Consider the following 115,343-nt stretch of genomic DNA (forward strand, 5'->3'; position numbering starts at 1 on the left):
ACCTGGTCCGCTTCGTTCAGCGTAAGCTCAACTTCATCCGCCTCTTTAATCAAGTCGCCAATTGTGGCTCCAGTTAATCCTGCAATCTCCAGAGTCACGGCATCTGTCATGAACTTGGAAACAAGTGTAGTGCCTTGCATGACCGTGATTAGTTCTCCATCCGTGCCATAGAACGTTCCTTTCACGCTTGTCGATGACGCTTGCGGTGCAGCTACGATTTTGACGGCGATTGGCGTATCGCGGAATGCATCCTGCACAATGGAGATCGCACTGTCCCTCTTAATCGCTGTCAATGCTAATGCCTTCCCATCGCTGTCGACGACGGAAAGCGAATCGTTATAAAAAATCTCAACCGGCTTGTCATTCACCCAGACATATATTTTCTTTTCACTTGCAATAACCCGATCAAGCGTACCTGTTATTGTAGACGTATGTGCCTTGTCACCCTTCACCTCGACGTATAATGCTTTACCGTCTCTGGCAATGACAGTAACATCCCCATACTCCAGCAATTGCTGCTTCGTAATAGGCGTTTCCGTATTGTAAGTATAATAAAGCGTATCCGCATTGATCGAATAGCTCGTTTCTTTCTTATCGCTGTAGACCGTTATCGCGTTATCGGTAATACGTGAAATGATTCCGTCGACCTGCCCTTCGTATGCAACAGGGTATTGGCTTTCCGCACGGCTGAACATGGTTGCAAGGCTAGCGCGTGTTACGTTCGCCTTAGGATCGAACTTCACGGATGTTACGCCCTTAACCAGCTCCAGCTTAGCAGCAAGATTGACGTAACCTTTATAGATCGCACTAATCTGGGAAGCATCTGAGAAAGAAGAAGCTGTGTTTTGCAAGTTCAGCGCTTCTTGCTTTTGGCCGATAGCTCGTACCATAAGCTTCGTTACCCATTCGCGGGTAGCTGGCTTTGTTCCCCAAGCGTTCTTCGTATCTTTCGACGCCAAATCGAATTCCTCTACTTGATCGAGCAGACCTTCCTTAAAGGCGAGCGTAACGTAAGCCTTGAAGAAAGCACTTACCGAGAAGGAATTCGGAAAACCAATGATTTCATCTTGATCTGCTTTCTTGTCTAATCCTGCAAAGCGCAGCGCCATGAGCACTGCTTCCTGTTGACTTACATTCTCGCTTGGACGGAATACGAACGCACCGCTCGTAGTCGTATTTCCTTCGATAATTTTTTGAAGAGCCAGCTTAGCGATATGTTTCTCCGCCCAATGTCCGCTTGTCACATCTTTAAAAGGTGTTGTTAACGCAGCAGCGGCAACGTAATTTTGGCTTGTTGGAATAATCACTCCGCTGCCCGCCACCAATGAAAAAGCGAGTGCTCCGATCAATAGCTTCCTACCTGCAAATGGCATGGTCATAAACGACTATTCCTCCTGATTGTCATATGTAATTACGCAGAACGGCCTCGCCGCTCATTCAGTGAGCGGAGCGAAGCCATTTGATATCATGCTATTGTTCCTTCAACATCGGATGCTCCAGTTCAACATGCCCCATCAGCGTCTCGATTTCTGCACCGTCAACCAATAACGCAATCGACTTAACGAACTCAAACTGAAAAAGTGTTTGCTTGAGCGTCTCGATGACGAACATCTCACCTGGCGCTCCGAGACGAGCCTCGTCTGGCAGATGGATATCGATTGTAACAAGTCCATCTTCGAGTACTACGGTTTTGACCTCGATTGGTTTCCATAAAGACAAAGCATTATCGCCGGCATCCTGCTGCAAGGCTTCGATTGCCGCTGAAACCAAATCAGAATCAGTCTCGTACGAGAGCTTAACTTTATTCTCCACTGTTTCAGTCAGCTCGGCATCGGTTAAGTAAATAGTAGCTTCGATTTCTTTTATTTCGGGTGTCGGTTCAATGGTAGGCGCTGTCGTCGCTGTTGGAGCGCTGCCTTGATTGTTGCTTGGCTTGTCTTGGACCCCGCAGCCTGCTATTGCAGCGGAAACAACCATGACAGCAAGCAGTCCGCGTGCTTTGAATCGTTTCATAACACTGAACACCTGCTTTCTACTTCACTTTGAAATATTCCTTGATTCCGGCTACAAGCTCAGTTGCAATTCGTGTCTGAGCAGCATCGTCAAACAGCATTTTTGCATCGTTAGAATTAGACAGGAATCCAGCTTCGATAAGGACAGCAGGCATTGTCGTTTGCTTGATGACTTTGTATGCTTCCTTCTTAACGCCGCGATCCTTGATTTTGGTAGCTGCAATCAAGCGTTTATGGATAACGGCAGCCAGTGCTTTGCTATTCTCACGGTAATAGTAGGTTTCAGCGCCTGAAGCCGAAGCAGCACCGCTATTCGCATGGATGGACATAAATAAATCGGCTTTTAAATTCTCAGCAAATTTAATCCGATCATCTAGAGAGGGGTACGTATCTCCCGTTCTCGTAAAGTGAGCTTTGATTTTAGGTTCCTTATCGAGCAGAGCCTTCATTTTAAGCGCAACGCTTAAGTTAAACTCCTTTTCCCATCTGTTCAATACGCTTTTGGCACCGGGATCAGATCCTCCATGTCCAGGATCTATCACAACGTCAAACATGTCATTGGACGCTGGTGGTTCCTGCGGGTCTATTACGATCGGTGGATCAACAGGTAGGTTTGGATCAACTGGTACATCCGCTAGCGGCATGAATGTTAATTTGAATTTACCCAAATCTTCGGTCAACACATAACCGGTATCCTCACTGATCTCAATGACCAAACGAACGGTTGGCGGAGAATTCGAGAATAAAGAATAACGTATTTTTTGCAAATAAGTGCTGTCTGTAACATCGATTACGGCTTGTCCGCTCAAAAACGTGTTTAGCCCCGTATTTGGAAAATCAAATACAATTCGTTTCGGGCTGTCTAATACCAATGGCTTGTTTGCCTTTGAAACACCCTCGTAGCTTACGGTCAGCGTGCTTTCTCCATTGTAGGCTACCTCTGTTATGAGGCCTGTCGGAACTGCTGGATCCGTTGGAATAACGGGTTCAGTAGGTTCAGTCGCATGCTCATACATATGTACTTCTTTCTCGGTCGCCTTCCACTCGAAATCCAAACCGAACTGCTCACCGATAAAACGAAGCGGAACTAATGTGGTGCCTTTAATGACGGATGCCGTAGTATCCATTTGAACCTTTTGATCATTCACAAGCGCAATATTGTCATTCAGTTTGAGCTTAATGATATTGCTGCCATGAGTGACCGTCGCCGCTTTGGTCGTATTATCCCAGACAATTTGATAACCAAGGCCTTCTGATACTGTTCGAACCGGCACAACTGTTGCATTGTTAATAATTTGCGGGTTCACGGCTGAAGTTAACAAATTACCATTCAAAAATAGCTTTGGGACGACCTCTGCAGCTTGTCCTACAGTGGCGAACATCGTGAAAAACAACGACATAAACAACAACATGGACACAAATCTTTTCATTTCCCACCTCGATGACTGAAATTGCCCGCATCGAATGAGTGCATTCGACTTTTACAGACGCAAATATAGACGCAGCTTGTCAGAAAAAGTTGCGTTAAAAGGAAAAAAGAGGACAAATCGCTCTAACGAGCTGCTTTGTCCTCTTTGCTTCATTTCCTAAACCAAAGTAGCAATGTGCTTTTGCTCATATGCTGTAATTTTATCTTCATGCTGAAGCGTCAAGCCGATGTCATCCAATCCTTGCAGAAGGAATTGACGACGGTGCTCATCCAGGTCGAAATCGATTGTTAGACCAAAATCATCAGACAGCTGCTTGTTCTCTAGGTCGACTTTCAGAGTATAACCTACATGCTTTGCTGTGCGTTGGAAAATCTCTTCAACTTGCTCTTCACTAAGCTTGATTGGCAGAATGCCGTTTTTGAAGCAGTTGTTATAGAAAATATCTGCATAAGAAGGAGCGATAATGACTTTGTAACCATAGTCTAGAATCGCCCAAGGCGCATGCTCACGTGAAGATCCACAGCCAAAGTTGGCACGGGATACAAGCACTGATGCACCCTCATAACGTGGTTTGTTCGGTTCGAATTCAGCGTTTACTTCGCCGCTTTCATGAAAGCGCCACTCGAAGAAAAGGAATTGGCCGAAGCCGCTGCGCTCAATGCGCTTCAAAAATTGCTTAGGTATGATTGCATCGGTGTCGACATTGACCCGGTCGACCGGGGCGACGATGCCTGTAAGTTGTTTAAACGGTTCCATATCGGATATACCCCTCTCTCGCGTTCAGTTAGTTCAACACTTCGGATTTAATTTCCCAGTCGCGCACATCATGGAAATGGCCTTTAACCGCAGCCGCAACAGCCATTGCTGGCGATACTAGATGCGTGCGTCCTCCGCGTCCTTGACGACCTTCGAAGTTTCGGTTGGAAGTCGATGCGCAGCGCTGGCCTGGTTTCAATACATCCGGGTTCATCGCTAGGCACATGGAGCAGCCCGCATCGCGCCATTCAAAGCCAGCTTCCGTAAAGATTTTGTCGAGACCTTCCTTTTCCGCTTGAATTTTCACGCGGCCAGAACCTGGTACGACAATTGCCGTTACACGGTCGCTAACCTTGTAGCCTCTAGCGATTTCGGCAGCCGCACGCAAATCTTCAATCCGTCCGTTTGTACATGATCCGATAAATACATAATCAATAGCAATTTCATTCATTGGCGTACCTGGCTTAAGATCCATGTAGTCAAGCGCTGCTTCAGCGGCTTTGCGCTCGTTCTCTGTTGGAAGGTCAGCAGGGAATGGCACTTTTGCCGTGATGTTTGTACCCATACCAGGGCTAGTACCCCAGGTTACTTGCGGGATAAGTGCATCTACATCGAAGTGAACAACCGTATCATATACTGCACCTTCGTCCGTAGTAAGCAGCTTCCAAGCTTCTACAGCTGCTTCGAAGTCAGCTGGTGCATATTGACGACCGCGTAGATAGTTGAAAGTCGTTTCGTCAGGAGCAATCAGGCCAGCGCGAGCGCCTGCTTCGATTGACATGTTGCAGACCGTCATGCGCTCTTCCATTGTCAAGCTCGTAATTGCTTCGCCTGTAAACTCGATCACATAACCGGTAGCAAAATCCGTGCCATACTGAGCGATTACGCCTAGAATCAAATCCTTCGCCGTAACGCCAGGCTTTCTCGTACCGTTGAAACGAACCTCAAGCGTTTTTGCTTTCGATTGCTGCAAGCACTGAGTTGCCATAACGTGCTCAACCTCACTTGTACCGATACCAAAAGCCAATGCGCCAAATGCGCCGTGCGTGGATGTATGGCTGTCGCCGCAAACGATCGTTTTGCCCGGGTGCGTAAGGCCAAGCTCAGGTCCCATTACGTGAACAACGCCTTGGTCAATACTGTCAAGGTCAAACAGCGTTACGCCAAAATCTTTACAGTTTTGCGTAAGCGTGTCAATTTGCTGTTTCGAGATCGGATCCGTAATATTGAAACGATCCTTAGTTGGTACGTTATGATCCATCGTTGCGAATGTAAGATCCGGGCGGCGTACTTTGCGTCCGGATAAACGCAAGCCTTCAAAGGCTTGCGGTGACGTTACTTCGTGAACAAGCTGCAAGTCGATATAAATAACGCTTGGCTTGCCTTCTTCTTGATGAATGACGTGATTGTCCCAAATCTTTTCAAACATTGTCTTTTTCGTCATTATATTCACCCCATCGTTTCTTTAAATCTTCTGCATTTCTTAACTGAACCTACTATAGCATTTCTTTCTTCATTGATCCAAGATATAATATCTATAAAGTCTATAGGTAATAACTATAATGGAAGTTTCAATTCATCATAATACAAATAAAGGAGATATCTGCATGGAGCTTAGACAGCTAAATTACGTGATCCAGATCGCTTCTGAGAAAAACTTCTCGCGCGCTGCTGAGAAACTGCATATTGCTCAACCATCTCTTAGTCAGCAGCTATCCAAACTAGAGCAAGAAATAGGCGTGCTTTTGTTTCGCCGAACGACCAACTCCGTTGAGCTCACGCAAGCCGGACAAGTTTTTGTAAGCAAATCGCAAGCGATTCTTGATGCGGTCGAGCAGCTTAAACAAGAGATGGATGATATGGCTCAGATGCGCCGCGGCCGTCTTGTCGTTGGCACGCTGCCTATCACCGGCTCGCATATCTTGCCAATGGTGCTGCCCGTATTCGGTGAGCAATATCCACAAATCGAGGTAGTACTCGTCGAAGATACAACGGCCAAGCTTGAACAGCTTACAGCGAGCGGCGGGACGGATCTTAGTCTCCTCTCTCTCCCATTAATCGATAATTCACTCTCATGGGAACCGTTTCTCGAAGAGGAGATTTGCCTTGCCGTCCCTCCGAACCATCATTTAACGAAAAGAATCGACCCGATCGATATTTCCGAGCTGGAGGAAGAGCCTTTCATAGGTTTAAAAAGAGGGCAAGGCTTCCGCCAAATTACGGTAGACCTCTGCGAGCAGGTTGGATTTTCACCGCGAATCGTATTCGAAAGCAGCAATATCGAGACGATCCAGTCTCTCGTTGCCGGAGGCATGGGAATAGCATTCGTCCCGCAAATGCTTACGCGAATCAAAGGCTCTCAATTCGCGCCTGTTTACCTTTCCTTAGCGCAGAAGCCGACAAGAACGCTGGTCATTGCCAGCCGCAAAGGCCGTTATTTATCGAAGGCGTCAGAAGCTTTTATTCGAACGTTGAACAAAACGATAAGCAACTATCCGTGATCAAGCTTCATATATATTAGGCCTGCGGTCCTCGAATACCGGTATTTTGGATCGAACCGAATCAACAAGCGTCAAATCGATATCCGCATACAAAATGGTTTCTTCTTCTCCTGCCTCGGCAACGGTCTCTCCCCAGGGATCAAGAATAAGCGAGTGCCCGAAAAATTGCGTATCTCCGCTCGTACCCATGCGGTTGCAGGCTACGACAAACATCTGATTCTCGATTGCGCGCGCGGTTAACAAAGTTTTCCAATGATGCAGGCGCGGATGCGGCCATTCTGCAGGTACGAATAGCAGCTTGGCTCCTTCCAGCGCCAGCTTTCTGGCGAGTTCCGGGAAACGAATATCATAACAGATCATCATTCCTGCTCCTGATCCCTCCAGCTCCAGGCGACCGGGCTTCTCGCCTGCTGCCAAATACTTCTCTTCATCCATAAGCCGGAACAAATGAATCTTGGAGTAGTCCGCAATTTGTTCGCCATTGCGGTCGAACGCATACATCGTGTTATACACGTTCTCCCCTTTCAACTCAGCAATTGATCCGCCAATAATATGGACCTGATGTTTCTTGCTGAAGTCTGATAGAAACGCTTTGGTTCGAGCCCCGTCTTTATCTGCGATTGTTTTGATTTCCGTAAGCGCATATCCTGTATTCCACATCTCAGGAAACATGATGACATCCGGCTTAACCGGCTGGCTGACCGCTTCCTCAAGCATGGCTGCCAGCTTCGTGAAATTGACTTCCGGATTTCCGGCTTCTATGTTCATTTGCAGCAATGCTATCCGCAATTGTTGACTCATGGTGGGTTCCTCCCGTTATTGCTTTTTTTCCCTAATGATACCTTGTCATGGATTTGTGTCAAGATGGGAACTGTAACAAGAAGGAATAACAACTTTGCTTCAAAAAGGAGAATGTCAATTATGCACCCAAAACGAATAGCCGCCATGCTGCTGGCATGCTGCTCGCTCTTTCTGTTCGCACAACTTGCTTCCGCTTATCCCGCTCACCAGGCACATACCGCTCCAGCCACGGAAACAGGCCTGAAACCCGTGCAAGTGTTCGATGTCGCTGCCGGCAAAGTCATCAAAACGATTCCAAATGATGCACAGTATCAATCCTTTGCCTCATCATGGGTCAATTCGATTAGCGGTTTGGCTCCGCAGGTAACGAATGACGAGAGCTGCAGCTATGTGTACCGCGTGCCTCTAGCGAAAGCCGTGACGATTAAATCGAATGATGTGTCGGTAACCTCCGACGATCTATTCCTTTTTTACTGCAAGGATAAACCACCGATTCTGCTCGTTTTTGATGAGAAGCGCAGACCTTACTTATTCCTGTTCAAGGCCGATATCAAGCCGTTCCTTCAAAAGGTAGGCGTCCCCAGTTCTTAGGCTTTAGCTTCTCATCTCCCTGCATTCATGCTACATTAAAGCTATTGCTTAACTATAGATAGCGATTTTGCCATGTGGAGTGTGAGGGAATGGAAACACAAATCGGTCAACACCTTATTCAACCTGCGACTCGGATGAACGGTCTTCCGACGCAATTTTTTGCCAAGCTGGTCGCCAAAGCGAATGCTCAAGCAGCCAAAGGACGCGATGTTATCAATTTGGGACAAGGCAATCCGGACCAGCCGACCCCTCCCCATATTGTTGCCAAGCTTCAGGAAGCAGCTGCCAACCCGTTGTATCATAAGTACCCCCCTTTCAGCGGCTACCCTTTCCTTAAGGAAGCTGTTGCAAAGCGGTACAAAGAAGATTACAACGTTGATGTCGATCCAACGACTGAGGTCGCCATCTTATTCGGAGGAAAAACCGGATTAGTCGAGATCAGCCAGTGCTTGCTGAACCCGGGTGACGTGTGCCTGGTGCCCGATCCCGGATATCCGGATTACTGGTCTGGCGTTGCGCTAGCCGGTGCCGAGATGTCGTTTATGCCCTTAACGGAGCAAAACAGCTATTTGCCTGATTATGAAGCGATAAGCCCGGAGCTAGCGGCACGAGCCAAGCTAATGTTTATGAATTATCCGAACAATCCGACAGGCGCTGTTGCAAGTGCAGCATTCTATGAGCAAACCGTACAATATGCCGAGAAGCATGGCATCGTTGTCGCGAGCGATTTCGCCTACGGTGCGATTGGCTTCGACGGGCATAAGCCGATCAGCTTTCTTCAAACGCCTGGCGCCAAGGAAGTTGGCGTCGAATTCTATACGCTGTCCAAAACCTACAATATGGCAGGCTGGCGCGTTGGTTTCGCTATCGGCAATGCGCAGATCATTAAGCTCATCAATTTGATTCAAGACCATTACTATTGCAGCCTTTTTGGCGGGATTCAAGAAGCGGCCGCGCTTGCTTTAACAGGCCCCCAAGAATGCGTAAATGAGCTTCGAGCCATGTATGAGCGACGCCGAGAAGCGCTGTTCACGGCCCTTGATCGAATCGGCTGGAAGGCCGCTCGCCCAGGCGGTTCATTCTTCTGCTGGCTTCCCGTTCCAGAAGGCTTCACGTCGGAAGCCTTCGCAGATTTGTTATTGCAGGAAGCAGACGTAGTGGTAGCACCGGGAGTAGGCTTTGGAACACATGGCGAGGGATTCGTCAGACTGGGACTATTAACGAGCGAAGAGCGCCTTCAAGAGGCGGTTGAACGAATTGGCAAGCTGAATCTGTTTCATTAAATCGGGGCAATGCCTTGCTTTACAGCAGCTTTGGATCGTGATATGCTTGTAGGAATTGAACATGAACGTGATGACGGGACAAGTAAGCAAGAAGGGTCGCGATCAGAGAGTAAATTCCATGGGCTGCGAGAATTTACCGAAGGCCGCTTGCTGAACCTACCTCCGAGCGGCCGGCCATGAACCGGACAGCGCCTTCTGTTATAGGCTTAAGCTGGATAACCCCTATCATAATTGGGTTGTCAACAAAGGTGGTACCGCGGAAGCTAAGACTTTCGTCCTTTATGGACGAAGGTCTTTTTTGTCGTCATGAAACAAGCATAGGATGGGATAAAGATGACGGAACGCATAGTCGTTAAAATTGGCAGCAGCTCCCTTACCTCCGATGAAGGCGGCTTGAATCGGGAGCGCATTCAGTATTTCACATCAGAGCTCGCTTCTTTGCATAAGAAAGGCAACAGCGTCATGCTTGTTACCTCTGGCGCAGTCGCTGCCGGCTTTCGTCAGATCGGATATGCAACTAAGCCTAAGATCGTACATGAGAAGCAAGCCGCGGCAGCTGTTGGGCAAGCGCTTCTAATGCAAGCCTACCAAGAAGCTTTCAATAGCTATGGCATCGTTGCAGCCCAGATCTTGCTTACGCGAGCAGACTTCTCGAATAGGCGGCGTATACAAAACGCGCTCATGACAATAGAGGAACTGCTGCGACTTGGCATTATTCCGATAATTAACGAGAACGATACGGTTGCTACGGATGAGCTGGTTCCGAAGTTCGGAGATAATGACAGCTTGTCCGCACTCGTAGCTGCCATGACAAAAGCGGCAAAACTTGTCATCATCACGGATATGGACGGCTTGTACACTGAGGACCCTCGTAAAAATCCGCAAGCGGTCAAAATTGAACGCGTCGATCAAATTTCCGAGGATATTATGAAGGTGGCAGGCGGCGCAGGCTCTTCGGTCGGAACGGGCGGCATGCGTTCCAAAATTGAGGCGGCCAGAATCGCGATGCGCGGTGGCGTGCACGCGTTTATCGGCAAGGTTCAGCAAGAAGGCGATTTGTCTTTAGCCGTTGAGGGCAACGGCCGCGGTACATATTTCGACACCAAACTTAACAGCCTGCCCATGAAGAAACAATGGCTAGGTTTTCACTCCATACCGCTTGGCCGCGCAACGGTGGATGAAGGTGCTGCTCTAGCCATGCTCGAAGGCGGAAAAAGCTTGCTCCCGGCTGGTGTCCATGAAGTGCTCGGCGAATTTTTGCCTGGAGACGTGATTGAAGTAGCCAATCAGAAAGGCGAGATTATCGGACGAGGGGTTGTCAACTACGCAGCTTGGCAAATTCAAGCAGTTGCGGGACTTACTACTGAGGAAGTCAAACGAAGAATCGACGTATCCCGAATCGAGTTCATTCATCGCGACGAATGGATTTCATTAAAATAACAAGGAGGCTTGCTACTATGACAAGCGAAGTACGGACAAAAGCAGCATTGGCACAAGATGCTTCAACGATAATGAACAAATTGACTACGGCTCAGAAAAATGCGGCCCTATTGCGCATGGCTGATGCTCTACTCTTCGAGCAGGAAGCGATAATCGCAGCCAATGCGCTTGATTTGCACAATGGTCGCGAGAATGGAACGACCTCATCCATGCTTGACCGTTTAGCTCTAACACCTGACCGAATTGCAGCTATTGCCGAAGGCCTTAAGCAAATCGTCGAACTTCCTGATCCAGTCGGCGAGCTTTTGGAGCATTTTGATCGGCCTAACGGATTGAAAGTAAATAAGATCCGTGTACCGCTCGGCGTAATTGGAATGATTTACGAGGCAAGACCAAACGTAACGGTAGATGCTGCCGGCTTATGCTTGAAAACGGGCAACAGCGTCGTCCTTCGCGGCGGCTCGGCAGCCCTTGAATCCAACCGTAAAATCGTTGAAGTTCTCAAAGCCGCACTGCGGTTGACGGAAATGCCGGCTGACGCTATACAGCTCATTGAGGATTCGGACCGTGCCTCGGTTAATGAAATGCTTAAATTAAATGGCCTGCTGGATGTAGTCATTCCCCGCGGCGGTGCGTCTTTAATTCGTAATGTCGTCGAGAATGCAACCGTGCCGGTTATTGAAACAGGTGCCGGTATATGTCATACCTATGTAGATGCCGGCGCGGATTACAATATGGCTGCTGAGATCGCTTTTAATGCAAAAGTGCAACGCCCATCGGTCTGCAATTCAATGGAAACATTGCTCCTACATGAACAGTTTGCCAAGCAGCATCTATTGACTCTCGCTGACCGATTTATCCAAGCTGGCGTTGAGCTTCGGGGCTGCGAGCAGGCGGCTGCTCTTATACCTAGCATGAAAATCGCATCAGATGAGGATTTTAGCACAGAATATAGTGATTATATTTTAAATATACATGTCGTACCTGATTTGGATACGGCTCTCGCGCATATTCGAAGGTACAGCACAAAGCATTCAGAATGCATCGTCACGGAAAACAAAGCTCATGCGGAACGCTTCATTAAGGAAGTGGATGCAGCAGCCGTGTACCACAACGCCTCTACTCGATTCACAGACGGCTTTGAATTCGGATTCGGAGCTGAGATCGGTATCAGCACGCAGAAGCTCCATGCTCGCGGACCAATGGGCTTGCCTGCACTCACTTCAACGAAATATCAGATTTATGGGAACGGTCAAATCAGAGGCTAATCAATGGGTTCATCGCTTATTCATGAACCGATATATCGGAGGAATGTACGAATGTCACAATTAACGCAAACAAGTATTGCCAGCCTGCAAATCTGCTTCTACGGCGCGGGTTCCATGGCAGAAGCCATTGCAAGAGGCATCATTAACAAAGAGCTGATAAAAGCGAACCGCATCTCGATGCTTAACCGCCAGAATGCTGACCGCTTGACTGAGCTGAACGAGCGCTACGGTGTTCAAACGATATTGCAAGGCAAAGAAAATGAATCCTATTTGCAGGAAGCCGATATCATTTTCCTAGCCATGAAGCCGAAGGATGCCGCTGATGCGATTGCCGGCATTAAAGCATTTATCTCGCCAAATCAACTCATCATTTCCGTAATTGCCGGCTTATCCATACAATCCATTGAACGACTGCTTGGCGGTCACTCTGCAGTCGTTCGGGCGATGCCCAACACCTCAAGCACAATTGGCTTAGGCGCAACCGGCATCAGTTATTCCGATCGTGTATCCGCGCAGCAAACGCTGCTCACGGAAGCTATTTTCAGCTCCGTCGGCATTAACGCCGTAGTGGATGAGTCGCTTCAACAGGCCGTTACAGGCGTTTCGGGCAGCGGTCCGGCATATGTCTATTACTTCATGGAATCCATGATCGAATCGGCAATAAAGCTAGGATTCTCTGAAGCAGCGGCAAAAGAACTTGTAGTGCAAACCGTTTTAGGCGCGGCTGAAATGGTTCGTCATACAGGCGAGGAGCCTGCTGAGCTTAGGCGCAAAGTCACCTCCCCGAACGGGACGACTCAAGCTGCAATTGAGCTTATGCAAGCGAATGATTTCGCAGGTACCATTGAAAAAGGCATCAATCGCTCTGCCGAAAGAGCAGGAGAGCTTGGAGCCGCCATCGAAAGGAGCATTTCGGAATGAACGGATACTGCATAGCTACCTACCGGACTTATGATGACAAAGCGGATTTCAACAAAAAAGCAATCTCTATTGCTGTCGGCTTGACAGTTGGCAGTTGGACAGAGCTTCCTGAAGCCCAAAAGGCAAATATGGAAAAGCATCTAGGAAAGGTGCTTAGCATATCGGTCCATGAACTTGCGGATGCTGCACCGGGCGAGCGGTACGCTGATATTCAAATCGCCTATCCGGATATCAACTTCAGCCGGGATCTTCCTGCCCTGCTCGTTACGGTATTCGGCAAGCTCTCGATGGACGGTAAAATCAAGCTGCTTGATTTAGACGTGTCCGAATCTTTCGCATCTGCTTTCCCTGGTCCGAAATTCGGACTTGACGGCGTTCGGCAGCTGCTTGGTGTACATGACCGTCCTTTGCTTATGAGTATTTTTAAATCCGTAGTTGGTTATGATCTTGCTAACCTGCAGGATCAGTTCTACAAACAAGCGCTTGGCGGCGTTGATTTGATCAAGGACGATGAGATCTTATTCGAGAATCCATTGACTCCGCTGGAGAAGCGTGTCGAAGCGTGTATGGAAGCGGCAAGACGTGCAGAGGCTGAGACAGGTCAGAAGCTGCTGTATGCCGTGAATTTGACAGGACCGACGTCGCAGCTGGCTGCGAGCGCACGCAAAGCGATTGACGCAGGCGCCAATGCTCTTCTGTTCAACGTTCTCGCTTACGGCTATGATGTGCTGCACGAGTTAAGCAGCGATTCATCGATCAGCGTACCTATAGCAGCTCATCCCGCAATGGCAGGTGCAATGTACCCGTCGCCGCATTATGGCATAAGCGCAGCGCTGCTCCTTGGCAAGCTGATGCGGCTTGCCGGCGCCGACTTGGTCCTCTTCCCTTCTCCTTACGGCTCAGTCGTCATGCCGAAGGAAGAGAATCTAGCCGTGAAAGACGCTCTTCTCTCGCCGCTGCATGGCCTTCGGACAAGCTTCCCGGTTCCGTCTGCCGGCATTCACCCAGGTCTTGTACCGCTCATCCTTAAAGATTTTGGAACCGATGTTGTTGTTAACGCTGGCGGCGGCATTCATGGCCATCCCATGGGTACCGCAGCGGGCGGTCAAGCGTTCCGTCAAGCGATATCAGCTGCGTTGGAAGGCATTTCCCTCCGTGATGCTGCAGCGCATCCCGGTAATGAAGCATTGCAAGCCGCAGTGAACGCATGGGGGATCAGGGAATAATGACACAAACTAACACAACCAAGAAACGCATCGTGTTCTGTGATTTCGACGGGACGATTACCGTAAATGACAATATCATTGCAATCATCAAACATTTCAATCCTGAGGGCTGGGAGCGAATTGCCGAACAAACCATTGCGCAGGAAATTTCTATCAAAGATGGGGTCGGTCAGCTTTTCCGGCTCCTTCCTTCTTCCATGCAAGAGGAAGTCATCGCTTTCAGCATATCGAATGCGCGCATACGCGAAGGATTCGCCGAATTTCTCGCTTACTGCGCGGAGCAGCACATTGAGTTCTACGTTACGAGCGGCGGCATTGATTTTTTCGTTTATCCCATTCTCGAAGCGTTTCATATTCCAATCGATCATATTTATTGCAACAGCAGTGACTTCAGCGGCGATCGCATTGAAATTTTATGGCCAAATCCATGTGACGGGAACTGTACGAACGATTGCGGCATGTGCAAAACAACCATCATGCGCCGATTTCCTCCAGAACAATATGAGCGCATCATTATCGGGGACAGCGTAACCGATTTTGAAGGTGCAAAGCTTGCCGATCGCGTGTATTCCCGTTCTCATTTAACGACGAAATGCAAAGAGCTTGGTCTTGCACATTCCAAATATGAAACATTCTATGACATCATCCAAAGCATGAGCAACGAAAGGACGGAATCGTAATGAGCTTTCAACAAATCGCATTAGAAGACAAACAACGGGCTTTATCCGAGCTCCAAGAGGTGAAGGAGCTATTTGCTTCGCGCGGATGGTTTCCTGGCACTAGCGGCAACTTATCTATCCGCGTCGGAGATTTCAATCCGAATGACTTCCAATTTGCTGTAACTGCGAGCGGCAAGGACAAAACCGTACATACCCCAGAAGATTATTTGTTCGTTGATCAAGATGGCAAGCCTTGTGAGGCAACGCGCCTGAAGCCCTCCGCTGAAACGTTGATTCACTGCGAAATATACAAGCTCACAGGCGCCGGAGCCATTTTCCATATCCACTCCGTTTTCAATAGCGTAATTTCTGAATATTTCTGGGATCGCAAGTCTGTTCCGGTTGATGGCGTTGAGCTAATCAAAGGTTTTAATATTTGGGATGAAGAAGCTCATATTGATATTCCGATCGTTTCTAATTTCGCACACATCCCTTCGATCGTGCCAGAAATAACAGAACGTATCGTTAAGCATATTCCTGGCGTATTGCTGCGTAAGCACGGTATCTATGCATGGGGTGCCAATGCATTCGAAGCGAAACGGCATCTGGAAGCTTTTGAATTCATTTTCGAATACGTGTACCGCTTGGAGCTTCTGCAGCGCGGCAATCGTTAGATAGAACATATAGATGTCAAAACAGTCATGCGGCTGCTTTGGCATCTTTTTTCGTTAGCCATGGTAACTCATATGTAATAATGAGATTGAATAGTTGACTTTGACGTAACGGTAACGTTCATAATGAGAATAGAGGTGATGATCATAAGAGTGCATGAAGCTGCTCGGCAGTTAGGCGTGACGCCTCGCACGCTGCGGTTTTACGAGGAAAAAGGGCTGATCCAGCCCCAAAAAGCACCCGAGAATAAATACCGGTCATACTCCGAACAGGATCTGACTAGACTTCGTTGGATTATATCGCTAAGGGAGCTTGGCATGCCGCTCTCATCAATCCAAGAAACGATAAGCCGTATGAATGACACCGATATTTTTATACGCACCTTAGACAGTGCGCGCTCTAATCTATATGAGCAATGGATCACTGCTACCAAAGCGCTGCAAGCACTGGACGAAACGATCTCAGAATGGCAGCGAAGCAGAAATCCTGACCTGGAGAGGCTTGAGCATGCAGCCGATGAGATGAAGCGCTCCCGGATGATACGCGCATCCTGGAGCGATCAATGGAATTACGATGAGATGGCTCTTCTACATGGTAATGATACACCGCTTGCTGCACTCCAAGGTGTGCTTGAAGAAGACCAGTATTACCAAGCGCTCATCCGAACCGTTGAATGGATTGATCCGGTTAGCAATGAGCCAGGTCTTGAGCTTGCATCTGGCAGCGGGAATCTATCTGCCCTGCTTGTCCAGGCAGGCGCCAGCCTAACGGCCGTTGAACAATCTGCTGAGATGATCGCCATCGTTCGCCGAAGGCTCCCTTCTGTGGATGCGAAGCAAGGCAATATGCTAAGCCTGCCACTAGCTGCACATAGCTTTTCATTTATTGCTTGCTCCTTTGCCATGCATCATCTTGATCATGCCCAACAGGAGGTTGCGCTTGAAGAGATGGACCGCGTGCTGCTTAGCGGCGGAAGGATTGCCATTTCCGATGTCACAACGAATAACGGGAAGGATTCCTTGCAGCAGGCTGACTGGTTCAGGAGACATGGCTATTCGGTCGTAACGGAAAGCTTGAATTCAGCTTCTCAGCTTGTGTTTGCAAGCAAGATTTAGAACAGGATAATAAACTAGGATTGCGAAATACAATTAAGAAACGTTTTAGACTCCGTAAAGTAACAAAGGGATCGTTGGCATGGACGTCATGAACGCATTACTCGGCTGCCTACCGTTAGCTTCATAGTTGTTCCCAGTGATATAAGTCTTCTGCCTTTACTCAGCACAAACAAAAGAGGTTAAGCCATAATAGGCTTAACCTCTTCCTCCCCGAAACTTCTGCGCGTGGGCGCGGGCTTCATCCGCATTTGTCACACGGTTGCGGCTCCATTCGATAAGTATCCGATCAATATAACGCAAACTAAGCTTACCGGCAAAAACGGCCTCCTTGAGGGCAAAGCGAATAATTTCATCGGTGTATCGATCATGATCAAGCCACCCTGAGATCGTCTCGCATTCAATCGGTGAAAGCAATCTCCCGAATTCCTGCTCAAACACACTGAACAAATCTGATGCTGGAGCTTGCGGCTGCCGAATGGGTTGTCGTTCAGCCTTCCTCGACTCCCGTTTTTGCTCTGCGGATAGCGATGAAGCCTTTAACAACCAGCCTGTCCAATTATATCTCTCCGATTGCATCCCTGTTACGTTATCTACATATTCGTCAATGGTAAGAAATTCGTCCTTCATCAGCCTGCCAAGCGACTGACCAACCTCATTCACAGTCAAGCCCATCCGTTCAGCCAGCTCTTCTGGAGTTGGGAAATCGTTCATATCAGCTTCCATATAGACCATGATCTGCAGCAGCAGCATCGCTTCTGTATCCGTTATGCCAAGCTGGCTGTATGTACGCAGCAGCATCGCTGATACATAAACGCCGCCCTCTTGCAATGCAGCAGCCATACCATGCGAGTACGCTTTCCATATCTCATTGTTCACTGCCAGCCCTGCCTCCTATTCATGCATCTATGACGTTCTGGACTGCTTCACTAAGTTGTACGTATCTCGAGCAATGAGCAGCTCCTCATTGGTTGGTACCACGAGAACCTTCACGCGTGAGCCTTCCTTCGTAATTTCGCGACAATCCTTGCGGCGCTGCTCGTTCCGAGCGTCATCCAGCTCAATGCCAAGAAAGGATATCCCTTCGCAAATCGCTTTACGCAGCGCAACTGAGTTTTCGCCAACGCCTGCAGTGAACACGATTGTATCTACACCGTTCATTGCCGCAGCATAGGCGCCGATATATTTTTTAACCCGATAAGCGTACATGTCAAAAGCGAGCTTAGCGTTTTTGTCACCGTCAACCATCGCTTCGGTAACCTCGCGCATATCGCTGCTTATGCCAGAAATGGCAAGCATGCCGCTATGTTTATTCAGCATAGAATTCACTTCATTTAATGTCAATTCTTCTTTGTTCATGACAAAAGGTACAATCGCCGGGTCTATATCGCCGCTGCGCGTGCCCATCATCAAGCCTTCAAGCGGCGTCATTCCCATACTAGTATCGAATGATTTGCCATCTAGGATAGCTGCGCAGCTTGCGCCATTGCCGATATGGCAAGTAATCATTTTGATAGACTCAAGCGGCTTTTGCAAATAGTTTGCAGCTTGCGCGCTTACGTAAGAATGCGATGTGCCATGGAAGCCGTATCTGCGAATTTTGTGACGTCGGTAAAGCACGGTTGGGATTGGGTACAAGTAAGACGTATTAGGCATCGTTTGGTGAAAAGCTGTATCGAATACGACTGCTTGCGGAACATCCGGCAGATTCGTTTCAACCGCTGAAATCCCCATCATATGCGCAGGATTGTGCAGCGGTGCTAGATCGAACAATCTGCGTATCTCCAATTTGACTTCCTGTGTCACAAGTACGGAGCTGCTGAACGCCTCGCCGCCGTGCACAACGCGGTGGCCTACTGCTTCAATTTCGTTTAAATGGCTGATCGCGCCGAATTCCGGATTCGTCAGCATGTCGATTACCCGCTTCACGGCCGTTACATGATCTAGAATTTCGCTAACGTTGCGAACTTCCGGCTTATCGACTGGCTCATGCGTTACGATGGAAGAATCCATTCCGATCCTTTCAACGCGTCCGCTCGCCAAAACGGATTCATCACGCATATCGTACAGCTGGTATTTTAATGAGGAGCTTCCTGCATTGATGACTAGTACTTTCATTATATCCGATCCCCATCCTTGTCATATTTGAAAAAGCCTACGCCTGATTTTGCGCCGAGATGACCAGCTCGCACCATTTTTTTCAAGACGATAGACGGACGATACTTAAGTTCGCCATATTCGCGGAACATCCGGTCCAAGGCAGCAAGCACGGAATCCAAGCCGAAGCGATCGCACATTTCAAAAGGCCCATGCTGGAAGGAGTAGCCGATTCGCATTGCATTATCAATATCCTCAGCAGAAGCAACGCCTTCTTCAAGCACATGAAGCGCTTCGTTTATGAACAAGCAGATAAGGCGTGTCGTTACGAAGCCAGGTGATTCAAACACCATAACCCCTTTTTTGTTGATGACTTCTTCAACGAAGTGCTTCGTTTGGAGGAAAGTATCCTCGGAGGTTTTCAATCCGCGAACGATTTCCACTAAATCGATTTTGGATACGGGATAGATGAAATGCATGCCGATTACGCGATCAGGTCGTTTAGTAACGCTGGCAAGCTCTGTTAAGCTGAGTGTAGAGGTATTGCTGGCAAGAATCACGTCAGCCCCGCAGATTTGATCAATGGTCTCGAATATGGCTTTTTTCTGCTCCAGATCTTCCGTAATCGATTCAATGACAAGCTCGCATTCAGCCAGTCTGTCATAGCTGGTCGTTGCTTGAATTCTATTTATAATAAGCTTCTTCTCCGATTGCGTGAGCGCCCACTTTTCGATTTGCTTATCCAGGCTTAACACAATCATTTCCTTGCCATAGGCAAGACGCTCCTCCGAGCGCTCGATTATAATTACGTCCAATCCTCTTGAGGCCAGCATCTCTGCTATTCCTTGCCCCATTGTTCCTACTCCTACCACGCCCACTGTTTTTATGTGCAATGTATTTTCTCCTTTAGTATGTTACTTATGCCTCTTATAACCAATTGAGAAGCATTCTCTATATTTATATTCATTCTTATTATAACGTTTTTCATCAAAAAGAGAAGGCGGATACGTACTCCGCCTTCAAATTGTAATATTGTAAACGTTTTATGCAGCAGAATTCGGTGAAAACAGTTTTCTGAACTCATCGCCGCTAAGCGTTTCCTCACGCAGCAGCGTTTCAAGCGACTGTGTGAACACCAATCTTCTAGCCTCCAGCATCGTTTTGGTTTGCAGCATTAGCTGATCCAAAATCAATCGGTTCGTCGATGCCCATACGTCCTTAGTCAGCATGCTTGTATCGATTATGCCAAGCTCGGTGAGCCCTGATTCCATTAATGTTTTGACGATACTCATGGCTTGCTCGAAATCTCCTCTGGAGCCGGTGCTGCGGTCTCCATAGAACATTTCCTCCGCAGCGGCACCGCCTAGAGCAATCATAATCTGGCCGTTCAAAAATTCTTTGGTGTATAAATACTGATCCTGCTGCGGGTTATGACGAACATAGCCGAGTGCCTGCCCACGCGGCGACAAAGCGACTTGTGATACACTGCCAGGGCGGACAAGTTCTGCCATGATCGCATGTCCCAGCTCGTGAAGCGCTATCCGTTCTCGTTCTTCCTTCGAAGCCTCGCGATCCGTCTTCTCGCCCATCATCACTTTATCAATTGCCATAGACAAATGGTTCTCAGCAATCTGTTCGCTGCTGTCACGCATCGCATAAATCGCCGCTTCATTCATAACGCTCTCAAGCTGAGCGCCTGAGAATCCGAATGATTCCCTGGCTATGCGTTCGAGGTCTACATTAGGCTCTATCGGCTTATTGTTCGCATGGATGTTCAAAATATGCAGCCTGCCTTTTTTGTCAGGAAGATCTACGCCTATATGTCGGTCAAACCTGCCTGGCCGCAGCAGTGCGCTGTCCAGCATTTCCTTGCGGTTGGTTGCCGCAATCAACAAAATTCGCGGGGATTCATTGGCATAAATCCCGTCCATCTCAGTCAATAGCTGATTCAGCGTCTGGTCGTATTCACGTTGCTGTCCGCCATCCCGCTTACCGCCGATGACTTCAATTTCATCAATAAATATAACGGCACTGCTCTTTTTCGCCTTGTTTGCTTTTGTTCGTGCTTCCTTGAATAAATCCCTGACGCGTCCGGCTCCGACACCGACATACATCTCTACAAATTCACTGCCTGAAGCAGCCAAATAAATGGAATCCGTATATTGGGCCGCTGCTTTCGCTAGGAGCGTCTTTCCCGTTCCGGGAGGACCAGAGAGTAAAATACCTTTCAATGGTCGTATGCCTAGCTTCGCAATTTTGTCTTGATGGACAAGAAAGTCAAGCGCCTCTACAAGCTCCTGTTTTGCACGCTCCTGTCCTCCGATTTGTTCAAAGGTAAGCGGACTTACCTTTTCACCGGCACGCTGTTTCTGACCTGATAGCGCAGTGAGCTTGCCCCTGCCTCTTGCCGCATATACGACAGCAAAGCCTAGAAGGCCAAGCAGCAGCATGGGAACGACATTCTGTCCGATGAAAATTAAAAAAACGATTCCTACCGGCACGATGCCTATCGCGATCTCCATTCCATACTTACGCATATTACCACGCCTCCAATTGGACAGACATGCGCGGCAGCACGACGTATTTCACAGCATCCGAATTCCTAAGCGTCACATATACGTTAACATCATCCATTTCTGTTGTTACTTCAACATCCTTATTAGCGGCAGCCGCTTTGTTCATTGCCGCAGGAATGCCGGAATAAGTCTTATTCTCCATCGCTTCAGCGATGTCGAACATAGCCGCAAACCATATCTCATCGAGCTCTTTATCTGTGTTTTGTTTAATATTGAGGATCAACTGCCGTTCATCAAAAACCTTTTTTCCGTTTGCTTCAATATGCTCATAAACATCCCTTAAGCTGGCGTCGTCTGCAAGCTCAAGTGAAAGGGTAACCTTGTCCCCGGCAATAACCGGTTTATCTGAGGCGATAACGCCGTTTACGTTTTTTGCCACCTGCTCCAAAGGCGCAGCTAAAGCCACTTGATTATAAATCGCCCAGCCGCCAAACAGAACGCCAGCCGAAATAGCCGCTGTAATGACAATGGGTATAACTCGCGGTCTCATCATATATAAAATCCCTCCCGCAGTTTTATATGCTACTTCCGTATATCACTATCTCTATACGATAGTATATCATCTATGACTGCAAGATTCGTCTATCAATAAAAGGAAACGGAGCCTTATGGCTCCGTCCGGTTAGGCAGCGTATAGGAATTGATCAATTCTCCGCTATCAAAGCTATAGAAATCATACTTATAATGCTTCGTCTCGTCTCCACTGGTATAATACACTTCCCATACCCGCTGATTATCAAGCAAGCCAGGCTGTATCCTGATGATATTCGTATTTGGATGCTCGCCCTTGAAGCTGGTTTTCATCTCTTGCATCGAGATTCCCGTAGAAGCTTTCACAATCTCCGGATTCGATTCATCCACCAGCCATACGAACACTTTCTCGTCATCCTGATCGGTTCCTTCCACAATCCAGCTTTCTTTGTCCCAAACTTGATGGTACACGTGCTCGATTTGCGTAAGTCCTGCTGCTTCGATAGCTTTCTTTTCAGCTTCCTCGATGGCGTTTCGCTGCGGATTCTGAATTTCAAGAAAATAAATGAAAACGATGGTTAACAGCAGCAAGAGAGCAGCGACGATTAGAAATATCCATCTCTGCAGCGTCATGAACGGAGGACGTTTCCTTGCTGTCGCGCGCATTAGGCGTTCAGCAGACGATCGAAGCTCGCCTGCGCCTCGTAACGAACTTTCTCCTCGTCCAGGAACGTACATTCACCGTTTCGGAGCACTTGTCGTCCATCAATCCATACATGCTTAACATCCCGGCCAGACCCCGCATATACCAAATGGGAGATCATATCGGTTTGTGGATAGAAATGCGGCTGTTCTATATCAATAGCGATGAAATCTGCTTTTTTGCCAACCTGCAAGCTTCCTAGGTCATTTTCCTGCCATATCGATTTCGCGCCGTAGATTGTGCCAAGCTTAAGCGCTTCCCATGCAGGAATGGCCGTAGGGTCGCCAGAAATTCCTTTGTGCAATAGGGCAGAGAAGCGGATTTCTTCAAACAAATCAAGATTATTGTTGCTTGCCACGCTATCTGTCCCCAAAGAAACCGTTACGCCTGCGCTAAGCATCTCCGGTACGCGTGCAATACCGCTTGCCAGCTTTAAGTTGCTGACAGGATTATGCGACACCGCTACGCCTTTGGCCGCAAGCAGTTCAATCTCTTCCGTATTCAAATGTACAGCATGTGCAACAAGGGCTGGCCGAGAGAAGAATCCAAGTCGATCCAAGTGCTCAACAGGTCTGACACCATAATCTCTTACATTCTGCTCAACTTCTGCAATTGTCTCGGACATATGCGTGTGAAGCGGCAGGTTATGGTCGTGTGCAGCCTGTACAAAGCGCTCAATATATGCTGGAGGGCAAGTGTAAGGCGCATGAGGCGAGATCATGGTTGTAATACGCCCGTCCGCTTTACCATTCCAGTCCCGTGCGAAAGCTATGGCTTCAGCAAGCTTAGCTTCCTGCACGTCTTCCGGACATAATCCGATGACACCTCTGGTTAAAACCCCTCGAATACCGCTTAGCTCCGTCATTTGCGCAACTTGGTCCATACGGTCATACATGTCAACAAATGCGGTTGTACCTGAACGCAGCATTTCTACAATGGCCAAACCACTGCCAGCCCGCGTGTCCTGATCGACGTATTTGCCTTCCATCGGCCACATTTTCTGCTCGAGCCACACTTGGAGATTTTGGTCATCGGAATAGCCTCTAAGCAGACTCATCGCTGCGTGGCCATGCGTGTTGATTAAACCTGGCATGAAAGCCAGCTTGCTTCCGTCAATTTTCTCTACAGCCTCAGAAAGCCCAACAGGCGCCTCGGTACCTATGTATGAAATTCGGTCGTTTGTAACGACCATATGTCCTTTAAAGGATGGAGCTGCATCATCCATCGTAATAAACAAACCATTTTCAATCCAAATCTGACTCATCCTGGCTCTCTCCTTCTCGAACTAAATAATAGGCGATGCTTAGCAATTCTCTAGTGAAATCCGCGTTTTGAATGCGTACCTCGTCCGGAACTCTCAATATGGCAGGCGCAAAGTTTAGAATCCCTTCCACGCCTGCCTCTACGAATTGATTAGCAACGTTTTGTGCCTCGATGGCTGGTACCGTGATAATGCCAATTCGAATTTTCTGCTCGGCAACCGTTGCAACAAGCTCACTCATAGGAAGAACAGTTAAGTTATTGATGCTCGTTCCGATCTTGCTCGGGTGATCATCGAATACTGCCGTAATCTGCATATTATCCTTTGAGTATTTATTATAATTGCACAAGGCATGCCCTAAGTTCCCAGCACCTACCAATGCAACCTTAATCGTCTGATCCACCTTTAGAATCTGACGAATCTTTTCGATGAGATAAACGACGTCATAGCCAACTCCTTTGCGACCAAATTCACCGAAATAAGCTAGATCCTTTCGGATTTGCGCTGGGTTCAAATCAAGTTTATTTCCTAAATCTTGCGAAGAGATGGTCTGTATCTCGCGATTTACCATCTCATTCAACACTTGGAGATATACGGGAAGCCTTCTAACGACAGCCTCCGATATTTTCGTTTGCTTCATCGCTTCTCCTCCTCCAAACTTGGCTCGATCGTCTTATTGTCCGATTCTTCCTTTATGCCGTCACTTAGCCACTCACGCATGCGGTTGATCATCTGATCCGTGTGCATCGTTTCGATCTTGGGACCTGGCAGCGAATACAAGAAATGTTTGCCATAGTAGGTATCAATGACTCTTGTATCATAAATGATGACAATGCCTTTGTCCTGTGACGTCCTGACCAAACGGCCAAACCCCTGCTTGAACCGAATAACCGCCTGCGGAATGGATAGCTTCATAAATGGATTCTGCTTTTGCCGCTGCAGCATTTCTGCTTTGGCCTCTGCCAAGGGATGACTTGGCGGTTGGAATGGCAAACGCACGATGGCCAAACAGATCAAGGCTTCTCCCGGTATATCCACGCCTTCCCAAAAGCTGCTCGTACCAAGCAGCACAGACTCCGGAGTCTGACGGAAGCGTCTCGTAAGCTTCGTACGGTTGCCGCTGTCGATCCCTTGGCCGAGTACTTGAATGCCTGAGGAGCTTAGCCTTTCCTTCAGCGGCTCGTACACCTGTTTCAACATTCGGTAAGAGGTAAACAAAACGAGCATTCTGCCGTTCGTTTCCTTAGCTGCGTCTGCAAGCGATGTTACGAGCATTTCCATATAGTTGTCATCGACGGCCGTTCCCTTTAGCATTGGGAAGTTGCGTGGTATAACGACGAGTGCCTGCTCTCTATAATTGAAAGGCGAAGGCAGCTGAACGGTTTTCAGCCTTCCTTGTTCCTCGTAACCGGTAAGGCCAAGCTGCTCTTCAGCATACTGAAACGACTTTTGGACAGACAAGGTTGCCGAGGTAAGCACAATGCTTTCTTTTACATCGAAAAAGTATTTCTGCAGCTGCGCGCTGACGTCGACAGGAACACCATATAATTGTACGGAGCGATAGCGGTATACGCTGCTTGCCTCAATCCAGAACACGGAATCGGTTAATTCGAGCTTAATGAATATACGCAGTTCATCCTTTAACCTTACAATGTCACGTACGGCACCATTCAAATCCGTAATAATAGCCTGCACGGCTATGTCATCGATGCGGTCCTTAATGTCCGTTATCATTTTTTCAACGGTGCGCGCTACGCGGTTCAGCTCCGTATGAAGATTGCCTTCTACCGTTTCGCCATCCGCCCATCCTGCGGGCAGCTCGTTTTTTTTAAGCCGGCAGACCGATTGCCCGTTTTCCGTAGGGCCATCAGATGAGTTGGACGTGAAGCTGTAGAACATCTCGAATAACTTATCCCAATGTTCTTTGATTTCTTGGAATATTGGGATGACTGTATCGATGGTTTCAAGCCAAGATGCCTGATGCGCATCATCCTCATATAACAGCTTCTGGCGAAGCCCAGGCAGCAAGCCTGAACGCGCATCCTTGTATAAACGCTGAATGACCTGAGTCAATGAAAAATAATTGATCTGCATGCCCAGATGCTTGCCTGCGACTTCCTCAACATGGTGGGCCTCATCAATAATAAGATGCGTATATGAAGGCAAGAGCCGATGATCGGCTTGAACATCCGTGAACAGCATGGAGTGATTCGTGATGGTGACATCTGCGATATTGGCTTCATGCTTCGCCCGGTGGTAGAAGCAGCGCTTAAACCAAGGACATGCTCGATTCAGACAAGAGTCGGTGTCGCTGGCTACCGTTGACCAGAATTCAGCTCCCTTGTTGCCGAAATTAAGCTCCTCTTGGTCTCCGGTTTCTGTTTCGCCAAGCCAAACGACCATTTGCGCGGCAGTTACCGTATCTTCAATGGGTGAAACAAGATCCTTGGTGTTCACCTTGCCCTCGAATTTGCGCAAGCACAAATAATTGCCTCTGCCCTTAAATATCGAAGCTCTGAATTCGAAGGGCAATATGTCCTCGAGCAACGGCAGATCACGCTGTCTCAGCTGTTCCTGCAGGTTAATGGTATGGGTGCTGACGACAACCTTTTTGCCATTCTGAATGCCATAATACAAGGCGGGAATCAAATAACCGAGTGATTTCCCTGTTCCCGTCCCTGCTTCAATGAGCAAATGCTGATTTTGATGTAGTGCGCTGTACACCTCTTGAAACATCGCGACCTGCGCTTCGCGTTCTTCATAATTTTCGAACTTTTGCTCGAAGCGCTGCCTAACGTCAGCCAAATAATTGTCGAAAGAAACATCGGTGAGCGGCATCGCATTCGAGCTGCTTGAGCGCGGAGGCTGCTCCTCGTTCCATTCCCTTACCTTCAAAGCGAATTGGTTGAAATAATCGTATTCATTCGATTCAAATACGTTTTTGTATTCCATTTCCTGCTGTGTGTGCTTAATGAACCAGCTTAAATCGCTGTCGTCATCAACAAGCGCGGAAAGCCGCTGCAAAGTAAGCAGCGGCATTTTGCGAAGCTTTTTAACCGTTTCAATAAGCAAAAGCCCGGTTGCCCTAGCATCGCTATCTGCACGGTGATGCTGATCATGCGGTATCCCGAACAGCTCGGAGACCGCTCCAAGCTGATACGTATTTATGGTCGGATATAAAATTTTGAGCAGCTCAATCGTATCTAATCGTCTTCCGCCGAATGGACGCATCCCGCATTTTTTTAGCGCTTGGTTCAAGAAACCTGCATCAAATCCGACATTGTGCGCAACCAATACAGCATCCTGCAAGAGAGGAAGAAGTTTGTCGATTACCTCTTTGAGCGACGGCGCATCCGCAACGACCGATTCATCAATTCCTGTTAGTTGTGTAATGAAGGCCGGTATTGGGATATTAGGCCGAACAAAGGAGCTATATTGATCAATAATCTCTAGCTCATCAGAAACGATGACTAGACCAACCTGCAAAATGTCATCCTCCGAGCTATGTCCCGTCGTTTCTAAATCCAATACTGCAAATTTCATTCATTCCCCGATCCTCTCACAAACAGCACAGCTCCGTGCTTCCGAAATATAACGATAATTGCTTAGGCGTTTCCTGGCATGACTTCAAGTTATTCATTGGATCCTTAAAGCTTGGACAAACATCATGCGCCTTCAGAAACAATTGTTCTGCCTGCGCCATATTCATATGCACCGCTTGAATGCACCCTAGCGCATTATAGCCCATAGCCAGCCATTTGGGAAAGTCCGTTGTGGCAATCAGCATTTGAAAATGCCGCTGTGCCTCACTCCAGTTTTGAAGATGCATATTCGTCATGCCAAGAAATAATCGAGCCAAATTACATTCGGGCGACTGAATGATAACGGTTTGAAATTGCATCTCTGCTTCAGAAAACATAAATAATTTATAATAGCCTTGGCCTTTGGATATGACGGAAGCAATCTCATCTGGAATTTCCAAATCTGCCGAATTGCAGGTTGCTTTTCCACTAATAGGCATATTGGACAGAACAGCACCCGCAGAGCTCGGGACATCGGACATTTCACCTTTCTGCTCCTTGAAATCAGCAAACTTCTCTTCGAACTCAAGCCATTGCTCGATAAACGTATCGCTGACCTTCTTCAATTCATTCATTTGTTCTTCGTAAATCTGCTTTTCCTTGGAGTCTGCATCGCCATAATGCTCAATAATTTGATCAAGCATGTCATTCATGGATGAAAACATATGTTGGAACATACCGCACCCGCCTTCGCCAAAGAATTAAGGAGTGTTATGTTCATTTTCTGTTTTAAAGGTGACTTTCATGCAGCATCCCATTCGTTACATAATGCAGGGATTAAAATAAAGAATCTCGGATCACAGAATCGTCGCGTGAAGCTCTTGATTCAGCATTTGCAGCGGACGGTTGTTGGCATCCAAGATCGTAACGATTGGCTTATGCTCTCTGGCTTCATCGTCGGTCATCATGGCATAGGATATGATGATGACCTGGTCTCCAGGCTGCACCTGCCTCGCAGCAGCTCCGTTTAGGCAAATTACGCCTGAACCCCGCTCGCCTGTGATGACATAAGTTTCAAATCGCGCGCCATTGTTATTGTTAACGATTTGCACCTTTTCATTTTCCCATATGTTAGCCGCTTCCATCAAATTCTCATCAATCGTAATACTACCTACATAATTCAAGTTCGCTTCCGTTACGGTTGCCCGGTGAAGCTTGGATTTCATCATCGTTCTGAACATTCGAATGCACCTCCGTTGCCTGTAAAATATGGTTATCGATTAACCGCGTTGCTCCGAACTTCACGGCTAACGCCAAAATCAATGGTTCTGCAAAGGTATGCAGCTCTGCTGCAGCCTCTGGTGGCTGCAAGGACGGATAACGAAGCAGTTCTACGTAATCGATGACAGCTTCTCCTGCTGCGTTCAGTGCTTCCTTCACTTTGGCTTCAAGCCGCTCGGCCGTCATTCCACGCTCTTCTTTCCATTCTGCTGCAAGCCGAAGGGTTCTTGAGAGCACAACGGCTTGCTCTCGCTGCTCAGGCGTTAAATAAACATTCCTTGAGCTTAATGCAAGTCCGTCCGGCTCGCGAACAATTGGGCAAGCAACCACTTTTACATCGAAGTTAAGGTCGCTGACCATTTGCTCGATAACGGCGACCTGCTGTGCATCCTTCATTCCAAAATATGCTCGATCTGGATTCACCAAATGAAACAGCTTGCTGACGACGGTACCGACGCCATCGAAATGGCCTGGTCGAGTTGCGCCGCATAATCGATCCGTTACTTGGTTTACGATAACCGACGTTAACGGCTTCTGCGGATACATTTCCTGCACGGAAGGCAAAAATACAAGCGTAGTGCCATTTTCCTCTGCTAATGCCAAATCCCGTTGCTCGTCACGGGGATATCGATCCAAATCCTCATTCGGTCCAAACTGGAGTGGATTAACGAATATGCTAAGCACAATGACATCGTTCTCTTCCTTTGCTTGCCTGAGCAATGACGCATGCCCTTCATGCAGAAAACCCATCGTCGGCACAAACCCGATTGATTTGTTATGTTCCCTCAGGTTAGATAGCGCTAGCTTAAGCTCGGCCCTCGTACGGCAAATAATCATGTGAGCCGTACCCCCTTTTTAGAATCCACGGTTTTCTTTTCTGACTCAGAAGCAGAATTAATCGTGGCGCCATATAGGGATGGAAGATCTGCCGGCTGTGCGGAGAATACATGCTCCTCCTCAGGGAATTGCCCGGATTTCACATCGTCGACATAAGATTGAATAGCATTTCTGATCGTTGTTCCGATATCGGCATAGGTTTTAACAAACTTTTTCTCAAAATATGGAGATGAGTATTGCAGTATATCATGGTATACGAGCACTTGGCCGTCACATGATCTTCCTGCTCCGATTCCGATGACCGGTATAGTCAGCGATTCGCTAATGAGTGCGGCAAGCGGTTCGGTTACAAGCTCAATCACAATACTGAATGCACCTGCTGCTTCTATTGCTCTCGCATCATTAATGAGTCGCTGCGCATCAGCATCGAGCTTACCTTGCACTTTGTAGCCGCCAAGCTGATGCACCGATTGAGGCGTTAACCCAATATGCCCCATTACGGGTATACCCGCTTTCACTAGAGCGGCTACATCGTCTGCTATATCAACGCCGCCTTCAAGCTTTACAGCCTGTGCGCCGCCTTCCTGCATAATTCTTGCTGCATTGCGCAGCGTTGATTCGCGGCCGATACCATATGTCATAAAAGGCATGTCGGCTACGATGAACGTCTGCTGGGCACCTCTGGCAACCGCTCGTGTATGATAAACGATATCGTCGATTGTAACGGGAATCGTTGTATCGTAACCCAATACGACATTCCCGAGCGAATCTCCGACAAGAATGACATCAATTCCTGCTTCCTCAGCAAGCTTGGCTGAAGGATAATCATAAGCTGTTAAAACGGAAATCGCATTGCGGTCCTGCTTCATTTTTTTCAAATTCGTAATCGTCAGTCGTTTCCTCATCAGCTTCATCCTCCGTTCAATGATAGGATAAACACAAAAAAACCTTTTAGCCGCTGCTAAAAAGGTCCCCAAACTGAAAAGGAAACGTTTGCTTGTTGTGCTTCCTTCTGTCTCGGTCCCTACGGCTCAGAGCAGAGTGTGCATTCCCAACCATTTACATGATTAATATAATTACCAGTGCAGCTTCATTCGAATACCGCCTGATAGCTCTAGTTTACCAAACTTTCCGCAATCCGTAAACGGCTTCTCGCGGACTAAAGCGGTTCACCCATCTCGGCTGAAAAAACAGGCTTAATGGTGCCGTCTGCCAGCTTTATCCGGATTGCTCCGCTATCGTCAAGTCCAATGGGAACACCGACCATTTCGCCTTGCGGCGTAACTAAACGAACCGATTTGCCAAGCGATACGGAGAGGGCTTCCCACAGCGTAATGATTAAACCAAATCCTTGCTCCTGGTATAAGAAGTACAGCTGCTCCCACTCCTTTAGAAAATCAGCGATTACGTCTTCTCTGTCCCATTTCGTACCGCTGCTGATTCGCAGGGAGGTTGCCTTATCCAACAGTTCTGCCGGGTAATCGAGCTGCTCCAGATTCACGCTGATGCCGATACCGGCTATCACGTATCGCAAGCGCTCATCCTCGGCTGCAGACTCAAGCAGGATACCGCTTATTTTTTTGCCGTCTATCAATAAGTCGTTCGGCCATTTGATGCCGATTGGCAGTGAAGTTAGCCTCTTTAAGCTTCTGCATAACGCTACTGCGGTCAATAAAGTAAGCTGAGGCGCAAAATGAATGGGTACGGAAGGACGCAGAACCATGCTCATCCATACTCCTTTGCCTCGCGGCGACACCCAGCCACGGCCCATACGGCCGCGGCCGCTAACTTGCTGCTCCGCGATAAACAATGTCCCCTCTTCGGCGCCCTCTTCGGCAGCTGCTCGCGCCAAATTTTGTGTCGATTCCACGGTATCGAACCAATGAAGCGTTTTACCGAATGTTTGCGCATCGAGCCTGCTGGACAAAGCTTCAACAGACAGTTGATCAGGAATGCTTAACAGGCGGTAGCCTAACCTTCTTGATGCTTCGAATTGATAGCCTGCACCCTCCAGCTTTCGGATTTGCTTCCAGATTGCTGTTCTGCTAACGCCAAGCTCTTGGCTGATCACTTCTCCCGATACATATTCCCCAGGCTTGTCCACAAACAATTGAAGCAATGGCTCATAGTTCATGACTGTTAACCTCCCAAAGCGCTGCCTGCTTAAGCAGTATGCTTTTCTCATTTATAAGCTCGCCGCACGCTACAAGTAGTAGCAGCCGAGTCAAATACTCACTGATCCATGGTCCCGCTTCTTTAGCCAAATAACCAGCAAGCTCCTTGCCATTAACGCTAAGCTGTTTAAGCTTGGAGATGATCATTTGATCGCTCCATCGCTCCAGATCGCTTAGCTGTTCATCTGAGAGGCGTAGAGCAGCTTCTGGCATCAACCGCATCACCGAAAGCCATTCATACGCGGTTTCTCTTCCATAATGGATCACCATGCTTAGCCACTTACGCTTCTGAGCATTCAGTGATACATCGGTTCTAAAATCAAACATTTCATGATGTACGTCTGCGATCGACGATATAGACTTCATTCGAGCATTGGAGAACCGAAGCACCTGAAGCGCTTGTTGCAAGGCTGGTTGTGATAATTTCAGGCCGATAGCGACTGCAGCCCATCGTGTATGCGTCTGCTTGAGCTCATGAATGTTCTCAAATGTCTTCTTCATTGCGGGTATATCTCGGCCTGCTTGATGCAGTACGCGTTGCGCTTCTTCACTGAGCGGCTCCTTTAGATACGCTAACAAGCCGCTAACAACCGCAAAGTGAAGCGCTCTCTGCGGTGATTCACTTTCCATCATCTTATCGAGCTCCGTCAGCACCCTCTCCATCGCAATGAAACGCAGCAGCTGTCTATGCCGCTTTAATGCACGCCAAGTCCGGTGAGATGGTCGCAGTCGATAGACGCCTATGAAACGAACCGCTCTCAGCATGCGCAGCGCGTCCTCTTGAAAGCGTGCATTCGGATCGCCGACTGAGCGAAGCTGTTTAAGCTCTAAGTCGCGGAGCCCGCCGTATGGATCGTGCAGTTCCCCGTTCTCTGCAAGCGCCATCGCATTCATCGTGAAATCCCGTCTGAGCAAATCGCCTTCCAGCTCTGTTATGTATAATACGCTCTCAGGCTTTCGGTGCCCCTCATATGCGGATTCTTGCCTGAACGTTGTCACTTCGTATGCCATGTTTTTCTCCACGACGGTAATGGTTCCGTGCTGCAAGCCTGTAGGGATGCAGTGATCGAAAAGCGCAAGCACCTGTTCAGGCGTTGCTGAGGTCGCGATATCTACATCCTTGATAGGCAAGCCAAGCACCGTATCGCGTACGGCGCCGCCAACGAAGAAGGCTTCGAAATGATGCTCTCGAAGCCTTCTAACGATGGGCAACGCGGATATTATCAGATTAGAAAATGCAAGCTGCATTTCTATCACCATCCTTGGCTGCATTTGCTTATTCTGTTAATCGCTGCAGACGGCAATAGGCAAGTCAGCCTCGATACCAAGCACGCGATAATAAATTTGCTCATACTGGGTTGTAATCACATCGTTGCAAAATTCGTTGCGGGCTCTAAAAATACAAGCTTGCCTGAATTGCTCATGAAGCTTCTCGTCAGACAGCAGCTTTTCTGCATTTCTTGCCATATCTTCGACATCGCCGATCGGCGACAAGAAACCAGTCTCGCCATGCGTAACGAGCTCAGGAATACCGCCCGCGTTGGAACCGATCGTAGGCACGCCGCAAGCCATGGCTTCTAGTGCGACAAGGCCAAAGCTCTCTTTCTCAGAAGGAAGCAGAAGTACATCCGCCATTGAAATGACCTGCGCGACATCCTCTTGCTTGCCAAGAAAATGAACGCGATCTTCAAGGCCAAGCTGCCTGATCCGATATTGGATTTTCGACAACTCCGGCCCCTCACCCACCAATAAAAGCTTAGAAGGTATCTTCTCCGAAACGCGCGAAAAAATGTCCACGACATCACCCACCCGTTTTACAGGACGGAAATTGGAGATATGCATCAATATTTTCTCGTGCGGAGCGGCAAAATCAGAACGCAACGAAACCACATCCCGCGGATAATACACGCGTTTATCCACAAAATTATAAGTTAAATCTATAGGTGTCGTAATATCAAGCAGGTTTCTAGTCTCATTGATAAGATCATTGGATACGGCTGTTACGGCATCGCTTTGGTGGATAGCAAGCCTTATCAAGTCCTTTAATGATTCATCCTGCGCAAGTACGGTAATATCCGTGCCATGGAGCGTCGTCACCGTTTTCAAGCCGTCACCGTTCATTTGTTTCGCAATATATGCGCATACTGCATGCGGAACCGCATAATGGACATGAAGCAGATCGAGCTGTTGCATTTTGGCGACTTGCGCCATTTTGCTTGCTAATGCGAGATCGTATGGCGGGTATCGGAAAACGTAATAGTCATTCACTTCCACCTCATGGAAAAATATGTTCTTATTGAAATGACCCAAGCGAAAAGGAATACTGTGCGTTATAAAATGAATTTCATGGCCTCGTTCCGCGAGAAGCTTGCCTAGTTCCGTAGCAACAACGCCTGACCCTCCAAGCGTCGGGTAACAAGTTATGCCAATCTTTAATTTTCTAGCCACTGTTGTCGCACCTCCTGTGTTCGTCACGTATAATCATTGTATTACACAAGAGCTGTACGATTTGTCAAAAAAATTGTACGGCATGCGGGCGCTTTACTGCAAAGCCTTCCGCATATGCCCAGCCTCTTGCTTGTCCAAGCAAAGAATCGCGCGCTTCAACCCGTTCTATGTAACGATTCGTCAGCGGTGTCGAGACGCGATCCGATCCTTCAGCTGCAGTCTCGAATTGTGATCGGTATGCAAGCAGTGCCTTTCGTTTTGTTTCATGGAATTCGCTAATATCAACAACCAACGATTCATGCTCAGAATCATTGATGTAATAATAAACAAGCTGAGTTACCTGCACAGCCGGAAGATCCGGCAAGTAGCGGCGAAGCTTCGCATTGAATACGGCTTCCTCGATTAACCGGCTGCAGGCTACGTGATCGGGATGGCGGTCCACCCAATACGGAGCGAACACGACACGAGGTTTGAAAAGCCGAATCTCGGTTACGATTCGCTCAATCTGTTCGCGAGACGGCTCGAGACCGCGATCAGGCAAGCCTAGATTTGTACGCGCACTCAGTCCTAGAACCTCTGAGGCTGCAGCAGCCTCTTGTTTTCTCAATTCTACTGTTCCATTGGAAGACATTTCGGCGTACGTCAGATCACAGACACCTACCTTGTGACCGGCTTGTACATGTTTGGCAATTGTACCGCCCATGCCAATCTCCGCATCGTCGGCATGCGCCCCAAAAACAAGGATATCGAGTTCGCTCGTCATTCCGCAATACCTGGTTTGTATTTATGAACGAGCTCACGCCATGCAAAATCCCCGCGTTCCAATGCTTTAACAAGCAGTTCTGCGGTTGCAACGTTTGTAGCAACGGGGATGCCTTGTACATCGCACAAGCGAAGTAGCGCAATAATATCCGGCTCATGCGGTTGAGCCATTAATGGATCGCGCAAAAAGATAATAAGATCCATTTCATTCTGAGCTACCATTGCTCCGATTTGCTGATCTCCGCCAAGCGGGCCTGACATAAACCGGTGGATGGACAGGTTGGTTTGTTCCATGATGCGGGTACCTGTCGTACCTGTAGAATACAATTTATGAGGAACAAATACCTTTTCATAGGCAATTACAAAATTAACGATTTCTTCTTTTTTACGGTCATGTGCGATAAATGCGATGTTTAACATTTTGTTCCCCTCTCCTGCTGCCGATTCGAGTTAATCCATGATATGTTCGAAGCCGTAAATCAAGCCGCTGTAATTCATAACCTTCTTGACCGCTAAGTTGACGCCCGGCATGTAGCCTGCGCGATCGTACGAATCATGGCGGATTTTAAGTGTTTGACCATGGCCTCCGAAAACTACTTCCTGTTGTGCGAAAACACCTGGAAGCCTAACGCTATGTATACGGAATCCGTTGTAGTAGCCGCCGCGAGCGCCTTCAATCGTTTCTTCCTCATGCGGATTGCCTTGTCGAAGCTCTTTGCGCACCTGAGAAATTAGTTCGGCTGTTTTAATGGATGTTCCCGAAGGTGCATCCAGCTTCTGGTCACCATGATATTCAATGATTTCGACATGCGGCATGTATTTGGAAGCCTCAGCGGCAAACTTCATCATTAGGATCGCCCCGATCGAAAAGTTAGGGGCAATCAATCCGCCAATCCCTTTTTCCAGACAAAGCTCGTCCAACTCTTCGATTTGCTCCGGCGTAAAACCCGTTGTCCCCATAATGGGACGAACACCGAAAGCAACGGCAGTTTTAGTATGACCGTAAGCCATTTGAGGAATGGTAAAATCTACAAGGACATCTGCTTGAACCGCACTCAGTGCCTCGTCCAGCGTAGCGGCAGCAATAACGCCTGTTGCTGGCTTCCCTGCAAAGCTACCCGCATCCACCGGACCTGCTGAAGGAGCGACGGCCGCTACCAATTGAAGCGACTCGTCCTCCAGCACCATTTTCACAACTTCGCGGCCCATTCTACCGCTAGCACCTGCTACGGCAACCCTTATTTTTTGAGTCGACATCATCATCACCTGTTCCTTTTTCTTTTTGTTGCATTTATTCGAATGCGCATCATGCGTCTTTTCCGGTTTACGTCGGCAAACAGCCTTCTCGCAGCCGAATGGCCTGGATCAAGCCGCATCGCTTCTTTAGCGTGATATGCTGCTTTCTCATACAAATGCTGCGATGCATATAGTACGCCAAGCGTATAGAACGCATCAAAGCTGAGAGGATCGAGCCTTACAGCTTGTTCTAGCAGCTCTGCTGCTTCGGCAAGCTTAGGCGGCACCTTTGCAAGAAGCATATCGGCATCTGCGAGCAGAAGCTTCGCCTCAACGACTTGAAGATGATACTTATATTCCGCGTTGCCCTCATCGAGCGCAAGCGCTGTCTCCGCATGCTGCTTTGCTTTGGGCCATTTGCCGCTGCGAGCACATGAAACTGCGCATGTATGATGAAAAAACGCATTCTCTGGTTCGGCATCTATTGCCTGCTCGAACCAGTAAATCGCTTGCTCGAAATCGCTGTTAAGAATGAATTCATAAGCCTTTTTGATGCAGCTCTCGCCATCCATCCGCCCATCCTCCTTGTACACAGGTTGATGGTACAGCATATGTAGGGAGCTTGTTTACTGTTCGGTTATTTTCTTTGTCCAACGATTCGCATCGCGAGTCGCAAACTTATGCATAACCTTATTATGCGCTTCGGTCAAATCTATATTGAGCGAATTCGCAAAGCAAGAGAGAATGAATAAAATATCGCCTAACTCCATTTCCACGGAATTGTCCGCTTCATCGGCTTTTTTTGGTTTTTCTCCATAGAAATGGTTTACTTCGCGTGCGAGTTCGCCAACTTCCTCGGACATTCTAGCCATCAAAGCGAGCGGGCTGAAATAGCCTTCTTTGAATTGCGAAATGTATTCATCTACTTCTCGCTGAATATCTGATAATGTTTTTTCCGACATCGTTACATTTCCTTTCTGTCGATAGCTATACTTCCTTATGTTAACGTAAAGCCATGTTTAAAATCAATGTTTTTCGAATCGCGAAATAAAGCCATACTAAGAGGCAACAAATGACTTCGAACATATCCAACCGCAGGCGATTATACGGTCATGATTTGAACGAAATAACAAGGGAGAGCAGCCGAGTGGTAAAACTCATTCAACAACTCCGGATCATTATTCCTATTCTGGTTGGAACTGCAATATATGCTTTCGGGCTGCATTATTTTGTGCTCCCTAATCAGTTAATGGAAGGCGGCGCAACGGGGATTGCGGTTCTCCTCAATTACGCGGCTGGTTTTCCGCTGTCGATCTCTACTTTGGTTTTAAACGTGCCCTTGTTTTTTCTAGGGTGGAAGGCCCTTGGCTCCGGACAGATGCTATATACATTAGTTGGAATTGTTGCGCTATCTGGCTTTCTTGCTCTAATGGAGCTATTAATCGATCTCAAATGGATTATCCCATTTCAAGGCTCGCACGACTACATGCTCGTAGCACTTTACGCAGGTGTTACGCTCGGGATCGGTCTTGGCATTGTATTTCGATTTGGCGGGACAACTGGCGGCGTTGATATTGTAGCAAGGATCGTATCGCGTTCCAAAGGGATGAGCATGGGACAAATCATTCTCGCGCTGGATGCATTTATTATCGGTTTATCCTTGTTTTACATTCCGATTGAAAAGTTTCTGTACACGCTCGTCACCGTATTTATCGCTTCTAAGCTCATCGATTTCATTCAGGATGGTGCTTATGCTGCCAAAGCTTTCTCCATTATTAGCGATCAGGGCCAAACGATTGCGAGAAAAATAACACAGGAGCTGGATCGAGGCGTAACCATCATTCCTGCAATGGGAGCCTTTTCTGGGCAACAAAAAGAGGTCGTCTATTGCGTCGTTCAACGGCAAGAAATTCGCCGTCTCAAAACGATTATTCGCAATATAGACCCCCGGGCATTTATCGTGATTAATGATGTGCAGGATGTACTGGGTGAAGGCTTCAAAGAAGTGTAGCTGCTCCTGATTATGGAATAGTCTTAAGGAAGAGGCTTAACGCCAAATGGATCCGACTTGTATTTCCTCCAACCTGACCAGGCTAGGACAGCAGAAATGACAGCTCCTAAAAACAGTGTCCAGCTTAATGGATTCGAGACAGGTTCGGTTGCAATGACTGGCATGCTTTCCGTAGAACGGCTCTTATCGATTAGCCGATCCATCGACGCTTTTAATGCTTGCAAGGAACGGTCAATCATCGCTTCGTTCGTTTTGTTCGATGCGTTCGCTTCAAGCAATCGATTGGTGTATTGGATTCTCTCCATAAGCTCCCTCTCGATTCCGAGTCCGAACTGTATGCTCAGCGCGCTTGAGATGCGTTCAACGTGGTTTTCAAGACTTGTCATAGAAGCTCTTGCTGCAATGGCGCCATCGTCGGTTTGACGCTTCCATGCTTTCTCCACGCGGGACAAATCATCAAGCATGACTTTCTCATATTGAAGCCACAATGCATGATCCGAATGGACGAGCGCATCTGCTGCTAGGCGAATTTTCGCGGCTTCCATCAACCAATTGGAATTCGAGCTTCCCCCTACAAGCTTTTTCTCAAGTTGCTTTGCATCCGATTCAATGGCAGACCAGCCTTCCAAGCTTCCAGCGGATTGCATAAGATCGTCTGCCATCAGCTGCTTAAGAAGCTGAATATGTTGAAAACCGGCTTGTTTATTATTCGAATAAGCCGCTTCATAGATAGAGGTTGCGATTGCGTCGAACCGTTGAAGCTGCCGTTCTGTGCTTTGCGGAAGCAGGTCGGCATACGCATGCAGCGATTGATTCCCGTTCCAAAGCGAATTCGCGTATCCAGCCGTCATGAGGATACAAAGGACGAATGGAATAATAAACCGTATCTTCATAGGACATCCCCCCATAGATCACTCTATGAGGGGATGTCCTATGTTATGCCTTCTTCCTGAAACGCCACGTCATTACTGCAGCTAAAAAACTAAAAAGCGATAAACCGTATGTAAAACCGCGAACCGCCGATAAATCATCCCGCAGCTCCCTCGCTAAGTAAGGAAAAACGCCAAACGTATAATCAACCGTATCATTTAGCAGCAGCCAACCTGTTGCTATCACTAACGAAACGATACCCGTCTTCATAAATCTGAGAAACAATAAGGCTTCGAACGCCATGCCCAAATGGGAAGCCATTAGCATATAATGCTGCCAATTAAGCTCAGCTCCCTGCCAAGCGCCAGCAACGATCATGGAAACTGCCCATATCCCGTATTTAACCGAGCATACGACAGCTAGAGCTTCTATAATATAACGCCCCATCTTTACCATTCCATATTCGCTTTTTGGCGGAAATAACAAATAAAGCAGAGCAATCGTAAAGAATAAGCTCGCTGTTGGCGAGTCAGGAACAAATACGAGCCGCCACAGCGGATGTTCATTGAATGTCGCAACTAATTGATCTTCATACCAAATGTACCCGTAGATTGTCCCTAGAAAATTGACAATAAACAGCGGCCATAAAAAGGCTCGACTAAGTAAAAAATGACGACTCCAAAAAAAAGAGAGCATATAGAACCACTTCTCCTTCGAACAAATGTGAAGTGCAAATTCAAAGAAAAACCTGACCGCATAAATCGATCAGGTTTTTCCGTTAATACGTTATTCGGTTGCCGCTTTCTGCTTCGATAACCACGTCGTTAGCTGGTCAATCTCTTCTGCGGACAATGTTTCAGCGAATGCTGGCATCCCGTTTCGACCGTTGGTAACAACTTCTACAAGCTGCTCCTTGGTCATGTGGTCACCAACGCCGACAAGGCTAGGTACGGAACCTTGACCTTTCAGATCGGCTGCATGACAGCTTACACATTGCGCTTGCTTTGCAATGTCCATTGCTGGATCGTTTGCATCAACAAGTGCTGCCTCTACAGCGGGTTTTGTATAGTTCGGGCGTTCTTGACCCGCTTCCGCGGCTTCTCTCGCCTTTTCTTCACGTTCGATATGCTCTGGCACTTGACCATTGATCTCCAGCTGATGCTGGTAGTGATCCCATGAAACGACTGTCAAGTAAACACAAGCAATCAGCGTCAGCCCCATCAAGGATGATGCGATAGGACGACGGTAGAAACGGCGTTCTTTACCTGTATCCAAGAACGGCGCCAATAGCAAGGCTCCGAACATAACGCCAGGTATTCCTACAGTACCGAGCAGGATGTAATCCTGAGATACGTATGGATATTTCAGAAATTGATACAAGAACAAGAAATACCAGTCCGGCATTGGTATGAATGCCGCGTTCGTTGGATCTGCTGGATAACCGAGCGGTGCCGGCTCAGCAATGACCCACACTAGAAAACCGACCAATACGACGCAGCCGACCATCCATTCTTTAAGTAGGAAGTTCGGAATAAAAGCTTCCGATTTCCCTGGGAAGGATGTGTAGTCTGGCGGAATGTTCGGATGGTTGCTTTTCTTTACACGCGAGTCGCCTACAAAGACAACCTTCTCGTTCGAATTATGACCATGCGCCATAAGTAAGCCTCCCTTCGCTTAAAGTGGTCCCGAAATACCTTGTTTCCGAATCATAATAAAGTGCGCTGCCAACATGGCAATCAATGCGCCAGGCAAGAAGAATACATGGATCGCAAAGAAACGTGTTAGCGTTTGCGCGCCTACGATATCGCCCCCGTATAGGAATGAAGCGAGATATGGTCCGATTACCGGTACGGATTCAGCAATTTGGACACCAACCTTTGTTGCGTAGTAAGCTTTGTTATCCCAAGGAAGCAGGTATCCCGTGAATCCTAGGCCTAACATGATAAAGAAGATCAGCATTCCGACAACCCAGTTCATTTCGCGCGGTGCCTTGTAAGAACCGGTAAAAAACACTCGAAGGGTATGTAGGAACATCATTACGATTACTAAGCTTGCCCCAAAATGGTGCATGCCTCGTACAATTTGTCCGAATGCCACTTTATGCTGCAGATAGTCAACGCTGGAATACGCGTTAATGATATCTGGAACATAATACATCGTTAAAAACATACCAGACAAAATTTGGATGACTGTAATGAAAAACGTCAATCCGCCGAAACAATAAACGAATGCGGAAAAATGATGCGCCGGGTTGACGTGCTCAGGCACTTCATGGTCAGCTACATCTCTCCACAATGGCGTAATGTCAAGACGTTCGTCGATCCAGTTGTATACACTTTTAAACATCTGCAATACGCCCTCCTTAACTCGTTCTTGTATTCGGCATTACTGGACCCAAGTATACGAATCCGTTCTCAAGCTTCACTTCATACTCATCCAAAGGATTCGGAGCGACGGTAATGTTCTTCCCGTCTTTCGTATAACGTGCGTCATGACAAGGACAATCATACTCATTTTGGCCTTTTGTGTTCCAGCCGATCGTACAGCCCAAGTGCTTACAAACTGGTGAAAGCGCGAAAATCTTTCCGTTCGCATCCTTCGAAATCCAAGCTGCAAGTTCAGGGTCGCTGACGTACCAACCGTCGATCTGATGAATTTTAAATTTAAATTCTTGCGGCTCGTTCGTAATTTTGCTCTCTTCCACAACTTTTACGTAAGTGCCCTCACCCTTTTTTTCCAAGAGCGGGTCCACTGCGAAACGAACCATTGGCAATACCGCGCCGCCCATCATAAATGCTGTCGTGCCGCCAAGCGTATATGACAAAAATTGACGCCGGGACATTTCTTTGCGCTGAACCGGTCGATGCGCGGTCTCGTGTTGTTCATGGTTACTCATCTTCTGTTCTAACCCCCTTTGCCAACCATATCTCGCGTCTTGCCGCAGGGCAAAAACACATGACGAACTAGGACATAACTTATAATAGCCTAGGTGCTAGGGAGCGTCAAGAATATGGCTTCATATTTGCAAGCTTATCAAAAACCCGTTCAATAATTTGTTATTATTTTGTCACATTTGACCTTGTCTGGCATTTGTTTTCCCCATATTTTGATTATATTATACGACAATTTCAAGAAGTTGATGCAGCTTGTCCGCTCCAGAGCGCTCGTATGGCATCGGATATCTCTTTTTGCTGCGGAAGTCCTCCATCAGAACCAGGAGCGACCCACAAATCAACGGATGGACAATTCAGAATTAGGCTGGCGTCCGCCGTAGCAACGATAACATAACGAAAACCGAGTAATTTCACGGATGAGCACCAGTTGTTCAGATCCGCTGCAAGCTGCGTCCGATCTGAATGATAATGCCAAGCCGGATAAGTTACTACCCTTCCTTTGAATGGAATTTCTATCACGTCCATCACATCTCTGAGCCTCTCCAGCCATTCAGTCGCTTCAAATGGCTTTACTGCTAACGTCATTCCGGTAATAGGCAGCAGGCATGTATCCAAGAACGGACTTAGCTCCTCCCACTGATCCTTTTCAATCTCGCTGAATTTCATCTTTTTACGGTCACTCCTAACATAATTGGCAGCCAAATAAACATCACAGCTCCTATGTTAAACCCAAACTCCGATCTTGCCAAACAAAAATGCAGAAAAAAGCCTTCCCGCTTGCAGAGCGAGCATACTTGCCCTGCCAAACTGGAAAGCTTTATACGCTGCCTCGGCCAATGACCTTGCAGCAATTCGTTATTTTCTTAATGCATTCAGCTGTTTTGCGAGACGGTAGAACGTATCCTCGTCACCTGCAGCCAGCGCTTTGTCAATTGCCGTATAAATTTGATTGGTTTGAAATTTCAATACAGCGTCATCCAGCACGAATTCTGCTGCCAAACCTAGCATCGCTTCATACGTTACTTTCATTTTGTCCATAGGATACACCTCCAAACCGGCGTTAAGAGATCCTATATTCCATTCCTTTAGTCACATAGCTCTCCATCGTCTTTCTCATGCGAAGCAGATCGTCATCTGTCAATTCTCGTACGACTTTGGCAGGTGAACCAATTGATAGAGTATAGGCTGGTATTTTTTTATTCTCTGTAACAATCGAACCGGCTCCTATTAAAGCATATTCACCAATGTCTGCGCCGTTAAGTACGATTGCCCCCATTCCAATTAATGTGCCCTTGCCTACCGTACATCCGTGTATAATAGCAGCATGTCCAATAGATACCTCATCTGCTAATAGAAGAGGCTGGTTCACATTTACATGACCGACAACTCCGTCTTGAATGTTGCAGCTATGTCCAATGCGTATCGGCGCTAGGTCACCCCGCAGAACTGCATTGAACCAAACCGTGCTATTATCCGCAATCGATACGTCTCCGATTATTTTCGCACCTTCTGCTAGATATACACTCTGATGTACGTTCGGCTGTATGCCTTTATAAGGAATCAACATAACCTTCACTCCCTTTGTTCGTTTCAAATAGCTAGGTTACTTCATTACTTGCTTATACTCTAGCTTATATTGAATGATTCTCCAAGAGTGATGCCGCTAGTCAATGCAGCCGTACTGACTCCAAATCCTCCAGCCCGAGTCCGGATACAATCGAGCGGCCGGCCTTGGTCATTCTAACAACCGCGCCGTTGATGGGATGCTCGCCGAGCCGAAGCAATCCCAAATGAACCATCATAGCCAAAATACGCTGCTCCAAAATCGTATCCGCATCATCATAGAAATAAGGCTTGATAAACGGAACGAGCACTGTTCTCAGCGAGTCAACCGTAACCCATTCCACCGTCAAGGCATTTATCCAATGGACAAGCGACAGCAGGTGCGTAATTGGCCCTTTATACAGCTTCAGCCAAAAGCGATAGATTTGTTCCGCCTCGCCTGCCGGCTTGCTCCGCATGCGTTCCTCGCCGAGGCCTGTAATGCTGAGCTGCGTCTGGTTCTCCGTTATGTAATTGGCGAAATAGCAGTAATCGTAAATAAATGATAATCGATTCGGATAATGGTTGAAATGCCTCCCATAGCCGAAACGCCACGCCCCCTTGGTTGGCAGTTCTTCCTGAACGCCAAACTTTTCGAGCAGTTGCAAGGTAAACCGTTTGTACATGGATCCGTCAGCCGTCAACTGAACCTCATTATGGTACATATAATGAAGCAAGTGTGTGATATCATCATGGATCAACATTTGTTCATCACGGTAAACTGGCGGTTCTTCCGAATAGGCAAGGTCAGAAGCAAATCTTCTTGCAAGCGTGTCTCGGAACCGTGCTTTCAGATCATTTGGAACCTGGAACAAATATCTGCTCGGTCCGCTGAAACCATTGAATAACCAGCCTTGCTGCTTGAATTTCACAATCATTTCACGCGGGCTTAGAGGCACTGCTTCCTCTATTTTTTTCTTTTTCGAGCGTTTGGCTTTCGGCTGCGGCTCGGGCTCTTGTTTACTGGCATCTTCCCCAAACCGACTCTGTTGAACGCGTGCAAGCAAATCCTCCAGGCTGAAGGAATTGCGCGCTTCGAACAGCAAAGAGTTCAAAAACCTTAAATCCTCCATCTTCATGCTGCTAATTTGCGCTTCAAAGACATCATTTCGACTTACGGTAGAGAGAATGGATTGAATCAAATCGTTTTTTGAATGGCCGTTGCACTCGCATCGATAAACGTCAGCAATGCTGCTTAGCTGCTTTATGTCGGCATAACCTAGCATATCCGATAAATTCATGGCTCTCTCCTTTCTGCAGGAACATTCGCTAGATGGTCCGCGATCCGTTACGTAAGCGTGTTGTGCAATGGATAAGCGTCTGTTGATTACATTATGGGAAAAATTCTATCGTTTTATAACCTGTCGCACTGAAAGATTGTATAAAAAATGAGCTCTCTCCTTTACGTGTAAAGGAAAAAGCTCATTAAGCGAACAATTATGTTTGCAAATGGATCGTACAATTATAAAGCTGAGGATGCCAGCTATCATCCCTGAGCTCCAAGATGGAGTAGGATAAATTAGATAAGTATTGATCCTCTAGATCTGAGCAAACTTCTGCTAGTATTTGAGCCAAAAAACTGCCATGGGAGACGACAAGCAAATTGCGGTCAGGAAACGTCGTCTTCCAATCATTTATAGCACTTAAGCCCCGCTTCCTAACCTCTTCATTCGACTCTACACCATCAGCCACTTCGCGCCAATTGGTACCCCAGCGTTCATGACGCTCCTGCTCTTTCGTTCCTTCGACTTCACCGAAAAACCGTTCCCGAAGCCGCGGGTCGCTGTCCAGAAGCGGAATGTTCAGTCTCTCCGCTATAATCTTTGCTGTTGCGTTAGCTCTTTGCAGATCGCTTGAAATAACCGCATCCCATATTCGAGCCTCACGGCTCAAACGCTCAGCTAACGAGATTGCCTGCGAAATGCCTTCCTGATTCAATGGAATATCGGTTTGGCCTTGTATTCTGCCATCCTTATTCCAATCTGTTTTGCCATGCCGTACCAAGCCGATTAACATGCTGCATGCAGCTCCTTCATCTATATAGATACAATAAAAAAGCCCCCATAGGAGCTTCATATCAGGCCATGTTTAGCTTCGCGTCCGCGATAGCCAATTCAAGATTAACAATGTCATAATAATACCGAGCAAAGATAAAGCAACATAATATTGCGGAAAAGCAGGCATCACCTTTAAAACGAATGGATCGCTGATGCTTGCAACGGGAACCTCGGCATAAAATCCAGCCGCGGATACCAAACCATCTCCTGAAGCGTTCGCCGTATCCATCAAACCGCTTAAATCCGCGATCTCGGCTTGCGAAGCACCGCTTTGACCATCGAATACAAAAACGAAAAATGCACTAGCAAACATCGCCATGCATGCAGCAACGATTAACGCGATATTGCGGCGAAAATTTTTGGAGAATTGGTAGCTCTTATGAGGTACGGGCATGAGCCAAGATTCTTCCGCATAAATCCGATCCATAACGCTCCGGTTCATATGCTCGATCGGTCCTAGACTTTCCTCATCCTCCGATAGAAAACGAATCATCTCCTCGCTCTCTTCCCAAAGCTGAAACTGCTCCGCACATGATTTACACTGCTGCATATGAGTGTCGATCGCTATTCGTACCTCATCATGCTCAGGTAAATCCCAATATTCGCCGAATTTGTCTTGCGCATCGTTGCAATTCATCTCGTATTCATCCCTTCAAATTCTTCCAGCAGCGGCGATTGACCGAAATAAGGTTCCAGCTGCGCCTTTACGCTTGCTCTAGCCCGGAAAAGCAGTGATTTAACGGAACTGACCGTCTGTCCCAAAATATTAGCGATTTCCTGATAGTCTAGCTGGTCATATTCCCGAAGAATAAGAGCCGAGCGTTGTTTCTCTGGCAAGTTATTAATCGCCTCACGAACCATAGCCATTCGTTCTTTCCTCAGCACCTGCTGCTCCGGTACCGCATCAAGCGCTGCAACAGGCTCGAAGCCGGATTCATCGAGTGAAACATTAGCCGATTTCTGCTTGCGAAGCTCACTCAGCACCGTATTGCGAGCAATCGTATATAGCCACGTCGAAAAAGAAGCATCCAGTTCGCGAAAAGAATGGAGGCTGCGGTATGCTTTATAAAAGGTTTCGGAGCACAAATCCTCTGCTAGCAGCTCAAGCTTCGCGCTCTTTAACATATGATAGATAAAGGCTAATATTTTACGCTGATAGCGCCGCATAAGCTCGGAGTACAGCTCGACGTTGCCATCCTTGATCTCACGTATTAATTGGGAATCAGTCATGACAGGCGAACCTCCTCCACCTGCGGATTATTCCCGGGCCGCTATACTACATTGTACCGGGCCGGGAACGAAAAGTTGCGGTCTTTATCATAATTAATTCAAAAATACGAGTATACATATTATTCGTGTCGCATGTGCAAATTCCTGCCTCTTTCGACAAAAGGATAAAATACAATATTTTTACAAATGAAACGTGAGCGTTAACGCAAAAAAACCAGTTTCCTATCAAAACTGGTTCACATACTCTCTTCATTGCTCCAATATCGTCGGCGCGAGAAACGGCATAACGAGATGCTTGACCTTCTCAAGCGCCATCCATGCATCGCCTGATCCTTCGTGGATCAATACATAAGAGCCATCATACCCTGCAGAGCGCGCAATTTCCATGCACTGCATGAAATCATTTTCGTCCAGCTGGCCATTCTCGTCATATTGCGGCTTGGCATGAATGGATACGCTAAAAGGAACCGTCATCGTCAAATCCTTATATTTGTTTTTTCCGGAAAAGTTCCCGAAATCCGTTATGAATGGCAGTTGAAAATTTGTCTGGCCAAGAAGCCGCAGGCAGCTGTCCCCGCTTGACGTGAGCGTTTTGAAGTTTTCCAGCACGACCTTAGTTTCAAGCATGGCAGCATATTCATCAAGCTCCATTAAGCACCTAGCAACCCTTTGCATCGCAGCTTTGTCCGTGGCTAATGCCTCGCCGGCTATAATTCTAATTTGTTTGGCTCCAGCGATTGAAGCGATTTCGATCCATTCGCAAATATAGCGAAAATCTGCTTTCGCCTTGATTCTGTCATCACTCGATAGGTCTCCGTAATCCAGAAGCAGCGTGTCAAAGCTTATGCCGCTGTCCAAGAATGCATGTTTCAGGCGCAGCAAATAAGAGGTTTGGATCGACGGGAAATGAAAATGGCAAATTTCAACGGCTTGATAGCCTCTCATCGACGCTTCCAAGGGCAAATCAAGCAAAGTTATCCGCTCAAGCTGCTGTTCATTCGAAGATATCCAATTCCGAACAGATAGATAGGGCAAACGATTCACTCTCCATCTTTTATAATGATAGAGCAATGTCTTGTTATTGTTATTATCATAAAATCACCTATAATAAAATGAACAAATCTTGCTCTACCTTATAAGGAGTTAGAATGGGCGACAACCACTTCTATCGGATCATCGAGGACACCGTTCACTATATCGAAAAGAATAGGAAAGAGCAGCTTACGCTTGACCGTATATCTGCTGCTTTAAATCTATCTAAATTCCATCTGCATCGATTGATGCGGCATGCAACCGGCATTCCATTAATGGAGTACATTCGAGCCCGCAAGCTGAGCAGCAGCGTTGATTATTTGCTGAATACTGATTGGAATATATTGGATATTAGTTTGGAATTCGGCTTCGAGCACGAGCAATCCTATATCCGGTCTTTCAAACAGCAATTCGGCGTAACCCCATCACGGCTTCGGAAGCGCTTCGAGCAAATCACAATAACGGAGAAATTTGACACTGGCAAGCTTAAGAAAATGACTCATGGCGTATTATTCGAACCGCTTTTCGTGATTAAATCAACCAGCTATTTGACGGGAAGCAGACATGTTATGAGCAGTGCAGAGAATTATGTCAAGCATACCGCTAACACGGCAGGCAATGAATTCTTTTATCGAATACATCCTCATATTCCGGAGAAAACCAACGATCAGCTCTATATCGGATTGACTTATTTAACAGAGGAGCCGGATCGTACGCTTTATTTCCCATCTGCCGAAGTTCAACAAATGAACAATCTCGATCCCATGCTTCATACGAGTATTTTGCCCACGCAAAAATATGCTGCATTTAAATATGTAGGCGATTTCCATCCACGGTTGCTTACTTTTCACCAGCTGCAAGAACTATGGGACTATATATATGGCTTTCGGAATCGTCCTATTCGCATTGCCAGCCTTATTTCTTCGAATATATTGACGTGGGGTTAGCGAATGAGGTGTACTTCGAGGTAGATCTTTATATTCCGATTGCAAGCAAAAGCAGTTGATTACATACAGCGAGGCTGCCATAGGCAGCCTCGTTCATTTATCTGTTATGATCTATGGAGATCGGTTCTTGCCGCTTTATGAAGGCTCGCTCCTTGATCTAATCTACTGCGATGCTTAAAACATGCTTGCCTTGCTCGTATCCGGGCACCACCGCGCTGTGCGATAATAACGAAGAAGGACTTCTACAGCTTTCTCCGTCCGCAAGTAGGTCAACGCTTCAAATGCATATGCCCTTACGTACCGGTCTTTGCTGTCCAGCGCGGCGGTGAGTGCATGTATGACTTCATTTGCTTCTCCATTTTTCCCAGTTCTCAGCAGTGTCAATGCAGCGCTATAGCCTATCTTATTCGCAATATAGCCCTGATGCGGCCAATAATCGATCGTTTGCTCCATCTTCTCCTGTTCTAGTGCTTTTACTAAAGCATGGGCTGTGGATGAGACCGCTTCAGGAGATGTCGCATGGATGAATCCGAGCGCTTCCGCTGCTTGCCGCTCTACCAGTGCATGCCCATCGGATAGAGCAAAAATGAGTGCAGTCACAACCTGTTCCTTTGGACTTCCGATCATGCCGAGCGCAAAACATGCCAATGCTCGCCTTTCACCGTCAGAATGGTCAAGCAGATCGATCAATCCTTCGACAGCAGCTTTCCCGGCAGCAATACAGCCATATCCGGCTCTAACCGACGCTTCGGCTGACCCCAAGCGCATGATACTTAGTAATTCGCCTACTCCCAATTCACCCGATCTCCCTAGCGTATAGGCAGCATTCAGCGCTACATTTTCTATATCCCCCTCTGCCGCTTCCTTTAATCGAACTGCTTCTTTTTGATCAACCAAAGTCGCATCCGTTCGTTCTTCTCGCTCGGCAGAACCGCCTCTCAGCCAGTCCCAAACATCCAACCAAATGGGAAGCAAGGTATCGTCTGCTTGCCCTGCGGGAACTTGAAAAGTCTTGTTCTCATATTCCCAAGTTGGCGATGTTGGCGCTTCCAGTCTTGCGAATTGAAATTTCAGCATATAGCGATCCTGATTGGATGTGTTGAGCGAAGCCTTATGCCATAAGTCAAAATGTACCAGCACCATGGTTCCTGCTGGACCTGTCGGCAATCGGAACGGCTTATCTTCTCCGGGGAAATGTTCATTGTATTGAGACCCTGGCATAACCGCTGTTGGACCGAGCTCCTCTGTGATGTCCTGCGTATAATAAAATATCATGGCCCACCAAGGCCGGTGGCTCCTCATTGCGCTCCAATAACCGTCCTTATGCCACAGTCCGCCCCCTGGGTTCTGATTCGCTGGCTGGTTGTAATGGCAGTGCCGATGCGGGTGCATATAGTAGTCTGGTCCAAGTATGCCCGTCAATGCTCCCCTTACAACCGGTGTTTCAAAGAAAGCTTGAATATCAGGCACTCTTGGCAATATGTTGTTCCCGGGATTTCCTTCCTCCATCAATACCGCATGGATGTGGCTCATTACTTTCTGATGCCGTTCATTGGGCAGCTCATTCTGCAACACCAAATAACCTTCCGTAATAAATTGAATGATTTGTTCATCAGTCAGCAATTTTAAATCTTGTTGCATATCGATCGCTCCTTATATTATCTTATAACTACAGTATTAACTGTATGGGAGCAGCCGTTATATGTATTTAGATAGGTGTCTTCTTTTTGCACAATAGTAGGTTATTTTCTTCATAAAGCGTTTAGGAGACCATTCACATGACTTTCTCAAGCTTTCATCCTTATGTTTATTACGCGACAAGATATCCGTTTGCCCGTGGGCAAACTAGCTTTCCTAGAATCTGCTATGCCAGTTCCATCTATTTAATCAGCGAAGGTACGGGGACATTAAAAATGCTGGGGAAAACATACATGATGGAGCCAGGCAGCCTTGTATATATACCAGCTGGTCAGCATCACGAATGGTTAGCCGACCTTGAGCGGCCGATGGTCCATATTTGCTGTTATTTTGACTGGTCCTATGTGGAGAGAAGCGCGATTTCCGATTGGGCAGCACCGATCTGCTATCAAGCTGAGCAGCTGGTGGCTGAACTTGTTGGACCCTCTTTCCCCTATGCAATACCAGCGGTTCTTACGGTCGATTCCATGCGCCCATGGATTGATCATTTTCAAAGCTTTTATAAAACAGGAGAATATACAAGCGGAAAAACGTTCCTGAGGAGTTTAACGACGCAGCGGAATTTCCAAGACTTTATCGAATATTTCCTTCAAAACGTGCTGAAGGAGGATCATATTCCGGACCCACGGATCGGACGGCTCCTGGCGCAAATGGAACAAAATATATTAAGCGGTGCCGAATATCCTCCTGCTTATTACTATGAAAACCTTCATCTCAGCCGAGGGCATTTTTTCGAGATATTTAAACAAACAACGGGCTATTCGCCAGTCCAGTATATGAACCGCTTTCGTATTGGGCGCGCGATGGAAGATCTTCTGCATACGAACTTGAGCATTACGGACATATCCGAAAAGTACCATTTCAGCTCTGTTCACTATTTCTCTAGGCTTTTTCGCAAGCAAACCGGCCAATCACCGCGTGAATTCCGATTGGTTGAGCAGCACAAATGGAGAACATAGCCATACTTCCTGTCAACCATAAGGCAGCTGATCCGTACGTTTCCGCTTAGCCAAGGCAATTATCAACATTAACAGCGGCAGAAATACATTAAGCAGAGGGAAAATATATGGAACGGCAACCTCAGTCGGAAATACAATGGACACCTCGACATAGTTCCGTGGGATTAATGCAATCAGGCCTCCTATTAAAGAAATCCACCAGACGAATGGACGCCATTTCTTTGTGCCGAACCATTCGGCGGTACCGTAGCTTGCGGCGAACAAGTAGAGTGAGAGCTTAATGTAGATGCTCATCATCCAAATCGCCGTCATTATGGCATCCAAATTCTCGACAACCCCGCCAATGGATATGGAACGAACGAGCAGCAGCAAAGGATATGGGGAGCTTCCCGTGACCATAGGCCCAAACATCATAAGTACTGCGAATATGGACAAAACGAACCCCGAGCCTGCGAGCAGAACGCTGAAGACAGAGTGCCGTATGACGGATTTTTTCTGTTTCAGGAAAGAGATTAACATCATGAGCACGATACAGTCGCCAAGAAAAGGAGCTGAAGGGATTGCAGCCGACATCACCGTAAGCGCGTTGTTATCGCCGAATACTGGAGATAGACGTTCTAAATCCATTTTGTTGACGGCTAGCAGGATCGGGATGAGCACCCCTGCGACGATAATCGGCCCTAGCACTTCGCTTAAACGCCCTATCACAGTAATGCCTTGAATCGCAGGGTAAATGACGGCAAGCGACATGATCAAAAGGATGCTTGTAATCGGTGTTTCCGGCAAAATCGTGCCGATAATAAATGACGTGAACTGCCGCAATATTGCCGCATACACGATGATCCAATATATAATATATAGCATGCTTACGAAACGCCCAAGCCATTTGCCGAGAAGATGATGACTGAATGAAATCAAAGTCTGACCTGGATAAAGCGTGCTTACCTTCGCGCAGCAATACGCAATGCCGGTACCCATGACTACGACCAACAAAGAGGATGCCCAGGCATCCTGCTTGGCAATTTGAACGGTAGCCGACGAAGTAAGCAATATGAGCATCAGCATTTGCATGCTTGCAATCATCCAAAAAATCTGACGATTTGATAACACCATGGAATCCATGAGCAGCTCAACTCCTTTCCCCTTTGTTCACACGTACATTAATGTTTGATATGCCTGGATTTCTAATGATCGTATCAACCTCAATCTTAATGTCCAGCGACTTAAATATTTCATTCCAGCGTTGTCGGTTTTGCTTCCATTCTTTTGGATACTTATGGTGGAACGCTTTTGCAAGACCAAGCACATCCGCATCGTATTGGTTTTGCAGCCGATTGACAGCCGATTCTATTTGTCTGCTTAGCATTTCGTTGAACGGCTTCTCTATCTTTCTCAAATGGTCATGCTTATCGATTAGATTAAGCTTGGTCGCATTATCAGCCACGTCCGCGTTAATTTTCAGTTTCATAAGTGCGCTCCATTTTCCGTTTTTAATGGAAGGAATGACACGTACGCTGCTTCGTTTAAGCTTTATCGTTATTTTTTGTTGCGAATTATCTAGTGCGATTCCAACATTTCGTTCCATTCGCATATTTTGAAACCACTGCAGTCCTTCTGACATTCCAGTATCTAAATAACCGACCACCTTCCTTTTTTTTACGATCGCGTCACCCTTAACGATAAGAATGTTCTTTTCTTCGCCTGCGGACATGAAAGATGAGGCATGGGCAATCGGCAAAGTAAAGGAATCCGATTCCGATGCAATCATTTCTGCTACATTAATGACCGTTGAAGACTCAAGTGACCTTTTCTGACCCATTTTAATCAACGTTTCATAGGAATTGGGATCGCTTAACGAAAGCAGCAGCGCTTTCGCGGTTTGGCGGCATAAATAAATGTTAGCTTGCTCCCGCGGTTCAATATCTCGGAACAAAAAATCAAATTGGTCGTGCATGCCGTCTCTTGCTAATGCTTCACCAAATATATATGCCTTGGCATGGCCCCAGAAAAAAGTTCGCGGAAGCTCCCTCTGCATCACCGACAAGGCATCTGGCAGCGTCATCCCTGTACGGGATAGCGTATAGACGCGTCCTTCGGTACTTCCTCCATCACTTCCACCTGAAGAGGGATTCGGAATGAATACTTGAACCGTGAGCTCGATGTGCTCGTTCTTTGCCTTGTCAATGCCAACCGCCATGATAAGCGCCATATCATTAACTTCAATCCGATCCCAACATCCCGGCAATATCGCGAGAACCAAGCATAGACAAGCCAACTTCCATATTGGAATACTCACGATTGAAACCCTCCTCCGGCTTTCATTCCCTTGTTTTGGCATAAACCGATTGTCGCATTTTGTTCTTGCCAACATAGGTGCCAGGACGCTGCTTCATAAATTTAATTGGCGCTCTTATCAGCGAGTCCTTCCATTCTGTTGGCCGCAATGGAGAGAATGGGGACAAGTAAGGAATGCCAAAGGAATGCAGGGTGCACAAATGTGTGATGATAAGCAGCAGCGATAGCATAAGGCCAAATATCCCAAACATCCCAGACAGGATCATGATTGGAAAACGTAGCAATCTAAGCGCAATGCTTGCTGGATATTGCGGCATCATGAATGACGAAATACCCGTAATGGCAACGACCATGACCATGGGAGCAGATACGAGCCCCGCCTGAATAGCAGCTTGGCCGATGACTAGTGCGCCTACGATGCTAACTGCGGAGCCAACTTGCTTCGGCAGCCTAATTCCAGCTTCACGCAGAGCTTCAAAAATAACTTCCATGATGAGCGCTTCAAGCAGCGCAGGAAACGGTATTTCCTCCCTGGATTGCGCAACCCGCAGAAGCAGCGTTGTGGGAACCATCTCTTGATGAAAAGTTAATATGGCTACATATACCGAGGGTGCCAGCAAAGCAATGAAGAAAAACAAATATCGGAGCCACCGAATCGTCGTGCCGATCCAAAATCGCTGATAATAGTCCTCTGGAGACTGCATTAAAGAAGCAAGAGTAGTAGGCGCGATAAGTGCAATCGGCGTATTCTCGGTTAGTATAACGATCCGACCTTCAAGCAAGGCCGCTACGGCAACATCCGGTCTTTCGGTCGCTTGGATTTGTGGAAACGGTGAAAAAGTCGAATCCTCGATTGCTTCCTCCACCATCGCGCTTTCAAGAATTCCGTCAATATCTACGGCAAGCAGTCGATCAGTGATCTGCTGTACGATTTCATCCCTTGCAATTCCTTCTATGTAAATCAGATCAATGATCGTCTTGGAGTATCTGCCTAACTCGAACGATTGGATTTTCATCGTGGAGCTGCGAATCCTTCTGCGCAGCAGAGAGGTATTCGTCGATAAGGTTTCCGTGAAGCCCTCCCGCGGTCCGCGGACGACCGACTCGGATTGAGGCTCCTCCACGCTTCGCGCTTCAAACTTTGTTAGGCATAAGGAAAGTCCGCCCTTAATGCCATCAATGAGCAGCAGCGAACGTCCCGTCAGAATCGATCTTACAGCGTCGCCATAAGACTCGACCGTTTTTTTGTTGCTGATAACGACCCCTTCAAAGCTGTCCAGCTCGCCTGACTCTGCTTCTCGTGTTGTAAGCGGTCGAATGACCTGCATTTCGAGCTGCATCGTATCCGTTAGCCCTTGAAAATAAAAGACAGTCGCAGCCCTGCTTCTGCTTACAACGAAATCATGCATGACAAGATCAGCGCAATCCAGAAAGAACTGTCCAAGCACGTCTGCATTTTCCTTAATCGAAAGGCTCAACATCTCTTGTTCGAGCTTTTCCAGCATGGGATTGTCCAAATACTCCAGCTCTGGTACGTTCAATACTGATGCACCGCCTTTGCTTCAATATGCATTCCTTTCTTTACATGGTTCAAATTGGATAACGTTATATTGGGATAGTTGACGCATTAATATGCACCAACCCTCAAAATCAAAGCAATGTAAGAGCAATGTGGACACTTTTTCCTTCAATCAAGGGATCATTGTCTATCGATAATCGAGAAATAAGCAAGTATGAAAACAATGCAAATCTTGCTGTCGTTATTTTCGGCATAGGCAAACTAAACAGCAAAAAAGGCAGCTTCCTAAACGAGAGGAAGCTGCCTTTGAACCCTTAATTTCAGCAGAGAATATATGCGATCGATTTGACCTTTTGACGGAACTTCACGATGCTTGCCGTTCGCCAAACTGTTAGGCAGCTCGCGATTATGAACGAGAAATCCTAGCCATATCACGGCTATCCAAATAAGGAGTATCGTTGCCTTTTTGAACGACACGGACCATCGCTTTGCCAAGCTCGCTCAATGTAATGACATGTTTCGGCATCAACCGGCGTATGAAGGGATACAGCCAAGTCAGCGCCGCATAATAGCGGTGCGCGTTTTTCAATCCTTTGGTCGGATGAATATAGCCGGGGCGGAACATGTATGCTTTTTCAAAAGGGAGTTGCAGCAATTCGTTCTCCGTTTTCCGCTTTACCCTCGCCCACATGCTCTTGCCGGTGTCCGTTCCGCCTGCTGTCACATAACAAAACACCATCTTTTCATTTCTAGCTGACACCAGTCCTGCCACATACATCGTCAAATCAAACGTGATTTGACTGTATGCCGCTTCGCTCATGCCCGCAGACGAAATGCCTATACAGAAAAAACAAGCATCATAGCCGCCGAGTTCCTCGCGAATGGCCGATAAATCATAAAGATCGGGAACGACTAATTCTTTCAGCTTCGCATCGGTCACTCCGCATGGCTTACGACCAATAACCAGCACTTGCTCCACATCCGGATGCGCCAAGCTCTCGTGCAAAACCCCTTCTCCAACCATGCCTGTAGCGCCTGTTAAAATGATTTTAAGCTTATTCTTATTCGTTTCCATTCGAATGGCCATACTTTTATCGTCTCCCTCGCGCTAATCAATCATTTTCCACTGCAAACAAGCCATCCAATGATTTTCCCATGAACCAACATTCAAATATTAATCGATCGATCGGTTATTTCATTAAAAACAATAGGATGCCATTAAGCTTTTATGGCATCCCAGCTCATCCGTATCATGTTTTGCAGATTATCCTCGCTGGCTTCGTATTGTCCTTTAAAATGAGACTTAGCGAGCTGGGCAAGCGGAAAATAGCAATACGTTAATAGAAAAGTCGTTTCAATGGGCTTAATCTCTCCTAAACGTTTTCCTTTCTCCATTTGCTCGAATAAAGGGATAAACATCGAGGATGTATCCTCCAAACAAAGCTTTCCGATCAGCGGCGAGGCTGCAAACTGCTCCAAAAACATGAAATAGGATTCATTATCCAGCATAAACCGCAGCATATTCCTCATGACCATCTCGAACGCGTCACGAGTAGGCAACGTCTCATCTAAGTGTTGAAACAATTGCAAGCTCATCTTCTGCTTAACCTTCACATAAATTTTGCCTAAGAGATCCTCTTTACTCTCAAAATAAACATAAATCGTCGCTTGTGATACGTTTGCCCGTTTCGCGATTTTGGACATCGAAATGTCGGAAAATCCGATTTCATTCAAGAGCTCAATCGTCGCATGAAAAATCGCTTCGCTTTTATTATCATCTTTATGTCTCATATTTTATATAATAACCGATCGATCGATTAAATTCAAAATCAACGTATTACGCCTATCATCATTTTTCGTGCTAGGCATCTTATTCCGAATCACCCTGCGTTCTTCCAAGCCGCTTCAGTACAATTCCAGCAAGCAGAGCAGATCCCATTGCCAAGCAATTCTCATGGATATCGAACTTGGGATGATGCAGCCCGTAAGCTTGCTCGGCATGACCCGTTGGCCCAGAGCCTATCCAAAAAAAACAGCCGGGAACATGCTTTAAATAGAGCGAGAAATCCTCGCCTGCGAGTATCTGCTTCGCTTCGATTCGATTGCCGTAGCCGTATATGCGGTCTATTGCCTCTTCGACAATGCGCACCTGTTCGACATGGTTGACGAGGATCGGTACCTTCTCCTCGTAATGCAGCTCCGCTTGGCACCGAAGGCCATATATCTCGTCCACGCCTTCAAGCACGCCTGCTTCAATCATAGCCTGCGCGCCTGCATTGATTTCCTCTGCCGGCTGGAATATAAATCGGACATTGCCGGCTAGCTGCTCCTTCCGATTCGTGAGCAGCTTCGCTGCGCCGTACAAGATCGCTGTATGCGCATCATGCCCGCAAGCATGCATGATCCCGGGACGCACGGAAGCAAATGCAAGCCCTGTCTCCTCTTGAATCAGCAGCGCATCCATATCTGCACGCAGAGCTACGGTAGGTCCCGAGCGGCTGCCTTCAAGGTCCGCGACGACACCGTGTCCGCCAATTCCGACTTGTACATTCATATCCATACCACCCAATAAGCGAGCAATCGTGGAGGAAGTCTCAACTTCTTGATGGCTGAGCTCAGGATGCTGATGAAGCTGCTTCCGTAGCGCAACCAGCTCCCCTTCCAGCGCTTTGGCAGAGGCAGGAAGATCATTTAATGCGGAAGCCATTATTTTGTATCCTCCTTTTTGCTGACAGCCGGCTTCTTTCTGTCCTTGGCCAGCTGACGAATAATCTCCTTGCCGGTCGGCGTCTGCGCTAGACCGCCCATTGCCGTCTCTCGGTGTGTATCTGGCATCGCACTGCCCACCTCAAGCATGACTTGTATCACCTCATCCGTCGGGATGGCGCTGCGTACGCCTGCAAGCGCCATATCGGCCGCAGCAAGGGCATTGACAGCCCCAAACCCGTTTCGGACAATGCAAGGAATTTCCACCAAGCCGCCTACAGGGTCACAGATCAGGCCAAGCGTATTTTTTAGCGCCAGCCCAACCGCATGCACCGCTTGAGCCGGTGTTCCCCCTTTCAACTCGACTAAGGCGCCTGCAGCCATTCCGATTGCTGATCCAATCTCGGCTTGGCAGCCCCCTTCGGCTCCGGAGATAAACGAATTGTTGGCAATGATATAGCCGATGGCACCCGCACTGAACAGCCCTTTTACCATATGATCGTCATCCCAGCCGAAACGCTCCTGGCTGCTTACGAACACGCCGGGAATAACGCCGCAGGATCCTGCCGTAGGTGTCGCAACGATGCGGCCCATTGAAGCATTCACCTCGGATACGGCGAGGGCATAGGCCATGGCAAGACCGGTGAAGGGCTCTAGCGAAGCATCCGGATTCCTCGTATATTCATGCACCCGCTTCGCATCGCCGCCAGTTAATCCGCTTCGCGATGTTTTCTCAGAAACAATGCCTTTCGCAGCCGCGTCTTTCATAATGCCGTAATATGCTTTCATTTTCTCCCATTCCTGCTCCTTGGAGCGCCCTGATTCCGCAGCTTGGTCTTCCAGCATAATATCGCAAATCGATTTGCCCTCTTTCTCGCAAACGACTGCGAGCTCCTTCAAAGAACTGAACCTCATTCTGAAGCACCGCCATTCAAATCAATATAATGAATGCTTCTCACATGCGACAGTAACTTCGCTTTGCCGAGCAGCTCCTTGGGAATCAGGCCATCCGTCTCAATAACCGTCGCCGCATGGCCTTGTCTGGCCTTGCGGTCAACATCCATATAGCCGATGTTAACGCTAGCCTCGCTTAACAGCCTTGTCAGGTTCGCGAGTACGCCGGGCTGATCGGTATGTTCGACAATAAGCGTCGGGTAATTGCCCGTAAACTTAAGATCGAATCCGTTCACTTCAATCACTTCGATATTTCCTCCCCCGATAGAGCAGCCCGTCATCTGGCATCCCCTATTGCCGGAGGACAACTTAATCTGCAATGTGTTCGGATGAACGGCAGGCACGCTGCTCGTCTGAAAGCCAACCGTCATCCCCGATAATTCTGCGATCTCCAGCGATTCCGGAATTCGCTCGTCATCCGTATCGAATCCGAGCAATCCTGCTGTCACGGCCAAATCCGTCCCATGCCCGCTGTAGGTGGCAGCAAGAGAGCCGTAAAATATGATTTCAGCCTCTATCGGCTCTGTTTCAAGCAGCCCGCGGGCTACTCTGCCAAGCAGAACCGCTCCTGCCGTGTGTGAGCTGGACGGGCCGATCATACCGGGACCAATAATGGAAAACACATCTTTAAACCGCATATCGGGGTCGATACCTCCTATTTAAGCCAATCAGAAAGATGTCTTCTTACGAACTCATCATCGTTCAAATGCGGATAATCCGAATAAACCCGGTCGATTTCTTCATTCTGTCCCGGTGAGAGCTCCTCGTGCGGATTCAGGCACCATGTCCCTTTAAGAAGACCTTGCCTGCGCAGAACCTCGTAAATGCCGGGGATACATCCTTCAAAGCCGTGTGACGGATCAAAAAATGCGGCATTCGAATCTGTTACTTCAACATTTCGAACCAGCCATTCCGGCGACAGGCTTTCTTGTATCCGCGCATGTTTGATTTCCTCTAGCAGCTGCACGGCCTTATGCGTCCATACTGCCCAGTGTCCAAGAAGCCCGCCGACGATTCTTTTCTCAACCATTCTGCCCTGCACCTGGAACCGGTAAACCGTTAACAAATCATTGACGATATTATCGTCATTGCCCGTATACAATGCGATTTGATCCCTGCGCTCGGAACAGCATACGGCGCGTACGACATCAATCGTCTGGTAACGGTTAAACGGGGCCATCTTTATCGCAATCACACCGGGAATGTCAGCGAAAGCACGCCAGAATTCGAAGCTGAAAGCTCTACCGCCTACTGAAGGCTGCAAATAAAATCCGATTACGGGAATAACCTCCGCTACCTTTTCCGTGCGCTTCAAAATGTCCGACTCCGACCAGCCTTGAAGCCCGCCCATGCTCAGCAGCCCGACTTCATATCCGAAGCCTGCTGCGATGGCGGCTTCGCTGAGCGCTTGTTCCGTTCGCCCGCATATGCCAGCGACTCGCAGGAACGGACGGGAGAGCTTCGCGGCCTCAACCTCCTCCGAGGCCAAACGAAGCACTTTCTCGAATAATCCATGCTGCGGGTCGCGAATTTCGAATTGCGTCGAATGAACGCCAACAGCAATGCCGCCCGCGCCTGAAGCGAGGTAATAACGGGTAAGCGCTCTTTGGTGCCGCTCATCCAATTGCCTGTGCTCGTTAAGAGCCAGAGGATGCGCAGGAATGACTAGCCCTTCATAAAGCGCGAGCGCCTGCTCTTGCGATAGGAGAGTAGACATGCTTAGAATTTCCCCTTTCTTTCCTGGAAATGTGTCGGCTTGTTAAGCGTTGCTCCGCCAGCCTCTACCCATTCGGCTGTCCAATCAATCATTTGAAGCAAAGATACCCGTGGATAACCGAAACGCTGATGGCATTTGGATGCATTGTTCAGCAGCGCATGATCCGCTTCCACGCCCTCCAAGATCGGCTCCGCATTGAATCTCTTGCCGAATTCTTCTGCTGCCCATCGAATCGACATCGTTTCCGGGCCTGTGACATTCAGAACGTTTACCGGAGCTTCGCAAGCCAGCAATGATCTAATCGCAATCTCGTTAGCGTCTCCCTGCCAAATGACATTCGCATGTCCCATCGTCAGATTGATCGGTATGCCGTTCTTGACGGATTTTGCAATTTCCAGCAGCACGCCGTAGCGCATGTCAATCGCATAGTTGAGTCTATAAACAACCATTGGAATGTCGTATTTTTTGGAAAAATGCTCGAATATCCGCTCCCGTCCCAGACAAGATTGACCATATTCCCCAATTGGCGACGGCGCCACCGCTTCGCTTGCGCCTCCGAAGCCGACCGGTGTGAACGGGTAGATATTTCCCGAGGAGAATACGACAATGCGTGAATTCTTGTATTTCTCGGCTACTCTGCCCGACAAGTACGCATTCATCGCCCATGTAAATGACTCGTTGCCTGTTGTGCCAAATTTGTTCCCCGCCATGTAAATGACATTTTCAATATCCGGCAAAGCTTGAAGCTTCTCATCGTCGAATAGATCGCAAGCAATCGTCTCGATCCCCTCCGCTTCAAGCTGTGCCTGAAGTCCCGCCTCTGAAAATCGCGATACTCCGATCACTTTTTTGTTTACGCCGGCAGCTTTGAGCGCATTCATCAATAGTCTAGCCAGGCTCGGCCCCATTTTCCCTCCAACGCCTAATAGGAGAATGTCTCCCTTGAGTGCCTTCATATCGTTTATGAGTGCTTCCGACGGTTCGGCCAGTTTGGCCTCGAGCTGTGCAATGGTTCTCATTTGAAAAATAACTCCCTTCCAGATGCGAGGATATCTTCATCATAGAGATCCCATAATTAAAAGACAAATCTTTTAATTGTCTTTTAATATCTTAAAAAAAAACCCGAATATCGAAAATTCGGGTTAATGATTCACTTTATCTTCCAAGAAGGATAGCTTGAATATTTGGCGCGGCCTCCCTTTGGGAACCTTCTCTACCCCAGCGATCCGGACCAGTCCATAATCGATCCACTGAAGAACAAGCCGGTGCGTGCTTCTTGCCGTAATACCAAGAATGGCCGCCAGCTCATGCACCATATAATCAACGCGGCCGCTTCGCGCAACATGCGCAAGCATTTTGCTCAAATAAACGGAAGTCATGCCCGCTTCCTCGGCCTTCTTAATCAGCGCCGCGTCGGTCATCGATAATGTAATTTCAATCGGGTCTGCCATCGCAAGCGGCCCAATAAATGTCTTGTCTTCCCTAACAATAAAACAAGTATCTCCGCCAGCGTCCTTCGACTTGCGCAGCGCAGATCTCGCATGGGTGCCCGCTTCATTCGCAGAACGGCCAAATCCGATGCCGATGCTGAGTGATAAGCCGAATTTTTGGTTGGCATGCTTGCCGAGCGGAATGGTCTTATAGCCGCCGGTTTCCCTCTCAAATATGCCGCGGGTCGTGAAAAACAAATATTCGTCTCCGCCAAGATGGGTCAAATAACCGTCCAAAGATTCCACGTAATCAAGCAGCATCCGATGAATCTCCAGCTTGAACTTCTGTACCTCATGCTCCGATGTATGCGTATGAATACGCTTCTCGAAATGGTCGATATTAAGCAAGCCGACTACGATTTGCGCTTCCTTGCTTTGCCGGGTCTCCGTTGATAGCAGCGCCCTCTCCAAAGCAACCGTAATGTTCTGGTCGGTTGGGATGATCCATTCATTCGGTATCCCCCGCTCCGTTAGCGCTTCAGAAACGGCCGCTTCAGCTGTCATTGCCGCATCGCACGCTCCTGATTCGAACAGCTGCACATGAAAGCCAATCAACGCTTCAATCGTAGGATAAGCTGTTCCGCTGTACAGAATCGTCTGCACGCGCGATTCATTAATTTCTTGCAATGATTTGGCAACCATTGTTTTCCCTAACGTATCCATGGATATTCGCAGCTGCTTCTCTGGCTCAAGCGCATTTTTCAATCGGGACAACGACCGGTAGAAGCTCGTGTCTGTTAATGGTACATAATGAAGCGCAACATCCAAGCTTGTTTCTTCCCGAATCCGATGATAAGGGAGCGGCCCCGATACCAGTATGACTTCCGCCTCGCTGGCTATTTCTGCAGCCAGCCCCGCTGCCTCCTCCTCTTTCTTGTAAATGCTCGCTATCGGACGGAAAGACGGAAATGATTGCAGCACCTTCATCATCCGATTGACCAACACTTCAGGGCCAATAATACCGATTGCTATCCCTTTTTCTGTGCTGTGATTCATGTATATTTAATCCCCCATTATTTACAGACATCATCTTTAATAAGTCTTTTAAGCAGCTTAGCATACTGCTGGATGCCAGTACAATGACAACAATAATGAGCTGTCCCAGAACCAAAAGAATGAAGTTCACTGGAGAGAAAGCACTATTTCGACCAAAAGAATTGAAAGCACAAAAAAATAGCCATACAGGGTGCCTATACCTGTACGGCTATTTTTCACTTTTGGTCTATGGTAGCATGTTTCATGCGATTATGGGCAAGCGAAAACCACCCGACGCCACTTTTAAGTAAACGTTAGCCAATCACATTCGTTATGACTTCGATATTGCCTTGAGTTGCTCTAGCATAAGGACAAACTTTATGGGCTTCATCGACAATTTCCTGAGCCTCACTAATCTCTACGCCTTTTACTGAAATGTCGAAATGAACTGCAAGCACATACCCGTCATCCGCATCCTTACCGAGTGAAACATTTGAATCTATCGAGATTCCTTCCGCTTTAATGCCTTTTTTCCTCATAATAGTTCCCATCGCACCTTCGAAACATGCAGCAAAACCAGCAGCGAACAGCTGCTCCGGATTGACTCCATTGCCTGGTCCGCCTAGCTCCTTCGGATATCTTAAGTCCAAATTAAGATTCCCATCGCTCGAAACTGCTTTACCTTCTCTTCCACCTTCAACTTTTACTGTAGCCGTGTACAATTTCTTTTCCATTGATATCATAATAATATCTCCTTCCATTTGACTGATTTATTTTTCACACTTCATGCGCATCTTATCCAACCATGCAATAAGATGGCTTTTGCTCGTCCGCATTAATCTCCTTGGCATCGCCATTTCATTATTTTCTCCGTATTTCCATCAGGCGAGCAGTCTCGTCAAGTGAGGAGACCTCTGTTGGTACAAATGCTATACATCCATTACGACATACTGTCCATTTATTCAGTTTGTCCAATAGCCACTTGCGGCAATGGACAACCTCGTCATTTATAACCAATCTATTCCATTTAAACGCATAGTTGATAACGGTTCATCCCTCCAAACAATGCTTTTGCGCGGTCGTGCTTTTTAGTCCGCTCAAAGCTTCTGTTCCGCCCCCGTCATCACGGATTGGTATACAGCTTCAAGAACGGCAATCACCCCAATAGCAGGTGGCATCCATGCTCTGCAGCAAACAGAGCAGATTCCTTGTGCAAAAAATGCGGCAAAGCGATGACTGCGATATCCGGCTGCTCGATTCGTATCATTTCTCGGTAATCGAGGTAAGCGTTCACGCCATGCTGCTTCGCCATTTCGGATGCTCGATCCCATTGAACATCCGCAACAGCACAAGCACATAAGCCGTCTGTAGCTTGAATCGCATCAAAATGCTCATTCGCAATGGCGCCTGCTCCGAGCACGGCAACCTTTAATTCAAGCTCATTATGCAACAGCACACGCCTCCTCTGGATGATAGGATTCAATGCATCCTATAAATATACGAACCGACCGGTGTCGCGGCTTTCATTGGCTGCCTCTAAGAACCGCATTATGCGCAGCGTTTCCTCCATCGCAATATCAGACTTACCTGTCACAAAAAAACGCATGATTTTGTCCACAAGGCTGGCGTAATAGGATTTTGGATGTCCATATACATCGATATGGCATGTTTTCGACTCCCGATGAAGAAGTGCTCCGAAAGCTTCGTTTCCTCTTCGGTTGCCGCGAATCGTACCGACCATGCCATTCTCCCATACACCGCTTATAAGTTCATGTTCACTAGTCGTCACAGCTACTACCTTCGTACAGCTTTTCCCTAACGTTCTGAACAGCATTTCCGCCATATGCACACCGTACCAGTAAAGGCCCGGTTGAGTCGCCTGCAGAGCCATCGGGCCGTAACAATCCATGCCAATCACCTCGCCTGCCGCTTCCTCCGTCAAAGCCTCCGTTAAACCTTCGGCATAACGAAGCGCTGAGCAGCTCATCAACGGCACGCCGTACTCTTCTGCCAGCGCTGCAATCGCATTCGCATGTGTACTCGAGACCGCCATCGGCTTATCGATAAATACCGGCTTCCGATAGGAAGCAATGCTGCGGAATTGCTCCAAATGTACACGTCCGTCAACAGAAAGCAGAAGAATGGCATCGCTAGCTTCCGCGACCTCCTCGGGAGAGCCGACGATCTTAATCCCTGATCGGCTTTTCATTTGGTCCGTAAACCCTCCAATGCGCGTGCTGCTCAATTCGAAGTCAGCAGATCCCCCGGGAAATGCGACCACGACTTGTCCGCCAGGGATATGTAAGGCATGATCGCTGTCGTTAATCAACTGCGTGAATGTATTGGCGTGAGAAGTATCCAGCCCAATGATGCCGATTCTTTTTTTACGCGTAAGCATTGTCATTCTCTCCCCTGAAAAACTAGATAGAAAGCGCAATTTTGAATGAACTTGAATCAAGCAAAGATGCGGCCAATGCCAACTCATCCTTGCTTATTCTTATATTGGGTAGGCGTAATTCCCTTATAGCCTTTAAACATCTTGCAAAAATAACGGTAATCGGAAATGCCTACAGCGGCTTTTGCGATATCGGTCTCGAATGCTTCAACGTTAAGCGTTACTTTGCTGCCGTCTTTCGTATAGTGCTTGCCTTCTTGGCCATAATGCGTCATCAGGAAACCTTCTTCGCATGTCAGCCCATTTAGAATTTCAAGTGATCGCGTTACTTTGTCAGGGGCTTTATCAGCAGTCGTTTTGCTAATAAGAATAGTGCTCTCCGGGACGTTATACTTCCACATAATCGATTTATCGAGCGGATAGATCGGCTGCCAGTTGGCTTCCGGATTAAGCGCTTTCGTCCGATTCTGCACGCTGGTAGGAATGCTCTCTAGTGCCACTGTTTTATCGCCAGACGAGAAGATCATACCCACTTTGCCTTGTGCGGCTTTGTCGTGGTGCGCAGGCGCTTTGTTCAAGAACCAGTCCGGATCAACGATTCAAACGCTCCTATTTCCCCATCCATTCGCATGCTGATTTCTGTGCTCGCGTTTGAATCCCAGCAAAACCGTGTATATGGCTGTATGATGATTTTCGAATAAAGGGTGAGAGATCATGCATAAGCTCGGTTCCGAGGAAATGCTGCTTGATGCAGCATTGTTCCAATTCATTTTCCCGTTTTCTTTAAACAAGAATTGCAAAGACAAGCTGGTATTCCAGCTTCAAGCGGATGGTTTCACGCGATTTTCTTTAAAGAACACCGCATTGGAATCAGAGTATTACGGCGATGATTATTGCGTATCCCATCTTAATTTGGAACGTTATTATTTGCCTTTTACCAATAGCATGATATTCCCGCACGCCGAGGACAAACCTGGATTGCACCGCTATTCCAAAAAAATAAACCAAGCATGCACGATGCGCTCCAAAGCCCGCAGCATCGGTTTCATTGTGCAATCGACGGATGTATTTCTTTGTCCATTCGATCTTGGGTTTATTACGATCCGGGTTGAAATACCGCGCGGCACTGCCAACTTTTCGGAAGCGATGGAATTCGCCAAACGGTTCCGTGTCCTGCAAGATATGAATAGCCGGGACCGTGAGGTCAGCTGGCTAACAGATCGATCGGAATATGGCGATGTGGAAGATTTTTTGTTTAAGCATCTCGTACCTGGCATCGTTCCGTTCATGAATACGAAAGGAATGGAGGAAACCTATTTCGCGAGGCATCCTTTTTTCGTCGATGAGCGGATGTATGTACAAGGCCTAATTGCATTTCAGAGCGGAAATGAAATGACAGAAGCTGACTTGTTCCGCGCATCGCATATTGATGGATTTGACGGAAACAATCAACCCTATATGAGCTCAACGAACCCCTCTTATATCACTCGTTACCTCGACAAGCATGTGTATGACCGCTGGGCGCCGCATACCTATTACATCACACATGAAACATCGTTTGTATGTGTCACCAATGAAGAACAAGCTATGCGAACACGGATCGCTAACCATATGTATGGCGAATACTACTATGCACTGATCATTAATCTGTTCCATAAAATCGTGCTGCTGAAGCTGTCTAATCTGTATTCCCATATCCGCTTGGATGAGAATCAAGATAAGATCGAGCAATTGATCCGATCGATTACGACCTTCTCAGCCAAATATTATTTCAATGAGGTCGTTTCGCAAACGCAGGGGAAAGAGATTTTCATTCAGCTTCGCAGTCAATTCGGCAACATCGATCTGTTTACGGATGTAAAACAAACGCTGGCGGATTTATACAAATACCAAGAAAACTTTACGACGAAGCGAAGCAATTATTTGCTGCTCATTCTAACGATTTATACGGTCATAAGCGGAATTTACGGCATGAATCAAGTCATCGAAGACTTAAAGGGTGATATTGATTGGGGTAAAATGCAGGAATACTCTGCTTTTGAATACTTTGCTTTCGCACTTACATTATCCGGCATAACGGTTGCCTTGTGGCTTGGTGTCACGACAATCTATCAGTTGATCAAAGAGATGATAAAAAAACATCAATACAATAAGTAGAACAAAGGATACTTCGACTAGTAGCTGTCATCTAACGAAAGAGGCGAACGTGCAGCATGAAATGCAGCACATTCGCCTCTTTGTTCCCAATCAGCCTAGAATAAAAGTCTTAAAGCGCAGCAAACTTCCGTTTCACTTGATCAAGCATATTTGCACGAGCTTCATTCGCATCTGGCGATGTCACGCCGCCGAATAATAGATGATCCACGACTTCGATTCCGCTGAATTCAAATATGCCGTCGCCGGACGTCTGCTTCAAGGAATCGTTCATTCCGATGCTCTCATAGATTTCGCCAGGCGTCCCGTACGTATTGACGATCAGGCCTTTTTTCCCGGAAAGCAGCTTGTCAATTCCGCCTTCGGCATTGTATTGGTAGGCGAATCCGTAAGAGAAAACACGGTCCACATAACCTTTTAGAATGGCGGGAAGACCCGTCCACCATATCGGATAAATAAACGTGACAACATCTGCTTTTGCCAAAAACTCCTGCTCTGTCTTGATATCGGCAGGTATATTCCCTTCGCGCAATGCTGTTATGTCTTCTGTCGTCAGAACGGGGTTGAACCCCAGTTTATTAAGGTCACGAACGCTTACTTCATGTCCATTGGACTGGAGTGCCTCCACCGCCGTGTTCAGAATGGCATGGTTAAAGCTCTCTGCATGCGGGTGTGCAAATACGATTAAATGATTCATGATTTATCCTCCTTGATTCTAATTTAAACTTTGTAACAACTATTGTTACAAAGGTAACAAAAAAAAGATGCGCTTTCTACTTGTAACTTTAACAGTTACATGTTCGCAAGTCAATACCGAAATGCACTTCATCGGAATCCAGGTTGAACAAAGCCTTTGGAACGAAAAAAGATGGCAGCGGACTTATAGCCGCTGCCATCTTGTATATAGGAGTACACCCAATTAGTTATTATTGTCCATCCATTGAAAGTGGAAGCTTCCTTTTTTGTCCAAACGCTCAAACGTATGCGCTCCGAAATAATCCCGTTGCGCTTGCAGCAGGTTAGCCGGCAGACGCTCTGAACGATAGCTGTCATAATACGCGAGTGCTGAAGAAAAAGCGGGAACCGGAATGCCTCTCGTAACAGCCGTTGCGATAACACTGCGCCATGCGTCCTGATAGCTCTCAACGACTCCTTTGAAATAATCATCCAAGAACAAATTTTTCAGTTCAGGGTTTTTATCATAAGCATCCTTGATGTTTTGCAGGAAACCGGCACGAATGATGCAGCCGCCGCGGAAAATCATTGAAATGCTGCCGTAATTAAGATTCCAGCCGTACTCGTCGGAAGCTGCTCTCATCTGGGCAAAGCCTTGTGCATATGAAGCGATTTTGCTTGTATACAAAGCTTTGCGAACCGCTTCGATAAATGCTTTAGGATCGCCGTCATAGCTTGAATTAGAAGGGCCGTTCAGAAGCTTGCTCGCTGCTACGCGCTCTTCTTTCATCGCGGATAGGAATCGTGCAAACACGGATTCCGTGATGATGGACAACGGTACGCCAAGATCCAATGAGCTTTGGCTTGTCCATTTGCCTGTTCCTTTTTGGCCAGCCGAATCAAGAATGACATCTACCATCGGTTTTCCTGTTTCTGGATCTGTTTTTGCAAAGATATCAGCCGTAATTTCGATCAAATAGCTATCTAGCTCGCCGCGGTTCCATTCGGAGAAAATGTCGTGAAGCTCGCTAGTACTCAAGTGCAGGACATCTTTAAGCAATTGATAGGCTTCGCCAATAAGCTGCATATCGCCGTATTCAATGCCGTTATGAACCATTTTGACATAATGGCCTGCACCATCGCCGCCAATGTAGGTGGAGCATGCATCGCCGTTCACTTTTGCGGATATCGCCGTTAAGATCGGCTCTACGAGCTCATAAGCATCCTGCTGCCCGCCAGGCATAATCGCCGGACCTTTGAGCGCGCCTTCCTCGCCGCCTGAAACACCTGCTCCAATAAAGCGGAAGCCTTTTGCTTGAAGGTCTTTGTTCCTTCTCTGCGTATCAGGAAAATACGCGTTCCCGCCATCGATTAGAATATCGCCTTGATCCAAGTATGGCACCAATTGATCTATTGTATCATCCGTCGCTTGACCGGCTTTTACCATAATTAATATTTTGCGAGGCGTCTCCAAGGATTGAACAAATTGCTCCAGGCTAAAAGTGCCTACTACGTTTTTACCTTCGGCTTCTGCCAATAGCTCATTTGTTTTCTCGGGCGAACGATTGTACAAAGCAACCGAGAACCCTTTGCTTTCCATATTCAAGGCAAGGTTTTTACCCATTACCGCTAATCCGATTACACCAATTTGTTGTTTAGACATCGTAGACTTCCTCCTTGCTTTTATGTGTATCTCTATGACATTATTCGGGTTTGGCTGCCGCTATACGATTCAAAAGCTCGGCCTTCTGTGATTCAAAGCCTGGTTTGCCGAGCAGAGCAAACATATTGTTTTTATAAGCTTCCACGCCTGGCTGATCGAACGGATTTACTCCAAGCAGCAGCCCGCTAATTCCGCATGCTTTCTCGAAGAAATAGACCATTTCACCATACGTATATTCGGTTAGTTCATCCAATTCGACAATTAGATTAGGAACGCCGCCGTCTACATGGGCTAGCCGCGTACCTAGAGCAGCCTGCTTGTTCACTTCATCCATCGTCATGCCTGCAACGAAGTTCAATCCATCCAGATTGCCCTCGTCCTCTTGGATCGTCAGCTCAATTCGCGGTTTCTTCACGGCAAGCACGGTCTCGATAAGATCGCGGCGCCCTTCTTGGACGTATTGGCCCATGGAATGCAAATCGGTCGTGAAATCGACGGATGCCGGATACAGACCTTTCTGGTCTTTGCCTTCGCTTTCGCCGAATAGCTGCTTCCACCACTCGGATACAAAATGCAAGGACGGTTCAAAATTGGCCAGCAGCTCGATCGATTTCCCCTTGCGATACAGCGCATTGCGAACAGCAGCATATTGATAGCTTTCGTTCGTAGCTAGATCCGGATTGTTGTATTTTTCGGCAGCAGCCGCAGCACCCGCCATCATTTGATCGATATCGAGTCCGGCTGCTGCGATCGGAAGAAGTCCAACAGCCGTTAATACGGAGTATCGGCCGCCTACATCATCAGGAATAACGAAGGTTTCATATCCTTCTTCGTCAGCAAGCTTCTTAAGCGCGCCTTTTGATTGGTCAGTCGTTGCAAAAATACGTCTTCTAGCGCCATGCTTCCCGTATTTTTTCTCCATGTACTCTCGCAATATTCGGAAAGCAATCGCCGGTTCCGTCGTCGTTCCCGACTTCGAAATGACATTCAGGGAAATGTTTTTCCCCTCCAGCATCTCCAATAAATGCGTAATGTACGTCGAGCTTATATTTTGTCCGGCAAAGTAGATTTGCGTTTTGCCTTCCATTTGATTGTGAAAGGTGTGGGAAAGTGCTTCAATCGCAGACCTTGCACCTAGGTATGAACCGCCGATTCCGATTACGATCAATGCATCTGAATGGCTGCGAATTCGCTGAGCGGCATGTTTAATTCTCGCAAATTCCTCTTGATCGTACGCAAGGGGAAGGTTGACCCATCCCAAATAATCGGAGCCGGGTCCTTCCTTTTCGTGCAGCTTGCGATGAGCCACATTCACAAAATCTCCGAAATAGTCGATTTCATGCTGTTGGACAAATGATAAAGCATTGGAGTAATCAAATGTTATAGCCATATAGTGCGACTCCTTTGATTCTGATTTTTTTCAAGCTTTACAGCTCAGCTGTTTTTTTCCAATCGGCTGCGAATTTCTCCATTCCTTGATCGGTCAATGGATGCTTGGAGATTTGCTCGATTACGCTGAATGGAATCGTTGCGATGTGAGCGCCAGCCATAGCTACGCGAGTAACATGGTCGGGGTGACGAACGGATGCAGCAATAATTTGAGCATCCAATTTATGCGTGCGGAACAATTCTGCCACTTTGACGATCAATTGCACGCCGTCTTCCGAAATATCGTCCAAGCGTCCAAGAAACGGTGATACATAAGTTGCACCGGCGCGAGCAGCCAAGAGCGCTTGGTTTACTGTGAAGATGAGCGTGACATTTGTTTTAACGCCTTTTTTAGTCAAATAACGGCATGCTTCAAGGCCTGCAAGCGTCATGGGAAGCTTAATCGTAATATTCTTGTCGTTGTTGTTGATTTTGATCAGTTCATCTGCTTGTGCAATCATTTCTTCGGCTGTTACAGCGTCAGGCGTTACTTCAGCGGATACGGATTCAACCTCAGGCACTTCACGCAAAATTTCGGCGATACGGTCTTCGAATTTCACGCCTTCTTTGGCAACCAGCGACGGGTTAGTCGTAACGCCGGATAAAACTCCGATTTTGTAAGCTTTCTTAATATCTACCAGGTTAGCTGTATCGATAAAAAATTTCATATGTGTTTCCTCCAATTAGTTTTAATATTTTTTAAAATAATTGTTTCGCCAATCGAACTACGTTGCTAACGGAAAACCCGAAGTAATCCAATACTTCATTGCCAGGACCTGATGCACCGAATGTATCGATGGACAATATTTTGCCTTTTGGTCCCGTGTAGCGTTCCCAGCCTAATGAAATACCCGCTTCAAGCGATACGCGCTTCGAGACGGACTCCGGAAGAACCGATTCTTTGTATGCATCGGATTGACGGTCGAACAGCTCTCTGCTCGGCATTGCAACAACGCGTACGGATCGTTTATCTTTCTCCAGCTCTGCTTTTGCATCCATTGCCAGTGAAACTTCAGACCCCGTTGCGATAAGGATAACATCCGGCTTATTATTCGTTTCGGACAATACATAAGCGCCTTTCGCCACGCCATCGACATTAGCCTTCGTTTCTTCGTATATCGGAAGATTCTGGCGGCTTAGCACGAGGGCAACTGGACCATCCTGCTGCTGCAAGGCATAAGCCCATGCATTTGCCGTTTCATTCGCATCTGACGGTCTGATGACCGTAAGACCTGGAATCGTCCGAAGCGCTGCGAGATGCTCGACTGGCTCATGTGTCGGCCCATCTTCCCCGACAGCAATTGAATCATGCGTAAATACATAGGTAACGGGCAGCTTCTGAATGGCAGCAAGACGAATCGCAGGCCGCAAATAATCGCTAAATACGAAGAACGTACTGACGAATGGTTTTACGCCGCCATGCAATGCAAGCCCGTTGCCCGCTGCTCCCATAGCATGCTCACGGACGCCGAAGTATATATTGCGGCCCGAATAGGAATCTACGGCGAAGGTTTGCTCTCCATTAATATCCGTCATTGTGGAGTGGGACAAGTCTGCACTGCCTCCGAATATCGAAGGTACCGACTTGATATAATGATTGATCGCTTGACCGCTTGCAACACGGGTAGAGATTGATTTGGAAGAATCAAAGGTTAGCAGATCAGCCGCTTCGAACCGTACGGATCCATCGATGACATTATCCAGCTCTTCCCCAAGCGCAGGATGACTCGCTTTATATGAAGCGACCAAGCTGTTCCATGCTTGTTCTTTCGACTCGCCGTTTTGCTTTAATTGCTCGAAATGAGCTTTTACGTCAGCAGGAACCGTGAAATCTTCCTCATGCTCCCAGCCATAGGCCGCTTTTGTTGCTTTTGCTTCTTCTATGCCAAGCGGGTTGCCATGCGCTTTGTTTGTACCGGCTACTTTGCTGCCGTAACCAATGATCGTGCGAACTTCGATAAGCGTTGGTTTAGAACTGTTTTGCTTAGCCGCTTCGATCGCTTTCGTAATTTGTTCGACATCGTTGCCGTCTTCAACGCGAAGATATTCCCATTGCGCCGATTCCGCTCTTTTTTGAATATTTTCGCCAAAGGAGAGGCTTAGGTCCCCGTCCAATGAAATATCATTGGAATCATACAGAACGACTAATTTGCCAAGCTTCATATGTCCCGCCATGGACATCGCTTCATAAGAAACGCCTTCCATCAAGCAGCCGTCACCGACTAATGCATACGTGTAATGATCGACGACGGGATAGCCTTCTTGATTGAATTTCGAAGCGAGATGCGCTTCTGCCATCGCCATTCCCACAGCCATCGCCAAGCCTTGGCCGAGTGGGCCAGTCGTAGCTTCGACGCCGTCCGTGTGGCCAAATTCAGGATGCCCTGGCGTTTTGCTGTTTAGCTTGCGGAATTGCTTCAAATCGTCGATCGTAACGTTGTAGCCCGACAAGTGAAGGAGACTATATAACAATGCGGAGCCGTGGCCCGCTGAAAGCACGAAACGATCGCGGTTAAACCATTTGGCATGGCCAGGATTGTGGTTCAGCAATTTGGACCATAGCGCGTATGCCATTGGAGCTGCACCCATTGGCAGACCCGGATGGCCGGAGTTTGCAGCGTTGATGGAATCAATGGACAGCGTGCGGATCGTATCGATAGAAAGTTGGTCAATGGTTTGTGTGATAGGCATATTGTTCTCCTTTTGCATCTGTATTTTCTTTTTCAGTTTTGGAATCAAACCACCAATGATAACCGTCTCTTGCGAGCAGCGCATCCGACTCGGCAGGACCGTAAGACCCAGCTGAGTAATGATGAAGCGGTACCGCATTTTCTTGGAACGCGTTCAATATCGGCTGTACCCATTTCCAAGACAGCTCGACTTCATCCCAGTGCGCGAAGAAGGTTGGATCACCATGCAAAGCATCATGAATGAGATTCTCATAGGCTTCAGGCACGTCACTCCTTATCGAGTGGAAATCTATTTGAATTGGTTTGAATTCACCTTTATGTTGTGGATCGCGAGTATTCAATTGCAAGCTAATGCCCTCATTCGGACTTATCTCAAATACAAGCAAATTAGGAACTCTCGTATCATCGTTCACTTTCGTTTGCTGCTTCAAAGGCTCTTTGAACTCGATCACGATCCGAGTTGATTTCTCTTTGAGTCTTTTTCCTGTACGAATATAGAATGGCACATCTCTCCAAAAAACATCGTCAATTTGCAATCTGGCTGCGATAAACGTATCATTCATTGACGACTGTGGGATGCTAGGCTCAGAGGTGTAGCCGACAACCGGCTTCCCTTGTATGGAACCCGCATCATATTGCCCGCGCACAACATGGGATTGCACATGCTCTTTCTCCAGCGGCTCGAGTGATTCCATGACCATTTTCTTTTTGAAACGAACGTCCTTGGACGTACTGTTCTTAGGCAGATGGATCGCCAGCATCATCAGCAATTGCAGCATGTGATTCTGGAACATATCCCTTACTGCGCCTACTTTATCGTAGTAACCGGCTCGTTCTTCTACGCCAACCGTTTCATTGGCTGTTATCTGTACGTTTGCAATGTACCGATTCGACCATAAAGCTTGCAGCACTGGATTCGATTGCTGCAGCACCTCCAGCTTCTGCACCATCGGCTTGCCGAGATAATGATCGATACGGAATACTTCATTTTCTTCAAACGTTTTACTTAGATGTTCATTCAAGTCACGCGCGGATTGCAGATCATGGCCGAATGGCTTCTCGATCATCAGGCGTTTCCAACCGCTAGTTGCGCCCAATCCGCTTTCTTTAATATTTGTTGCAATGGTTTCAAAAAATTCTGGACCAACGGATAGGTAGAACATCCGGTTAGGCGCTAAATCCAATTCCTTCTCGCGCTGTTCAATCATGCCGAGCAGCTTCTTATAGTCCTCTTTGTGACCGACATCCAATACGCTGTAGCGAAATCCGCTTAAGAAGCTGTTCAATTGTTCTTGGTCGCTTACTTCTCTTCTTGAGAAAGTGCGAAGTGAATGCTCAACGCTTGCCCGGAACGCTTCGTCGGATACTTCTCTTCTGCCGAGTCCAAAAACGGAAAATGATTGCGGCAGCTTTTGATCGATAAACAAATTATACAAGGCAGGGTAAATTTTTCTTTTGGCCAAATCCCCTGTCGCTCCAAACAAAACAAACGTGGTTGCCTCCATTTTCCTATCTCCCTCCAGTATGACCCTTATATATCACCATGAGCTTTTTCAAAATATAGGAAAGTGTATCATTCTGCCAACTTTCTCTATATTTCAGCGAAACGTTAGCTTAGCCGTTAGGGGACAGCTTCAGCCGTTACGCTTGATTTGTCAGAATGCTCTGGTTTCTTTTTCTTAGTTCCACTATAATACGAAATACAGCCATACAAGTAATTAATATATTTCACAGGAGCTATAGACCATGTCTATGAACAATTATGAGTTGTATAAGGTTTTTTATTGGTCTGCGAAGACCGGAAGCTTAACTCAGGCGTCAAAAGCGCTCTATATTACGCAGCCGAGCGTCAGTCACGCCATCAAGCAGCTTGAAGACAGCTTCGGCGTCACTTTGTTTTATCGCAACTCCAAAGGGGTCTCGCTTACCCAGGAGGGAGCGATCCTCTACTCTTACATAGAGCAGTCACAAATTCTAATTACGCTCGCCGAAGAGAAGCTTGGTGCGCTCAAAAACCTGGACAGCGGCGAGCTTCGTATCGGCGGCAGCGACTCCTTGTTCAAGCATTATTTGCTTGCTTACTTAGAAACCTTCCACCGCAACTATCCAGGCATCAAGCTTCAATTGATTCATGGCACAACACCGGAGATCATTGCTTTTCTGAAAGAAGGACGAATTGATTTAGGCGTTGTCCGCATGCCGATCGTTGATCCGCAGCTTGAGGTTCGGCAAGGCATCCAGCTGCAGGACTGCTTCGTCGCGGGCGACCATTTCGCAGAGTTAAAGAATGAGGTAGTATCGCTGGATAGATTGCTACAGCATCCTGTCATCTTATTCTCGCGCAACAGTCGAGCCCGAATGGCCATCACGGAATTATTCCAGGGCTACGGCTATGAGCTTAAGCCTGAAATCGAGGTAGGCAGCGTTGATCTTCTCATCGCATTTGCACGGAAAGGACTCGGTATCTCCTATGTAACCAGAGAGTTCGTCTCCAAGGAACTTGAAGAGGGCTCGCTCTTTGAGATTCAACTGGACGTAAAGCTGCCTCCCTCTCAGGTTGGACTCATGATTATGCGGAATATGCCCCTCTCTAGTGCGGCAAAAAAGTTCGTCGAAATTATAAAATAGGCTGCAGCCTTCGTCTTTTTCGGTTCTCGTTGCGGTCCGTATTCATATTAATAGTTGTTGGCGCCGCAACAATTTAGAGGTGAAGGCGGGCGATCGACATGACCAAGAATCAAAAGGCGCCATTCGACTACAAATCATATTGGGAAAATAACGATGCACAAAGCGGGACGTCTGGTAGTGGCTCATACGTAGTGTTAGCGGACTTGAAAGCGGATATTATCAATGCCTATATGCAGGAGCATACTGTTCAGAGCGTCATTGAATGACCTACAACCCGAAGCATTTCATCAATCATGCTTTTCTAAGCTGCGATCTGGTGGTGTGTATGGTACGGTTCGCGGAGCAGAAGCACAAAGAATTGTCATCAGCCCGTTTTATCAATTTACAAAGAAATTAATTACAAGCGAGCGATAGCTCCATCGCATGAAAAACCACCCTGGTATGAACGGCATCTCCATTGTTAAACACAACTAACAATGAGAGAGCATATTCACTACAGGGTGGTTTATTCGTTATAATGCGCCCGGTTCAAATGCCGGGAAATAGCAGAAATCGATATGCCCATTTACATCGACATTACGTCCCGCAGTACGTTTGGTATGGATAGGATGACTGAGCAGGCAGATCCACGAATGCCTCTTGGTCAGCGGAATAAGCATATGGGTTAGATAATGCTTGTAAAAATCTCAGCATGACATTAAGATCGTTTTCGTTAACCGCAGCTTGCAGCGCTTCTTCGACGCGGTGGTTGCGGGGTATGAGTGCAGGATTGCTGCTGCGCATCAACTGCTGAGCTTCTTCCTTAGTCTCCTGCTGCCTGCCCAGCCTTGCATGCCACTGGACCTGCCAATTGGCAAATTCGGCTGTGCTTAACAATCCCGTTTCCTCTTTTTTACCCAATGTTAATGAACGAAAGGTATTGGTGTAATCCGCATCTTGCTCCTTCATCATGTGAAGAAGCGAATTTATAAGGTCTTCATCCTCTGATTCCTCATTATATATGCCGAGTTTTGCTCTCATTCCCGCCAGCCAATTCCGCTTATATAATGCAATAAAATCCGATATGGCATCCTCCGCAAGCAGCACGGCTTCTTCCTCGTCCTCATGCAGCAGCGGCAATAGCGTTTCCGCGAACCTGGCGAGATTCCATGCCGCAATATGAGGTTGATTGCCATAGGCATAACGTCCATTAGCATCAATCGAGCTGAAAACGGTAGCAGGATCATACATGTCCATAAAGGCACACGGTCCGTAATCAATCGTTTCGCCGCTTAATGCCATGTTGTCCGTATTCATGACGCCATGAATAAAACCAACAAGCTGCCATTTGGCAATGAGCTTGGCTTGCCCTTTCACAACTTCCTGCAGCAAAGCAAGATAACGATTCTCATGTTCTGCAGCCTGCGGGTAATGCCTCTGCAAGGTGTAATCGGCAAGCTGCTGCAGCTCCTTCCTAGTCCCCCAATTCGCGATATATTGAAAGGTGCCGACACGGATATGGCTGGCTGCGACGCGCGTTAGGATTGCACCAGTCTGCTGCGTTTCACGGAAAATATACTCCCCTGTAGCAACGACTGCCAAACTTCGCGTTGTGGGAATGCCCAGCGCTTCCATTGCTTCGCTCATGATATACTCGCGGAGCATTGGGCCAAGGGCCGCCCTGCCGTCGCCGCCTCTGGAATATGGCGTCCTTCCTGAACCTTTCAACTGAATATCAACACGCTCGCCTTGTGGCGTTATTTGCTCGCCCAGCAATAATGCGCGACCATCCCCCAATCTGTTGAAATGACCGAATTGATGCCCTGCATACGCTTGAGCAAGCGGAGCAGCGCCTTCCGGGATTAAGTTCCCGGCAAGCACCGCCGTGCCATACCCGCTTCTCAGCGCTTCAACATTCAGTCCCAGGTCTGAAGCCAGTCGCTCATTAACAATCATAATAACAGGTGAGCTCACCGGCGGAGGGGTCATCCGGGTAAACAAAGTATCTGGAAGAAGAGCATAGCTGTTGTCAAAGTTCCATCCTGCATCTATATTAGTCTGATGGTTTGTCATGTTAGGTTAACTCCTATCTCTCATGAAAAGATTGAATATCACTAACGTTTATTATACCCTTTCCACTCAGGATTAGCTTGTTTAATGAATGCTATCCCTTTGTTAAACTGCGTTTGCATGATTCACAGCTTTCGTTTTTTGCGTGAATCGTTTTCTGCCGAGCAAATTCGCACCAATGACCCCGATAATTATAAGGAATGATCCGCAAATATGGTACCAAGCCAAATCCTCACCCAGTACAAACGTACTGCCAGCTATCGAAACGACGGTAGAGAGATTAATAAACACGCCTGCCTTAGATGCCTGAAGCTTAGATAGAATAAAATTACCCATAAGTGCCGTTGACAGCTGAACCGTACCCAAACATAGAATTAAAAGAACAAAAGCGCCGTTAGATAAAGGTGCGAGCAAGCTACCAAGTGAATCATTTACGGAATGTCCAACAAGTGTTATGAGCGATGTGGACATAAATCCAATGCCGACCATAAAAAAGCTTATTTCCGTCGTACTATAATGCTGGGAGATCGACCTCGCCAACACACTGTATCCGGCAAATACGATACTGGCCATGAGCAGCAGCAGAATGCCCGACATTTTAGATAAATCGATATTGCTTCCTTTCATCATGAATATAAAAACGACCCCGGAAACCGAAACAAGCGTAAACCATTTCTGAGAAAGCGTCGTAGCTTCTTTCAAAAAAACGGATGCGAACAGCATCGTAATAACAGGAGTAACCGCGTTGATAATCCCACCTTCAGCCGAAGTAGCATGCTGCAGCCCGAATGTTTGGAATGTGAAAAATCCAATGGGGTACATGGTCGCAAGCAGCAGCAATTTATATAATGGCTTGCCTCGGTAATTCAGCTTGATTATGCCAAGCGCAACCGAGACTATAAGAATCAGGAATGCTGCCGCGAAACGGAACGTCAATGTGTCGAATGGACTGGAATAGTCCAGTGACTTCTTAACAACTAGAAATGATATTCCTATAATCACAGCATTGATTACCGCGAGCAAATAAGCCAGTCGTACACCATTTAATTTAAAATTTTCATCTAAAACCATATTATTTTTCTTTTCCACTTCCATGATGATCATCCTCCAATATCATTGGTTACACATTTTACAGGTTACACATATTAGATACACAAGTTGTCTGTCAGTACTTACGGACATTCCGAAGATAAAAAAACTAGGGAGTCAATGCCCTAGCGAATAGTTTCACGCTCTCTTGCATGAATGGTTCCAACGAGATGTCAGGATACAATTTACCCGTATCCAAATCATTAATAAACGCCCCAAAATGCGCCATCATAAAGGTAAATGCCTGCAGCTTATGATTCGTATGAATCATTTTTCCTTGCTCGCTCATCTCGATGAAATAATTCGTCAAAATTTCCAAAAGCTGCAGCGGATGCTGATGCGTACGCTCTCGAAAGCCAGGTAATTGAACCTCATCCTTCATGCTGATTTGAATCATCTTCCGATTGCGGTTCATGATCTCATGGTAAGTTCGGCAAACGGTTAACAGGTCAGCCTCCAGCTCCCAAACCAGCTTTTCCTTGAAAATCTTACGCATCTCCTCCGCATAATGATAACGGTCAAATGCGGCTTCGAGTAGCTTCTGCTTGCTTCCAAAATGACGGAACAGCGTTTTCTCGCTTAAACCGGCGGCAGTCGCAATTTCCTGCGTCGTTACACCATTATATCCCCTCTCGGAGATCAAATTAATGGCAGCTAATAACAATTTATCGCTGCTGCTCGCTTTTTCTATATCCATCATCCAGTCCGCCCCCAAAGAATGTCAGTGACTACTGACATCATCGTAAAGCATCGCTGCTCTTTAGTCAAGTGGTGAATGAAAATAAGTATTTCATTGCTTTCTAAAACGCATTGTTTGATTTATAATATGAAAAACAGATACAAATTATAGAAAAACACATCATTATTATCGCAGGAGTAATTAAATATATGAAAAATTATGTCGCAAACCATGCAGAAAGCATCATTAACAACAGATACTTAGGCAAAAGCTTATTTTCAGCTTTTTTTCTTGCTGTATTCTTCACAGATATATACATTGATAATTTCACATTGTTTCAATTCGGCTATTTGCTGCTTTGCTTGCTCATTGGTCTAGCTTTTTGGAAAGAAACATGGGCACGAAGCGTTTGGGTAGGTATAATCGTAGTCGCTAAAGTTTTTTTGGAGCAATCCGAAGTATTTAAAGTCCATGATAACGTCCTCTTGCGTATTCTCACATTAAGCATCACCTATTTCCTTACCTCGACATCCATTTCATTCATGATTCTGTTTTACATGAAGCAGAAACAGAACACGCTGCAGCTTACCTTCACATTGGCGAAAGCACTGGACTCAAGGGATCACTATACCGCAGATCATTCCGACAATGTGGCCTATTACTCCAAGCGGATTGCTGAAGAAATGAACTTGTCGAAGCTGGCTTGCGAACGCATATTTATTGGAGGCATTCTTCATGATATCGGAAAAATCGGAGTGCCTGAACATATTTTAATGAAACCTTCACGATTAACAGAAGAGGAGTTTACAATCATTAAGGCACACCCCTTGACCGGTTATGACATGCTCAGCCATATTTCGAACTTTAAGCGCTCGGGCATACTCGATATGATTTTGCATCATCATGAAAGATTTGACGGCTTCGGATATCCAAGCGGCATTGCAGAGAACCGAATTCCACTCGCTGCCAGAATCATGGCCGTTGCCGACACCTTTGATGCGATGACGTCCAAAAGAGTCTATCGAGGCGAACTGGATATTGGGTACGCCATTGCAGAAATTCAGAAAAATGCGGGAACGCAATTTGACCCCCAAGTTGTTCATGCTTTCATAAACATTTGGAATCGCGAAGGCACGAAGCTTTTGCCCAAATACGCCCTGCCATCTTGACTAAGGAATAAGTCCATGTTATTTTTTAATGAATCGATACTACTATAAGGAGGGATAAAGCGATGATAGAGCTAGAGGTTGTAGATGTTCATGTGAACCTGTCTTCTAACATGCACGTTGACATGGTTCACCAAATTACAAGGCAGCTTCCGGAGCTTTATCCTTCCATGAATAAATGTACTTAGCGATAATTTCAATATTCGCTTCGTCTTTTTGCCATATCGTTGGGTAAGGTCTAACGCAAAAACACCGGTTGCCTGGTGTTTTTTGCGTTTTTTTCTTTTCTTCCGGATAATATAATGATAATAGCATGATATTTAACATTATGGAGGACAAAAAGATGTCATTAATACAAGTTACAAACCTTACGTTTGCCTATGACGGCAGTTACGATAACATATTTGAAAACGTGAATTTCCAAATCGATACCGATTGGAAATTAGGCTTTACGGGAAGAAATGGGCGTGGAAAGACGACCTTTCTAGGCTTGCTCCTCGGCAAATTTGAATACAGCGGCCATATTTCTGCAAGTGTCCAATTTGAATATTTCCCTTTCCATGTTGAAAACAAAGAGAAAATTACGCTTGATGTCATCCACGACATTTATCCGGATTATATTCATTGGGAATTGATGCGCGAGCTTTCCTTGCTGCAAGTCACGGAGGACGTGTTGGATCGGCCTTTTGAATCCTTATCTAACGGAGAGCAGACAAAAGTGCTGCTGGCGGCATTATTTTTGAAGGAAAACCGTTTTTTGTTGATTGACGAACCTACCAACCATCTCGACATGGCCGGGAGAAAGCTTGTCAGCCAGTATTTGAATCATAAAAGCGGTTATATTCTCGTTTCCCATGACCGATCCTTTCTCGATAACTGCGTCGATCACATCCTTTCCATCAATAAAACAAACATTGAGATCCAAAAAGGAAATTTCTCGGCATGGTGGGAAAATAAAAGGCGGCAAGACCACTTTGAGCTGGCGGAAAATGAAAAGCTGAAAAAAGACATTAAACGCTTATCCGATTCTGCCAAGCGGACGGGCAATTGGTCGCATGAAGTGGAAAAAACAAAAAACGGAACAAGAAATTCCGGTTCCAAGGTAGACAAAGGATATATCGGCCATAAAGCTGCCAAAATGATGAAACGGTCCAAAGCCATTGAACAGAGGCAGCAATCCGCAGTGGAAGAGAAGTCTAAGCTGCTTAAAAACATTGAAAATGCAGACAGCTTGAAAATTTCGCAGATGGCTTTTCACAAAAACCAACTTGCTGAGCTTGATCATGTTTCCATTTATTATGATGAGAAGAAGGTTTGTTCCGATCTCAGTTTTACGATTGAGCAAGGTGAGCGCATCGCTCTTTCGGGCAGAAACGGCTCTGGAAAATCAAGCATCATCAAATTGATTTGTGGCGAGGAGATCCGTTATACAGGCAGCTTCAGCAAAGACAGCCAGCTTAAAATTTCTTACGTTTCCCAAGATACGTCATTTCTCCAAGGAAATTTGACTGATTATGCAAGAGATAATGACATTGATGAAAGTCTCTTCAAATCCATTTTGAGAAAGCTGGACTTCTCCAGACTGCAATTGGAGAAAGAGATTTCAACTTATAGCGGAGGACAAAAGAAGAAAGTGCTTATTGCAAAAAGCTTAAGTGAAAACGTTCATCTTCATGTTTGGGATGAGCCGTTAAACTTCATCGATGTGATCTCTCGCATGCAAATTGAAGAATTGCTGCTGGAATACACGCCTACCATTCTCTTTGTCGAGCATGATAAACAATTTTGTGACCATATCGCTACAAAAATCATTTCACTCTAAAATGATTTCGACATGCATCTGCAAATGGATTGACGATAAACCATACAAAAACCGAAGCGGGCATGCGATGCCCGCTTCGGTTTTTCGCTTTTCTATTAAGAAATGACAAGCCCGCCATCAACCTGTATGATCTGACCCGTGATCCAATCCGATTCCGAATCCGCCAAATGCATGATCCATTTTGCCACATCCTCCGGCACGCCTCTTCTGCCGAGCGGGATTGCTTGACGTTCCTGCTCCTTGACGGCTTGGATCTGATCATCAGAAAGGCCCATCCGATCGCGAAGAAACGCCGTTTCTACCGGACCGCTTGCGATTGCGTTAACGCGGATGCCCTTCGGTGCGAGCTCCAGCGCCCAGCAGCGTGTCAAATGCTCTGCGGCAGCCTTGCTCGCCGCATAAAGCGAGATTCCAGCAGCTGCTTTACTGCCATATGTGCTGGAAATGTTAATAATAGTCCCTTTCGTTTTTTCAAGATAAGGAATAGCTGCAGAGGCAAGCAATGTAGGAGCCGTAACGTTAACCGCAAAAATATCATGAATCGATTTCGCATTCACCTCAGCAAGAGGTTGAATGACACCACTTCCAGCATTGTTCACTATGATATCAATACGACCCCAATGTGCAATCGCAGCATCAACAGTTCTTGCTGCCGACTCCGGATCACTCGCATCTGCGACAAAAGCCTTCACATTCGGATTGCTTGCTGCAATTGCCTCCAAAGGACCTTTTTGACGACCCGTTATGAGCACCTTTATCCCCTTTGCGGCCATCAACTTTGCTGCAGCAAGTCCGATTCCAGCACCGCCGCCTGTTATAATTGCTACTTTATCTATAGTCATGTTCGTTTCTCCTTTTGAAATCAAGGTATGGTTTTTAATGCCTGCGAATTTATTGAAGTTTTCAATTATAGTTATTTGTTTAATAGTTAATCGATTAATCATTATACAAAGCTGTCCTTTTCAAAGGACAGACATTCAAACTTTTAATACAACTTGTTCAACAAAACCTTAAGCTGTTCCTGTTCATTCTGCGATAGTTTATTACCCACATGTTGAACGATCGTCTGCTCGTAGACAGGCCATACATTCGATATGAGCTCGTCGCCTTCTGGCGTTAAACGGACTAAAATTCTTCTCCTATTCGCTGGATCGAAATTTCTGCGAATACGACCTGCTTGCTCCAAAGTGTTCAATAAATTGCTTATATTCGCTCTCGTAACCGCAAGGTCATCACTGAGCTCGGACGGTACCATTGCTTTTCCGCTAGACTTAAGAGCAACAAGCACACACCATCGTCCAAGTGTCAAATCGAACTTTCCAAGTTGTTCTTCCAACTGCTGAACCAAATGGTGATTGGTTTTATACAACGTTAGAAATACATGGACCGGTAATATCGGTTGTTCAAATGGGCTCCATTTCTCGATACAATATGGCCTCCTTTAAACGGTTAATCTATTAACTGTTTACCACTTAACTATATTCACAGCTGCTTGCATTGTCAAGCATAAACTATTTATGTACAAGCCCCGTTTCAAGAAAAACAAACAGGGCTTGCGGAAATAATAATCTCAAATCACACATCCGGTAAACTACGCTTTACGTAATGGAAATCATGCAAAGCTTATCCCTGTAAGCTCTTCGCTCAATGCCCAAAGTCGTTCGGCAGACGTTTTATCCACAGCCCATGGCGATACGCCGGCTATGCTAAACTCCCCAATTTGATCCTTGGCAACGAGAGGGGCAATATCAACGTTTTGGCAATATACGCCACCTATCCCGGCAAGCTGACTGCTGACTGCGCACCAGATTATAGTGGCTGCTCCCTCCGGCACCGTTTTTCGCTCTTCCGTCGTTTCTGAGAACGCCCGCTGCCCTTGCTCATCCAGTGCCCCCATGCTTTTCATTTCCTCGTCGGTCAGATGACGGGAGAGATCGGTAACAATCGTGCCGGGATGGACAGAGAAGGCTCTTACTCCATGCGCACTCCCTCTGCTGTCCAGCTCAAGCGCGAACAGAGCATTCGCAGTTTTGGATTGGCCGTAAGCCTCCCATTTGCTATATGGACGATGGACATAATTCGGATCTTCGAAATGGAAGTCGCTCAACCGATGTCCGCCTGACGAAACGGAGATGACCCTTGCTCCGTTAGCTAGCTTTAATGCTGGCCATAAACGAGCAGCAAGCTGAAAATGTCCTAAATGATTAGTCGCGAATTGGAGCTCGTTCCCTCTGCTGTCGCGCTGCTCCGATATAGCCATTATGCCGGCACAATTCACGAGAATATGCAAAGGGCGTTTTGTTTGTTCGAAGCGATGAGCGAACTGCTCGATCGAATCGGGATTAGCAAGATCAAGTTCTTCCAGCTCCGCGTTAGGAATGGCTGCTAAAGCCTTTTCGGCTTTTTCCCGTGATCGAGCCGGTACAATAACATGTGCTCCTGCTGCTGCAAGCACGCGTGACACTTCTAAGCCAATGCCCGAATAGCCGCCTGTGACGATTGCGATTTTCCCTTTCAAATCGGTTCCCTTCACTAGCTCTTCAGCGGTTGTCCGAGGTCCATATCCCGTGTGAAGCGGTGCTTGGGGCGTACGTTCCCAATTGTCGTTTATATTCATTCGTAGCTCTCCTTCGATTTACCATCTTTGATTTCCTGAAAATGGGCAAGCTTGAACTGGATTAATTGATGCGTAGCCTCTAATTCCTTCAATTGGCGTTCAATGTCTTGCCGGTGCTCATCGAGCAAAACGAAACATTGCGCTTCCTCGTGTAACTCATAATAGTTTACATATTGCTGTATTTTTTTGAGCGGCATATGGGTCCGCTTCAGATATGTTAGAAATCGAATGCGGCCAATGTCCTCGCTCGTATACATTCGCTGCATGCCTGCGCCACGCTGTGGCGAGGTGAGCAGTCCTATTTTCTCGTAATAGCGCAGCGTATCAGCAGAAAGCTCTGTCATTTCCGATACTTCCGAAATCGTAAAGCTTGGTTTATCCCTATCTTTGTGCATGTATTCCTCCCTCCTACTTCCACAAGCTCCCCAACGGATACAACATTAAAGGCTGGAGTATGCTCTAAGTCAAGTTATCTCTATCCATTTTTCACAATTATCCACTGAAGTTAATCTTACCGGATTCAGAATGCAATCTATCCGACATTGTTATTTGTGGATTTTACCCCTTTGTCTATCTTGTCATTCCATTGCGATGATGAATGCCCGTCAGTATTCGACACTGACCATTTCATATTTGTCACAAATAATAAGACAACGTCGTTTTATGTTCGAATGACCAAATGAATGGATGGCAACCATAGTAATAAGGCTGCCTCATACTAGGAGGATTAACATGAAAATAGTCGTTATTGGCGGTACTGGACTTATCGGATCAAAACTTGTGAGCAACCTTCGTCAGCTAGGCCACGAGGCAGTAGCAGCCTCGCCGTCCGCCGGTGTCAACGCCGTTACTGGAGAAGGGCTCGCTGCTGCGCTTAACGGCGCTCAAGTAGTCGTAGACGTAGCTAACTCGCCTTCGTTTGAAGATAACGCCGTTCTGGCATTTTTTGAAAAATCGACGCAAAACCTTCTTGCAGCCGAGGCAGAGGCTGGTGTGAAGCATCACGTCGCGCTATCCGTCGTGGGCACGGAACGTCTGCTTGAAAGTGGATATTTCCGTGCGAAAATGGCCCAAGAAGAGCTGATTAAGTCTTCTGCGGTTCCTTATACGATTGTTCGTGCGACACAGTTTTTCGAGTTTATCAATAGCATCGCTTATGTATCGACGGAAGGGCAAAGCGTTCGATTGCCTTCTGCTTCCGTACAGCCCATCGTTTCAGGCGACGTTGCCGAAGCTTTAGTCGAATTTGCGCTCGCTGCACCCGCGAATGGCACCGTCGAAGTGGCTGGACCAGATCGGATGGGGCTTGACGAGCTTGTTCGCCGATTCCTGCATGTTCAGCAAGATAATCGTGAAGTAATCACTGACGACAATGCCCGTTACTTTGGCGCACAATTGAACGATCAATCTCTCGTCCCCGCCGGCGACAACCCACATATCACGTCGACGCGGTTTGAGGATTGGCTTAGCAGCTCCAAAGCATAAGTTTTTCTTTTCAACGTATTACGCTTCATAATAAAAAAAGAGCCTTCAGTTCCACTTTATAGTGGATTGAAGGTTCTTTATCTGTTTCATTCCATTAAAATCCTTTTCCGCCGAGCGGACGAACTTTTACTGCGCTGGCGCCAGCGATTAAATGCCTGCAGCTGCCAATAAGCTCTCGTACTTTTTCGTTTTTCAATGAAGCGGCATGCGCCTCCTCGTTCTCCCACAGCTCCGTAATCCACAATTCATCTGGATTATCTTCAGCGGCATGCAGGATATAATAGATGCAGCCTTCCATATCGTTCAATGTCTCGCTGGAACTCAGCATTTTATCGGCAAGTTCTTCCCTTTTGCCGGGCTGAGCTGTCAGTTTTCCGAACATCGCATATTTACTCATCACTAAACACCCTTTCCACTTTTCTTTTCCGTTAGCATAGCTTCGTAATGTGCAAGCATTCGTGCGCTGGCATTTTTCATTTGCAGCACGAGCAGTTCGGAGTCAATCTGCAAGCCTGTACTGTATGGCATCAGAAAATACGGTACATAAGTCTGCAAGGTTGAGCGCTCCAATCGGAATACCGCTTCTTCTGGTTTACGCTCCACTAGCGCATGGCCAAATAGCCAATGCCGGCAAAGCTCGTTGAGTACCTGCTCCTTCGCCTTAATCCCTACGGTCTCAAGCTCAGCGGAACCGGCTGGATCCAGAAGCAAGCTGCTGAGCAAGTGGTCTTTTGCCGAGAATGCCAGCGGACGCTCAAAGCTTCCGTCCGTCTCCGCAAGACTTCGAATACGATCTACCCTAAAGTTTCTAGTCTCTTGCCGATACCCGCAATACCCAACCGTATACCAGCTGCCTTTCCAATAGACGATTCCATAGGGATCAAAAAGCCTGGAAGGTGTCTGGCCCCCCTTGCCTCTCTCATATACCATTTCGAGCGTACGTCCTTGTCCTGCCGCCTCCTCCAGCGTTTGCAAATACGCTTGGTAAACGCCGTCTATAGGAGGATATATGACCGATAAACCGCTGCTGTGGCGCTCGAGATGGTCCAGCTGCTTCTCATTCGCATAGTGCTTCAGCTTGTCCATCGCTCTTGCTAAAGCATCAGAATAGGGATAACCAGCCTCCTTTGCGAATATCGAGGCATGAATTAATCCTTTCTGCTCTTCGGCATCGAAGATGAGCGGAGAATCGGCGAAATGACTTAAAATGCTGTAGCCGCCATTTGGTCCCGAATCCGCTATAATCGGCACTCCGCTGGCGCATAATGAATCGATGCAACGATAAACCGTTCTTACGTGTATCTCCAACTCCTCTGCCAATTGCTTGGCAGTCACACGCTTGCCTGACCGAAGCAGCCACAGGATCGATAACATATTGTCCGCTTTCGTCATCCTTACCTTCTTTCCCTTAAGCGACCGAAATGAGCCCTTTAGCTAGGCCATTATTTCAAAGGCTTCATTCCTTTATCCGCCCACGTCTCGTAAGTCGGGCCATACAGCTCAGGCGGAACCAATCCCGCTTGCCTCATCAGCACCGTCATTTGTCCTCGATGATGAGCCTGATGCAATATGGAATACTGTATGGATTCGCCATTCCGCCACTCCTCTCCTGCAATCACTTGTTTCTCGTGAAGATGGCTGTCCGTCCATTGCGTCTGTACCGCTTGGAGCATCGCTTTATTGATACGCTGATATTCCAACGCGATTTCATAGGCCGAATCCGTACCATCAGCACCCTCGTCTACTCCTTTGAAATCTAGGCCCAGCGCTCGCATATATTGAACCGAGGTAACGAGATGCCACGCCAGCTCTCCCAGCGTACGGCGATCATCGATAATTCGCTGCAGCAATGAGTCGTCGGTTAATGCCTGCAATACCCTGCTCGTTAATGCAGCCTCTTTTTCCCATTCTTTCACAATTGCTTCTATTGTCATATCCATACCCATTCCTCCCAGAACTTTTTCATCCGCATCATGAGTATACGCCTCAATCCCTGACAGAAACGGTCAGTCATTTCAATTTATTTTTCTCTAAAATAAAGAAAATGTGGTTGAATAGCAACTAGAATTAAACATAAAAAAATCAGCCTGACTTTCAGCTGATCTTTTTAATGCAGTCATATACTAGACAATGATACGAATGCCGTTCTCATCAAGTGCTTCAATCAAAGCCCGTGCCATAATATCGTAGCCCAGCAAATGAGGGTGGAGTCCATCATCGGCAAGCTCGCCGCACAGCTGCAGGCCGTCTTCAGTCGTCATAAGGGAATGATAATCGACGTATATAGCCTTTTCTCGATCTGCCAGCTCTTGCAGCTGCTGATTCACAGTGACGATGCTTGCGTTGCGAATATCATTGTTTCCGGATTGCGGCATATGGGTTGGTAGGATGGAGCAAATAATGGGAATGATTCCATTTTCCTTAGCGCTCTTTACCATGTCCCCAATATCGCCGACAAGCCCCGCAATAATCTGGTCCGCTGGTTTCCGATCCTGTGCTGTCCAGCCGTCCAAAGCCCAAAAATTGTTCACGCCGATTTTGATCACAACATGTTTAGGTTGCAGTTGAATAACATCGGCCTCGAACCTTCTTAATAGATGGCTGCTGATATCTCCGCCTATTCCACGATTCACAATAAATAGCCCGCTTCGGCCAAAATAGGTATTCAGCTCCCACATGTGGGTAATCGAATCTCCGATAAACACAAAGTCCACGGGTACCTTGTGAGCAATCAGTATTTCGTTCCCGATATCGAATTCTCCCCGGCGGCTATCCGCAGCAGCTGAAGTCCCGAAGTAGCCGGGTTTTACAATTTCTATTCGATTTGTTTTCATTTTCAATTTCCCTCTTCTTTTTTGGCATATGCCGAATCTTTAAGTTTGAGCAAAGCTTCCGCAAAATAATAATCGCCGTAAATGAGCGGCGCATCTACATAAATGCCTTTATCAAAATAACCCGTTGCATGGAGCAGCAGCCCCTCCTCATTCGAATCCCATGCGCCATAATTCTCATGCAAGGAGCGAAGAATGTCTGCGGCTCGCTGCTTATACATCTCCCCTTCCACACCAGGCAATCCTTCAGCTAATTCGATTAGTCCTGAAGCGGCAATTGCGGCTGCCGAAGAATCTCTAGGCGCATCGTCGCCGAACTCCGGCAGTCTGAAATCCCAATATGGCACGTTATCCACAGGCAAATGGTCAAGAAAAAATGTCGCGACACGCTTGGCAGCGATCGCATATTTGACCTTGCCCGTGTAAGAATAACAACGTGCAAATCCGTACAATGCCCATGCCGCTCCTCTTGCCCAGGCCGAATCGGCGGCATATCCTTGTCCGGCCAGTGCCTCGATCCGCTCGCCTGTTTCCGGGTTGAAGCTGACAATATGGTGAACGGAGCCATCCTCAAGAAGAAACTCCCGAAGCACGGTATCTGCATGAATGTCAGCAATATGTCGGTATCGCGGATCATTGATTTCTTGAGAGGCCCAGTAAAGAAGCGGCAGATTCATGAGGCAATCAATAATAGCCCATCCGCTGTGATCCTCTCCTCCCCAGTTAGGCCAAGCGCGGATGAACCCGCCTGCAGCATTGAATCTCCCAGCGAGCAAGCTGGCTGCCATTAACGCATGCCGCTTCGCTTCTTCATCTTCCAAGAGCAAATATTGATTTATGCTGCTTAAACCGAACATGAAACCGACATCATGATGCAGCTGATCGAATGCCCAGAGCGTTTGACTAATTTGTCTTTCGCATTCAACGGCAATTTGCTTGAAGCGATCATCTTTCGTTTCCCGATAAACGAGCCATAACAGCCCCGGCCAAAAGCCTGCGACCCAATCATGCGGGGAACTTCGGTCATAATGACCATTTGCGGACCCGTTCGGAAACGAAGCTCCAATGGAATGACTTGTCCGACTAATCTTTGAGATTACTTGCTGCCAAGCCTCTTCTACCCAATCTAATCTGGCATTCATTGGAAACCTCCTATTTACGTAACGGTCCGATATGCTGAGCACTATCTCTTTCGGTAAATTTCAGGGGTCACACCGTAATACTTCTTAAACGTTCTGATGAAATGCTGGGAGCTTTGATAGCCTACTCGTTCCGTAATTTCATAGATTCGATAGGAGGATTGCTCCAGTAAAATTTTCGCTTTCTCCATGCGCACGCGCAGGATGTATTCGCTCAAATTCTCACCTGTAATTTCTTTGTAAATTTGTGATAAGTAAATGGCGTTCAGATAGACAGAATCTCCGATTGATTGCAGCGTCACGTCTGTTCCAAGATGCTGCTCGATAAAAGAGTGGATCTTGTTCACCAGTTGACGGTGATTGTCATCGACATGCAGCGGGCCTTCATCGAATAAGGCGTCCAGTATGACAAGACTCCAAGCTTTCAGCAGCTTTGCCGAGTGAATCACATTGTGTTCGGCACGATTGGAGGCTGTACCGATAATATCCTCCAGCACCTTTCCCTTCTTGTGAGCGAGGTACGTAAAGCAGCTTAACATATGCAAATACGCCTCTCGCAGATGCGCGTGCGAGTCCGATTGGGAATGCTCCAGCTCTGCGAATATGTCCGAAAGCTTAAGGTTCAGCTTCTCCCGGTTACCGGTATCCATTAGCCTTAACAGCAAAGGCTGCTCATAGAGAGAGCGAAGAGGCTTTATGTCCCGATCAGGAGTTGGTTGATGGGCCGAAACAATCATTCCACGCTGCTGATTCGACTTCATGAGCTTGGAGACAATCGAGGAATAGGCGGAATGAATCTCCTCCGGAAATTGCGCCGGGTTCGAAACATAGACCGTAATCTGCCCTTTCAAATAATAATCCACGTTTTCTGTAAGCTTATTGGCTAGAGAGAGCCATATATTCTCCTGCGCCGAATCCCACTGCACATCAGATTGGCCCTCCTTCAGCTTGGGTAGGAGAAGCATAATCAAATGGCCTTGCGGCGCGATGCATGCCCATATATGAAAGGGTTCGGAAAGCAGCTCCTCCGCCATATTGAGAACGGCGAATTGGAGCAGCTTCATGTCTGCCGCACCATAAGATTCATAGAAATACGGATCTAATTTTATGGCAGCCATCTTCACTAGCTGACCGTATGCGATGGGAATCCGATACATGTCCAGTTTGTCCGTTAGCTGATTAATGGAAATATCCGTATTCTGCAGCAGCTCGAGCAGCAGGTTTTCTTTTAATAAAGGAAGGTTCTGGTGCACGATGGAGGTCGCATATTCGAAGATTTGATGCTGCTGACGTTCATTCTGGCGTTTATCCACGATTTTGCTAATCGCATCCAACAGCACCTCATCCCGTACCGGCTTAATTAAGTAATAGATGGCATGCAGCTCGATCGCTTGTTTCGCATATTCGAATTCTGCATAGCCGGTGAGCAGGATGCAATCGACTTTTTTATTCTGTTCGTTGGCGTATTCAATAAGCTCAAGCCCCGATATGCCCGGCATACGGATATCCGTAATCAAGATATCAATGGGATGCGTTCTAATGATCTCTGAAGCGGATTGACCGCTGTACGCCGTATGAATCTTAGTGATTCCGTACTGCTCCCACGGCATCGTTGTCGCTAACGAATCCACTTGATGCTTCTGGTCATCCACGATTAACAAAGATATCATGCCGCTCCCTCCTTCTCGACTATTTCCCAATACAGCTCAATTCGCAAACCGCCTAGGGCAGAATGATCAATCTGAATGCCGGAATGTTCTCCAAAATAATATTTTAATCGGTGATTCACATTCCATAATCCTGTCCTCTCGGAAATATTAACCTCTTGGCCCGTCGTTTTCCTTAGCATTTGGAGAGCATCCGAGGTCAAGCCTGAACCATTGTCCTCAATCACCAGCCTGCACACCTGATCTGCCATCCCCGTGATGGCAATCACTCCGTCTTCAAGCTTATCCTCCAAGCCATGGACGATCGCATTCTCGATAATGGGTTGAATGAGCAGCTTCGGAATTTGGAAATCCAACATGTTTTCCGGAATCGTGATCGTGTATGCCAGCTTATCGAGTTGTGAATTCATAATGTCCAAATAGCTGATGGCCAAATCGATCTCCATCCGCAGAGTAGTTACAAGCGATTCATTGCGGGTCGTATATTTATAGTAGTCGCCTAAATTATGCGCCATGGCAATGACCGACTGGTTTTTGTTCATTTTCGCCATATTCACAATGTAGGCTAGGCAATTATATAGAAAATGCGGATTAATTTGAGATTGCAGCTGCTTCATAACCGCTTCTCTGGATCGCACCTCTTCCGTATATACGCGTTTTAGCAATTGATCGATTTCGACAGCCATCCCGTTAAACGAATCGAAAAGCTGCTGGAACTCGTTTTTTCGGCGGCTTTTAATCTGATAGGCAAAGTTTTTGTTTTTGATATGCTCCACGCCTCGAATTAAAATACGGATAGGCACATGGATATGCGAATATAACAACAAAGCCGAAACGATGCCGAACAACAATAAAAGCAGCAGGATGACATAGAACAAATTCCGGCTAACGACGACGGGTTGCAAAATTTGGTCCAGCGGCTCGATATCAACCAAGCTCCAATCCATTTTGCTTGAAGCCAACGTGTAGAGCAGATACTTCTTTCCGTCAATCTTGACAATGTCATAAGATTTGGTTTTACTCGTATATTGATCCAATGGGTAGAGCTTCATCACTTGCTGGATCAGCTCGGTGTTCGCTTTGCTGCTGTATACCACCTGATCCGGACTATGATAGAAAAAAGCGTCGCTATGGCCGGCCAAAGTAAATCCATCTAGCAGATTCGTTATGTTTTGGGTGAAGAAGTCCACGCGAATAATCAGATCCGCGTTCATGAGATTATGCGGATCGACTTGATACGGCGAGAAAAAGTAGCGAGAGAACGCTTCCATTTGAACGCCGTTAACGTCTACTTTATTCAGCTTCCAATTCGCGGTAAATTGGTTCTGGACTTCCGCTTGCCCGAATATGGCAGATGACATGGTAGAAAGCGATAGATCGCTTTTGGGAAAATACACGGAAATCACGTTCATCACTTGATTGGTTATGCTGAATAAGCGGAGCTTGCTCTGGATGGATTGGATCACGTTTTGCCGGTCGTAACCGGATGGCGGCAAATTCCCGAAGGAAACGTCGCGAATCTCGGGATCTTTAGTCGCGAGCGTCGCGTACATCATATTTTGATCCAACAATCGTTCGATCTCATTGAGGAAATAAGATAATTTCTCTTCATTTCTCGTATTGATTTGGTCTTCTATTACGTGAACGCTCTGTTGATTCGTATACGCGAACAGGCCGATAATCGGTGTTACGATTAAAACGATTAGAAGAATCACCTTCGTGATGACATTCAAGGATTGCGCCTCCCCACTCCGTTTCCTACTATTGTAGCATGAGCGCGCCCTATTCTTTCACCGAACCTAACGTCATTCCCTTCACAAAATATTTTTGCAGGAAAGGATAGACGAGCAGGATGGGAAGCGTTCCGATGAAGATGAGTGCCGACTTCAAGGAGCGTTCCGATAAATTCTCCAGATCCGATGGGTTAAGACCTATCTGCGTATAATCAAACCCTGCGATCAAAGCCTGCAAGAAGGTAGCCAATGGAATTTTATTTGCCTGATTCATATAGATCATTCCGTCAAACCAAGAATTCCAATGAAAGACCATCGTGAACAAAGAAAGTGTCGCAATAGAGGGCAAGGAGATCGGGAAAAATATTGTGAATAACACACGGAAATGGCCTGCCCCATCTATCGCGGCAGCTTCCTCGAGCTCCTTCGGAATGCCGCGGAAGAAATTCATCATCAGAACCACATTGAATACGTTGACGGCAACAGGCAGTATCAATGCCCAAAGTGAATTCATTAAACCTGCCTTTTGCACGACAAGATAAGTTGGGATGAGTCCGCCGTGAAACAGCATCGTGAATACAAAAAACCATGCGTAAACGGTTCTGCCACGGAAATATCGGTTGTCCTTGGACATCGAATAAGCGGCCAGCATTGTAAGCGTCATCGAGATCAGCGTTCCAAAAACCGTCCTAAGAATGCTTACTTTGAATGCAACCAGAAAATTGTTGCTGTTTAATGCTTTCTCGTAAGCATCCCACGTGAATCCGATCGGCCATAATTTGACCAAAAAAGAAGTCGTCGCATAATTCGAGCTTAACGATACAGCCAGTACGTGGATCATCGGAAGGATGCACAGAATGGCAACAATCGATAGGAACAGATGGTTTGCATACTGAAACATCCGGTTAGAAAACTTAAGTTTGAGCATCGTTTTATATCCTCTCAGAAAATCCTGTAATTGGCATATTTAGACGCTAGTTTATACGTTGTGGCAATCAACACGAATCCGATGACCGATTTGAAGAAACCAACCGCCGTAGCCAAGCTGAACGAGCCCTGCAAAAGACCTACGCGGTACACGTAAGTGTCGATAATATCGCCTTTCTGGTAAACGAGCGGATTGTACATATTGTAGACTTGATCAAAACCTGCATTCAAAATATTGCCTAAGGATAATGTAGCGATTACGATTGCTATCGGGATAACAGCCGGGATCGTAATGTGAATCGCTTTGTTGAAATTGTTGGCGCCGTCGATATCGGCAGCTTCATAAAGACTTTGGTTAATGCCAGTCATAGCCGCCAAATAAATGATCGTCCCGAAGCCGAATTCCTTCCATACATCGCTCGTAACTAAGGTGAAGCGAAACCAGTCTCCGCTGCCTAGGAAGAAAATACGGTTAAGTCCTAAACCTTCGAGTAGCTGATTGATCAATCCGTTAGTAGCTAGTAAATCTGTCAAAATGCCCCCGAGAATAACCCAATTCAAAAAATGCGGCAAATAAATAAGCGATTGAATCGTTCTTTTGAACAGCATGGCCCGCACTTCGTTAAGAAACAAAGAGAATGCAAAGGGAACGATGGCGCCGACAATAATTTTGAATATGGCAATGATAAAGGTATTCCAGATGACCTGTATGGCAGTTGGGTCATTAAACATAAATTTAAAGTGCTTCAGCCCGACGAACGGTGACTTCAAGATTCCTAGCCACGGCTTAAAATCCTCAAAACCGATCAAAAACCCAGCCATCGGAATGTAATTGAAGACGATTAATAACAAGACTGACGGCAGCAGGAAGAGATGGAGCGGCCATGTTTTTCGAAAATACATTTTCATCCCGTAATTCTCCCATCGATGCTTGATTATGGATAAGCAAATGCGGAGTGAAATCGTTAGCCTTGTTCTCCGCATTTGCTTCTTAATCATGAACGGTATATCACTTCATGCTCGTAACAGCTTCATTCACTTCTTTTGTAATTTGCATGCCGCCCTGATCATTCCATTGCTTAACGAAGGTATCGAAATAATCCAATGGTTGTTTGCCATAAATGATTTGCAGGAACGTTTGCTCTTCCAACGTAGAGAGCTGATCCCACTTCTCTTTCATGGTTGTGGTATTGGCACCGTAAAATCCGCTCGGCACGTCTTGCGCAAGCTGCTCATAAGCAACGGCGAACCCATCAATCGTCAATTTCCCGTTGCTCGCTGCTAGTTTCTGCTCAAAGACATTATTCAATTGTCCCGAAGCGACGCGCTGATAAATATTCGGCCCTTCCATGACATTCGTAGGCGATGTCCCCGATGCAGGAGAAAGCATTAAGTACGCATTTAGGCTCACGATGCCATCCGGAACGTCTTTCCATTCGGGCTTGCCGTCTTTCAATACATAGTCATACCCTTCGCCGTAGCCCTTATCGAACGGACATTTCGGATCCTCGATCGCACAGCCATATAACGTATCCCAATATTTGAAGATCGCTTCCATTTGGTTGAAATCTTTGCTGAACACATAGGTCCCATAGGATGGAAGCGAAGCTTGCCGCCCCACTTCGCCGTTCACCCCTGCCGGAAGCGGATAAGGCTTAATAGACAGCGATTGATTTTTGCCTTCTGCTTCCGCAACCGCTGTACCAATCGGCCAGCCTCCTGACCATCCAGGTGCAAACGCGATGCCGGCTTTGCCCGACGTGAAATCCGCCATCGCTTTGGCAGCGTCCTGCGTTCCGAAATCAGGACTTAAATATCCTTTAGTGAACCAATCCTTGAGCTTCCCAAGTCCATCTTTGACGCCTGATAGGGTTGATCCGTATTGCAAGCTGCCGCTTTCGTCCTTGATCCATAAGTAAGGTTGATCCTGGCCGAATATAAAGGAAGTATCTGCCATGTAGTTGCTTGTAGGGTGATAGTAGCCCGTATTCCCGCCCAATGCCAATCCGTACGTATCGTTTTTGTTATTGCGATCTGGATCTTGGTTAGTGAACGCTTCCATAACTGCATCAAATTCCGCAATGTTGGTAGGAGCCTTCAAACCGAGCTTATCCAGCCAATCCTGCCGGACCCACATCACTGTTGCTCCTACGATGCCATTGGAAATTGTCGGCAATCCGTATATTTTGCCGTCTCGTTTAACCGAATTCCAAATTTCCGGGTTTTTGATATAGGAGTCCTTGACTCTCTCCGTAGCATATTTCTCGAAAGCTTCGTCTATCGACTGAATTTTGCCTGAGGCGACTAGATCTTCGAATAACGTTCCTGATGTGGATAGGACATCGGGCAGTGCTTCTCCGCTTGTCATAGCTAATCGCACCTTAGTCTCCAATGAGTCGGTAACCACCCATTTATACTTGGTAACGATGCCCAGGTTATCTTTAAACCAGCGGGAGATCGGATTATCTTCAGGCGTATCTCCATTCCGCAGCTTGTCAGAAGGCTTCAGCTGAAGAGCTGCTGTAATCGTAACCGGCGGATCAAATTTCGTTCGATCATTAGGCTGTGGCTCGACTGTCGGGCTTTCTTCGTTAGTGCTAGTGGGGCTCGTGCTTTCCGTTTCCTTCACTTCTGGTGAATTTCCAGTATTCGTGCCGTTCGAGCATGCGACCACCATACTCATACATAAAATGATGCTTATCATTGCTGCAATTAACTTCCGTTGCCCTTTCATCGTACTCCCCCTCGTTTATGTTCCCTGCATGATCTATTATTTCATCTCCGCCAATTGAATGAAATGATCCGTTCTCAAGATCATGAACTTTCATTAGTTATGTTTCTAGTCTTGCGCAGCAGCTCGTCATGAATCTGGAACTTGCTTTGAAATAAAAAAAGCTGGACCGATTATTACTCGATCCAGCTTCTTACGCTATTTCATGCTATTTCCGGGTTGTCCTACCATTGCCTACACGACTGCTTCCGCCGTCTCGAACTGGCTGTTGTACAAATCAGCATAGAAACCGTTCGCTGCTAGCAGCTCATGGTGATTGCCGCTCTCAATAATATCACCGTCCTTCATGACGAGGATGATATCGGCATTCTTAATCGTTGACAGCCGATGCGCAATGACGAACGAGGTTCTTCCCGCCATTAGCCGGTCCATCGCTTCTTGAATGAGAAGCTCCGTTCTCGTATCGACAGAGCTTGTCGCCTCGTCGAGAATGAGCAGCGGGGCGTTCGCGATGAGCGCTCTTGCAATTGTAATAAGCTGCTTCTGCCCTGCGGATAGATTCACTTGCTCGTTCAAGACCGTATCGTAGCCATGCGTCAAGGTTCGGATAAAATGATCAATACCTACCGCCTTGCAGACGTCCTTCACGTCGGCATCCGTAACGCCTTGCTTATTGAAGACGATATTTTCTTTGATCGTCCCCTCGAACAGCCATGTGTCCTGAAGCACCATACAAAACTGCTCATGAACATTTTCCCGTGGTAGCTCATGGATCGGTACGCCGTCGATGGTAATTTCCCCGCCGTTCAGCTCGTAGAACCGCATCAGCAAATTAACGATGGTTGTCTTCCCCGCACCCGTCGGCCCAACGATGGCGATCTTCTGGCCCGGTAACGCGCGGGCTGAGAAATCGTTAATGATAAGCTTATTCGGATCATATCCGAAGGTAACGTTCCGGAACTCTACCTGCCCCTTTACATTCTTCAGCATCTTCGATTTATGCTTCTCGTCTTCGAGCTCCTTCTCCTCCAGAAATTCAAAAACGCGTGCGGCTGCGGCTGCGGTCGATTGCAGACTTGTCGCAGCTTGCGCGATTTGCCCTAGGGGCTGCGTGAACAATCGGACATAAAGCATGAAAGCAACGATAACACCAAACGAAATTTGGCCATCCATTGCTAATGCTCCTCCGACAATACATACCGCCACATAGCCGAAGTTGCCGACAAACATCATAAGCGGCATCGTCAAGCCGGATAAGAATTGCGACTTCCATGAGCTTTCATACAATTTTTCATTGATCTCGTTAAAGGTTTCCTTCGCCTTCTGCTCGCCATTGTAAACCTTAACGACATCGTAGCCTGAGAAGATTTCTTCGACATGGCCATTCATTGCACCCAGATTCGCCTGCTGATGCACGAAATGGGTTTGCGATTTTTTGATCATCACAGTCATAAACGCAAATCCTAGAAACGTCGAAACAATCGCAGTCACCGACATCCATACATTGGTATAGAACATCATAACCAATGAGCCAACTAGCATTGTAACGGAAGTGACAAGCATGCCGACACTCTGATTCATGGTTTGTCCGATCGTGTCGATGTCATTCGTGACACGGCTCAACACGTCCCCGTTGCTGTTGGAATCGAAATACTTAAGTGGAAGCTTGTTGATCTTCTTAGAGATTCGCGTACGCAAACTTTTTGTAACCTTCTGCGTTACCGTAGCCATAATATAGCCTTGGAAGAACGAAAAGATGACGCTTAATCCATAAAGGACGGAAAGAAGTATGCCAATGCCGAGCACCGCATCCATGTCGATTTCGCCCATTAGCCCTACGGTAATGTGATCCGTCATTTCTTGCAGCTTGCTTGGCCCGACAATCGTAAATATCGTACCGACGACGGACAGCAGCAAGGCTATTATAATTAGAGGAACATAAGGACGGCAATACGCGACGAGCTTGCCCATTGTGCCTTTGAAATCGATGCTTTGCTTGGTTGCAACCTGTTGTTTAGCCAATTTCAAGCTCCTCCTTCGATAACTGAGAGTTCGCGATCTGACGATATACCTCGCAGGTCTGAAGCAGCTCTTGATGCGTGCCTCTTCCTACGATCTTGCCTTCGTCGAGAACGAGTATGAGATCAGCTTCCTTAATCGTTCCGATTCGCTGCCCCACGATCAGATTCGTGGCGCCGGTTGTTTCTTGATTCAGCATGGAGCGCAGCTGACGATCTGTCTTATAATCAAGTGCTGAGAAGGAATCGTCGAAAATGTAAATGTCAGGCTTCCGGAATACAGCACGAGCGATAGATAACCGCTGCTTCTGCCCGCCGGACAAGTTCGATCCGCCTTGCGAGATACTGCCTTCGTATCCGCCTTCCAGCTTTTCAACGAACTCTTGGCCTTTGGCGATCGCTACCGCTTTCTTCACATCTTCAGCCGAGCCTTCCACACGACCGTTATCCCCGTAGGCGACGTTCGACGTGACGGTTCCGCTAAACAAAACGGTTTTCTGAGGAACATAACCGAGCTTGTTGTGAAGTTCCCGCAGCGTGTAATCTTTCACGTTCAAACCTTGGACAAGCACTTCTCCCTCTGACACGTCATAAAATCTCGGAATTAAGTTCAGCAGCGTACTTTTGCCACTGCCCGTCGAGCCGATGAAGGCAACCGTCTCGCCCCTGCGCGCAACGAAGCTAATGTCCTTAAGCACATATTCATCCGAATCTGCGTATTTGAAGCCAACATTCCGGAATTCAATCTCTCCTGCTTTGGCGGCATTAGCCGATCTCGAACCGCCATCCTTGATGCTTGGTTCCGTATTTAAAACTTCCATTACACGCTTGGCAGAAACCGATGCCCGCGGCAGCATGAAGAACACCATCGATAACATCATAAAGGCCATAACAATCTGCATGGCGTAGGAAGAGAAGATGACCATATCGCTAAACAAGCCGAGCCTTGCCGCTGTATCCGCCCCGTTGATCAAATAGGCGCCGATCCAATAAATCGCTAAGCTTAATCCACTCATGATCAGACTCATGACCGGCATCATTAAAGCCATTAATCGGCTAGTGAACAGATTCGCATCGGTTAACTCCCGATTCGCGTGATCGAACTTCACTTCCTGGCTTGGTCCCGCATTATAGGCACGAATGACACGCAGTCCATTCAATCCTTCCCTCGTTACCCGGTTCAATTGATCCGTTAGCCCTTGAATCAATCTGAACTTCGGCATGGCAAATAAAATAACGATCCCTATCATAAGAAGCAAAAGTGCGACCGATACGCCGGAAGAGAGCGTCCATTGCCAGTTCTTGCTGGAGATTTTTACAATCGCCCAGACTGCTAGAATTGGCGCTTTAATCATGACTTGAAGACCCATAGCCACAATCGTTTGTACTTGCGTAATGTCGTTCGTGGAACGGGTAATAAGGCTCGCCGTCGAGAATTGATTCATTTCGGCCATCGAGAACGACTCAACCTTGTCGAAGAGCATGCTTCTGAGCCTCTTCGCGAGTGAAGCGGCGCTCTGCGCAACCAAATAGACGACGATAAAGGACGCAATTAAGCTTCCAATCGCACATATCATCATGTAGGCGCCTGGTTTCCAGACCTCGCTTAAGGAGCTGCCTTCCGTCTGTACTAGTTTTGTGATTTCTGCCAAATAATCGGGTAGCTTGAGATCGAGCCATACCTGGAACACGATAAATGCGGTACTGATGACGATAAACCAAACATTTTTAGGATTGAAATATTTCAAAATCTTAAGCATTTATCAAACGCTCCTTCACCATGTTGTTAGCCATAGAACTGTAAGTCTACTAACCATATTACAATAATTAAAGCCGCCCTAACAACTTTGACGACTGCTACTCCAGATTACTTTTAATTTTATCAAGCACAGAATAAAAGGTATCGAGCTCCTCTCGCGTTAACCCCTTCTTCAACTCGCGCTCGATTTCAGCATACTTGCCGATTATCGCTTCATAATACTCGTGCGCGGTCGGCGTAAGGATGATCTGCTTCAATCGTGCATCGTAGGGAACAGGCTGCCTTGTGATGAGGTTCTTTTTCTCCATTAATTGCAAAATCTTGCTCGCCGTCGAACGACGAATCGTAAACTTGTTTTCGAAATCGCGTTGAAAAATTTCTTTGTCCTGGTTATCGACAAAATACTTCAGCACCCAACCGTGCATGCCGGTTAATTGATCGCCGTATTTTTGAGTCATAAACCCGTCAACCTGTCTCTGCAGCATATTTCTCAGCGTTCGGAGTTCCAGCGCAATTGATCGGTCTGCCTTCATTTCGCCCTCCTTGTCTCTATTCCAATTCAGCTCCATTTCATTTTAGCATATAACTTGTTAGTCGACTAACATATTTGCGACTCCTTGATTAGCACTTTCCCGACTTTTTTATGGGTAGATTGCGACTTAAACCTCGGCGCCACAAATCCGTCACAACTTGCTCATTGTGCATCGTTGCCCATTGGGCAATAATATATATATACATTCCATGTTAAAGAAGCTGCTAGTCAATCTGAAAAGAGGTGAACGCTTAAGCGTTACATGATGAACAAACAAAGTTTACGCGATATGAAAAGGGAAGCAACCGGGAATGCGCTTGCCGATGCAGCTTTCGCTCTTGCTCTGGAGAAAGGGTTGGACGGCTTTGTCGTCGAGGATGTCGTTCAGCGTGCCGGTTATTCCAGAAGAACGTTTGCGAATCACTATTCCTGCAAGGAGGAAGCGATCGCTTCGGCGGCTCTCATCTTCAATGGCGCTGATGAAATCAAGGAATGGATAGCAGGCTTAAACGAAAATGTCCCTCCCCTTGAGATCCTGTATCATTTGATGAAGATGCAGCTTACAGCAGATCATTTCGTGAAATTACAACAGCTTGTTTCGCTTTCGAAGCAGTACCCGTCACTTGAGCCATACATACTCAGCGGGCTGCACCGTTTGCAAATATCCGCCCAGGAGACAATAAGTAACTTATCCCACGGACGTTATCCCGAAGGGTACACGCATCTGCTCGTCGGCGCTGTTTACGGAGCTGTCTTGCCCTTGCTGGATGGCAGCCTCAACGTGCTGCTTCCTGGACAGACTGCCCCTGAAATGCCTGAAGCAGTTACACTCGATCATTATTTGGATGATATGTTCGGTTACTTGCGCAACGGTTTCTAGTTCAAGATCACATGTTATTTCTTTATGCAAAGGAGAATCATTAACGCATGTCAATTTTTCTGTACAGATTAGGCAAATCAGCTTATAGCAAACCATGGTATTTCATTGTCAGTTGGATCGCGCTCCTCGGCATTGTTCTCACGATTTTGGGTATCAATGGCATTCATGTTACTTCTGACATGAAAATCGAGGGCACTGAATCGCAGAAAGTGCTGGACCAGTTAACAGCAGAGCTGCCCGAAGCATCAGGCGGACAGGCAAGCATTGTATTTACGGCGCCAGAGGGCGAGAGTCTGAATACGCCGGATCGTTTGAGCTCTATTAACGAAGCTGTTAATGAGGTATACAAGCTGGAATATGTAATTAATCCGATTGAATTGGCTGCGCAAGCTGGAGCATCAATGACTGACGCGGCTGCGCAAGGCAGCCAAACGACGCAAGGCGAAGCAGCTGCCGGGTCAACGCAAGGAGCTGCAAGCGAATTGCCGCCCTACGGCCCGCTGATGATAGATGGCGTTCCGGTACCGGGCGTCATGATCGCCTCGGACAGCAGCGTTGCCCTGTTCCAATTCCAGTTTACGGTTCAGCAAATGTCGCTGCCGGAATGGGTCCCTGATTCGGTCATCGATGCTGTCATGACAGTCGAGAAGACCGGAATTACTGCATTGCCGAGTGACTCGCTGTCCACTAAGCCTGCAATCGGCTCGACGGAAGCCATCGGTATTGCCGTCGCTGCCGTAGTTCTGTTCATGACTCTCGGTTCGGTTGTTGCTGCAGGCTTGCCTCTTCTGACTGCTCTCATTGGAGTTGGAATAAGTGTAGGCGGCGCTTTTGCCTTCTCGAATATTTTCCATATGACCGATCTTACGCCTGTGCTGGCACTTATGGTCGGGCTTGCTGTCGGTATTGATTATTCTCTGTTTATCGTCAACCGTCAGCGCCGCATGATTCTAGAACAGGGAATTAGCGCACAGGAAGCGGCAAGCAGAGCAGTCGGCACCGCAGGCAGTGCAGTATTCTTTGCCGGTTTAACCGTTATTATTGCATTGTGCGGCATGGTTGTTATCGGGATCGGCTTCTTGTCTGCAATGGCGCTTGTTGCCGCTGTAGCTGTTCTTGCCAATGTGCTAGTCGCATTGACCCTGCTGCCGGCTTTACTCGGTCTCGTTGGTGAACGCATCTGCTCGGCCAAGGCTCGCACGAAGAACAGCAGCCAAAGCAGCAAAAATCCGAATGGGTTCGCGCATCGCTGGGTATCTGGAGTCGTAAAAGGCCGCTGGGCTATCATCGTTGCCGTCATCGTTATCCTCGGTGCGGCCGCAATCCCTGCTGCGAAAATGGAAATGGGCATCCCATCAGGTGCGACTGCGAACTTTGATACAACAGCAAGACAGAGCTACGATGCGATTTCAAATGGATTCGGCGAGGGCTTCAACGGCCCGCTGCTCCTGGTTGCCGAGCCGCAAGGTTCTTCGGAAGCCATTACGATGGAAGCGCTTGGTGCTCTTGTTCAAGAGCTGCAGCAGCATGACAACGTTTCTGTCGTTACGCCTATGGGCGTCAACGAATCCGGAGATATGGCCATTATTAGCCTCATCCCAAAAACGGGTCCTACGGATAAAGAGACGAAGGATTTGGTACAGGAGCTCCGTGCCAATGACTCCAGTATGTCGAAGTCTTATGACATTAAGATAGGCGTTACTGGTTTTACAGCCATCAACATCGATATGTCGTCGAAGCTGGCTGAGGTGTTCCCGATCTACGTCATTATTATCGTCATTCTTTCGATCATCATTCTGCTTCTCGTATTCCGTTCAATCATCGTTCCCGTCAAAGCGACGGTCGGGTTCCTGCTCAGCATTCTCGCCACCTTCGGGATAACGACTGCCGTATTCCAATGGGGCTGGGTGAATGATCTATTCGGTTTCGACACGGGCGGTCCGCTGCTCAGTTTCATGCCGATTATGGTTACGGGCATACTATACGGGCTAGCGATGGATTATCAAGTGTTCCTTGTCAGCTCCATGCGAGAGTCCTACGTTCATGGACATCATGGCAAAGAGAGCGTCATTCACGGCTACGATCAAGCAAGCAGAGTCGTCGTAGCGGCTGCAGTTATCATGGTTTCCGTGTTCGCCGGCTTTATCTTTGCACATGATATTATGATTAAGCAGATCGGCTTCGCGCTTGCGATCGGCATACTAATCGACGCGTTTTTCGTCCGTATGGCTCTCGTACCGGCAGTCATGGCCGTATTCGGAGATAAAGCATGGTGGCTTCCGAAATGGTTAGACCGCCTTCTGCCGAACCTTGACGTCGAAGGAGATAAGCTGCTTGCTCAGCTGAAGGAACAGGAACGCTCAGGTAACGTCAAGACTAATTTGCGTAAAGTTCGGTAAGATTATTTCATGCATTCATGAATCGTCCTAGTAAAATACGGAAGTAGCCAGAACCTTCACCTCCACTTTTAAAGTGGTGTTGAAGGTTTTTTTACGGATAGATCCGACCACATATTCCCTGCCTCCGAAGTTTGCTGCACAAACTCGCCTAACCGCTGCAACATATTCTTTGGTGCCTGCGTTTGTATGTGTGAATGAGCAATTGATTCATAATCCGCACATAAAGGAGATTTGAAATCCATCATGAATAAGACACAACGCATCAAAAAAATAACAATTGCCGCTATGATCGCAGGCGTATCCGCTCTTTCTGTCGCAAGCTTTACAGGATCACTCGTTCCGGACAAAGCAGCCGCCGCAGCGGCCGTTTCCAAAGCCGATAACGCTCAAGCGCTTAAGACGCTGAATAGCTTTTACAAAGTAGCACTAAAAGGCCAATTCCCTGGCAATGTTAAAGGACTAACACTCGGTACAAGCACCCGCCAAGACGTACAGGACCTAATTGGAAAAGCGGAAGCGCCTGGCAAGGATGCGGATGCGTTTGACGTTTATCATGCCGAAATGGGTCATCCCGGTTATGCCATATCCTATAAATTGAACAAAATTCGCGAGCTTCGCTATTTCGGTACCAACGTGGAGCGGCAAAACAATATTGGCGGCATTACGCAAAGCATGCTATACAAAGCATGGGGAATGCCGAGCTCTGCGAAGACGATCCACAATGGTAAACTGACCCAGAAGAAAATCGTATACAATCGCGGCGATTACCAGCTTTCCTTCATTTTCAATAGCAGCACGGAGCTAGACCACATCAATCTCACGCATAAATAAATCCAACATGTAATGGTTAACATAAAGAAAGGCTTCCGATTGAATAAAATCGGAAGCCTTTCTTTGATTTCCAATAGGGTCCTATACAATCATGTTAACTTAAACATCGTTAGATAACTCGCAATGCATCTCTGAAGGAACGCTGCCCTACTATGCATCTAAGCTGCTGCCTGTACGATTACCGGAAATAGCAGACGGATGTGTGCACCGCCTTCAGGACGATTCTGAGCCGAAATCATTCCTCCGCATCGCTCAACAATCGCGCGGGAAATGGCAAGGCCAAGCCCTGTTTCCCCATCCTTGCCCTTCACGAAACGGTGAAACAGATGGGGCAGCAACTCTTCAGATATACCCTCACCATCATCTATTATTGATAGCTCAATGCCATCTAGGCCAATTCCAGCCTGAATTAGAATGGTGCTGCGCGCATGTCTAGCCGCATTGGATACCACGTTCAGGAGCGCTTGCATCAGCTTGTCCTGGTCACCATAAATCGCCAGCTTTCCTCTATCCCTAGGAAGAATGGAAGTCGTTATCGTCACATGGTTTTTTACCAGCACGGGATTGATACGCTCTATCGTCTCTTCAATCCATTCGGTCAGGCTGACGCGGTCTGGCTTAAAATGCTCTTCCTCTCCATCGAGCTTAGCGAGCAGGGTCATCTCCGTCACGATATTTTTCAGCCGGCTGCTTTCGCTCATAATGATGTCCAGTCCTTTACCGACTTGTTCCCCTTCAAAAATCCCGTCACGGATTCCTTCTGCGTAGCCTGAAATCGACATCAATGGCGTTTTAAGTTCATGCGACGCATTTTGAATAAACTGCCGCTGGATAACATTATATTTGTTCAGCTCGCCAGCAAGCTCGTAAACCGACTTTGCAACGTCTCCTATTTCGCCATCGGCTTTAATGAGCTTTACCTCCGAGAAGCGGCGTCCCTTAACCTTTTTCAGCTCGACTTGGAGCTTCATGAGAGGTTTGATGAGTTTCCTTGTAATCATTAGGCTCAGCAAAAAAGCAAATATGACGCCACCGCAAAGCACGATAAGCAGCCTGCCCAGCAACGATTGCTCAATTAGCTTTATTTTGCTAATCGGTGTGAGCAGGGTCAAGGTACCGCCTTGCGGAATCGTGCTTGCAGCCGTAATGAATTGAGTTCCTGTCGTAGAACTGGAAGCAGCCAGCGCGCTCGGTTGCAGAATGGGCACGGACTGTATATCTACCTGCACGGGCTCAAGCGAACTATATAAAATGTTTTGGCTGGCATCCGTTAAAATCGCATCAACCTCGACGAGCGACTGCTTCGCTACAGAAGCTATGGCGCCTCCCACCACGCTGCTTGCTGGCAAGGCTTTTATTTCACCCACCTCCTGCAGGTTCAATGAAATGGACTGCCCCATTTGAATCATATCCTTCTTCTGAACCTCTATAAAATGATCAAGCAGCACATAATGGAACATTACGGCTGTTAGCGACAGAACGAGAATGAGCAGAAATGCAAACGCCAAATTAATCTGATAAAGAAGCTTCATGCCGCATCTCCCCTCCATTCATCCGCAGACGGTAACCATGTCCCCATACCGCTTCCACGGGAAGCTCCTCGATTTTTTTGCGAAGCCGCTTCACCAAATGATCGACCGCCCGATCGCTCCCAAAATAATCGTCACCCCAGATAAGGGTCAACAGCTCATCTCTGGCAAAAGCGCGATTAGGCCGTTCGGCAAGCGTCTGAAGCAGAGCGAACTCCTTGGATGTCACATCCACTTCCTCCCCGCACCAGAATACGCGTCTTTCGTCTAGAGCAAGTTGGAATTGGCCTGCTTCAAGCAGCACAACCGATGAAACCTGCTTTTCTTCCTCCCTCGTCCTTCGCTTATACCAGCGTTGAAGCTGTCGTTTGACCCGGGCTACCATTTCTCTTGGACTGAAAGGCTTAACCATATAATCATCGCTGCCTAGCTCCAGCCCTAATATTTTGTCAACCTCGTTATCTCTAGCGGAGATCATCATAATCGGAACCTCCGCGTCACGGCGGATATGTCTGCAAAACTCATAGCCATCCATGCCGGGAAGCATAATATCTAGAATCCACATGTCAGGCGGTTCCACGTTCAGCTGCACCAGCCCCTCTTCAGCACTTGCCAGTGCCACCGTACGGAATTGCTCTTTCTTCAAATAAGCCTCAACCAGCTCGCGTATATGTTGATCATCGTCGATGATCGCGATTAAATATGGGTTCATTGCATATCCTCCTATTCTGGATCTCTATTATTATAGCAAGCTAGAGTAACGAAAGGGGCTGTGCCACTGTTTTTCCACAAATCTTCACATGGATTGCCATCATTGAACGATACACTAGGTCCTGTAAGACAAACCCAAACCTTGAAGGAGTGTTAACCATGAATTACAAAATGATCTTCAAAAATGCCGCCTTGTCCACTTTGCTGCTGTCAGCTGTAGCTGGCCCTACTGTTTTTGCAGACTCCGCCCACACCAATACAAAGCTGGACCGCGTTACTGCGATCTCCTCAACTCACTTGATGGAGCCGATTAAATTAGAGGCCATTGCCAGCACCGCTGCATTCCAACTCATTGATCCCATTAAACTGGCAGAAACCTATGCAAAAGATTCGGTGAAGGAGTGGCAGGCTGTTATTGCACAATACGATAGCCTTGTATCAAAACGCTTCGAAGCAGTTAGCATTGGAGAAGTTAATGAGGCAGGAGTCGCACTACCTCGTCTAAGTCTGTCGTCGAAGGAGCTCAGCTTATCAACTGCCGCTCCAACAACGCTTCAAGCGGTTCCCGTAAGCGAAAAAGAACTCGCATCCATTAAGGCATACGCCGTAGATCACGTCTCTGCTCAACTAACGAGCGTACCTTTGCATGCGAGCGGCACGATTGCCGTTGCTGGAACTACAACGGCTAATTCAGCTATTGAAATCAAAGTCTCTCCATTCTTTAATGGCATGATAGCCCTAGAGAAAGCGGTCAAAGCCAATGATGAAGTTTCCATTAGAGAAGCGCTTGCGAAGCAGCTAGAGCTGTACAAGCAGGAAATTACTTCACTATTGCAAGACGGGGATCACCGTAATAAATAACGTGTAATGCTATAAATGATAGGCAGCCCAGTATCTTGAGCCGACTAAACTTCTTATGTTTTCTTAAAACAAGGCAAAGGTCAACATGATAAAAACGACACCCTGTACCGACTTTTCGGTGAGGGTGTCGTTTTTTCCATCATTGTCGCTTATATTTTCCAGCGTCTTTCCTTTCCAATAGAAAATCGAATACGTAGACCATCCCCTGTAATTGGAAACAAATCTAATATACATCACGTCTACTTATAAGAAGGGAGCTGCATATCGAGAATGAGAAATGTGAAAGGGAAAATGGTAGTAGGATCGATCGTTTTATTTCTGCTATTGCTTGCAGTAGGCGTATTAGAGTTGCGTTATGGAATGATTAAAAAAACGGTTTATGGTTACAAAGTGAATAATTATTTAGAGCAAACCTATAACGAGCCCATGGCGATTAAACATGTCACTTATTTATGGGATAATATCGAACCCATCCAAGCACGCGTTCACCCGAAAAACGCAAAAAATCTTGAATTTAGCGTATACCCGAGCGATGAAAGTTCTGGCGGCTTCAGGGACGACTATGTAGGCACATTATGGCTCCATCAGGTGAGAGAAGATGTGCTCCAGCATTTAGTAAATATGAGTGAGGAGTTTAAGAGTGCGCTATATATGGACTTCACCTGCTGCACAGCAGCCAGCTACGCTGCCAGAAAAAATGGCGGAATAGTCCCGAATTACAAGCAGGAAGCCTTAACCTTCGATGTTACCTTTCAATTCCAGAGGGGGATGGTTACTAATGATTTTGAACAAATGTATCAGACAATTCATGCCTTGAAGCAAATGAAACAGCCGCGATTCGGTACAGTATTATTCCTCTTGGAACCAGAAAACGAATCGTATCGTATTGCGTTTCGGATACCTGGAGAAAATTTGAAAAAAATGAGTTCGGCAGCTGCCCTTCATTCCTATAACGAGAGCCGTTTTCCCGCTAGGAAGCTTGCTGCTATGATCGACGCCGACATCCAATGGGATGAATCCACTTCTAGCGTCACGATGACCAAGGGAGATTTGGTGCTGCAAATCAATCATTGGGGAGAAAAAATTGTCATTAACGGAACGCCGCAGCAAAATCCTTTATCCTCATTTCTCGGAGATCATGGCGAACTCCTCGTTCCTGTAGCCTTCTTTGAGGAAGCTTTTCAAATATCGGTTCCTTTGATTGATCCATTTCATCAATAATTCAATCAAAAATTCCATAAAAAAACCCGCTTGAAAAAGCGGATTTCAAAGTAAGTATATTTCGTTTTCTTGCAGCTTAATGGCTATGAAACGAAGGTTAGCTAATGGCTTTACTCATGTCATAATCCGTTAAATCAATATCTAACTCCATGCCCATTGCTAATTTGGCCAATTGGACTCCGATGTACGGGCCCATCGTTAAGCCTGAGGCACCAAGGCCATTTACAGCCAACAACCCTTCCCAATCGGGAAAGGCGCCTATGACTGGAAGGAAATCAGCTGTGAAAGGACGAAAGCCTACCCTGACTTCCTGGAACGTGCTATCCGCCAGATCGGGTGCAAATGCAAGGCTTTTGTTCAAAATTTCGTGCATGCCTCCTGGTGTGATTCTCGTATCATAGCCTTCGATATTATTTTCATGAGTCGCCCCCATTACGATTTTTTGCTGCGCGAAGGCGAGCAAATATTGATCGGAAGGAGGCATAATGACTGGCCAGCTGCCCGTAGTTTGGCTAGCATCCGGAATCAGTACGTGCATAATTTGTGCTTTTTGATAGCTGACGTTGAATTGAATGCCTAAAGGCTGCAGCAGCATTTTCGCCCAAGCTCCTGCACAGACGATAACGATATCAGCCTCGTAGCGTTCTCCCCCTATCGTTACGCCTGTAACACGTTTGGATTGATATTCTAGCTTAGCATCCCCGTATATAAGCGCTGCTCCGTTTCTTTGTGCAGATCGGAGCAACGCATCACGAAGTGCGCGGCCATCGACTCGGGCAGCTCCGCTAATATGTATGGAGGAATATCCATCCACAAGCAGCGGGAATCGCGCTCGTGTCCCATTCTCATCAAGCCGTGTAATTTCACCGATTTCTGGCGCATCTTCCATACGCCCGTATGCCCGCTCTTCCATTTTGTCTAGCTTCACAGAATCCGTATGTATGCTGAGTGCCCCCACCTTTGCATAACCGGTATCCGTTTCCCCTTCGCTTTCAAGCTCTTTGATCAGCATGGGATAGTAGCGCGCTCCAGCTTTTGCAAGCCGATACCAAGCCTTATTGCGGCGCTGCGACAGCCAAGGGCAAATAATGCCAGCAGCAGCGTCCGTCGCTTGTCCTTCATCTTTCCGATCGATAATGATGACATCTGCTCCTTGCTTAGCCAATTGGTAAGCGGTTGATGCTCCTGCAATGCCCGCTCCAATGACAATGATTTTCATGCTGATTCCACCCCATTCTGCGACCGCTGAGCGATTTTCTTGTTCTTCATTCCGTTTGAGACCAGGAGTAGTATCTTCATTTTCTGCTCCGTTAATCACTCGTTACCCTTGCTATTCAAAAGTATTTCGACATTTTTTTTAATTATTCCTGCAAAACCAATCTTCCATTTTCTTTGGTCACTAAGGCTATGAATCCTAGTGAAATATCCATCCCTCACATCAATCATTGAATGATACTCGTCTAATTATTTCAATAGGGGACAAGTGCGGAAGACGAATCTATTCGATCTTCATATATTGTTTTATGAGATTACGCTGGAGGTGAGATCGTGGCGATTAGAAAGCCTATTTCAAGAATAGGCAGCAGCAAGAAGAGAATAGCATGCAATCCAAAGAAAAAGCGTCATTGCTCCAACAGATTGCCTTCTTCCGAAGTTAACAATCTTATAGAGGTACTTGAAGCAATCGAACAAATTCTTCCAAGGACGCTCAGCGAGAGCAGTATGGCTAGCAATCATACCCTTCGCGTGCAATTGATTAGAATCGAAGATTGGTTAAAGCGCAATCGCATATGCAACACATCTTTGCTAATCAAGCTGCTCAAGGAGATTATTCGAATTTTGGACGAAATCGCAACATCGATTCTCGATAAAGCAATGCAAGTACAAGTCGTTATCAATCAGCTGTTTATAACCGTGCAAAACATTACAATGACGACCATTCAAATGACCACGATTACTCAAGTAATCAACAATATCAATACGATTATTAACATGAACGGACCTGCGGGGCCACAAGGGCCAGTTGGACCGCAAGGTCCGCAAGGACCGCAAGGACCTCAGGGAATACAGGGAATACAAGGGATTCCAGGTACTTTCTCACCTGTATATGCGAGCGTATTCGATACCGGCAGCCAATTCATAACTCCTGCAGATCTCGTACGATTCAATCAATTCGATCAGCCGGGGTCAATAGCAGTTGGCGGCATAACCGCGACAGCAACTTCCATCACGGTTCCGATTGCCGGCGATTATTCGCTTAGCTGGCAAGTTTCATTCCTTCCCATTCCGGGACAAACTCATTGTGCATTTGGCTTATTCGTCAACAACGTCTTGTTTCCTTCTACGGTCTCTGGGCTTGCTGCTTTTCAAGATCAACAGATTACGAGCGTTGGCGCTTCTGTCATCGTAAGATTGGCAGCCGGCGACGTTTTGGAAGTACGACCGTTGTTCCCGGCGGGAACGGTCCAGCCAGCCATTGATTTAAGCTCAACCATTATTTATCCAAATGTGGTTCCACAACCGATCACTAGTGCATCCGTATCTATCATTTGGCTGGGCAGCGTTTAACAAATAAGCCAATGATATTCAAACTTCATATCTCAGAGATAAAAATGTTCTGAACAACGCAATCAAAACAAAAAAATAAGCTGACGCCGATAACGTATCGGTGTCAGCTTATCGCATTGGACAGGTTTCGGTGTATATGAAATGGATTGTTTAGCCGAATTACGAAAGAGCTTTAATTCGTTGGAATAATACGAATTTCCTTATCTAAATTGGCTAGCATCATGTAATTGCGATTGAAGGTAAAGATGCGTTTTATCTGGTAATAAGACATGGTCACAGCAGTGAATGCTTCGCTGAGCGAGAAATGGAGCTCTGGCCTGTCCATCAGCAGTCTGCGTGATTCCCCATCAAATTCGTGGCTGCTGGAGATGACCGCCAGCTTGCCTTTACTCACCGCTTTATCAATTGCTTTCAGAAAATATTCCGCCTGCTGATAGCTGTATTCATTGCGAAGCCACTCGTGAAGCTCAAATATGATGGAGTTAGTTGTTATGTAATTCCGTTCCAGATCGTGCAAATCCAGAAACAGGGAACGGGCTTTCACATAGCGTGGGTCTTCAGGGTTCATTAATGCAGCTAAAGCTGTACTATCCAAAAAAATCGTATCCTGTATGTTCAAATGGTTATCCATGTGTTTACGCTCCTTAATCCACTAGTTTGCAAATGGCATCCAAATAAAGAAGCGGGTTATCTTCTTTTTGATCCACTGAAATAGGCACTGACTCGCTAGGGGTGCTTGCTAAATATTGGACAACAATTCCGTTAACGATCGCTTGCACTGTCGTTTGCTGCATTTCAGCGAGTGATTTCAGCTCAACATAGTGCTGTGATTGGAGCTCTATCATGTTTTTTTCTTGTTCTTCACTTCTTGAAGAGATGAATTCTGTCGCGGTAGATTTCGCTTTTTCAAATTGATTCTGAAGGAAGCGTTTATAATTATTCACCTTCGGGATTCACTCCTTATATATTGTTCCTATACATTTTCGTCGAATTATGTCGATTTCAGGGGGTGGACGCAAAGAAAGATTTTAACGGAAAAGGTAACGCATAAAAAAACCACCTGGAAAGGTGGTTTAACAACTGAATGATACTGTTTATTCTACGCATGCTGCCCGTTAATGAGAAGGTTATGACTTGAAAACTTAGCAGTCGCTCGTTTCTCAAACGCGTTCCAATTCGGTGTCGATATGTTTGCTTGTTGCTTCAATTTATCGAATGTATCATACAAGGCTGCTATTTCGCTAAACGATCCATCTACCCATTTAATAAAAGGTAAATGATGATACATTTTTAGCCCATAATATAATCCGGTTCGATGCTTGCGAATGATGGTTACGAGTGAAGCTGGAATAGCCGTATAGCCTAGCTTCTCCAATACCTGAAACCCTTCATCCATAACGGAGATGGCTTGCTTCAAAAGAGCTTTGTCTTTAGACGCTTTTTTGTAATCACCGTCGTAAAGATAACTAAT

General features: G+C 47.0%; 113 protein-coding genes (2 of these 113 cut by a window edge). 25 read left to right on the forward strand and 88 right to left on the reverse strand.

The genetic code is table 11. The features are described 5' to 3' along the window. The 5 genes from FHS16_RS08890 to leuC form a co-directional block, all read right to left on the reverse strand. A protein-coding gene (locus FHS16_RS08890; protein WP_183561030.1) for an S-layer homology domain-containing protein crosses the window boundary here: on the reverse strand, positions 1-1,379 show its 5' portion. 1,108 nt of this gene lie to the left of the window's left edge; 1,379 of the gene's 2,487 nt are visible here — the first part of the coding sequence; the start codon lies at positions 1,377-1,379; its stop codon lies beyond the left edge, outside the window. Between the two features lie 91 nt (positions 1,380-1,470). Beyond that, positions 1,471-2,013: a GerMN domain-containing protein gene (locus tag FHS16_RS08895; RefSeq protein ID WP_183561032.1), complete on the reverse strand. Its 543-nt coding sequence runs from the start codon at positions 2,011-2,013 to the stop codon at positions 1,471-1,473. A gap of 19 nt (positions 2,014-2,032) precedes the next feature. Then, the gene (locus tag FHS16_RS08900) at positions 2,033-3,442 is read right to left on the reverse strand and encodes an N-acetylmuramoyl-L-alanine amidase (protein WP_183561034.1); all 1,410 of its coding nucleotides are present in this window, start codon (positions 3,440-3,442) and stop codon (positions 2,033-2,035) included. A gap of 156 nt (positions 3,443-3,598) precedes the next feature. Next, positions 3,599-4,198, reverse strand: coding sequence for a 3-isopropylmalate dehydratase small subunit (leuD, locus tag FHS16_RS08905; RefSeq protein WP_183561036.1), 600 nt, complete (start codon positions 4,196-4,198; stop codon positions 3,599-3,601). Positions 4,199-4,226: 28 nt separating this feature from the next. Further along, entirely contained in the window at positions 4,227-5,642 is a 1,416-nt protein-coding gene (gene leuC, locus FHS16_RS08910) for a 3-isopropylmalate dehydratase large subunit (protein ID WP_183561038.1), read from the reverse strand. Positions 5,643-5,805: 163 nt separating this feature from the next. On the opposite strand from leuC, the gene FHS16_RS08915 reads away from it, so the two are divergent. After that, complete coding sequence (locus tag FHS16_RS08915) at positions 5,806-6,699, forward strand: LysR family transcriptional regulator (RefSeq protein ID WP_183561040.1); 894 nt, start codon at positions 5,806-5,808, stop codon at positions 6,697-6,699. Here the strand turns inward: FHS16_RS08915 and FHS16_RS08920 are convergent, their stop codons facing one another. Continuing rightward, entirely contained in the window at positions 6,700-7,500 is an 801-nt protein-coding gene (locus FHS16_RS08920) for a carbon-nitrogen family hydrolase (RefSeq protein ID WP_183561042.1), read from the reverse strand. 120 nt (positions 7,501-7,620) lie between these two features. On the opposite strand from FHS16_RS08920, the gene FHS16_RS08925 reads away from it, so the two are divergent. The 9 genes from FHS16_RS08925 to FHS16_RS08965 all read left to right on the forward strand — a co-directional run bounded on the left by FHS16_RS08925 (position 7,621) and on the right by FHS16_RS08965 (position 16,675). After that, positions 7,621-8,091, forward strand: a complete 471-nt coding sequence (locus FHS16_RS08925; protein WP_183561044.1) for a hypothetical protein — start codon at positions 7,621-7,623, stop codon at positions 8,089-8,091. An 89-nt stretch (positions 8,092-8,180) separates the two neighbouring features. Further along, complete coding sequence (locus tag FHS16_RS08930) at positions 8,181-9,374, forward strand: pyridoxal phosphate-dependent aminotransferase (RefSeq protein WP_183561046.1); 1,194 nt, start codon at positions 8,181-8,183, stop codon at positions 9,372-9,374. A gap of 333 nt (positions 9,375-9,707) precedes the next feature. Beyond that, positions 9,708-10,814: a glutamate 5-kinase gene (gene proB, locus FHS16_RS08935; protein WP_183561048.1), complete on the forward strand. Its 1,107-nt coding sequence runs from the start codon at positions 9,708-9,710 to the stop codon at positions 10,812-10,814. 17 nt (positions 10,815-10,831) lie between these two features. After that, positions 10,832-12,082 carry a glutamate-5-semialdehyde dehydrogenase gene (locus FHS16_RS08940; RefSeq protein WP_183561050.1) on the forward strand — a complete coding sequence of 417 codons (1,251 nt, stop codon included), beginning with the start codon at positions 10,832-10,834 and terminating at the stop codon, positions 12,080-12,082. 51 nt (positions 12,083-12,133) lie between these two features. Continuing rightward, entirely contained in the window at positions 12,134-13,003 is an 870-nt protein-coding gene (proC, locus tag FHS16_RS08945; RefSeq protein ID WP_183561052.1) for a pyrroline-5-carboxylate reductase, read from the forward strand. Next, positions 13,000-14,229, forward strand: coding sequence for a 2,3-diketo-5-methylthiopentyl-1-phosphate enolase (locus FHS16_RS08950; protein ID WP_183561054.1), 1,230 nt, complete (start codon positions 13,000-13,002; stop codon positions 14,227-14,229). Before proC ends, FHS16_RS08950 begins: the two co-directional genes overlap by 4 nt. Next, positions 14,229-14,909, forward strand: coding sequence for a 2-hydroxy-3-keto-5-methylthiopentenyl-1-phosphate phosphatase (locus FHS16_RS08955; protein WP_183561056.1), 681 nt, complete (start codon positions 14,229-14,231; stop codon positions 14,907-14,909). Before FHS16_RS08950 ends, FHS16_RS08955 begins: the two co-directional genes overlap by 1 nt. Next, on the forward strand, positions 14,909-15,562 hold the full coding sequence (gene mtnB / locus FHS16_RS08960; protein WP_183561058.1) for a methylthioribulose 1-phosphate dehydratase: 654 nt from the start codon (positions 14,909-14,911) through the stop codon (positions 15,560-15,562). Before FHS16_RS08955 ends, mtnB begins: the two co-directional genes overlap by 1 nt. A gap of 138 nt (positions 15,563-15,700) precedes the next feature. Further along, positions 15,701-16,675 (forward strand): MerR family transcriptional regulator, encoded by a 975-nt coding sequence (locus FHS16_RS08965; RefSeq protein ID WP_246431688.1) that lies wholly within the window; start codon positions 15,701-15,703, stop codon positions 16,673-16,675. 195 nt (positions 16,676-16,870) lie between these two features. On the opposite strand, the gene FHS16_RS08970 is transcribed toward FHS16_RS08965, so the two are convergent. The 21 genes from FHS16_RS08970 to FHS16_RS09070 form a co-directional block, all read right to left on the reverse strand. Beyond that, on the reverse strand, positions 16,871-17,551 hold the full coding sequence (locus FHS16_RS08970) for a DnaD domain protein (protein ID WP_312890810.1): 681 nt from the start codon (positions 17,549-17,551) through the stop codon (positions 16,871-16,873). Between the two features lie 27 nt (positions 17,552-17,578). After that, complete coding sequence (locus tag FHS16_RS08975) at positions 17,579-18,790, reverse strand: acetate/propionate family kinase (RefSeq protein WP_183561062.1); 1,212 nt, start codon at positions 18,788-18,790, stop codon at positions 17,579-17,581. Next, on the reverse strand, positions 18,790-19,662 hold the full coding sequence (locus FHS16_RS08980; RefSeq protein ID WP_183561064.1) for a 3-hydroxyacyl-CoA dehydrogenase family protein: 873 nt from the start codon (positions 19,660-19,662) through the stop codon (positions 18,790-18,792). Before FHS16_RS08980 ends, FHS16_RS08975 begins: the two co-directional genes overlap by 1 nt. Before the next feature lie 150 nt (positions 19,663-19,812). Further along, the gene (locus FHS16_RS08985) at positions 19,813-21,306 is read right to left on the reverse strand and encodes an AAA family ATPase (RefSeq protein ID WP_183561066.1); all 1,494 of its coding nucleotides are present in this window, start codon (positions 21,304-21,306) and stop codon (positions 19,813-19,815) included. Between the two features lies 1 nt (position 21,307). Further along, positions 21,308-21,838 carry a hypothetical protein gene (locus FHS16_RS08990; RefSeq protein WP_183561068.1) on the reverse strand — a complete coding sequence of 177 codons (531 nt, stop codon included), beginning with the start codon at positions 21,836-21,838 and terminating at the stop codon, positions 21,308-21,310. A gap of 113 nt (positions 21,839-21,951) precedes the next feature. After that, positions 21,952-22,449, reverse strand: a complete 498-nt coding sequence (locus tag FHS16_RS08995; RefSeq protein WP_183561070.1) for a cell wall elongation regulator TseB-like domain-containing protein — start codon at positions 22,447-22,449, stop codon at positions 21,952-21,954. Between the two features lie 32 nt (positions 22,450-22,481). After that, positions 22,482-23,783: an amidohydrolase gene (locus FHS16_RS09000; protein ID WP_183561072.1), complete on the reverse strand. Its 1,302-nt coding sequence runs from the start codon at positions 23,781-23,783 to the stop codon at positions 22,482-22,484. Continuing rightward, positions 23,764-24,420, reverse strand: a complete 657-nt coding sequence (locus FHS16_RS09005) for a redox-sensing transcriptional repressor Rex (RefSeq protein ID WP_183561074.1) — start codon at positions 24,418-24,420, stop codon at positions 23,764-23,766. Before FHS16_RS09005 ends, FHS16_RS09000 begins: the two co-directional genes overlap by 20 nt. Beyond that, complete coding sequence (locus tag FHS16_RS09010; protein ID WP_183561076.1) at positions 24,417-27,323, reverse strand: ATP-dependent DNA helicase DinG, 3'-5' exoribonuclease type; 2,907 nt, start codon at positions 27,321-27,323, stop codon at positions 24,417-24,419. The genes FHS16_RS09005 and FHS16_RS09010 overlap by 4 nt, the downstream gene beginning before the upstream one ends. Positions 27,324-27,339: 16 nt before the next feature. Next, positions 27,340-28,038 (reverse strand): tetratricopeptide repeat protein, encoded by a 699-nt coding sequence (locus FHS16_RS09015; RefSeq protein WP_183561078.1) that lies wholly within the window; start codon positions 28,036-28,038, stop codon positions 27,340-27,342. A gap of 120 nt (positions 28,039-28,158) precedes the next feature. Beyond that, the gene (panD, locus tag FHS16_RS09020) at positions 28,159-28,542 is read right to left on the reverse strand and encodes an aspartate 1-decarboxylase (RefSeq protein WP_183561080.1); all 384 of its coding nucleotides are present in this window, start codon (positions 28,540-28,542) and stop codon (positions 28,159-28,161) included. Next, the gene (gene panC, locus FHS16_RS09025) at positions 28,469-29,419 is read right to left on the reverse strand and encodes a pantoate--beta-alanine ligase (RefSeq protein WP_183561082.1); all 951 of its coding nucleotides are present in this window, start codon (positions 29,417-29,419) and stop codon (positions 28,469-28,471) included. Before panC ends, panD begins: the two co-directional genes overlap by 74 nt. Next, positions 29,416-30,324 carry a 3-methyl-2-oxobutanoate hydroxymethyltransferase gene (gene panB, locus FHS16_RS09030; RefSeq protein WP_183561084.1) on the reverse strand — a complete coding sequence of 303 codons (909 nt, stop codon included), beginning with the start codon at positions 30,322-30,324 and terminating at the stop codon, positions 29,416-29,418. The genes panC and panB overlap by 4 nt, the downstream gene beginning before the upstream one ends. 254 nt (positions 30,325-30,578) lie before the next feature. After that, complete coding sequence (locus FHS16_RS09035; RefSeq protein ID WP_183561086.1) at positions 30,579-31,553, reverse strand: biotin--[acetyl-CoA-carboxylase] ligase; 975 nt, start codon at positions 31,551-31,553, stop codon at positions 30,579-30,581. Next, a complete protein-coding gene (locus tag FHS16_RS09040) occupies positions 31,543-32,841 on the reverse strand; it encodes a CCA tRNA nucleotidyltransferase (protein ID WP_183561089.1) in 1,299 nt (432 codons plus the stop codon). Before FHS16_RS09040 ends, FHS16_RS09035 begins: the two co-directional genes overlap by 11 nt. A gap of 36 nt (positions 32,842-32,877) precedes the next feature. After that, the gene (gene bshA, locus FHS16_RS09045; protein ID WP_183561091.1) at positions 32,878-34,041 is read right to left on the reverse strand and encodes an N-acetyl-alpha-D-glucosaminyl L-malate synthase BshA; all 1,164 of its coding nucleotides are present in this window, start codon (positions 34,039-34,041) and stop codon (positions 32,878-32,880) included. Positions 34,042-34,105: 64 nt separating this feature from the next. Next, on the reverse strand, positions 34,106-34,804 hold the full coding sequence (bshB1, locus tag FHS16_RS09050) for a bacillithiol biosynthesis deacetylase BshB1 (protein ID WP_183561093.1): 699 nt from the start codon (positions 34,802-34,804) through the stop codon (positions 34,106-34,108). Further along, on the reverse strand, positions 34,801-35,223 hold the full coding sequence (locus tag FHS16_RS09055; RefSeq protein WP_183561095.1) for a methylglyoxal synthase: 423 nt from the start codon (positions 35,221-35,223) through the stop codon (positions 34,801-34,803). The genes bshB1 and FHS16_RS09055 overlap by 4 nt, the downstream gene beginning before the upstream one ends. A gap of 30 nt (positions 35,224-35,253) precedes the next feature. Next, complete coding sequence (dapB, locus tag FHS16_RS09060) at positions 35,254-36,063, reverse strand: 4-hydroxy-tetrahydrodipicolinate reductase (RefSeq protein WP_183561403.1); 810 nt, start codon at positions 36,061-36,063, stop codon at positions 35,254-35,256. Positions 36,064-36,065: 2 nt separating this feature from the next. Next, positions 36,066-36,611, reverse strand: coding sequence for a tetratricopeptide repeat protein (locus FHS16_RS09065; protein ID WP_183561097.1), 546 nt, complete (start codon positions 36,609-36,611; stop codon positions 36,066-36,068). Positions 36,612-36,665: 54 nt separating this feature from the next. Further along, complete coding sequence (locus FHS16_RS09070; protein WP_183561099.1) at positions 36,666-37,001, reverse strand: nucleotide pyrophosphohydrolase; 336 nt, start codon at positions 36,999-37,001, stop codon at positions 36,666-36,668. Between the two features lie 110 nt (positions 37,002-37,111). On the opposite strand from FHS16_RS09070, the gene FHS16_RS09075 reads away from it, so the two are divergent. Then, positions 37,112-38,050: a YitT family protein gene (locus FHS16_RS09075; RefSeq protein WP_183561101.1), complete on the forward strand. Its 939-nt coding sequence runs from the start codon at positions 37,112-37,114 to the stop codon at positions 38,048-38,050. Positions 38,051-38,073: 23 nt separating this feature from the next. Here FHS16_RS09075 and FHS16_RS09080 read toward each other — a convergent pair whose 3' ends face one another. The 13 genes from FHS16_RS09080 to FHS16_RS09140 form a co-directional block, all read right to left on the reverse strand. Further along, a complete protein-coding gene (locus FHS16_RS09080) occupies positions 38,074-38,943 on the reverse strand; it encodes a sporulation protein YpjB (RefSeq protein ID WP_183561103.1) in 870 nt (289 codons plus the stop codon). 43 nt (positions 38,944-38,986) lie between these two features. After that, positions 38,987-39,616: a DUF1405 domain-containing protein gene (locus tag FHS16_RS09085; protein WP_183561105.1), complete on the reverse strand. Its 630-nt coding sequence runs from the start codon at positions 39,614-39,616 to the stop codon at positions 38,987-38,989. A 90-nt stretch (positions 39,617-39,706) separates the two neighbouring features. Then, on the reverse strand, positions 39,707-40,576 hold the full coding sequence (locus FHS16_RS09090; RefSeq protein ID WP_183561107.1) for a menaquinol-cytochrome c reductase cytochrome b/c subunit: 870 nt from the start codon (positions 40,574-40,576) through the stop codon (positions 39,707-39,709). A gap of 18 nt (positions 40,577-40,594) precedes the next feature. Continuing rightward, positions 40,595-41,266, reverse strand: a complete 672-nt coding sequence (qcrB, locus tag FHS16_RS09095; protein ID WP_183561109.1) for a menaquinol-cytochrome c reductase cytochrome b subunit — start codon at positions 41,264-41,266, stop codon at positions 40,595-40,597. Positions 41,267-41,282: 16 nt separating this feature from the next. Beyond that, positions 41,283-41,816: a Rieske (2Fe-2S) protein gene (locus FHS16_RS09100; RefSeq protein WP_183561111.1), complete on the reverse strand. Its 534-nt coding sequence runs from the start codon at positions 41,814-41,816 to the stop codon at positions 41,283-41,285. Between the two features lie 232 nt (positions 41,817-42,048). Then, entirely contained in the window at positions 42,049-42,480 is a 432-nt protein-coding gene (locus tag FHS16_RS09105) for a DUF2487 family protein (protein ID WP_183561113.1), read from the reverse strand. Between the two features lie 189 nt (positions 42,481-42,669). Next, positions 42,670-42,852, reverse strand: coding sequence for an IDEAL domain-containing protein (locus tag FHS16_RS09110; RefSeq protein WP_183561116.1), 183 nt, complete (start codon positions 42,850-42,852; stop codon positions 42,670-42,672). Between the two features lie 22 nt (positions 42,853-42,874). Further along, on the reverse strand, positions 42,875-43,381 hold the full coding sequence (locus tag FHS16_RS09115) for a gamma carbonic anhydrase family protein (RefSeq protein WP_183561118.1): 507 nt from the start codon (positions 43,379-43,381) through the stop codon (positions 42,875-42,877). A 100-nt stretch (positions 43,382-43,481) separates the two neighbouring features. Then, on the reverse strand, positions 43,482-44,657 hold the full coding sequence (locus tag FHS16_RS09120; RefSeq protein WP_183561120.1) for a hypothetical protein: 1,176 nt from the start codon (positions 44,655-44,657) through the stop codon (positions 43,482-43,484). 196 nt (positions 44,658-44,853) lie between these two features. Then, positions 44,854-45,432, reverse strand: a complete 579-nt coding sequence (locus FHS16_RS09125; protein WP_183561122.1) for a histidine phosphatase family protein — start codon at positions 45,430-45,432, stop codon at positions 44,854-44,856. A 72-nt stretch (positions 45,433-45,504) separates the two neighbouring features. After that, positions 45,505-46,110 (reverse strand): anti-sigma factor family protein, encoded by a 606-nt coding sequence (locus tag FHS16_RS09130; RefSeq protein WP_183561124.1) that lies wholly within the window; start codon positions 46,108-46,110, stop codon positions 45,505-45,507. Then, positions 46,107-46,703 carry an RNA polymerase sigma factor gene (locus FHS16_RS09135; RefSeq protein WP_183561126.1) on the reverse strand — a complete coding sequence of 199 codons (597 nt, stop codon included), beginning with the start codon at positions 46,701-46,703 and terminating at the stop codon, positions 46,107-46,109. Before FHS16_RS09135 ends, FHS16_RS09130 begins: the two co-directional genes overlap by 4 nt. 249 nt (positions 46,704-46,952) lie before the next feature. Further along, positions 46,953-47,738 carry a sugar phosphate isomerase/epimerase family protein gene (locus FHS16_RS09140; RefSeq protein ID WP_183561128.1) on the reverse strand — a complete coding sequence of 262 codons (786 nt, stop codon included), beginning with the start codon at positions 47,736-47,738 and terminating at the stop codon, positions 46,953-46,955. A gap of 113 nt (positions 47,739-47,851) precedes the next feature. On the opposite strand from FHS16_RS09140, the gene FHS16_RS09145 reads away from it, so the two are divergent. Continuing rightward, the gene (locus tag FHS16_RS09145; RefSeq protein ID WP_183561130.1) at positions 47,852-48,682 is read left to right on the forward strand and encodes an AraC family transcriptional regulator; all 831 of its coding nucleotides are present in this window, start codon (positions 47,852-47,854) and stop codon (positions 48,680-48,682) included. 174 nt (positions 48,683-48,856) lie between these two features. On the opposite strand, the gene FHS16_RS09150 is transcribed toward FHS16_RS09145, so the two are convergent. Beyond that, the gene (locus FHS16_RS09150; protein ID WP_183561132.1) at positions 48,857-50,323 is read right to left on the reverse strand and encodes a HEAT repeat domain-containing protein; all 1,467 of its coding nucleotides are present in this window, start codon (positions 50,321-50,323) and stop codon (positions 48,857-48,859) included. A gap of 137 nt (positions 50,324-50,460) precedes the next feature. Between FHS16_RS09150 and FHS16_RS09155 the strand changes: the two genes are divergently transcribed. Then, a complete protein-coding gene (locus tag FHS16_RS09155; protein WP_183561134.1) occupies positions 50,461-51,339 on the forward strand; it encodes an AraC family transcriptional regulator in 879 nt (292 codons plus the stop codon). Positions 51,340-51,351: 12 nt separating this feature from the next. On the opposite strand, the gene FHS16_RS09160 is transcribed toward FHS16_RS09155, so the two are convergent. The 15 genes from FHS16_RS09160 to FHS16_RS09230 form a co-directional block, all read right to left on the reverse strand. After that, complete coding sequence (locus tag FHS16_RS09160; protein WP_183561136.1) at positions 51,352-52,461, reverse strand: GerAB/ArcD/ProY family transporter; 1,110 nt, start codon at positions 52,459-52,461, stop codon at positions 51,352-51,354. Between the two features lie 7 nt (positions 52,462-52,468). Next, the gene (locus tag FHS16_RS09165; RefSeq protein ID WP_183561138.1) at positions 52,469-53,635 is read right to left on the reverse strand and encodes a Ger(x)C family spore germination protein; all 1,167 of its coding nucleotides are present in this window, start codon (positions 53,633-53,635) and stop codon (positions 52,469-52,471) included. 22 nt (positions 53,636-53,657) lie between these two features. Continuing rightward, a complete protein-coding gene (locus tag FHS16_RS09170; RefSeq protein ID WP_183561141.1) occupies positions 53,658-55,175 on the reverse strand; it encodes a spore germination protein in 1,518 nt (505 codons plus the stop codon). 384 nt (positions 55,176-55,559) lie between these two features. Next, a complete protein-coding gene (locus FHS16_RS09175; RefSeq protein WP_246431671.1) occupies positions 55,560-56,240 on the reverse strand; it encodes an NAD-dependent epimerase/dehydratase family protein in 681 nt (226 codons plus the stop codon). A gap of 131 nt (positions 56,241-56,371) precedes the next feature. Then, positions 56,372-56,944: a TetR/AcrR family transcriptional regulator gene (locus FHS16_RS09180; RefSeq protein ID WP_183561143.1), complete on the reverse strand. Its 573-nt coding sequence runs from the start codon at positions 56,942-56,944 to the stop codon at positions 56,372-56,374. Positions 56,945-57,023: 79 nt separating this feature from the next. Beyond that, a complete protein-coding gene (locus FHS16_RS09185) occupies positions 57,024-57,860 on the reverse strand; it encodes a M20 metallopeptidase family protein (RefSeq protein WP_183561145.1) in 837 nt (278 codons plus the stop codon). After that, a complete protein-coding gene (sdaAA, locus tag FHS16_RS09190) occupies positions 57,860-58,774 on the reverse strand; it encodes an L-serine ammonia-lyase, iron-sulfur-dependent, subunit alpha (protein ID WP_183561147.1) in 915 nt (304 codons plus the stop codon). The genes FHS16_RS09185 and sdaAA overlap by 1 nt, the downstream gene beginning before the upstream one ends. Beyond that, entirely contained in the window at positions 58,771-59,451 is a 681-nt protein-coding gene (gene sdaAB / locus FHS16_RS09195) for an L-serine ammonia-lyase, iron-sulfur-dependent subunit beta (RefSeq protein WP_183561149.1), read from the reverse strand. Before sdaAB ends, sdaAA begins: the two co-directional genes overlap by 4 nt. 17 nt (positions 59,452-59,468) lie before the next feature. Next, positions 59,469-60,530: a dihydrodipicolinate synthase family protein gene (locus FHS16_RS09200; protein WP_183561151.1), complete on the reverse strand. Its 1,062-nt coding sequence runs from the start codon at positions 60,528-60,530 to the stop codon at positions 59,469-59,471. A 2-nt stretch (positions 60,531-60,532) separates the two neighbouring features. Further along, positions 60,533-61,549 (reverse strand): NAD-dependent epimerase/dehydratase family protein, encoded by a 1,017-nt coding sequence (locus FHS16_RS09205; protein WP_183561153.1) that lies wholly within the window; start codon positions 61,547-61,549, stop codon positions 60,533-60,535. Between the two features lie 123 nt (positions 61,550-61,672). Further along, positions 61,673-63,016 (reverse strand): GGDEF domain-containing protein, encoded by a 1,344-nt coding sequence (locus tag FHS16_RS09210; RefSeq protein WP_183561155.1) that lies wholly within the window; start codon positions 63,014-63,016, stop codon positions 61,673-61,675. 293 nt (positions 63,017-63,309) lie between these two features. Beyond that, entirely contained in the window at positions 63,310-63,738 is a 429-nt protein-coding gene (locus tag FHS16_RS09215; protein WP_183561157.1) for an organic hydroperoxide resistance protein, read from the reverse strand. Positions 63,739-64,151: 413 nt separating this feature from the next. Continuing rightward, the gene (locus FHS16_RS09220; protein ID WP_183561158.1) at positions 64,152-64,445 is read right to left on the reverse strand and encodes a Gfo/Idh/MocA family protein; all 294 of its coding nucleotides are present in this window, start codon (positions 64,443-64,445) and stop codon (positions 64,152-64,154) included. Positions 64,446-64,484: 39 nt separating this feature from the next. Then, entirely contained in the window at positions 64,485-65,393 is a 909-nt protein-coding gene (locus tag FHS16_RS09225; protein WP_312890814.1) for a Gfo/Idh/MocA family protein, read from the reverse strand. Positions 65,394-65,476: 83 nt separating this feature from the next. Continuing rightward, on the reverse strand, positions 65,477-65,968 hold the full coding sequence (locus FHS16_RS09230; protein ID WP_183561160.1) for a type 2 periplasmic-binding domain-containing protein: 492 nt from the start codon (positions 65,966-65,968) through the stop codon (positions 65,477-65,479). 136 nt (positions 65,969-66,104) lie between these two features. Between FHS16_RS09230 and FHS16_RS09235 the strand changes: the two genes are divergently transcribed. Then, positions 66,105-67,547 carry a hypothetical protein gene (locus tag FHS16_RS09235; RefSeq protein ID WP_183561161.1) on the forward strand — a complete coding sequence of 481 codons (1,443 nt, stop codon included), beginning with the start codon at positions 66,105-66,107 and terminating at the stop codon, positions 67,545-67,547. Between the two features lie 109 nt (positions 67,548-67,656). Here the strand turns inward: FHS16_RS09235 and FHS16_RS09240 are convergent, their stop codons facing one another. The 6 genes from FHS16_RS09240 to zwf form a co-directional block, all read right to left on the reverse strand. Next, positions 67,657-68,241 (reverse strand): NAD(P)H-dependent oxidoreductase, encoded by a 585-nt coding sequence (locus FHS16_RS09240; RefSeq protein WP_183561162.1) that lies wholly within the window; start codon positions 68,239-68,241, stop codon positions 67,657-67,659. Positions 68,242-68,463: 222 nt separating this feature from the next. Further along, on the reverse strand, positions 68,464-69,882 hold the full coding sequence (gene gnd, locus FHS16_RS09245) for an NADP-dependent phosphogluconate dehydrogenase (RefSeq protein ID WP_183561163.1): 1,419 nt from the start codon (positions 69,880-69,882) through the stop codon (positions 68,464-68,466). A 40-nt stretch (positions 69,883-69,922) separates the two neighbouring features. Beyond that, positions 69,923-71,272, reverse strand: a complete 1,350-nt coding sequence (locus FHS16_RS09250) for a glucose-6-phosphate isomerase (protein ID WP_183561164.1) — start codon at positions 71,270-71,272, stop codon at positions 69,923-69,925. A gap of 37 nt (positions 71,273-71,309) precedes the next feature. Then, positions 71,310-71,978: a fructose-6-phosphate aldolase gene (fsa, locus tag FHS16_RS09255; protein WP_183561166.1), complete on the reverse strand. Its 669-nt coding sequence runs from the start codon at positions 71,976-71,978 to the stop codon at positions 71,310-71,312. A 31-nt stretch (positions 71,979-72,009) separates the two neighbouring features. Continuing rightward, positions 72,010-73,995: a transketolase gene (gene tkt / locus FHS16_RS09260; protein ID WP_183561407.1), complete on the reverse strand. Its 1,986-nt coding sequence runs from the start codon at positions 73,993-73,995 to the stop codon at positions 72,010-72,012. After that, the gene (gene zwf / locus FHS16_RS09265) at positions 73,979-75,505 is read right to left on the reverse strand and encodes a glucose-6-phosphate dehydrogenase (protein WP_183561168.1); all 1,527 of its coding nucleotides are present in this window, start codon (positions 75,503-75,505) and stop codon (positions 73,979-73,981) included. Before zwf ends, tkt begins: the two co-directional genes overlap by 17 nt. Positions 75,506-75,746: 241 nt before the next feature. Between zwf and FHS16_RS09270 the strand changes: the two genes are divergently transcribed. Next, on the forward strand, positions 75,747-76,628 hold the full coding sequence (locus tag FHS16_RS09270; protein WP_183561170.1) for a LysR family transcriptional regulator: 882 nt from the start codon (positions 75,747-75,749) through the stop codon (positions 76,626-76,628). Between the two features lie 98 nt (positions 76,629-76,726). Continuing rightward, on the forward strand, positions 76,727-76,894 hold the full coding sequence (locus tag FHS16_RS09275; RefSeq protein ID WP_183561172.1) for a hypothetical protein: 168 nt from the start codon (positions 76,727-76,729) through the stop codon (positions 76,892-76,894). Between the two features lie 310 nt (positions 76,895-77,204). Here the strand turns inward: FHS16_RS09275 and FHS16_RS09280 are convergent, their stop codons facing one another. From FHS16_RS09280 to FHS16_RS09290, 3 genes are all read right to left on the reverse strand, one after another. Continuing rightward, a complete protein-coding gene (locus FHS16_RS09280) occupies positions 77,205-78,680 on the reverse strand; it encodes a protein adenylyltransferase SelO (protein ID WP_183561174.1) in 1,476 nt (491 codons plus the stop codon). Between the two features lie 102 nt (positions 78,681-78,782). After that, the gene (locus FHS16_RS09285; protein WP_246431672.1) at positions 78,783-79,772 is read right to left on the reverse strand and encodes a DMT family transporter; all 990 of its coding nucleotides are present in this window, start codon (positions 79,770-79,772) and stop codon (positions 78,783-78,785) included. A 103-nt stretch (positions 79,773-79,875) separates the two neighbouring features. Further along, a complete protein-coding gene (locus tag FHS16_RS09290; protein ID WP_376769661.1) occupies positions 79,876-80,466 on the reverse strand; it encodes a TetR/AcrR family transcriptional regulator in 591 nt (196 codons plus the stop codon). A 188-nt stretch (positions 80,467-80,654) separates the two neighbouring features. Here FHS16_RS09290 and FHS16_RS09295 point away from each other — a divergent pair, with 188 nt between their 5' ends. Together FHS16_RS09295 and FHS16_RS09300 are read left to right on the forward strand one after the other, a co-directional pair. Then, a complete protein-coding gene (locus tag FHS16_RS09295; RefSeq protein WP_246431673.1) occupies positions 80,655-81,614 on the forward strand; it encodes an HD-GYP domain-containing protein in 960 nt (319 codons plus the stop codon). 340 nt (positions 81,615-81,954) lie between these two features. Then, complete coding sequence (locus FHS16_RS09300) at positions 81,955-83,433, forward strand: Lsa family ABC-F type ribosomal protection protein (RefSeq protein ID WP_183561176.1); 1,479 nt, start codon at positions 81,955-81,957, stop codon at positions 83,431-83,433. Between the two features lie 95 nt (positions 83,434-83,528). On the opposite strand, the gene FHS16_RS09305 is transcribed toward FHS16_RS09300, so the two are convergent. From FHS16_RS09305 to FHS16_RS09320, 4 genes are all read right to left on the reverse strand, one after another. Next, positions 83,529-84,275, reverse strand: coding sequence for an SDR family NAD(P)-dependent oxidoreductase (locus FHS16_RS09305; protein WP_183561178.1), 747 nt, complete (start codon positions 84,273-84,275; stop codon positions 83,529-83,531). A 143-nt stretch (positions 84,276-84,418) separates the two neighbouring features. Further along, complete coding sequence (locus tag FHS16_RS09310) at positions 84,419-84,742, reverse strand: MarR family winged helix-turn-helix transcriptional regulator (protein WP_183561180.1); 324 nt, start codon at positions 84,740-84,742, stop codon at positions 84,419-84,421. Positions 84,743-85,045: 303 nt separating this feature from the next. After that, positions 85,046-86,050, reverse strand: coding sequence for an oxidoreductase (locus tag FHS16_RS09315; protein WP_183561182.1), 1,005 nt, complete (start codon positions 86,048-86,050; stop codon positions 85,046-85,048). Next, on the reverse strand, positions 86,047-86,445 hold the full coding sequence (locus tag FHS16_RS09320; RefSeq protein WP_183561184.1) for a MerR family transcriptional regulator: 399 nt from the start codon (positions 86,443-86,445) through the stop codon (positions 86,047-86,049). The genes FHS16_RS09315 and FHS16_RS09320 overlap by 4 nt, the downstream gene beginning before the upstream one ends. A gap of 337 nt (positions 86,446-86,782) precedes the next feature. Here FHS16_RS09320 and FHS16_RS09325 point away from each other — a divergent pair, with 337 nt between their 5' ends. After that, entirely contained in the window at positions 86,783-87,535 is a 753-nt protein-coding gene (locus FHS16_RS09325; protein ID WP_183561186.1) for an SDR family oxidoreductase, read from the forward strand. A 94-nt stretch (positions 87,536-87,629) separates the two neighbouring features. Here FHS16_RS09325 and FHS16_RS09330 read toward each other — a convergent pair whose 3' ends face one another. The 13 genes from FHS16_RS09330 to FHS16_RS09390 form a co-directional block, all read right to left on the reverse strand. After that, positions 87,630-87,932, reverse strand: a complete 303-nt coding sequence (locus tag FHS16_RS09330; protein ID WP_183561188.1) for a putative quinol monooxygenase — start codon at positions 87,930-87,932, stop codon at positions 87,630-87,632. Positions 87,933-87,934: 2 nt separating this feature from the next. Continuing rightward, positions 87,935-88,927 (reverse strand): helix-turn-helix transcriptional regulator, encoded by a 993-nt coding sequence (locus FHS16_RS09335; RefSeq protein ID WP_183561190.1) that lies wholly within the window; start codon positions 88,925-88,927, stop codon positions 87,935-87,937. Between the two features lie 50 nt (positions 88,928-88,977). After that, positions 88,978-89,475, reverse strand: coding sequence for a DinB family protein (locus FHS16_RS09340; RefSeq protein ID WP_183561192.1), 498 nt, complete (start codon positions 89,473-89,475; stop codon positions 88,978-88,980). Between the two features lie 183 nt (positions 89,476-89,658). Then, positions 89,659-90,369 (reverse strand): GDSL-type esterase/lipase family protein, encoded by a 711-nt coding sequence (locus FHS16_RS09345; protein ID WP_183561194.1) that lies wholly within the window; start codon positions 90,367-90,369, stop codon positions 89,659-89,661. 2 nt (positions 90,370-90,371) lie between these two features. After that, on the reverse strand, positions 90,372-91,508 hold the full coding sequence (locus FHS16_RS09350; RefSeq protein ID WP_183561196.1) for a glycoside hydrolase family 88 protein: 1,137 nt from the start codon (positions 91,506-91,508) through the stop codon (positions 90,372-90,374). Between the two features lie 41 nt (positions 91,509-91,549). Next, positions 91,550-93,175, reverse strand: coding sequence for a response regulator transcription factor (locus tag FHS16_RS09355; RefSeq protein WP_183561198.1), 1,626 nt, complete (start codon positions 93,173-93,175; stop codon positions 91,550-91,552). Beyond that, complete coding sequence (locus FHS16_RS09360; protein ID WP_183561201.1) at positions 93,172-94,905, reverse strand: sensor histidine kinase; 1,734 nt, start codon at positions 94,903-94,905, stop codon at positions 93,172-93,174. The genes FHS16_RS09355 and FHS16_RS09360 overlap by 4 nt, the downstream gene beginning before the upstream one ends. Before the next feature lie 49 nt (positions 94,906-94,954). Next, positions 94,955-95,833, reverse strand: a complete 879-nt coding sequence (locus FHS16_RS09365; protein WP_183561203.1) for a carbohydrate ABC transporter permease — start codon at positions 95,831-95,833, stop codon at positions 94,955-94,957. A 14-nt stretch (positions 95,834-95,847) separates the two neighbouring features. Next, positions 95,848-96,741, reverse strand: coding sequence for an ABC transporter permease (locus tag FHS16_RS09370; RefSeq protein WP_246431674.1), 894 nt, complete (start codon positions 96,739-96,741; stop codon positions 95,848-95,850). Between the two features lie 100 nt (positions 96,742-96,841). Continuing rightward, positions 96,842-98,566: an extracellular solute-binding protein gene (locus FHS16_RS09375; RefSeq protein WP_183561205.1), complete on the reverse strand. Its 1,725-nt coding sequence runs from the start codon at positions 98,564-98,566 to the stop codon at positions 96,842-96,844. A 231-nt stretch (positions 98,567-98,797) separates the two neighbouring features. Further along, positions 98,798-100,534, reverse strand: coding sequence for an ABC transporter ATP-binding protein (locus tag FHS16_RS09380; protein WP_183561417.1), 1,737 nt, complete (start codon positions 100,532-100,534; stop codon positions 98,798-98,800). 43 nt (positions 100,535-100,577) lie between these two features. Then, positions 100,578-102,341, reverse strand: coding sequence for an ABC transporter ATP-binding protein (locus FHS16_RS09385; RefSeq protein ID WP_183561208.1), 1,764 nt, complete (start codon positions 102,339-102,341; stop codon positions 100,578-100,580). 97 nt (positions 102,342-102,438) lie between these two features. Continuing rightward, positions 102,439-102,873 (reverse strand): MarR family winged helix-turn-helix transcriptional regulator, encoded by a 435-nt coding sequence (locus FHS16_RS09390; protein WP_183561210.1) that lies wholly within the window; start codon positions 102,871-102,873, stop codon positions 102,439-102,441. 288 nt (positions 102,874-103,161) lie between these two features. On the opposite strand from FHS16_RS09390, the gene FHS16_RS09395 reads away from it, so the two are divergent. The 3 genes from FHS16_RS09395 (at position 103,162) to FHS16_RS09405 (ending at position 106,982) form a co-directional block, all read left to right on the forward strand. Next, positions 103,162-103,752 carry a TetR/AcrR family transcriptional regulator gene (locus FHS16_RS09395; RefSeq protein ID WP_246431675.1) on the forward strand — a complete coding sequence of 197 codons (591 nt, stop codon included), beginning with the start codon at positions 103,162-103,164 and terminating at the stop codon, positions 103,750-103,752. 47 nt (positions 103,753-103,799) lie between these two features. Then, on the forward strand, positions 103,800-106,151 hold the full coding sequence (locus tag FHS16_RS09400; RefSeq protein WP_183561214.1) for an MMPL family transporter: 2,352 nt from the start codon (positions 103,800-103,802) through the stop codon (positions 106,149-106,151). Positions 106,152-106,394: 243 nt separating this feature from the next. Then, positions 106,395-106,982, forward strand: coding sequence for a YjgB family protein (locus tag FHS16_RS09405; RefSeq protein ID WP_183561216.1), 588 nt, complete (start codon positions 106,395-106,397; stop codon positions 106,980-106,982). A gap of 158 nt (positions 106,983-107,140) precedes the next feature. Here FHS16_RS09405 and FHS16_RS09410 read toward each other — a convergent pair whose 3' ends face one another. Both FHS16_RS09410 and FHS16_RS09415 read right to left on the reverse strand, forming a co-directional pair. Then, positions 107,141-108,514: a sensor histidine kinase gene (locus tag FHS16_RS09410; protein WP_183561218.1), complete on the reverse strand. Its 1,374-nt coding sequence runs from the start codon at positions 108,512-108,514 to the stop codon at positions 107,141-107,143. Then, positions 108,492-109,223, reverse strand: a complete 732-nt coding sequence (locus tag FHS16_RS09415) for a response regulator transcription factor (RefSeq protein WP_183561220.1) — start codon at positions 109,221-109,223, stop codon at positions 108,492-108,494. Before FHS16_RS09415 ends, FHS16_RS09410 begins: the two co-directional genes overlap by 23 nt. Before the next feature lie 158 nt (positions 109,224-109,381). Here FHS16_RS09415 and FHS16_RS09420 point away from each other — a divergent pair, with 158 nt between their 5' ends. Together FHS16_RS09420 and FHS16_RS09425 are read left to right on the forward strand one after the other, a co-directional pair. After that, positions 109,382-110,083, forward strand: coding sequence for a hypothetical protein (locus FHS16_RS09420; protein WP_183561222.1), 702 nt, complete (start codon positions 109,382-109,384; stop codon positions 110,081-110,083). A gap of 270 nt (positions 110,084-110,353) precedes the next feature. Next, the gene (locus FHS16_RS09425; RefSeq protein WP_183561224.1) at positions 110,354-111,304 is read left to right on the forward strand and encodes a stalk domain-containing protein; all 951 of its coding nucleotides are present in this window, start codon (positions 110,354-110,356) and stop codon (positions 111,302-111,304) included. Between the two features lie 97 nt (positions 111,305-111,401). On the opposite strand, the gene FHS16_RS09430 is transcribed toward FHS16_RS09425, so the two are convergent. Further along, positions 111,402-112,523 (reverse strand): NAD(P)/FAD-dependent oxidoreductase, encoded by a 1,122-nt coding sequence (locus FHS16_RS09430; RefSeq protein ID WP_183561227.1) that lies wholly within the window; start codon positions 112,521-112,523, stop codon positions 111,402-111,404. A gap of 329 nt (positions 112,524-112,852) precedes the next feature. On the opposite strand from FHS16_RS09430, the gene FHS16_RS09435 reads away from it, so the two are divergent. After that, positions 112,853-113,872: a hypothetical protein gene (locus tag FHS16_RS09435; RefSeq protein WP_183561243.1), complete on the forward strand. Its 1,020-nt coding sequence runs from the start codon at positions 112,853-112,855 to the stop codon at positions 113,870-113,872. Positions 113,873-114,044: 172 nt separating this feature from the next. Here FHS16_RS09435 and FHS16_RS09440 read toward each other — a convergent pair whose 3' ends face one another. The 3 genes from FHS16_RS09440 to FHS16_RS09450 all read right to left on the reverse strand — a co-directional run. Continuing rightward, positions 114,045-114,503, reverse strand: coding sequence for a type II toxin-antitoxin system VapC family toxin (locus FHS16_RS09440; RefSeq protein WP_183561245.1), 459 nt, complete (start codon positions 114,501-114,503; stop codon positions 114,045-114,047). 13 nt (positions 114,504-114,516) lie between these two features. After that, positions 114,517-114,816 (reverse strand): hypothetical protein, encoded by a 300-nt coding sequence (locus FHS16_RS09445; protein ID WP_183561247.1) that lies wholly within the window; start codon positions 114,814-114,816, stop codon positions 114,517-114,519. Between the two features lie 155 nt (positions 114,817-114,971). Then, positions 114,972-115,343: the 3' end of a ketopantoate reductase family protein gene (locus FHS16_RS09450; RefSeq protein WP_183561249.1), read on the reverse strand. 591 nt of this gene lie beyond the right edge of the window; 372 of the gene's 963 nt are visible here — the last part of the coding sequence; its start codon lies off the right edge, out of view — the gene reads right to left on this strand; its stop codon occupies positions 114,972-114,974.

The sequence above is a fragment of the Paenibacillus endophyticus genome (genome assembly GCF_014192395.1).
Classification (GTDB): Bacteria; Bacillota; Bacilli; order Paenibacillales; family Paenibacillaceae; genus Pristimantibacillus; species Pristimantibacillus endophyticus.

Excerpts from the sequence above, each read along its gene's own strand:
- FHS16_RS09065 (WP_183561097.1), bottom strand. The coding sequence starts at position 36,611 with ATGGATGGCGAGAGCTGCATCAAAAAGGCTTATGAATTCATTCTTAAC.
- FHS16_RS09215 (WP_183561157.1), bottom strand. The coding sequence starts at position 63,738 with ATGATATCAATGGAAAAGAAATTGTACACGGCTACAGTAAAAGTTGAA.
- FHS16_RS09120 (WP_183561120.1), bottom strand. The coding sequence starts at position 44,657 with ATGAATTTATCGGATATGCTAGGTTATGCCGACATAAAGCAGCTAAGC.
- proC (WP_183561052.1), top strand. The coding sequence starts at position 12,134 with ATGTCACAATTAACGCAAACAAGTATTGCCAGCCTGCAAATCTGCTTC.
- FHS16_RS09200 (WP_183561151.1), bottom strand. The coding sequence starts at position 60,530 with ATGTCTACTCTCCTATCGCAAGAGCAGGCGCTCGCGCTTTATGAAGGG.
- FHS16_RS09055 (WP_183561095.1), bottom strand. The coding sequence starts at position 35,223 with ATGTTAAACATCGCATTTATCGCACATGACCGTAAAAAAGAAGAAATC.
- bshB1 (WP_183561093.1), bottom strand. The coding sequence starts at position 34,804 with ATGACGAGCGAACTCGATATCCTTGTTTTTGGGGCGCATGCCGACGAT.
- leuC (WP_183561038.1), bottom strand. The coding sequence starts at position 5,642 with ATGACGAAAAAGACAATGTTTGAAAAGATTTGGGACAATCACGTCATT.
- FHS16_RS09240 (WP_183561162.1), bottom strand. The coding sequence starts at position 68,241 with ATGAATCATTTAATCGTATTTGCACACCCGCATGCAGAGAGCTTTAAC.
- FHS16_RS09010 (WP_183561076.1), bottom strand. The coding sequence starts at position 27,323 with ATGAAATTTGCAGTATTGGATTTAGAAACGACGGGACATAGCTCGGAG.
- FHS16_RS09225 (WP_312890814.1), bottom strand. The coding sequence starts at position 65,393 with ATGCTTACGCGTAAAAAAAGAATCGGCATCATTGGGCTGGATACTTCT.
- FHS16_RS08990 (WP_183561068.1), bottom strand. The coding sequence starts at position 21,838 with ATGATGAGACCGCGAGTTATACCCATTGTCATTACAGCGGCTATTTCG.
- FHS16_RS09410 (WP_183561218.1), bottom strand. The coding sequence starts at position 108,514 with ATGAAGCTTCTTTATCAGATTAATTTGGCGTTTGCATTTCTGCTCATT.
- FHS16_RS09270 (WP_183561170.1), top strand. The coding sequence starts at position 75,747 with ATGTCTATGAACAATTATGAGTTGTATAAGGTTTTTTATTGGTCTGCG.
- FHS16_RS08985 (WP_183561066.1), bottom strand. The coding sequence starts at position 21,306 with ATGCGTAAGTATGGAATGGAGATCGCGATAGGCATCGTGCCGGTAGGA.
- FHS16_RS09280 (WP_183561174.1), bottom strand. The coding sequence starts at position 78,680 with ATGACAAACCATCAGACTAATATAGATGCAGGATGGAACTTTGACAAC.
- FHS16_RS09290 (WP_376769661.1), bottom strand. The coding sequence starts at position 80,466 with ATGATGGATATAGAAAAAGCGAGCAGCAGCGATAAATTGTTATTAGCT.
- dapB (WP_183561403.1), bottom strand. The coding sequence starts at position 36,063 with ATGATGTCGACTCAAAAAATAAGGGTTGCCGTAGCAGGTGCTAGCGGT.
- panD (WP_183561080.1), bottom strand. The coding sequence starts at position 28,542 with ATGTTCAGAACGATGATGAAATCCAAGCTTCACCGGGCAACCGTAACG.
- FHS16_RS09090 (WP_183561107.1), bottom strand. The coding sequence starts at position 40,576 with ATGGCGCATGGTCATAATTCGAACGAGAAGGTTGTCTTTGTAGGCGAC.
- sdaAB (WP_183561149.1), bottom strand. The coding sequence starts at position 59,451 with ATGCGGTTTAAAGATGTGTTTTCCATTATTGGTCCCGGTATGATCGGC.
- FHS16_RS09150 (WP_183561132.1), bottom strand. The coding sequence starts at position 50,323 with ATGCAACAAGATTTAAAATTGCTGACTGATGAACAAATCATTCAATTT.
- FHS16_RS09415 (WP_183561220.1), bottom strand. The coding sequence starts at position 109,223 with ATGAACCCATATTTAATCGCGATCATCGACGATGATCAACATATACGC.
- FHS16_RS09325 (WP_183561186.1), top strand. The coding sequence starts at position 86,783 with ATGAAAATAGTCGTTATTGGCGGTACTGGACTTATCGGATCAAAACTT.
- FHS16_RS09390 (WP_183561210.1), bottom strand. The coding sequence starts at position 102,873 with ATGAAGGCAGACCGATCAATTGCGCTGGAACTCCGAACGCTGAGAAAT.
- FHS16_RS09335 (WP_183561190.1), bottom strand. The coding sequence starts at position 88,927 with ATGACGAAAGCGGACAATATGTTATCGATCCTGTGGCTGCTTCGGTCA.
- FHS16_RS09345 (WP_183561194.1), bottom strand. The coding sequence starts at position 90,369 with ATGAAAACAAATCGAATAGAAATTGTAAAACCCGGCTACTTCGGGACT.
- FHS16_RS08995 (WP_183561070.1), bottom strand. The coding sequence starts at position 22,449 with ATGACGCTGCAGAGATGGATATTTCTAATCGTCGCTGCTCTCTTGCTG.
- FHS16_RS09340 (WP_183561192.1), bottom strand. The coding sequence starts at position 89,475 with ATGGATATGACAATAGAAGCAATTGTGAAAGAATGGGAAAAAGAGGCT.
- gnd (WP_183561163.1), bottom strand. The coding sequence starts at position 69,882 with ATGTCTAAACAACAAATTGGTGTAATCGGATTAGCGGTAATGGGTAAA.
- FHS16_RS09395 (WP_246431675.1), top strand. The coding sequence starts at position 103,162 with ATGAAAAGGGAAGCAACCGGGAATGCGCTTGCCGATGCAGCTTTCGCT.
- FHS16_RS09175 (WP_246431671.1), bottom strand. The coding sequence starts at position 56,240 with ATGGCCATTCGAATGGAAACGAATAAGAATAAGCTTAAAATCATTTTA.
- FHS16_RS09250 (WP_183561164.1), bottom strand. The coding sequence starts at position 71,272 with ATGGCTATAACATTTGATTACTCCAATGCTTTATCATTTGTCCAACAG.
- FHS16_RS09330 (WP_183561188.1), bottom strand. The coding sequence starts at position 87,932 with ATGAGTAAATATGCGATGTTCGGAAAACTGACAGCTCAGCCCGGCAAA.
- FHS16_RS09375 (WP_183561205.1), bottom strand. The coding sequence starts at position 98,566 with ATGAAAGGGCAACGGAAGTTAATTGCAGCAATGATAAGCATCATTTTA.
- FHS16_RS08940 (WP_183561050.1), top strand. The coding sequence starts at position 10,832 with ATGACAAGCGAAGTACGGACAAAAGCAGCATTGGCACAAGATGCTTCA.
- FHS16_RS09305 (WP_183561178.1), bottom strand. The coding sequence starts at position 84,275 with ATGACTATAGATAAAGTAGCAATTATAACAGGCGGCGGTGCTGGAATC.
- FHS16_RS09185 (WP_183561145.1), bottom strand. The coding sequence starts at position 57,860 with ATGGCTTCCGCATTAAATGATCTTCCTGCCTCTGCCAAAGCGCTGGAA.
- FHS16_RS09300 (WP_183561176.1), top strand. The coding sequence starts at position 81,955 with ATGTCATTAATACAAGTTACAAACCTTACGTTTGCCTATGACGGCAGT.
- FHS16_RS08950 (WP_183561054.1), top strand. The coding sequence starts at position 13,000 with ATGAACGGATACTGCATAGCTACCTACCGGACTTATGATGACAAAGCG.
- FHS16_RS08965 (WP_246431688.1), top strand. The coding sequence starts at position 15,701 with ATGATCATAAGAGTGCATGAAGCTGCTCGGCAGTTAGGCGTGACGCCT.
- leuD (WP_183561036.1), bottom strand. The coding sequence starts at position 4,198 with ATGGAACCGTTTAAACAACTTACAGGCATCGTCGCCCCGGTCGACCGG.
- FHS16_RS09105 (WP_183561113.1), bottom strand. The coding sequence starts at position 42,480 with ATGAAATTCAGCGAGATTGAAAAGGATCAGTGGGAGGAGCTAAGTCCG.
- FHS16_RS09370 (WP_246431674.1), bottom strand. The coding sequence starts at position 96,741 with ATGAAAATGTATTTTCGAAAAACATGGCCGCTCCATCTCTTCCTGCTG.
- FHS16_RS09235 (WP_183561161.1), top strand. The coding sequence starts at position 66,105 with ATGCATAAGCTCGGTTCCGAGGAAATGCTGCTTGATGCAGCATTGTTC.
- FHS16_RS08915 (WP_183561040.1), top strand. The coding sequence starts at position 5,806 with ATGGAGCTTAGACAGCTAAATTACGTGATCCAGATCGCTTCTGAGAAA.
- fsa (WP_183561166.1), bottom strand. The coding sequence starts at position 71,978 with ATGAAATTTTTTATCGATACAGCTAACCTGGTAGATATTAAGAAAGCT.
- FHS16_RS08925 (WP_183561044.1), top strand. The coding sequence starts at position 7,621 with ATGCACCCAAAACGAATAGCCGCCATGCTGCTGGCATGCTGCTCGCTC.
- FHS16_RS08930 (WP_183561046.1), top strand. The coding sequence starts at position 8,181 with ATGGAAACACAAATCGGTCAACACCTTATTCAACCTGCGACTCGGATG.
- FHS16_RS09355 (WP_183561198.1), bottom strand. The coding sequence starts at position 93,175 with ATGATATCTTTGTTAATCGTGGATGACCAGAAGCATCAAGTGGATTCG.
- mtnB (WP_183561058.1), top strand. The coding sequence starts at position 14,909 with ATGAGCTTTCAACAAATCGCATTAGAAGACAAACAACGGGCTTTATCC.
- FHS16_RS09130 (WP_183561124.1), bottom strand. The coding sequence starts at position 46,110 with ATGAATTGCAACGATGCGCAAGACAAATTCGGCGAATATTGGGATTTA.
- FHS16_RS08955 (WP_183561056.1), top strand. The coding sequence starts at position 14,229 with ATGACACAAACTAACACAACCAAGAAACGCATCGTGTTCTGTGATTTC.
- FHS16_RS09315 (WP_183561182.1), bottom strand. The coding sequence starts at position 86,050 with ATGAATATAAACGACAATTGGGAACGTACGCCCCAAGCACCGCTTCAC.
- FHS16_RS09155 (WP_183561134.1), top strand. The coding sequence starts at position 50,461 with ATGACTTTCTCAAGCTTTCATCCTTATGTTTATTACGCGACAAGATAT.
- FHS16_RS09320 (WP_183561184.1), bottom strand. The coding sequence starts at position 86,445 with ATGCACAAAGATAGGGATAAACCAAGCTTTACGATTTCGGAAGTATCG.
- FHS16_RS09005 (WP_183561074.1), bottom strand. The coding sequence starts at position 24,420 with ATGAAGCAAACGAAAATATCGGAGGCTGTCGTTAGAAGGCTTCCCGTA.
- qcrB (WP_183561109.1), bottom strand. The coding sequence starts at position 41,266 with ATGTTTAAAAGTGTATACAACTGGATCGACGAACGTCTTGACATTACG.
- FHS16_RS09085 (WP_183561105.1), bottom strand. The coding sequence starts at position 39,616 with ATGCTCTCTTTTTTTTGGAGTCGTCATTTTTTACTTAGTCGAGCCTTT.
- FHS16_RS08975 (WP_183561062.1), bottom strand. The coding sequence starts at position 18,790 with ATGAAAGTACTAGTCATCAATGCAGGAAGCTCCTCATTAAAATACCAG.
- panC (WP_183561082.1), bottom strand. The coding sequence starts at position 29,419 with ATGATTATTTGCCGTACGAGGGCCGAGCTTAAGCTAGCGCTATCTAAC.
- FHS16_RS09350 (WP_183561196.1), bottom strand. The coding sequence starts at position 91,508 with ATGAATGCCAGATTAGATTGGGTAGAAGAGGCTTGGCAGCAAGTAATC.
- FHS16_RS09040 (WP_183561089.1), bottom strand. The coding sequence starts at position 32,841 with ATGCAGCTTGCATTTTCTAATCTGATAATATCCGCGTTGCCCATCGTT.
- FHS16_RS09400 (WP_183561214.1), top strand. The coding sequence starts at position 103,800 with ATGTCAATTTTTCTGTACAGATTAGGCAAATCAGCTTATAGCAAACCA.
- FHS16_RS08900 (WP_183561034.1), bottom strand. The coding sequence starts at position 3,442 with ATGAAAAGATTTGTGTCCATGTTGTTGTTTATGTCGTTGTTTTTCACG.
- FHS16_RS09035 (WP_183561086.1), bottom strand. The coding sequence starts at position 31,553 with ATGAACTATGAGCCATTGCTTCAATTGTTTGTGGACAAGCCTGGGGAA.
- panB (WP_183561084.1), bottom strand. The coding sequence starts at position 30,324 with ATGAGGAAACGACTGACGATTACGAATTTGAAAAAAATGAAGCAGGAC.
- FHS16_RS09285 (WP_246431672.1), bottom strand. The coding sequence starts at position 79,772 with ATGGAAGTGGAAAAGAAAAATAATATGGTTTTAGATGAAAATTTTAAA.
- FHS16_RS09365 (WP_183561203.1), bottom strand. The coding sequence starts at position 95,833 with ATGCTCAAACTTAAGTTTTCTAACCGGATGTTTCAGTATGCAAACCAT.
- FHS16_RS09125 (WP_183561122.1), bottom strand. The coding sequence starts at position 45,432 with ATGTTAATCGGCTTGGTACGGCATGGCAAAACAGATTGGAATAAGGAT.
- FHS16_RS09385 (WP_183561208.1), bottom strand. The coding sequence starts at position 102,341 with ATGCTTAAGATTTTGAAATATTTCAATCCTAAAAATGTTTGGTTTATC.
- FHS16_RS09145 (WP_183561130.1), top strand. The coding sequence starts at position 47,852 with ATGGGCGACAACCACTTCTATCGGATCATCGAGGACACCGTTCACTAT.
- FHS16_RS09420 (WP_183561222.1), top strand. The coding sequence starts at position 109,382 with ATGAATTACAAAATGATCTTCAAAAATGCCGCCTTGTCCACTTTGCTG.
- FHS16_RS09210 (WP_183561155.1), bottom strand. The coding sequence starts at position 63,016 with ATGAATCACAGCACAGAAAAAGGGATAGCAATCGGTATTATTGGCCCT.
- FHS16_RS09405 (WP_183561216.1), top strand. The coding sequence starts at position 106,395 with ATGAATAAGACACAACGCATCAAAAAAATAACAATTGCCGCTATGATC.
- FHS16_RS09115 (WP_183561118.1), bottom strand. The coding sequence starts at position 43,381 with ATGTTGATTCCTTATAAAGGCATACAGCCGAACGTACATCAGAGTGTA.
- FHS16_RS09015 (WP_183561078.1), bottom strand. The coding sequence starts at position 28,038 with ATGTTCCAACATATGTTTTCATCCATGAATGACATGCTTGATCAAATT.
- FHS16_RS08920 (WP_183561042.1), bottom strand. The coding sequence starts at position 7,500 with ATGAGTCAACAATTGCGGATAGCATTGCTGCAAATGAACATAGAAGCC.
- sdaAA (WP_183561147.1), bottom strand. The coding sequence starts at position 58,774 with ATGAGGTTCAGTTCTTTGAAGGAGCTCGCAGTCGTTTGCGAGAAAGAG.
- FHS16_RS09275 (WP_183561172.1), top strand. The coding sequence starts at position 76,727 with ATGACCAAGAATCAAAAGGCGCCATTCGACTACAAATCATATTGGGAA.
- FHS16_RS09295 (WP_246431673.1), top strand. The coding sequence starts at position 80,655 with ATGAAAAATTATGTCGCAAACCATGCAGAAAGCATCATTAACAACAGA.
- FHS16_RS09180 (WP_183561143.1), bottom strand. The coding sequence starts at position 56,944 with ATGAGACATAAAGATGATAATAAAAGCGAAGCGATTTTTCATGCGACG.
- FHS16_RS09380 (WP_183561417.1), bottom strand. The coding sequence starts at position 100,534 with ATGGGCAAGCTCGTCGCGTATTGCCGTCCTTATGTTCCTCTAATTATA.
- FHS16_RS09160 (WP_183561136.1), bottom strand. The coding sequence starts at position 52,461 with ATGGATTCCATGGTGTTATCAAATCGTCAGATTTTTTGGATGATTGCA.
- FHS16_RS08895 (WP_183561032.1), bottom strand. The coding sequence starts at position 2,013 with ATGAAACGATTCAAAGCACGCGGACTGCTTGCTGTCATGGTTGTTTCC.
- FHS16_RS09430 (WP_183561227.1), bottom strand. The coding sequence starts at position 112,523 with ATGAAAATCATTGTCATTGGAGCGGGCATTGCAGGAGCATCAACCGCT.
- FHS16_RS09000 (WP_183561072.1), bottom strand. The coding sequence starts at position 23,783 with ATGAGTCAGATTTGGATTGAAAATGGTTTGTTTATTACGATGGATGAT.
- FHS16_RS09100 (WP_183561111.1), bottom strand. The coding sequence starts at position 41,816 with ATGAGTAACCATGAACAACACGAGACCGCGCATCGACCGGTTCAGCGC.
- FHS16_RS09205 (WP_183561153.1), bottom strand. The coding sequence starts at position 61,549 with ATGAGAACCATTGCACAGCTCGAGGCCAAACTGGCCGAACCGTCGGAA.
- proB (WP_183561048.1), top strand. The coding sequence starts at position 9,708 with ATGACGGAACGCATAGTCGTTAAAATTGGCAGCAGCTCCCTTACCTCC.
- zwf (WP_183561168.1), bottom strand. The coding sequence starts at position 75,505 with ATGGAGGCAACCACGTTTGTTTTGTTTGGAGCGACAGGGGATTTGGCC.
- FHS16_RS09440 (WP_183561245.1), bottom strand. The coding sequence starts at position 114,503 with ATGGATAACCATTTGAACATACAGGATACGATTTTTTTGGATAGTACA.
- FHS16_RS09110 (WP_183561116.1), bottom strand. The coding sequence starts at position 42,852 with ATGGACAAAATGAAAGTAACGTATGAAGCGATGCTAGGTTTGGCAGCA.
- FHS16_RS09135 (WP_183561126.1), bottom strand. The coding sequence starts at position 46,703 with ATGACTGATTCCCAATTAATACGTGAGATCAAGGATGGCAACGTCGAG.
- FHS16_RS09075 (WP_183561101.1), top strand. The coding sequence starts at position 37,112 with ATGACTTCGAACATATCCAACCGCAGGCGATTATACGGTCATGATTTG.
- FHS16_RS09425 (WP_183561224.1), top strand. The coding sequence starts at position 110,354 with ATGAGAAATGTGAAAGGGAAAATGGTAGTAGGATCGATCGTTTTATTT.
- FHS16_RS09080 (WP_183561103.1), bottom strand. The coding sequence starts at position 38,943 with ATGAAGATACGGTTTATTATTCCATTCGTCCTTTGTATCCTCATGACG.
- FHS16_RS09070 (WP_183561099.1), bottom strand. The coding sequence starts at position 37,001 with ATGTCGGAAAAAACATTATCAGATATTCAGCGAGAAGTAGATGAATAC.